Source organism: Flavobacterium sp. OHVDL-2026-0007 (genome assembly GCF_059882335.1).
Map to the genome: position 1 here is coordinate 4,037,010 of NZ_CM187612.1, position 115,343 is coordinate 4,152,352.

Genomic DNA, 115,343 nt, shown 5'->3' on the forward strand with positions numbered 1-115,343 from the left:
ATTGGATATAGTCTTGTTACAACAGAAATAGATTTATGGCATGTTATTAGGGTTGATATTAAGGATAATAAAATAAGAGTTTTTATTACTTTGACAGAATATAAAACAAAGACGATTTACGGAAATACTCCTCCATCATACGGTACATTAAAAGTTTCTGAAAGCTATCCTATAAACCCAAAAGGTTGGCAAAGTACGGTTTATACAAAAGCACTTTACAAAGGCACAAAAATGGCTTATAAATCTATAGAGTCAATTGAAAAATCTATAAAAGAAGGAAATACAAATTCAGCAGAGAATAGTGGGTGGTAGGTATTGGTTTGAAATACTAGTAATTACCTAAAATTGCGCTTTTTTAAAAAATTAAACCGTTCAGTGATGAGCGGTTTTTTATTTGCTACTTTAGCATTTGTTAAACTATATTTTAAGATATGAGAAACATTTTACTAATAGTTATATTATTGACTTCGATAATTGTAATCGGGCAAAAAAATAATTTCTATGGTGAATCAGGAAAACAGTATTATAAGCTGAAAGTTGATAAAGCCACATACGATTTATTGAAAGTACAAGATGATACTATCTTTTTTAAAGTTGGAATTCAAGGCAATTGTACTTATAGTGATGGAATTATGACAATTAAAAATTTATATTATCCAGTTAAAGATGAACTTTGGTTTCAAAACGATTATCAAAAACAAGATAAGCTTAATTATAATTTAAACAAATTGATTGGTTTAGGCATACAAACTTCTATTAAAATCAATAAATTGAATATTATAACCAAACCTTTTATTGGTTATTCAAAAGTTGAAATGAAAAAAATATTTTGGGAAGATGATGTAATTAGAGAGGAGAGTAATTTTATTTGGTTTAAAAGTGGTATTGTTTTTTACTTTGATAGCGATGGGGGATTTACTACCGCTGATTATAATAAAACATAGGCAGTCAAATTAATATAAAAAGTATAAAAATACGCGCGCGTAATAGTTAGGAAGTAAAAGTTTTGCCCTATCTATTTGCATACATAATGATTTGATTAATCAAACTTTTTTTCAAGTTCAATCAGTAGAGTAATCATAAGTTTGATCCTTACCGTAATCTTACCGTTAAAAATTATTATGAATGATTATATCCCTATCTCATCACGTGTACAGAGGTCGTAATTAATAAAATCGAAATAATACACGCGCGCGAGGCAAAATATTAAGTTGTCGTGTGTTAGTTTTCAACTTAAATAATATTTAATAATTTATACTTAATGTATCTTTTTGTATCTTATTTGTATCGTTGTATTGTAACTTATTGGTTAGTAGTGTGTAGTATTTATATCAGAGAAAAATAAGAGTACAATCCCCGCTAAGTCGGGGATTTTTTTTGCCCTAAAAAAAAAGGAAGCAAATCTTTGGCTCCGGAATTAAACCTTTGGTTTCTTTTATAGTCTTATGTACTTCTAACTAACTTTTTTATGACCAAAATTTTCTCATACCTGTTGTTTTTTCTATTTTGTTGTGGTGCAAACGCTCAAAATGATGTTGTTATTAAAGGAACTGTAGTGGATATTAATACGCAACTGCCCTTAGAAATGGCCACTGTATATTTTTCAACAGTAAAAGACTCTACTGTTATTGAATATGCTACTACGGACAAAAATGGTGTTTTCAGAATTACCACTAAGAAAATGGAAAAGCCTGTATTTTTAAAGGTGAATTATATGGGGTATCAGACTTTGGTTGAACAGCAGAAAGACATTTTAGAAAGTAAGGATTTTGGAAAGTTGTATTTGCTTGAAAATGTGAACGCTTTAGAAAATGTGATTATTAAAACGGAAGCACCACCCATTACCGTTAAAAAAGATACTTTAGAATTTAATGCCACTTCGTATAAAGTTCGCCCAGATGCCAACGTAGAAGCTTTATTGAAGCAATTACCTGGAGTTGATGTTGATAACACAGGAAAAGTGACTGTGAACGGTAGAGAAGTAAGTCAGTTTTTAGTCAATGGGAAAACTTTTTTTGATAAAGATGGCGCCTTGATTCTTAAAAACTTACCGGCAGATATTATAAAAAAAATTCAGGTTTCGGATTTTAAAACTAAAAAAGAAGAACTTGCCAAACAAGAGTCAACTTCCGATTATTCCAGTATAAACTTAACCATCGATGAAAAGAAAAATAAAGGTTTCTTTGGGAAAATGTTAGGCGGTTATGGTTCTGATGATCGCTATGAAAGTAGTGTGATGTTGAACTTTTTCAAGAACCAACAAAAAATCAGCGTACTGGCTTCTTCCAACAATATCAATTCTACAGGTTTTTCAATGGATGATGTTTTTGATAATATGAGTGGGGGAAGAAATAGTAGAAATAATCAAAATTCGGGAAGCGGTAAAGGGATCACCCAATCCAATTTAGCTGGGATTAATTATACGGATGAATGGACTAAAAAATTTAGCGTGATGAGCAGTTATAATTTTTCCAATGCGATAAATAATAACGAAAGTAAATCAAATCAGATAAATTTCTTGCCTAATGGAAATATCCTGACGGCCTCAGATTCTAAATCAAGAAACGAGAATACAGGAAATAAAGTAAATTTAGAATTGGAATATAAAATTAATCCAAGTATACGATTGGTTGTTTCTCCTAAATTCAATCAAAGCAGATCCATTGGGGATTCAAAATCGAATACGTCATCTGAAGATGAAGCTGGAGAGGCCCTGAACAAAAGCAGCTCGGAATCTAAAAGTGAGAATACAAGTAACAATTTCTCAAATACAATTAATTTTAATAAGACTTTTGAAAAACAAGCTCGTAATCTTAGTTTAGTATTCAGTAACAACAATACTCGAAATGATTCGGATGCATTAAATTTTTCTCAAACTATATTTTATCAAGACAATAAACCTAATGATGAAAGAAATCAAAACAGTAAAAATAATACGAGTTCTGATTCTTATTCTCTAGATCTTGAATATACAGAACCCATAACTGATTCATTGCGCGTTAGGTTTGGTTCTGATTTTGATTTGGCAAGTACAATTAATGATCAAAAAACTTTTGATTATGATGCCGCTACACAGTCTTATTCTAATTTGAATTCATCATTGACTAATTATTTGACATCCAAGCAAAACAGTGTGAGTCCGAAGGTGGGAATCACTTTGAAGCAGAGTAAGATGACCTTCAATTTGAATGCTAAAACGTCTATTGTTGATTATGACAATCATTCCTTGTATTTGGGAAACTCAACTGATTTGAATAAAACATACGCCTTGCCGTTTGCAAATGCTCAAATAAGATATAAGTTTAATAGGTCAAAGAATTTGACTTTAAAATACGACTATTCAAATGCACTGCCTAGTGCTGCTCAATTATTACCTGTGTTGAATTTAATGAATCCATTGAATACTGTAATCGGGAATCCAGACTTAAATCCAATAGAAAAGAGTAGCGCTGGTTTAGATTTTAGAAACTTTGACTTCAGGACTCGCTCAGGATATAGTATGTTTGTTAAAGCGGATTATTATAATAATGATGTTGTTTCAACCTCTATATATGATGATAGCGGAAAAAGAACTACAACTTATGCGAACATCTCAGGAACCTATGTGGCTTCTGTTGGGGGAAATTGGAGCCAATCTGTAAAAAAAGACGCCAATGTTTTGCGATATGGTCTAGGAATTAACGGAAGTTATTCTTTTGATAAAGGGTTTACCAATGCGGTTTTATATAATGCTAAATCAACTTCGATTACCCCAAGAGCGTATATGACTTACGAATATGGAGAAGTGCTTAGTATTTCACCGTCTTATAGTTTGTCTTATAATGAAACCAAATACGAGAATTATACCCGTGATGCAAGTTCGAATGTTGTCCATAGAATCAATATGCAAACCACTAGTTACTGGCCGGCGAATTTGATTTTTGGAAACGATTTTGGATATACCTACAATTCGAATATTTCAGGTGATTTCAAAAAGGATTTCTTTCTATGGAATGCGAGTTTGTCCTATGGCTTTTTTGATAAAAAAGTCTATGCCAAGGTGAAGGTTTACGATGTTTTGAATCAAAACCAAAGTGCTACTAGAACTATTTCGGCAACCTCAATTCGCGATGAAGAAAACACAGTCCTAAAGCGTTATATTATGTTCTCTTTGGCGTACAAAGTTGGGAATTTTGGCGGTAATGATAAAGGAAGAGGAAGAAGAATGCAAAGAGGGGAATAGACTCTTAGTCTTTGATTTTGATCAAAAAACTAGATTTTAGCCTTTCGATTAATTCTGTGATAAAGCGTAAACCGAATAATATCCCGATCATAAAAATCAACGCCGCTTGAGCGTCTTTGAAAGCTCTTTAGATAGCCTAATTCCAAACCTATAGTAGGGTTAAATTGGTAGCGAAGAGCCGTGTAAATTCGATTTTGGTCAAAGGTGTTCTTTTTATTTGATTTTCCGAAATTGAACATAATTTCATCGGAAAGTATTCCTTGTAGGCTTTGTTGGTCTTTTTTAAGCAAATCAAAGGTTGTTTGAAATCGGTATCTAAATCGATAAGAAAACGCAAAATCATTTACTAATTGTGTTATATTGGCTAGCTGGATAAAACGTTCCTCGAGCTGAAAACGATTATGGAAGGTGATTTTAGCAATAGTATTGATCAGAGTAAGGTCTTGCTGGGCACGATATTCAGGAATGGAATAGTCGGGATCAACATTCGGATTTTGTGTATTGACATTGAAATAGGCAAATCCTGCTCCTATTTCTATGACTTTTGTTGCGTGATATCGACCTTGAATGCGCAGAGCAAAAAGGTTCTCATGTACTGGATTTAAAAAAAATCGGTTATCTAAATCAGAATTGAGGGACCACTTTTGAGTTAAAGGGAATATATTGTTATAGCGGATCCAGCTTTGGGTTTGCTGATCTATTGTTTTTATGTTTTGTGCCGATAAAAATGGACTTGTAAAGCCTAATACCAGTAGTAATTTTAGAATTTTCATCTCGTCTATATCAATTCTGGTTGCGAATATATAGAAATAGGAATAAATTAAGGGAGGTGAAGGGATGTTTTAAAAGTTGGTTTTCTTGCTCTTTTGTGATTTATAGAAATTTCAGGCACAAAAAAAGAGGTAAGTTTCCAAACTTACCTCTTTCAATGAGTTAATATAGAAATTAGTTATAGTGAATATTTTAGTGTTATTCCATAAGTTCGTTGATCTCCAAGAACACCAGCATACTGTCCGGTATTTCCACCTGCTGGTAACAATTGCTCATAATAATCTTTATTAAAAAGGTTACGGCCCCAAAATTGAACAGATAGTCCATCAGAGGCACGGAAACCTAAGCGAGCGTTAAAAAGTGCGTAACCAGGTACGACTAGATATTTGGAAGCAGAAGGACTAGATGAAAATTCAGAACGGGCATAGGAATCAATCCCTAGGAAAACTTTACCTGCATTTCCGAAGAATTTGGCATGTTCAGTAAGTTCGCCTCCCAAGGAGCCAGCCCATTTTGAAGCGCCAGGTAAAGCTGTTCCTGAAACATCTTTAAAAGCTACAGCCGCTCCGGTTTCTTCTAGTGGAAGAGGTGCATTTGTAAATTTAATGTACTTACCGTCTGTATAAGTAGCTGCACCGTTTATGGTTAGGTGTTGGTTAATGACAAAACTAGCATCAATTTCTGCACCTCGTACTCTTACTTTATCTGCATTGGCAAGATAGCCGCGGTTTACTCCTAATTCAGCCGCTTGAACATTAGTTTGAAAGTCTTTGATATCGGTATTAAAGAAGGTCAAATTAAAAACAGAGTTTTTAAAGGGTGACGTTTTTACTCCTATTTCGTAATGGTTTACTTTCTCTGGCTTAATTACAGCAAGGTCAAGTAGTGGCAGGCCTTTTGAATCGGTTGGAAGCCCAGCGACATTCACACCAACTGGTTTGTAACTTTTTGCATAAGTGGCATAAGCGTTAATTTTGTCTGATGCCTTATACGATATCGTTAAATTTCCAGAAAAATCTGTATTGTCTGTATTGGATGTAAAGGCTTGGTCAGAGTAAACTAATTTTTTTAAAGCCAATAATGCTGGATCAGTAGTTTGAAGTCCTCCATAGGTTGTACGTGCATAATCTGCATCTTTTTTGTCGAAATTGTATCTCAAACCAGGAAGTATATGTAAACGATCTGTAATAGCCCAATCCAATTGTCCGAAAACAGCAGCGCTAGAGGATCTGATGCTAGCATTGGTTTTTATACCGTATCCTTCAAAAAGACCCGGAGTTTTCCATAAAGAGCTGGTCGTACTTTGTGAAAATCGCCACTGCGCATTACCAGATTCTTCAGTTCCATCTGTTTTAGAAGTTTGATCAATAAAAAATACGCCTACTACACCACTTATTTTAGAGCTCAATTGACCCGCATAACGAACTTCTTGGGTGATTTGCGTTTGTCTAGTGGGGTTTTGAGATTTAGCCAGTACTTGTAATCCTGTGAAATCTCTATCATTTGATGGATCCCAATTCCAAAAACGCCAAGCTGTTGTTGAGGTTAGTGTACCGCCTCCAATTTTAGTATCCACATTAAGAGATATTCCTCCTAAATCTTGTCCTGAACGCCATGGTGTATCGTGGTCTATTTTACGGTCAAAGGCATTTAGACTAGGAAGTTTGTAGTTCAAATCTTTTATAATAGCATCAAACTGACGATAAGCCGCTCTTTGAGTAGGTGCTACACCCGCTACAACTTGTGCATATCCATCTGGACGTTGGGTGGTAATATCTGCTGCTAGTACAATGGTGGTGTTTTCTGAGGGATTGTACAATAATTGGCCTCTAATTCCTTGATTGTTTAGGGTGTTAGTAGCTCTTCCTGTGACCACATTATCGATCAAACCGTCACGTTGAGTACCGGAAAAAGAGATGCGACCTGCTATTTTATCGCTTAAAGCTCCTGTAATGGAAGCTTTGGCTTGAAGGAAGGAATAATTGCCATAACTCACTTCAAAGTCAGCTCCCGAAGTAAAACTTGGCTTGCGGGTAGTAATGTTAAAGGCGCCTGAGGTTGTGTTTTTTCCAAACAAAGAGCCTTGTGGTCCACGTAATACCTCAATTTGCTCTACATCAATAAAATCTAGCGTGGTTGCAGCTGGACGCGCATAGTAAACTCCATCTACATAAAACCCCACACCTGGATCAATCCCGTCATTGGTAAGACCAAAAGGAGAGCCTAGACTTCGAATGTTAATTCCTGTATTCCTTGGATTGGAAGAATACAGTTGCACAGAGGGCACCAATTCTTTGATGCGGTTCACATTAAAGGCTCCAGCTTGTTCTGCTTGTTTTCCTGTAATAACAGATATGGCAATGGGCACATCCTGTACCTTTTCTATTCTGCGTCTTGAAGATACCACAACTTCTATAAGTTCATTTTCTTCCTTAAGTGTAAGTTGTAATGGGGATGTTGGTAAATCAATAAGTTCAATTTCTGCAGTTTTGTAACCTACGTATTGAACCAAGAGAGTCAAAGGGAGTTTTCCTTTGGTATCGATGTTGAATTTTCCATCGGCGGTTGATATCGTATTTGAAGTAGTTCCTTTTATAACAACGTTAACGGCTTCTAAAGGAATGTTTTCACTGGTTTTTACTACGCCTTCAATGGTTTGTGAAAAGGATATTGAGAAAGTTAAAACAGTAACTAGAGTGAGTATATTTTTTGTTGAATTTTTCATTTTTATATTAAGTATATGTAATTAGTAGAATTTAAATTAATTTTTTTTTACCAACACATACACATCATCAATGAACTATGGTCCACGATAGTGAATGGACTCTTTTTATTTTTTTGCAAAAAAATTATGGTCGTACTTGATTTACTGGAATGTACTTTCATGAGTAGAATTTTGTAAATGATTTGTTAAATGTTTTTTGCAAATATATATAAATTCTATAAATATAGTCGAGTTAAAGAAATATTTTTTTATTTCTTCACCAATGAAGCTATAGTGATACCTTCCATGGCTTTCAAAGTTTTATCTCTGATCAGTAGTAAACCATGACGTAGGCTGCATTCAGACTCGGTTTTACAGTCCGAGCATGGTTCGTAGAAATTTAAGGAAGCACAAGGTAAAAGCGCAATCGCACCGTCAAATAAACGGTGGATTTCTGCTAAAGTAATGTCGTTTTTGGATTTTACCAGATAATATCCGCCAAATTTCCCTTGTTTGCTACTCACAAAACGTCCTCGTTTTAGATCTAATAAAATCTGCTCTAAGAACTTTTTTGGAATATTAGCGCCATCGGCAATTTCGATGGTTTTAGAAATGTGATTTTCGTCTTGTTCTGCTAAATAAAGTAAGGCTTTAAGGGCGTATTTTGCTTTATGTGATAACATTTATTTTGAATTATGAATTGTATAGTATGATTTCTAAATTTTCAAACTGAAATTTAAAAGGCTTGTGATAAAAGAAATTACCAACCTCCGCTAGAACCTCCACCAGAGAATCCTCCGCCTCCAAAACCTCCGCCGAAGCCACCGCCTCCGCCTCCAAAACCACCACCAGATGATCCTCCGCCGAAGCCGCCAAATCCTCCGCCGCCACTTCTTCCAAGACTACTTAGAATGATGACATCAAGTAGGCTAGGTCCTCCGCCGTTATTATTGCCCGAATTTCCTCCTCCTCCTCCTTTATTTCGAGAAAGTAGAATTAATACAATAACAACTATGACAATAAAAGGAAATATAGGAAAATCTTTTCCTTTACTTTGTTGCTTGCGTTCGCCTTTAAATTTCCCTTTAAAGACATCGATTATGGCATCTGTACCTTTATCAAGGCCGTTGTAAAAACTTCCTGCCTTGAACTCAGGAATAATGATATTTCGGATTATAGTTCCACCAATTCCGGCTGTTAAACGATCTTCTACACCGTATCCAGGATTAATGGCTATTTTCTTTTCGTTTTTTGCCAATAAAATGACAACACCATTATCATCTTTGGCTGTTCCTCCAATTCCCCAGGTTTGTCCCCATTTTGTAGCAAGTTGGCTAACATCTTCACCTTTTAAACTTTCGATCGTAATGACTACAATTTGCGTAGTGGTAGAATCGGAATAGCGAATTAGTTTTTGCTCAAGCTGTGCTTTTTCAGTTGCACTTAAAATATTAGCGTAATCGTAGACTGAGGTTTGTAAGCTGGGTTTTTCTGGAATTGTAAATTGTGCAAAAACACCCGTAAAGGTGAAAAAGGCGATCAACAAAAGTGTAAACTGAAAAATTCCGGTGGAATTTGTTTTTTTATTTTTGGAAATTTTCATTATTTATCCTTTTGAGATTTCGTTTGATAATTCATTGGTGTCACCTTCAGACCAAGGGAAGTATTTTTTCAATTGTTCACCGGCGTTCAAAATTCCGTCGACGATACCTTGTTTGAAGTTACCCGATTTAAATTGTGTTACCATGGCGTCTTTGGTGCAATCCCAAAAATCGGCTGCTACAAGATCATTTATACCTTTGTCTCCACAAATAACGAAGTTTTTGTCGTCTACCGCAAAATAAAGCAAAACACCATTCTGCAAACTCGTTTCGTCCATTCGTAGTTCATGAAAAACTTCAAGAGCTCGGTCAAAATGTGCTTTAGAAGAGGTTTTTTCTATGTGCACGCGAATTTCGCCAGAAGTATTCTTTTCAGCTATTCGAATGGCTTCAACAATTTCTAGCTCTTCTTCTTTGGATAAAAAATCTTCTACTTTTGACATGGAAATTAGTATTAAATGAAGATTAACGACTTTTGATTTCAGAATTATCGCTCCGAAACAAAAATCGTTAATCAATATAGTAAGTCTTTTTTTAGAATTTTACTTCAACTGGCTTGTCTGCACCTTCAACAGCATTGAAATAAGCTTTTTCTTTGAATCCGAACATACCTGCAAACATACTATTTGGGAATGTTTTGATATGGGTGTTATAAGGTTTAACAGCTTCGTTAAAACGAGTTCTTGCTGTTAGGATTTGATTTTCAGTACTAGCCAATTCATCCTGTAATTTCAAGAAATTTTCATTTGCTTTTAAAGTAGGATATTGTTCAACAGATACTAATAATCTTGATAAAGAGCTGCTAACGCCGCTTTGTGCTTTGTTAAACTCTGCAAGTTTTTCTGGCGTAATATTAGTTGGGTCAACTGTTACACTTGTGGCTTTTGCACGAGCTTCAATCACTGCTGTTAAAGTTGATTTTTCAAAATCAGCAGCACCTTTTACCGTGTTGACTAAATTACCGATAAGGTCATTACGTCTTTGATAAGCTGTTTGAACATCTCCCCAAGATTGCTCTACAGTTTGATTTAATGTCACTGCAGTGTTGTTGATTCCTTTAACCCAGCTGTATATTCCAATAATAACAACTATTCCAATAATCCAAGGCAAAAATCTTTTCATGTGTATTTAATTTAAGTTTGTTTCTAATTATTTAATGTTTGCTATAATTCGTTTTTGATATCGTTTAATTGAGCTTTTATCGTCTCTAATTTACGTATTATTTCGAATTTATCTAATGTTTTCTTTTGTCCTTCTTTTAAATGTGTTTTGGCGCCTTCGAGTGTAAAACCTCTTTCTTTGACTAAATGATAAATCAATTGTAAGTTAGTAATGTCATCAGGGGTAAACATTCTATTACCCTTGGCATTTTTTTTAGGTTTCAAAATATCAAATTCACTATCCCAAAAGCGAATAAGTGATGCATTGACATTAAAAGCTTTGGCTACTTCGCCAATGCTATAATATCTTTTATCTTTTGAAAGTTCAATATGCATGTTTCTTAATTTTCTATTTTATTCCAAAAATACTACTTTTTGTAGTATTAATCTAATGACTGGTTTTCTTGATTTGCCATTTGTGAAATCGCCACATATTCCACTGCTGACATATTGCCGTAATAAAAGTTCAGTGGATTGACGACTTTTCCATCTTTATGAACTTCATAGTGACAGTGTGGTCCTTCCGATCTTCCTGTACTTCCCACATAACCAATAACATCACCGCGCTTTACTCTTTGTCCTGCTCTACAATTGTATTTACTCAAATGTGCATACAAACTTTCATATCCAAAACCATGCCTGATTACAATATGATTTCCAAATCCTGAGGCCGCATTGTCAGCTCTTTCTACAACACCATCTCCTGTAGCGTATACAGGGGAACCTGTGTTGGCGGTGAAATCCATTCCGTTATGCATTTTTCGCACTTTGGTGAAAGGATCAGTTCTGTATCCAAAACCAGAAGCCATTCTTTTTAGATTTTCATTTCGAACGGGCTGGATGGCTGGAATGGACAATAATAAATTTCCTTTTGTACTGGCCAATTTTAAAATGTCATCCAAAGATTTGGATTGAATCGCTAGTTCTTTGGATAGCTTGTCAATCCGTTTTGTTGTATTTAGGACTAATTGTGAATTGTTATAACCTTCAAGGTCTTTATATCTTTTGGAGTCTCTAAAGCCAGCTTTTCGAATGGAATCTGGAATTTCAGTTTTATTGAAGTATACCCTATATAGGTTATTGTCTCTATTTTCTAAGGACTCAGCAACATCGTCAATTTCGTCAAGTTTCTTGTTTAAAATCGCGTACTGCAGTTTTAAATTTTCAATTTCACGAGCCTGCAGACGATCTTTTGGCGTTTCAAAATAAGGTGTGTTGAGTAAAAGGATAAAAACTAAGAAGCCAAACAGGGCTGAAGCGACTAAAAACAACAAGGCATAACCGAATTTTATTCTTTTTCGGGTTTTTATTTTCGTATAAGCCAGATTTTCTGAGTCGTAATAATATTTTACTTTCGCCATATTTTAAAATACCCTATTTTTGCAGCTTGTAAAACAGTTAGTCGAACAAATTTAATAAATGTTTCAGTTGTTCGGAGCTTTTTTTCAAGAATAAAAAACAATTAAAGGTTTAGATAATGCAGCAACTTAGTAATGTGTTGTTGTGTGAATGAAGTAATTTGCTTTATAAGTATCTGAGCCATACATTTTCAAATGACACATTTTCTTAATTAAAATATGAAATCACAAGACGTACGTAAACAATTTTTAGACTTTTTTAAGAGCAACGGACACTTAATTGTTCCTTCAGCTCCTATCGTCCTTAAAGACGATCCAACACTTATGTTCAATAACTCGGGTATGGCCCAGTTTAAAGAATATTTTTTAGGAAATGGAACCCCAAAAAGTAAAAGAATAGCCGATACGCAAAAATGTCTCCGTGTTTCAGGAAAGCATAACGATTTAGAGGATGTTGGTTTTGATACCTATCACCACACTATGTTTGAGATGTTAGGAAACTGGTCTTTTGGAGACTATTTCAAAAAAGAAGCCATCAATTGGGCCTGGACTTTATTGACGGAAGTATATAAAATTCCAAAAGAAAATCTTTATGTTTCTGTTTTTGAAGGAAGTAAAGAAGATAATGTTCCTTTTGATCAGGAAGCTTGGGATATTTGGAAAACATTAATTGATGAAGACCGTATTATCCTTGGAAATAAAAAAGACAATTTCTGGGAAATGGGCGATCAAGGACCATGTGGACCGTGTTCAGAAATTCATGTTGATTTACGTTCTGAAGAGGAAAAGGCACAAGTTTCTGGGAAAAGTCTAGTGAACAATGATCATCCACAAGTAGTGGAAATCTGGAATAATGTATTTATGGAATTCAACCGTAAAGCGGATGGATCATTAGAAAAACTTCCTGCGCAACACGTGGATACAGGAATGGGATTTGAGCGTTTGTGTATGGCCTTACAAGGGAAAACATCGAATTATGACACTGATGTTTTTACACCGCTAATCGAGAAAGTAGAACAAATTACGGGATTAAAATATACGACTGATGAAATAAAAAACATCAGTGAAGAACAAAATAAAACGAATATTGCCATTCGTGTAGTGGTTGATCACGTTCGTGCGGTTGCTTTTGCTATTGCTGATGGACAATTGCCATCCAATACAGGTGCTGGTTATGTAATTCGTAGAATTTTACGTCGTGCTATTCGTTACGGATTTACATTCTTGAACACTAAAGAGCCTTTTATCAATAAGTTGGTGGAAGTTTTAGCCAATCAAATGGGAGAATTCTTTCCAGAAATAAAATCACAACAACAATTAGTAACTAATGTGATTCGTGAGGAAGAAGCTTCTTTCTTGAGAACGTTAGATCAAGGTTTGCAATTGTTAGATAATGTAATTGCACAAACCAAAGGTTCAGAAGTTTCAGGAGCTAAGGCATTTGAATTGTATGATACTTTCGGTTTTCCTAAAGATTTAACAGCTTTAATTTTGAAAGAAAAAGGAATGTCTTTCAATGAAGCTGAATTTGATGTCTCTATGCAGGAACAGAAGAATCGTTCACGCGCAGCATCAGAAGTATCGACTGAGGATTGGTCTGTTTTAATTCCAGGAAATGTAGAAACATTTGTAGGATATGATCAATTAGAGAATGAGGTAAAAATTACTAGAATTCGTAAGGTAGATAGTAAAAAGGATGGAATTCTATACCAAATTGTTTTGGATAGCACTCCATTTTATCCAGAAGGCGGAGGACAAGTAGGTGATAAAGGAATGTTGGTTTCGGCAAATGAAACCATTGAAATCATTGATACAAAGAAAGAAAATAATTTGATTTTGCATCTTGCAAAACAATTACCAGAAAATATAAAAGGGAATTTTACAGCTAAAGTAAATCCAGAATTGCGTTTTGATTCTCAAAGCAATCACTCCGCTACACACTTGATGCATCTGGCATTGCGTACTATTCTAGGCACGCATGTAGAGCAAAAAGGATCTTTAGTAAATCCAAACTATTTGCGTTTTGACTTTTCGCATTTCAGTAAAGTTACGGATGCTGAATTGAAACAAGTGGAGGATTTCGTAAATGCAAGAATTCAAGAGCAATTGCCATTAATCGAAAGAAGAAACATTCCTATTCAACAAGCTTTGGATGAGGGGGCAATGGCTTTGTTTGGCGAGAAGTATGGTGATTCAGTTCGTGCTATTAAATTCGGAGACAGTATAGAGCTTTGTGGAGGAACACACGTAAAAAATACAGCTGAAATCTGGCATTTCAAAATAAAAAGTGAAGGAGCTGTTGCGGCGGGAATTCGTCGTATAGAAGCCATTACTAATCAAGGTGTAAAAGACTATTTTGCTAAGCAAGAATCAACACTACAAGAAATAAATCAGACGCTAAAAAATCCTCAGGATACTATTAAAGCGGTGGTTTCATTACAGGAAGATAATGCTAAATTGAAAAAGCAGATCGAGCAGTTATTAAAAGAAAAAGTTGGGGCATTAAAAGTCGAACTTGAAAAGGAATTCCAAGAAATTAATGGAGTGAATTTCTTAGCGAAACAAGTTGATTTAAGTATGGCTTCTACTAAAGAACTGGCTTCGGCTTTAGGAAGTTCAAAAGCAGATTCATTCGTGTTTTTAGCTTCAATAGAAGAGGGTAGTCCTAATATTCACTGTTATATTGCTAAAGAATTGGTAGCAGCAAAAGGTTTAAATGCTAATGCTGTTATTAAAGAATTAGGTAAATATATTGAAGGAAACGGAGGAGGACAACCTTTCTTTGCTTCTGGAAAAGGTAAAAATGAGGCTGGAATCTGCGAAGCTTTAACTCATGCGGCCGATTTTGTAAAATAATGTAGTACGCATTAGGAATCTATTTTTTAAGGTAGATTTATGGATATAGAAAAACCCTTTCATTTTTAAGTGAAAGGGTTTTTTGTTTCTTAAAATCAGCTAGGCCTTAAAGCACCGCCGCGAGTTACTTACGTTCTCCGATTTGTTGACGCCACATAGCATAATACAAACCTTTTTCCAAAACTAAATCATCGTGTTTGCCTTGCTCGATGATTTTACCTTGTTCCAATACGAAAATTCTATCGGCATGCATCACGGTAGATAATCGGTGCGCAATTAAAACGGTAATTCTGTTCTTGTCAGATATGTTTCTGATGGTTGTATTGATTTCCTCTTCCGTAATAGAATCTAGGGCAGAGGTAGCTTCATCAAAGATTAATAAGTTTGGATTTCTTAAAATGGCACGAGCAATCGATAAACGTTGTTTTTCACCACCAGAAACTTTAATTCCCCCTTCACCGATTGTGGTATTTAAACCATCTTCAGCACGGTGTAGTAGTTTCTCACAGCTTGCTCTTTTTAAGGCGTCGTACAAGTCTTCGTCTGTTGCATTTGGTCTTACAAATAGTAAATTTTCGCGTATCGTTCCTGAAAATAATTGTGCATCCTGGGTTACAAAACCCAATTGTTTTCTTAAATCCAATAAATCAATCTCGGTAGAATCGATATCATTATAAAGGACACTTCCTTCGGCTGGGGTATATAAACCTACTAATAACTTGACTAAAGTGGTTTTTCCAGAACCGGACGGACCAACAAAAGCAACTGTTTGTCCTTGCTTAATGTTGAAATTGATATTTTCGACGGCTTTGAATTTTGCCGTTTTATGTTGGAAACTGACATTAGAAAAAAGTAAAGATTGAATCGCTCCAACATGTTTAGGGTTTTTAGGACGAAATTCTTTAGGCGCACTTAATAAGGTTTTAAAGTTTTCCATGGAGACTTTAGTCTCATTAACGGCAATGATGAAATTCCCTAGTTCTTGTAAAGGTCCGAAAATGAAAAAGGTAAAAAATACCATGGTCAATAAATCACCGACTATAATTTTATCTCCAAATAAGAAATAATAAAGCGTAAACACCACACAAGTTCTTAAAAAGTGAACGGTAGTACCTTGAATGAAACTTAAACTTCTAATGAATCGGATTTTTTGTAATTCGAGTTGTAGAATTTTAAAGGTATTTAAATTCAGACGCTTTTCTTCCTGATACGTTAAACCAAGACTCTTTACCAATTCTATATTGCGTAAGCTTTCTGTTGTAGAACCCGCAAGTGCATTGGTTTGATTGACAATTTTTCTAGAAACAATTTTAATTTTTTTACCCAGATAAGAACTCACTAAGGCAATAATAGGGGCGGTAATTAAAAAGATAATGGAAATGCGATAATCAATACGGGCCACATAAAGGATTACAAATATGAATCCAATAACAGTCTGAAAAATTAGAGAAATGGAAAGGGTAATTAGTTTCTCAGAATCGGTACGTACCTTGGTTAACTTACTTAAGGTTTCACCACTGCGTTGGTCTTCAAATTCTGCAAAAGGCAAATCAAGTGATTTTTTAATACCGTCCGTATACATTTGAGCTCCTGTTCTCTGAATGACTACATTGGTAAAGTAATCCTGAAAATTTTTAGTAATCCTGGAAATCATGGCAGCTCCTAGAGAAAGTCCTAGCCAGAAAGATAAAGATTTGATAAAACCCATTTCATTTCCTTTGTATTTAGCGAGTCCAACCCCACAATCCTGCATTAATTTACCGGTAATGATAGAATCGGATAAGCTGAAGCAGATGTTTATAGTGGCCATTATTAAGGCTAGAAACAACAGCATCTTATGTTTGATGATGTAGGAATATAGTAATTTCATAAGTCAGTTTAAATATATGGAAGATGCAAAAGTAGTGAAATGATCGGCGTTATGAATCGGTTTAAGGTTATTATAAGTCTAATTTTTACAGTGGGTTTATTTGTTGATGGTTTCAAAGAAGAGATTGGAAAGACAATGAAAAACAGCGTTTATAAGTGCGGAGGAAATACATCTACTACTGTTTTAGCTTATGTTTACCAATACAGTGAAAAAGGATATGCTGTAAAATCACTCAACGGAATTCTTCTAAGAATCAAGAAACAATAGTATACAAGTACTAATTATATTTAGATTTTAAATTTTATCAAAACCAAATACTTCGGTGTTTGGTTTTTTTATTGCTTAAAATTGGTGAAATTCGTGCTTAAAATCAAATCAGATGCAATTCAGAACAGCAATACCCATTTCTAAGACGCCTAATTCAATTGATTATACTTCCAAAGTGATGTCTATCGGCTCTTGTTTTGCAGAAAATATGGCTCATAAGTTTGATTATTTTAAGTTTCAGAACCAAACAAATCCTTTCGGAATTATTTTCAATCCCATTTCAATTGAAAGAATAGTGGAACGAATCATTAAGAAAGAGTACTATACGGAGAAAGATGTTTTTTTTCATAACGAACGTTGGCATTGTTTTGAGGTACATTCTGATTTAAGTGATTCGGTGCAAGAAGATTTATTAGCTAGCTTAAATCAAACGCTTGACCTAACACACCATCACATAAAAGAGGCTACTCATTTTATTATTACCTATGGAACCTCTTGGGTGTATAGGAATAAGGAAACGGATCAAATTGTAGCCAATTGTCATAAAGTGCCCCAGAAACAATTTTCTAAAGAGTTAATAGCGGTTGAGGAGATTCAGGAAAGCATCCAAAGTACCCTCGATTTAATTCAGACTTTAAATCCAGAGATCAACTTTATATTTACGGTTTCACCGGTGCGTCATATAAAAGATGGTTTTGTGGAAAATCAATGGAGTAAATCGCAATTATTTACGGCCTTACATGCTGTTTTGAAAACGGGTGTAAGTCCATTAAAAGCGGAGTACTTTCCATCCTACGAAATTATGATAGATGAACTTCGAGACTATCGTTTTTATGCCCAAGATATGTTGCATCCTAATGAGGTAGCCATTGCGTATATCTGGGAACGATTCTGCGAAAATTATGTTTCAGAAAACAGTCTGGCTACTTTGCAAGAAATAGCAGAGATTCAAAAAAGTTTAGCGCACAGAAGCTTTAATCCTCAATCAGAGCAACACCTTAAATTTGTTTCTAAACTAGAAAAAAAAATAAATAATGTTAAGAATAAATGGCCCCATATCCGCTTCTAAGGTTTTTTTTTTTTGATCTAATGCATTAGCAAATAGTAGATTATATTGTCTTTTTAGAAGAATATTTCTTTCTCGTTTTGCTTTTAAAAATGGAAATGGATTAAACTTTCTAAAGAATACGCCCTATAATAGCCAATGAATAAGTAAGAAAATGAGGATTTATTAATGAAATTTAGGGCGATTAAGGGGTATTATGTCAATTTTTGAAGTATATTTATAAATTAGTATAAGACAGCTATTTTAGTGATGTACCACCAATCTTAAAGTGTTTTATTTACCTATGAATCAGAAAGTAATTCATTTTTTAAAAAAAACATTGCGCGTACTGCTTTGGTGTGTGGTTTCTATAGTGGCACTTTTACTGCTGCTTACGATTCTCATTCAGCTACCCTCTATTCAAAATTATGCAAAAGATAAGGCGATTTCCTATCTGCATAAGAAAATAAAAACCAAAGTTTCTCTAGATCGAATAGCCATTAATTTCCCCAAAGAAATTGTATTAGAAGGCTTTTATTTTGAGGATCAAAAGAAAGATACGTTACTGAGTGGTAAACGATTGGAAATCGATATTGATTTATTCAAACTCATCAATAACGAAGTTGAAATAAACTCCATTAATCTTGAAAATGCGACGGCGAATATTTCTAGAAATAAAGCAGGCGTGTTTAATTTCGATTATATAGCGGAAGCATTTACGTCCAAAGAGCCTAAGGCGGCAGATCCCAATAGTAAACCTTATAAAATATCGGTTGTCAAAATTAATTTGGATAACATCAAGTTTAACTTTAAAGATGATTTGTCTAAGAATGATGTTCGCTTGAAGTTTACCCATTTCCAAACAGCATTTAAAGAATTCGATTTAGATAAAATGAATTTCGATATTCCCAGCATCGATTTAAAAGGATTGCGATTGGTTTTGAACCAGGATTTGGTTGAGAAAATAGCGGAGGTATCTGTCCAAACAGTAGATACACTATCAAAAAGAGCTGATCTTAATTTAAAACTCAACACCATTACGTTATCAAAAATTGATGTTTTATATGATAATAAAGGGACTAAACTTGCTTCAGGATTATCGCTAGATCAATTGAAACTGGTAGTGAATCAAATTGATTTAAACAAGCAACTGCTGGATTTTGATAGTTTTCAATTGAAAAATCTAAAAGGTAATTTACAATTAGGTCTAAAAGACAAACAACTTAAGGTACCGGATTTAGATTCGACAGCGATTCCACAATCAGGATGGAAATTGAAACTTACATCGGCTGACTTGCAAAATATAGCCTTTAGGTATGATGATCAACAGTCAAAGCCAACTCAAAAAGGGATTGATTATGGACATCTTGATTTGGATCATTTCAATTTAAAGGCAGAAACCTTATATTATGGAAATGATACGATTTCTGGGGCGGTAAAATCATTTACAGTAAACGAAAAAAGTGGACTTAAAATTCAGGCGCTTCAAACTGATTTTTTCTACGGACCTAAAAATGCGTATTTGAATAAGCTGTACTTAAGAACCCCTCAGACGGTATTGCAAAAGAGTATTAAAGTAGCGTATCCCTCCATTGCTGCGGTTACTAAGAATATCGACAATCTTACTTTAGAGGCGAATCTACCGCAGGTAAAAGTAGGATTTAAAGACATATTACTTTTTGTGCCAGATTTACAAAAGACCAACCCTTTTAAGGGAAATCCTAATACGATTTTATCGATAAATGCACAATTCAAAGGGAAGGTCAAAGATTTGACTATTGCTCAGTTTGAAATGAGTGGAATCGGAACTACAAAAGTTTCCATTTCGGGGAAAATTACAGGATTGCCCAATGCAGAAAAAGCGACTTATGATTTGGATATAAAAAACTTGGTAAGTTCCTCTAAAGATGTGATGTCTTTTGTACCGGCAGGAACGATTCCAACCAACATCCAACTGCCTGCTCGATTCGATATTAAAGGAAAATTTAAAGGATCTGTTAACCATTTTAAAACCAATTTGGCCTTAAATAGTAGCTTTGGAAGTGCCAAAGTGGTGGCTTTATTTGATCAGCGAATCAAGAAATCAGAGCAATACGATGCTGCAGTTTCCTTTTTAGATTTTGATTTAGGTAAACTGATAAAAAATGATTCACTTGGAAAAATCACCCTTAAGGCAAATGTAAAAGGAAAAGGATTGGATCCTCAAAGAGCTCAGGCTCATGTTGATGGTGTAGTTCAAAGAGCAGTTTTTAATAAGTATACCTATAAAAACTTAACCTTAAATGGAGAAATTGCCAAGGGGGCTTTTGAGGTGAAGTCTGGAATAAAAGATCCTAATTTAAATTTTGGATTAAGGGCTAGTGGAAGATTTGATGATAAATATCCAGCGGTAAAAGTAAAAATGAACCTGGATATTGCGGATCTCGAGAAATTGAATCTACATGCAGGACCATTGAAAATTAGAGGGGTTATTGATGCAGATATTGCCACGAGTAATCCTGATTTTTTAAATGGAAAAGTTTTCTTGTCCAATATAGAGGTAGTAAAAGAAGCACAGCCGATGATCTTAGATTCTATCCGAATTTTGGCCTATGCTGATAAAGAAAGAAACAATATCAAGATACAGTCACAGTTTTTAAAAGCAGAGCTCGATGGGAAATATAAATTGACAACATTAGCGGCTACTTTAAAAAAATCACTCTCTAAATATATGGATTTGCAAACTCCTAAAACCAAGGGAGACTCAGATGAGCAGCGATTGACCTTTAGTGTAACGGTGGCTAGTGATCCATTACTTTTTCAGCTGCTGCCTGACCTTAAGACTTTAGAACCTATTGAGATTAGCGGAAAATATAACAATGTGGTAGATTCCTTGGAGATCAAAGGAAGCATACCGAAAATTGTTTATGCTGGAAATACGATTTCCAGTGGTAAACTCAATATAATAGCAAAGGACAACGCATTAGAATATGAAGTTGCTGCAGCTCCTGTTCAGAGTGGAGATTTTAAAATTCCTTTTGTTGGTTTGTCAGGTAAAATCGAGAACAATATCCTTACGTATGCCTTACAGGTTAAAGACAAAGAAGAAAAAGAGCAATATTTTATAAAAGGAGAACTAGAACACAAGAATGCTGTAAATACCTTGAAATTTGATTCGGATAATTTTGTATTGAATTATGACAAATGGAATTTAAATCCTGAAAACCGTATTGAATTTGATGATAAAAGACTTTATATCAATCGATTTTACTTGGAGAATTCAGGGAATGAACTTAGGGTTCAATCGGAAAACAACGGCAAGAATTCACCTTTGAAATTGGATTTTGTTAATTTTAAAATCGGGACTATTTTAAATATTGTCAAAAAGGATGAACTGTTGGTGCAAGGTGTGATCAATGGATCGGCTTTGGTGGATAACGTGATGACTAAACCTATTTTTACTTCTGATTTAAAAATAGATGGTTTTGCTTTTAAAGGGGAACCAGTAGGGGATATTGGTGTTAAAGTAGATAATAAAACAGCTAATTTATTAGCGGCCAATGTTACATTAAGTGGAGAAGGAAATGATGTGAATCTTACTGGAAATTACAAAATCGATGACAGTACTTTTGACCTTGATGTTGCTATAAATCATTTAAACATAAAAAGCATTCAAGGCTTTAGTATGGGTAATCTAAGCGATAGTTCGGGTTACTTATCTGGAGATTTTAAAATTAGTGGGAATAGCGATGCGCCTAAAGTAACTGGAGCATTGGATTTTAATGATGCTACTTTTAGAGTGACTAAGTTGAATTCTATTTTTAAGATTATAAAGGAAAAAATCAAGATTGAAAACCAAGCCATTGTTTTTGATAATTTCTCTGTTTACGATGAGAATAAAAATGAGTTGTTTGTTAATGGGAAAATCAACTCCCAAGATTTTAGAAATTATGATTTTGCGTTAACAGTAAAAGCAGATCAGTTTAGAGCGATTCATTCTACAGAAGCCGATAATGACTTGTTTTATGGAGATCTGACTTTAGATGCCAATCTAAACATAAAAGGCACAATGGATAACCCTGTTGTGGGAGGGAATATAAAGATTGACGAGGATACAAAATTTACCGTAGTGATGCCGCAATCAGACCCGTCTATTGCCGATAGAGAAGGGATTGTTGAGTTTGTCAATGAAGATAATGTATTGCTCAAGCAAACAGCTGAGATGGAGAACCGACTCAATCAATCTCGATTAATAGGGATGGATGTCAGTGTAGCGATCTCTATAGAGAAAAAAGCCGAGCTTAATTTGGTAATCGATAAAGGCAATGGCGATAACTTAAAACTTTTAGGGGAGGCGGATCTTATCGGTGGGATTGATCCATCTGGTAAAACTACGCTTACTGGGAAATATGAATTCACTGAAGGGGCCTACGAGATGAGTTTTAATATGATCAAACGAAAATTTGATATCCAAAAAGGAAGTTACATCATTTGGAATGGGGAACCTACCATGGCCAATTTAAATTTAACAGCCATATATAAAGTCAATACTGCTCCGATTGATTTATTGGGGAATCAGCTTGGCTCGATGTCTCAGGCGATTAAAAATACCTATAAGCAAAAAATTCCATTTCAGACTTTGTTAAAAATGAAGGGAGAATTAATGAAACCAGAAATCTCATTTGACATAGTGCTTCCAGAGGGTAATTACGATGTTTCCTCCGATATAGTTGATAAGTCTCGGGCGAAGTTGCAAAATTTGCGTCAAGATCCAGCAGAATTAAACAAACAGGTTTTTGCCCTTTTACTTTTAAATCGCTTTGTGGGTGAAAATCCTTTTGCCAGTGAAAGTGGTGGAACGAGCGCCGAATCAATAGCCAGACAAAGTGTTAGTAAAATTCTATCGGAACAATTAAATAACCTTGCAGGAGATCTAATAAGCGGTATTCAATTAGAATTTGATTTGCAGTCAACAGAAGATTTCTCTTCAGGAGCAAAACAAAACAGAACTGATTTAAATGTAGGGCTTTCTAAAAAATTACTAAACGACCGATTAAAAGTGACCATCGGAAGTAGTTTTGGACTAGAGGGTCAAGATCGTAATAACGAGCAAGACACTAATATTGCCGGAGATGTCGCTATAGATTATCAACTGACAAAAGACGGACGCTATATGGTTAGAGCCTATCGAAAAAACCAATATCAGGTTGCTGTAGAGGGTCAGGTTGTTGAAACTGGGGTGGCTTTTATTATCACGATGAATTACGATAAGTTTAGAGAATTATTTCAGCGTACTGCAGAGGAAAAGGAAATCCTTAGAAGGGAGAAAATCCGTAAGGAAAAAAACGAACAAAAGGAGAAGGAAGAGAAAAAGGAGAAGGAAGAAATAGATAATCAACAACAGCTAAAAACGTAGCAATATGGCATCTAAATATTTAAAGTATTTTATACTGCTCTCTCTATGTTTTGTTTTTGGATGTAGCAATACTAAGTATTTACCCAAAGGAGAATTACTATACATAGGGGCGGAAGTAAAATTGGAGGATTCTATTTTAAAAAAGAAAGAAAAAAAGGAGCTTGCCAATGAACTGGAAAGTTTGCTGCGACCTTTACCCAATAAGCAGTTTTTTGGATTGCGTCCTAAATTATGGATCTATAATATGGCTGGGGTTCCTAAGAAGGATAAAGGAATAAGACATTGGTTGCGAACTAAAGTAGGGGAGGCTCCTGTGCTTTATAGTAAGGTCGATTTGGATTACAATGCAGCCTTGTTAAGAAACTATGCAGAGAATAAAGGGTTTTTTAAAGTGAGGGTTAGTGCTGATTCTACCTCAAAAGACAAAAGAGCAAGGGCAGTATATACCGTTTTGCCTAAAAGAAAGTATAAAATAAAGAGTGTAACATTTCCAGAAGATTCTTCGGATATAGCCAAAACGATAGCCAAGACAAGTCGTAGGTCCTTATTGAAAGTGGGTCGAGGATACGATTTGGATGTGATAAAATCAGAAAGAGAACGTATAGATGCACGTTTGAAAGAAAAGGGGTATTACTATTTTAATCCAGATTATATTTTGGCTCAGGTTGATAGTACCAAAGGGGATTATGAGGTAAGCATTAAAGTAAAAATAAAAGAGGAAACTCCCGCCAAAGCGTTAATAGCTTATACCATTAATGATATCGTGGTCTATCCTAATTTTTCGATTTTAAAAGATAGTGTTGTCTATAAAAAAGAAGATGTCATCAAATATAAGGATTTTACCATTATAGATTCGGCTAAGACCTTTCGACCAAGAGTGTTTGATAGGGCCTTATATTTTAAAAAGGGAGATTTTTACAATCGATCCGATCACAATCTTTCTCTGAATCGTTTTGTGAATTTGGGAACATTTAATTTTGTAAAAAACGAATTTAAACCCTCTGACAGTGTTAAGAATGCCTTGGATGCCTATTATTATTTAACCTTATTGCCTAAGAAATTTGTTCGTGTTGAGGTTTTAGGGAAAACCAATTCCGCTAGTTATACCGGTTCAGAAATAAATCTAAACTGGAATAATAGAAACTTACTCAGAGGAGCTGAACTATTTAGCGTGTCGATATTTGGAGGAGCCGATTTTCAAATATCAGGAAAAAATAAAGGAAATAATATCTACAAAGTAGGAGGGGAAGCAAGCCTCACTTGGCCAAGATTGATTACGCCATTTAATTTTCAAGGATCAAGCGAGTTTGTGCCCAGAACCAAAGCAACTTTGGGTTATGAGTACCAAAACCGAATTAATCTTTATGCTTTGAATTCTTTTAAAGGATCTTTTGGTTATTTATGGAAAGAGAATGTGCGAAAGGAGCATCAATTGGATGTAATAGAAGTCAATTATGTAAGTCCCAACCATGTAACGCCTTATTATCAGGAACAAGCAGACAAAGATCCTGCATTGTCCAAAGTGCTAGAAAAACAATTGATTTTTGGACCTACTTATTCCTATACCTATACCAACACCATGCAAAGAAGGAAAAAGAATACGTTCTATTTTAATGGTGAACTTGATTTAGCAGGGAATATAACAGGATTGGCAACGGGCGCTAATATCAAGAAGCTGGATACCATAAAAATATTTAATGTTCCCTTCAGTCAATATGTAAAAGTAAAAACTGATTTTCGACATTATTTGAAATTTGGAAGAAACAGGCAGTTGGCAAGCAGACTTATCTTAGGAGTGGGGTTACCCTATGGGAATTCTTCCTCCTTGCCATCCGTTAAGCAATTTGTTGTAGGGGGTACCAACAGTATCCGTGCCTTTAGAGCCCGATCCATTGGTCCAGGGAGTTATGTCGATACCGATACTACAACTACCTTTTTGCCGGATCAATCAGGGGATTTAAAATTAGAATTTAACACTGAATATAGAGCGAAATTGTTTAGTATCGTAAAAGGAGCTGTTTTTGTAGATGCAGGGAATGTATGGCTGCTTAATGCTGATCCGAATAAACCTGGGGCAGAAATCAGTAAAAACTTCCTGAAAGAAATAGCGGTGGGTGCTGGTGTTGGATTGCGCTTTGATATTTCCTTTTTGGTACTTAGAACAGATTTGGCTTTTCCTTTGCGAATACCTTATTTGCCCGATGGGCATCGTTGGGTAATTGACGATATTAATTTTGGAAGCGGACCCTGGAGAAAGGATAATTTAGTACTTAACATTGCTATTGGATATCCATTTTAAAAGGTTTTACAGACGGGTTTCCAACATGTGCTAGGGGATGAGTTGGACGTAAGGGGAATAGGAAAAACAGGTTCAACGTCACTAAAATTAGGGACTCTGAGCTTAGATTTTTGCGAGGGAAATCTTTGTAAGAATAAAAAAAGAAGTAAATTGGTCTAATAATTAAAAAGAATGCAAAATACACTTAAAAGAGTTTTAGTTTTAGCTGCTGTTGTACTGGTGATCGTTTTAGGATTCAAGTATTGTGACTTCAAAAAAGAGGATGATTCTACGATGGAGTATAACACCAATTTAATTCAACAACAGATCCTAAATGTAGGTAAATTGGTTGTAACTGAAGGTCATTTTTCCGAAGTTATCACCTATAAAAATCAGCAGAAATACTTGATGGATATGGTTTCTTTTGAAAAAAAGGCACTTATAGTGGTCAATGCTAAGGTTACAGTAGCCTACGATTTGCATAAGATGAAATATGATATTGACCAAAAAAATAAAACCATCACTATTTTAAATATTCCTAAAGAGGAAATTACCATTAATCCTGATATTCAGTTTTATGATGTGGAGCAAAGCAAACTAAATCCATTTACTGGAGACGACTATAATAAAATCAACAAATCAGTAAAAGCAAATCTACAGAAGAAGATTGATAAATCATCACTAAAGACAAATGCTCAAAATAGATTGATTAGTGAATTATCTAAGATTCTGATCTTGACTCATACTATGGACTGGAAATTGCAATACAACGGGCAAACGATTGAGACCGAGAAAGAGTTGAACCAGGATCTGAAGTTGTGAGGCTACAAGTATGAAGCCCTAAATCGTAGTCCTGGATTTGTGGCAATATACTAAACCGTTTCTTTGTCAAATATTAAGTCTAAGCCGCCAGAAATTAAATGGGCTACCTCAGGTCGTTTTACTTTGAGTTGTTCCAGGTAAACCAATATTTCTTGTAAAAGAGGTTCTTGATCGGCATCTTTCAAAAGTTCTGTAATCTCAATAGCCAACAACCAATCATTGGGATGATTCTTTTGAATTTTCTCAAAGACAAGTTGGAGTTCGGCTTTGGAATCGTTATTTTCCCTAATCATTCGAACGGTTTGATAGAGAATCTCTAAGTCATCGCGCTCCTCAGAAGGTTTTGCTTTGATGGTGGTTGTTTTGGGAACTGAATTGATCAGATCAAAACTGTTCACATCAGCTGGTCCGGAAAAGGCAGAAACTACTTTTTTACCGATGGCCATATCGTAATTTCCCCATTCGGGCTGAAACAAAATAGTTTCGCCGTGGGTTACGGTACAGTTTTTAAAACTAATCAGAATGATTTCTCCGTGTAAGTTTCTTGAACCAGTAATAATTTCTCCTTCCACAATAATATTGCCTTCAAATTCTAATTTTATAGTTTCATTTTCGACTATGCTATAGGCTTGTAAGTCTTTCGGACTCATGTCTTCAATAGCTAAGTTAAAGCCTTTTAGTTTTCCAATCGGACTTCCAAATCCATGAGGATGTGTCAAAGTACCATGTCCAACCAATTCTTTCTCGCGATAGGATAAGGCTGTTTTTCCAGTGGTTTGAATATAAAGGGGTTTGCCATCCTCTTCAATTACGTTGGTGAAAACACCTGAAATTTGTAAACCTGTACTGAGTTCAATGGTACCCAATGCGTTGGAATGGATCAGTTTTTGAATTCCCGAAAGTCCTCCTGTGCGCAATGCCATTTTATTAGCAAATTCCTCTAAAATTAAGCTTAAATAAGAAAAAGTAGGGGTTACATACAGTTGGGGTTGGAGCTTGGTAATGTCAAAATTCTGTTGGGCAGCCGAAATGTCATAAGGGATTTTCTTTACATTATCGGTCATGCACCAAGCGCTTTCTCCAATGGAAGAGAGTAGTCCAGCACCATATATTTTGGGATTTTCAACAGTCCCAATTAAACCATATTCAACAGTCCACCAATGTAAATTTCGAATCTGAGCCATTTCGGATAACTCTCCCATATTGTTTTGTAAATCGGCAACTGCTTTTTCAGCTTCGTCAATTTTCTCCTCAGGGGTATCTTCGGCTTCCTTCAAAATGGAAAGCAGTCGAATCGCTTCATACATTTGATAATCTTTGTGTGATGAAATAGCTTTGCAGCCAATTTCACCAAAGCGACGTAGGTATTCTGCATACTCGGGGTTAGCGATAATAGGAGCGTGGCCAGCACCTTCGTGAATGATATCTGGTGCAGGTGTATATTCAATATGTTCAAGTTGTCTAATATCGGAAGCGATAACCAAAACGTTATAGGCTTGAAACTCCATAAAAGCATTAGGTGGAATAAATCCGTCAACTGCAACTGCCGCCCAGCCAATTTCGGTTAGAATGCGGTTCATGCCGTACATGCTTGGGATCGAGTTTACTTCTATGCCTGTTTTTCGTAAACCCTCTAAATAAGAATGATGAGCTACTTTTGATAAATACGCTACATTTTTACGCATAACATAACGCCAGACCGCTTGATTAATTGGAGTGTAATCGTTGTAATCCTGAGGTTTGATGAATTGTTTTAAATGTTTAGGCAAGCGTTCCAATAACGGATTTGTTTCAATAGTTGCATTCATTTCGAAAACGTTGTAGTTAGTTATACAAAATTACGAATTTAAGGCGCTATTTTTTGCTATTGATCACAATTTTTTTATTCAAAAGTGTTTTTTATTGCATTTTTCGTGATGTATAGGCGATGGTCAATACGATCGAAATTGAAGAAAAAAGCATACATCACGACGTTTTACGGCCAATAAGTGCCCTGAAAATTAAAGTAATGTTCAGCTCATTTTTTTGTTTATTGATTCCCAGGATTTCTAAAATATTCGATTTTATAGAGAAACATATAAGCCATATTGGCGGCACGGACCTTAGCTTCTTCAGCTACTTTTCCGACAAACAAAGTATCAATGCTTGTTGTGAAAAGATCCATCCAACGGTCGAAATGGGTTTGATCAACGGACAAGTGTTTATGTGGAGGAAAGGGACTTCCTGAATAAGTGTGTTCTTCCAAAAGAATAGTTTGCCAAAAGCGATACATTTTTTCTAAATGCTCAGGCCAACGACCTGCCATTTTTTCATTAAAAATGGGGCCGATTAGGTCGTCTTTTTGTACTTTCGTGTAAAAGGTATCGACTAAAAGTTTAATATCCTCTAGGTTTGAAATATCTTGAAAAGTCATGATTTTATAATTAAATGGGACGTACAAAAGTACGCTATATGTCAGATGTTATACGCTGATGTTTGTGCTGTCTGAATTTAATTAGCCTATTAATTGGGTAAACAAATCTTGATTGTCGTTGAGGTATTGAAATTCAAAACCATTTTTAGTCATATTGGCTTTGATAGCCACTATGTCTTTTTTGTTTTTCAGCTCTAGTCCAACGACCACAGATCCTACTTCACGGCTATTTTTCTTTGCAAATTGGAAATAAGTAATATCATCGTCAGGACCTAGAATATTGTTTACAAAATCTTTTAAGGCGCCAGGTCGTTGTGGGAACTGAATCATGAAATAATGCATGAGTCCCTCGTATAACAAAGAACGTTCCTTTATTTCTGCGGTTCTTTCTATGTCATTATTACTACCGCTGACCACGCAAACTACTGTTTTACCTTTGATTTTTTCTTTATAAAAGTGTAACGCGGCAATAGTTAAGGCGCCAGCTGGTTCCACAACCATAGCTTCTTCATTGTACAATCGTAAAATGGTGGTACAGACTTTGCCTTCCGGTACCAGAATAATGTCATCTAAGTTTTTACGGCAAATATCAAAAGTGATATCGCCAACTTGTTTTACCGCTGCTCCATCTACGAATTTATCAATGGTTTTTAAGGGGGTATTTTTACCATCAATTATAGCCGTTTTCATCGAAGGAGCACCTTTAGGTTCTACACCAATGATTTTTGTATTGGGGCTTAAATGCTTAAAAACTTCGGATAGACCCGATGCGAGTCCGCCACCTCCAATGGGAACAAAAACATAGTCGATAGGTTGTTTGTAACTGTTTAAAATTTCTAATCCAACCGTACCTTGACCCGCGATCACTTTAAGATCATCAAAAGGATGAATAAATATTTTATGGTTTTCTGTTGCATCAGCTGTAGCCGAAGCATAGGCATCATCAAAGGTGTCTCCAATAAGAATAATTTCAACAAATGATTTTCCAAACAATTGCACTTGTTTTACTTTTTGTTTAGGTGTGGTTTTGGGCATATAAATTTTGCCTTTTATTTTTAAAAGATGGCAAGAATAAGCGACACCTTGAGCGTGATTTCCAGCACTTGCACATACAATGCCAATGGCTTTTTCAGTATCGTTTAACGATGAAATTTTGTTGTAAGCTCCTCTAATTTTGTAGGATCGCACAATTTGTAAATCTTCTCTTTTTAATAAAATAGTCGATTTAAATTCGTCCGAAAGATTCAAATTTTGGGTAAGGGGAGTAGCGGCAACTACATTTTCAAGTTGCTTTTGAGCAGCAAGTACTTCGTTAAATAAATTCATGATGTTTTAAATTGTGTTTTTTGGAGTTACAGTTGTTCCTGTATGCTTTTAGGACTAGGGTGTAGCTGTAACAAAAACGTATTGCAATGATTACGGTAAATTTTCTAAATAAAAAACCTCCCGATGTTGGGAGGTTTACTAAATTGTATATTGTTTACTTATTTATGTAATACCTCGATATTATTGCTGAATAGCAATAATATTGATAGAGATAATAATGTTATTTAAGTTTTTCATTTTAGATAATTGAATCGCAAATGTATTGATTATTTTTTTACTGGCGGATATTGTGCTAAAATTTTTGCTACGAACTCTGCCACTTTTTCATCTTTTTTGTCAACGTTTCGCGTTAAGGGACCAACTCCTTCACCTTGCCAAATCATTTCTTTCTTTTTAGCATCGATCAAGTCGATGTATAAAGTGCCTTGTGTAGAGGTAGAAACAGTGGTTTGTCCGCCTCCGTACATCATGTATGGATTCCATCCCCATCCCCAACCGTAGCCCCATCCAGCGCTAAATTGGTTGACATCTACTTGTTCACGTGATTTGGTAAAAATATTTATCAGTAAATCGGGGTTGTCACTTTTAGTGAAACCTTTTGCTTGTAATTGCTGGTCGATAGCGCGAAGAATACGTCTTTTATCCAAATCAGATATTTCAACCTTATCGATGCCAGGCTTGAAAAAGGCATAGGTTTTATAAGGTGTAAAATCTACGTTTTTATCATAATCAGAATAAACACTAACGGAGCTACATGAAGTTAGTATTAAAAGCAAAAAAACGGGAACTAATTTGAATGTTTTCATATGTTTAAATTTTAATGTTTTCATTTGAAATAAAATAATAACACTTTAGACTAAAATAGGTTTTCGTTCACTAGATTAGGTAAAGTTACTTTTAATAAAGGTTGATTTTTCATCGCTCTTTTTATCGCAAAAATGGCCTCGTCATTTCGAGCCCAACTTCTTCTTGAAATACCATTGTTAACATCCCAAAAAAGCATTGAGGCTAAGCGTTTTGAAGCCTCTTTAGAACCATCAAGAACCATACCAAAACCACCATTTATAACCTCTCCCCAGCCTACACCGCCGCCATTGTGTATCGAAACCCAAGTAGCTCCTCTAAAGCTGTCTCCGATAACGTTTTGAATGGCCATGTCGGCTGTAAAACGAGAGCCATCGTATATATTAGACGTTTCTCTATAGGGAGAATCCGTTCCTGAAACATCATGATGATCACGTCCTAAAACAACAGTTCCAATTTCACCTTTTGCAATAGCTTGATTAAAAGCTTCGGCAATTTTAATACGGCCTTCTGCATCCGCATAAAGGATTCTCGCTTGAGACCCTACCACCAACTTATTTTCTTGTGCTCCCTTTATCCATTTGATATTATCCTGCATTTGTTGCTGGATTTCATTTGGAGCTGTTTGGGCCATTTCTTCTAAAACTTGACAGGCAATGGTATCGGTTTTTTGTAAGTCTTCTGGTTTTCCAGAAGTACAGACCCATCTAAAGGGACCAAAACCGTAATCAAAACACATCGGGCCCATGATATCCTGGACGTAACTAGGATATTTAAAATCAATATTGTTTGGCGCCATTACATCGGCCCCAGCTCTTGAAGCTTCTAGTAAAAAAGCATTTCCATAATCAAAAAAATAGGTCCCTTTTGCCGTGTGTTTGTTGATTGCCGTAGCTTGTCGACGCAAAGATTCTTGTACTTTTTCTTTGAATAATTCTGGCTTATTAGCCATCATTTCATTCGCTTCTTCGAATGAAATTCCAGCTGGATAATAACCTCCAGCCCAAGGATTATGAAGCGAAGTTTGATCGGAGCCTAAATCAATTTTGATATTCTCTTTGTCAAAACATTCCCAAACATCCACCACATTTCCTAAGTAACCAATGGAGACTACTTCTTTATTGGCTTTGGCGGTAATAACCCTTTGGACTAAATCTGCTGTCGAACTTACAATTTCATTGATCCAACCCTGTTCGTGGCGAATTTTAGTGATTTTAGGATTTACTTCAGCACAAACGGTTATACAGCCGGCAATGTTTCCAGCTTTTGGTTGTGCGCCACTCATTCCTCCCAGACCCGAAGTTACAAATAAATTGCCTTCAGGATTTAATTTTATTTTTCTAAAGCCATTTAAAACCGTAATGGTGGTTCCATGTACAATTCCTTGAGGACCAATATACATATAACTACCGGCGGTCATTTGACCGTATTGGGAAACACCTAATGCGTTCATTTTTTCCCAATCATCAGGTTTTGAATAATTCGGAATAACCATTCCATTAGTCACTACCACTCTAGGGGCTTCTGAGTGGGAAGGAAACAAGCCCATTGGGTGACCAGAATACATGGTTAAGGTTTGCTCATCTGTCATTTCGGACAAATATTGCATGGTCAATAAATATTGTGCCCAATTCTGAAAAACGGCTCCATTACCACCATAGGTAATCAATTCATGTGGATGTTGCGCTACTGCATAATCTAAATTGTTTTGAATCATGTGCATAATGGCTTTTGCCTGCAATGATTTTCCAGGATATTCATCTATTGGTCGGGCGTACATGCTGTAATCAGGGCGAAGGCGGTACATATAGATGCGGCCATAGGTAGCTAGTTCTTGTGCAAATTCTTGAATTAACTCAGCGTGATGTTGAGGTTCAAAATAACGCAAGGCATTTTTTAAGGCCAATTTTGTTTCTTCTGCCGAAAGTATTTCTTTTCTTTTTGGAGCATGATTGATCGCCAGATCATATTCTTTTTTTGGCGGTAGTATGGAGGGAATTCCTTGTTGTATTTGTTCTTTGAAAGTCATTTTTTTAAGGTTTTTAGTGGGCTTGATTGGTTTTCTAGGCGAAGCAATCAAGTGACTATGGTAATAGAAAGTGAGTTTGATTGAAAAGCCGTTTTGAAAGTTGAATGCAATTCTCAAAAGGATACATTGGTAAGGAAAGCACTAAGGATACCGAATATCCGACCTGTGATAGGATTTGTAGATTTTAATCCTAAATTTTCTCAAGAGAATATCCATATCTTATTTTAGCGTTATGATGGTTGAATAGCCCCATCTTTTAAATGAATTGACTAAATTGTTTTCTTCTTAATTTCACCTGTTCTTTTATCATAACCATAGGGGCAATGACGGCAACCACTTTTGCAGCAATATCCTCGTTTTAGATGGTGCTTTTCAGTAAAGCATTTATAGCCTTCGGGCGTATAGTAAAAATCTTCGCCTTCGATTAATTTATTTTCATTACTTTGCTCTTTCATAAATCAGTTTTGGGTTCAAGCTCTTTGATTTCTTAATCAAAACATAAGATTTGATTGTGATTTTAATGAAATCAAACAATTTTATATCTACAAATTTATAAATTTTACAGCTAATGTTTCTGATTGTTGCTAAATATTTAATTCCAAGAGGATATAGAGGAATGACTGTATTTCCATTTGTATTGATGAAAAATGGTTTGGATAAAAAAAATCAACTTTTTTTGAATCATGAAAGAATACATTTACGACAACAAGTAGAGTTGCTGATTTTGCCTTTTTTTATTTGGTATTTTTTAGAGTTTGTAGTGCGTCTAGTACAATACAAAAACAAAGATATAGCGTATCAGAATATAAGTTTTGAAAGAGAGGCATATGCCAATGAAACCAATTTGGACTATTTAGAAAATCGATCTTTTTTTCGGTTTTTGCATTACCTAACTTTAAAATAAAAACAGCTTGTGAATCAAGAAATTCATATGGATTTTCCGGAGCATATTTCGGTAACTATCAAACGCGAAGATTTAATTCATCCGTTTGTTTCTGGGAATAAATTCAGAAAACTAAAATACAACTTACTTCAAGCGAAAGCCGAGAATCAAGATACTTTATTGACTTTTGGAGGTGCTTTTTCGAATCATATTGCGGCTGTAGCCTTTGCAGGGAAGGAGCAAGGTTTTCAAACCATCGGAATTATTCGTGGCGAGGAACTTAGCGCAAAAATAGAAGAAAATCCAACTTTGAAATTTGCCCAAGAAAACGGAATGCAATTTGAATTTGTGAGCAGAGAGGAATACCGTTTTAAAAACGAAATTGCTTTTCTGGATCAATTAAAGAAGAAGTTTGGTGACTTTTATATGGTACCTGAAGGAGGGACCAATGAATTAGCGGTTCGGGGTTGCGAGGAGATTTTAACAGCTCAAGATGCTCCGTTTAATTATGTCTGTTGTGCTGTAGGAACAGGAGGAACAATTGCTGGATTGATTAATAGTGCTTTGCCGCATCAGAAAATTTTAGGGTTTCCAGCATTAAAAGGTGATTTTTTAACCGATGAAATTCGTATTTTTGCGCAGAAAGATAACTGGGATTTAATTTCTGACTATCATTTTGGAGGATATGGCAAGATAAATGTAGAGTTAATTGAGTTTATCAATACTTTTTTTGAAGAAAGTAAAATACCCTTAGATCCAATTTATACAGGGAAGATGGTTTATGGCGTACTGGATTTAATTCGCAAAAACTATTTTCCTCCATATTCAAAAATTTTACTCATTCATACTGGTGGATTACAGGGGATTGAAGGAATGAATTTGAAGCTGAGGCAGAAAAAATTACCAATACTGAAAAGCAATGTTTAAAAAATTAGGAGTTCTCTTTATTATTATAACCTTAGCAAGTTGTTCGGCTAGCAAACCAGCTATTGTAACAACTAAAAAGGCAGCAGCAGTTCAGAAGCCTAGAGTAGCGGCTACCAAAAAGCCAACGTATACGAAACCAACTGCTAAGAGTTACCCCTCTACAAACAATAGCGCGGAGGTAATTCAATCGACTTCAAAAACGGTGGTGACCAACGACGTAATCAATAATTATATTCTACAATTTAAAGATATTGCTGTAGGGAACATGCAAAAGTATGGTATTCCAGCAAGTATAATTTTGGCACAAGGAATTTTAGAATCAGGCGCTGGAAGAGGCGATTTAGCTTTAGAAGCAAATAATCATTTTGGAATTAAATGCCATAAAGATTGGTTGGGAGAAAGTGTTCGTCACGATGATGATTCCGAACAAGAATGTTTTAGAAAGTATACTGAAGCTGCAGAATCGTATCGAGATCATTCTTTATTTTTAGTAGGTAAAAATAGGTATGCCTCTTTATTTACTTATGGAAAGGACGATTATAAGGCTTGGGCTAAAGGGTTGAGAGCTTGTGGTTATGCTACTGATCCTAATTATCCTGATAAATTAATTAGTTACATTGAACGCTATAATTTGCATCAATATGATTGTCAGGTTACGGGAAAAAACTATAAGCCTTTTGAAAAAGCAGTGGGGGGAAAAACGACACCCACAAGAACGGCTTCAATGGCCAATGTAAACTCGAATGATCCTTCGTTGTATGAAGTTCAAAAAGGAGATACCCTATATTCCATTTCAAAAAAGTTCAACTTATTGGTTGACGATTTAAAGCAGAAGAATAATCTTTCAGACAATGCGCTTTCCATTGGACAGAAATTGAAAGTGAAATAGTTTTAATGGATCGTTTTGAATCTTAAATGGAAATCATTCCATAATCCAAATTTAGAAATCTAACATCATAATGATATATAAAAGAAGTAGTCAGCTTTTTGCTGAAGCAGAAAAAGTAATTCCAGGGGGAGTAAATTCACCAGTAAGAGCCTTTAAAGCGGTTGGAGGAACACCTATTTTTGTAAAAAGTGCCAAGGGTGCTTATTTGTATGACGAAGACGGAAATAAGTTAATTGATTATATCAATTCTTGGGGGCCAATGATTTTAGGTCATGCCTATCAACCCGTTGTAGACGCTGTAATTGAAAAAGCAAAATTAGGAACTTCATTTGGAATGCCGACAGAATTAGAAACTCAAATTGCTGCTTTAGCGGTGGCTATGGTTCCTAATATAGATAAAATTAGATTCGTAAATTCGGGTACAGAAGCTTGTATGAGTGCCATCCGTTTGGCTCGTGGATTTACTAAAAGAGATAAAATAATTAAATTTGCAGGTTGCTACCATGGACATTCTGATTCGTTTTTGATTCAGGCAGGAAGTGGAGCCGTAACTTTTGGATCACCAAATAGTCCTGGAGTAACGGAAGGAACTGCTAAAGATACTTTGTTAGCCAAATACAATGATTTGGAGAACGTAAGTACTTTAATTGAAGCAAATAAAAACGAAATCGCGGCCATTATTATTGAGCCTGTTGCAGGGAATATGGGTTGTATTCCACCTCAAGAAGGTTTCTTGCAAGGATTAAGAGAATTGTGTACTGCAAACGGGATTTTATTGATTTTTGATGAGGTAATGACAGGTTTCCGTTTGGCTCGTGGTGGCGTACAAGAATTGTTTAATATCAATGCAGATATTGTGACTTTCGGAAAAGTAATTGGTGGAGGATTACCTGTTGGTGCTTTCGCTGCTCGTGCCGAAATCATGAATTATCTAGCTCCTCTTGGACCAGTTTATCAAGCAGGAACCTTATCTGGAAATCCTTTAGCTATGGCTGCAGGATTGGCCATGTTACAAGCCTTAGACAATGATCGTGCTATCTTTGATCGTTTAGAAGAAAAAACTGCTTATTTGGCCTCAGGAATAGACAAGGTATTAAAAGCCAATAAGGTTGCCTTTACCATAAACAGAGTCGGTTCGATGATATCAGTGCATTTTGATGCCGATCCAGTGGTTGATTTTCAAACCGCTGCAAAAGGAGATAATGAAACCTTCAAAAAGTTTTTCCACGGATTATTGCAAGAAGGCGTATACATAGCACCTTCTGCCTATGAGACTTGGTTTATTACGGATGCCTTAACCTATGAGGATTTAGATTTTACAATCCAGGCGATTGATAAAGTATCAAAGACATTTTAATTTTCAGCTACTCTAATTAGCTTTTCCCTATAAGGCTTTACTTTTTTAACAAAGTAGAGCCTTTTTTTAATTAAATTCGCAATAGCTAATTAGAGTAAAGAAATGATTGCTATCTATAGATTGGGGATCAAAAAACTACTTTTGTTATATTAAATAACCATTAAACCTGCTATGAATGAATAAGTTTTTCATTTTTACTACAATAGCTGCTTTTGCGCTATTTCCTACCAACCAATTTGCCCAATCTAAAAAGAAAAAATCCCAAAAAGACGAAGCTGCAGTAGTGACTCCAGAAAAGAAACCGGAGTCAAGCATTAAAGAATATAGCAAAGTAATTACCAAAGAAGCTATTTCAGATCAAGGGCTTTTTACGGTGCATAAAGTCGATAAAAAGTACTATTTCGAAATTCCAAACAAATATTTAAACAAGGACATGCTCTTAGTGAGTCGATTGTCAAAGTTGCCTGCTAATTTAGGAGGTGGTTATGTTAATGCAGGTTCGGAAACCAACGAACAATTGATTGTATGGCAACGATTTCAGGATAAAATTCTCATCAAGTCAAAATCCTATAATGCCGTAGCCAATGATAGCTTGCCGATTAGCATTTCAGTTAAGTCCAATAATTATGAGCCAACACTATTTGCTTTTGATATTGTGTCGTTTAGTAAGGACTCAGCCAATACAGTGATCGACGTTACTAAATTTTATAGCACTGATGTAAAGGCGATCAGTGGCATATCTGCAGAAATGCGTGAGGCTAATAAGGTTAGAGGACTTGATGATTCAAGAAGTTTTATCAACACCATTAAAAGTTTTCCAATGAATATCGAAGTGATTCAGGATATGACTTACAATGCTGCGAAACCATCGATGTTAGAAGAAACTGAATCGATCAGTATTCAGATGAATCAATCGATGATTTTATTACCGGAGGTACCTATGAAACCAAGGTTGGCGGATCCAAGAGTGGGTTGGTTTACCATGAGTCAGTACGACTATGGTAGTAATGAATTAAAATCGGACCTTAAAACCTATATCCGTCGTTGGCGTCTAGAACCTAAAGATCCGGAAGCTTACGCTAGAGGAGAGTTGGTAGAACCCATAAAACCTATTGTTTATTATTTAGATCCTGCGACGCCTGAAAAATTGCGAAAGTATATCAAATTAGGAATTGAAGAATGGCAAAAACCTTTTGAAACGGCTGGTTTTAAGAATGCGATTATAGCAAGAGATGCCCCAACAAAAGAAGAAGATCCTGATTTTAGTCCGGAAGATGTTCGCTATTCGGTTATTCGTTATGTAGCAAGTACCACCAGAAATGCGGTTGGACCAAGTGTTTCGGACCCTAGAACTGGTGAGATTATTGAAAGTGATGTGATCTGGTATCACAATCATTTGCGTTCCTATAGAAACCGCTATTTGTTAGAAACTGGAGCTGCTAATCCATCGGCGAGAACGTTACAAACTAGCGACGAAGAAATGGGAGATATGATGCGTATGGTGATTGCTCATGAAGTAGGACATGCCTTGGGTTTTCCGCATAATATGGGAGCAAGTTGTGCTTTTGATACGGAGAGTTATCGAAATGGTGCTTTTACGCAGGAAAATGGTATAGCGGCGAGTATTATGGATTATGCTCGATTTAATTATATTGCGCAGCCTGGAGATAAGAATATCCGTTTTATCCGTAAGATGGGTGCCTACGATCATTATGCTTTGAATTGGGGATATCGAGTAATTCCCAATGTCAAATCACCTGAAGCCGAATCTTCTATTTTAGATAAATGGATAGTGGATAAAGCGGGGAATCCTATTTATAAATACGGAAAACAAAGCAGTGTTTTTGATCCTTCTTCGCAAACAGAAGATATCGGGAATAATTCGATGAAGGCCAGTACTTATGGACTTAAAAATCTGGAATACGTGGCCAATCATTTAAATGAGTGGACCAGTAATGTGACCAATAATTATCAAGACCTAGATGAATTATATAAAGAATTATTGGATGTTTGGAGTAGATACGTGGGACATGTCGTGACCAATGTAGGTGGAGTGTATGAAAATACCAAAAATCCAAATCAGGCAGGAAGTGTTTATGAAGTGGTACCAAAAGTAAAACAAATAGAAGCAATGAATTGGTTACAGGCAAATGCTTTCGCTTCGCCTACATGGATTGTCAATATGAATACTCTTAAAAATACTGATTATGCAGGATATACCGAAAGGTTTAGAAGTCTTCAAGCCAGGCATTTGAATAATTTGTTAAGTGTAGGACGTATTGGACGATTGATGGATAATGAGATTCTGGGGTTAGACACCTATAAAGCGCTAGATTTGTTTAAAGATACTCGCAAAGGAATTTGGAAAGAAGCGAGTTTTTCTGGTAATGTGACGATTTATAGAAGAAACTTACAGCGTGCCTATATTGATAGAATGGCCGCTTTAATGACGGAGGAGATGAAGCCCACTGATAGAGGTACAGTTTATTATAATGTAGCACAATCCGATTTAAGGGCTCTAGTTCGAGGTGAATTGAATGTCTTGAAAACGATACTTCAAGCTGCTAAAGCAAAACCTGTAAATACCGAAACAAAATATCATTTTGAAGATTGTATTAAAAGAATAGATTTAGTATTAAATCCAAAATAAAAACACCAATAAAAAAGAGGCGAAAGCCTCTTTTTTGTTATGCTAAAATAAGATAAAGTAATTTTATCTTTTGATGCTTTTACATTTTTCCTTTCATTCTTTGTCTACTTTCGGCTTGCATAGTGGTCCATTTTTGATATTGGTCGGCATTCAAAATAGATTTTATTTTTGCATCATTAGCTGCTATTTCATCCGCCCATTGTTTTTGGAAAGCCGCTTTTTCCTCAGCAGTGAGTTTGGTATTGCTATCTTTTCTTTCTTGTCTGATTGCTCTTGATTTTTCTGCCTTAGCACTTTTTTCTGCTAAAAATTGTTTTACTTGAGCTTGTTGATTAGCATCTAAGTTCAATTGCGTAGTCATCCTCTGTAATTGTTTTTCATTACGTTGCTCCGGAGTTAATCTTTCTCTTGGCTCACGAGGGGGATTTTCATCAGCATTTTGTGCAAAACTTGCCATTCCCACAAATAACAAAGCTGCAATAAATAATTTTTTCATAATGTTAAGTTTTTTTAAAGGTTATAGCAATAAGACTTACAAATGTGTAATAGGTTTAATTGGATGGTTTGGAATTGTAGTTTATTTAACATATTGAAGTGTAAATTATTAAAACATTTGTCTAGTGCTACAATTACAGCATTATTTTGCTTAATTTTAATGAAATAACAAGAGTAAGGATATAGAAAATAGCCCATCATGAATTTAAATACAGCAGCAAATAATAATAAAAAAATTGCTTTTTTTTCAACACAAGCTTACGATAAAACATTCTTTAATAAGTACAATGACGAGTTTGGTTTTGAATTGGAATTTCACGAAACACAGCTCAATCTAAAAACCGTTGTTTTAATCGAAAATGCCACAATTGTCTGTGTTTTTGTAAATGATATTGTAAATGAGGCTGTGATTAAACAATTGGCCGATAAAAGCGTCAAAATTATTGCCCTGCGTTGTGCCGGCTTTAATAATGTCGATTTAGAAGCGGCTAAAAAATATAATATTAAAGTCTGTCGTGTTCCGGCCTATTCGCCTCAGGCAGTTGCAGAACATGCAATGGCAATGATTTTGACTTTAAATAGAAAAACACATAAAGCGTATAACAGGGTACGTGAACAAAATTTCTCGCTTAACGGACTATTAGGTTTTGATTTATTTGAAAAAACGGTTGGCATTATTGGAACAGGAAATATCGGAAAAGCTTTTACTAAAATTGCCCTAGGTTTCGGATGTAAAGTATTGGCCTATGATATAGTGATCAGTCCAGAAATGGAAAAAGACGGAGTTGATTTTGTATCTCTTGATGAAATCTTTAAATCGAGTGATATTATTTCATTGCACTGTCCTTTAAATGAGCAAACCAAACATGTGATCAATGCAAAGTCAATTTCGCTGATGAAAGACCATGTAATGCTTATTAATACAAGTAGAGGAGGGTTAATCCAGACTGCGGCAGTTATTGAAGGTTTAAAAGAGGGTAAAATAGGGTATTTAGGAATAGATGTTTACGAACAGGAAGAGAAACTATTTTTTAGAGATCTTTCCGAGGATATTATTCAGGATGACGCCATTCAGCGTTTAATGAGTTTTCCAAATGTTTTAGTTACGGCGCATCAGGCCTTTTTCACCAACGAAGCTTTAATGCAGATTGCTTTGATAACCTTTAGGAATATAAAATCGTTATTGGCTAAAAATGATATAGACAATAAAGCAGCTTTACTGGTGTAAAAGCATATTATTAGAATTAAAAAAAGAAACGATGAGAAATAAAATTTTAATATTGTTCGTGATTATGGCCATGTGTTCCTGTCAGAACAAAGAAAAGACAGCAAGAAAGGGGATTATTAAGACCATTGCTGAAGATACATTATCCAAAACAGTTACAGGAGCTGCTGATTTAAGTGATGCCCCTCCAAGAGATGATAAGGCTGTGGGATTGATTCGTAAACAGCTTTTGGTTTTATTGAAAAAAGATTTACCAGCAATGACAATGGATAATAGATTTTTTTATTATGAAGCTTTCGATTTAAATAACGACAAGAAAAATGAATACTTCGTGGGGTTTTCGAATCCATACTTCTGCGGCAGCGGTGGTTGTTCAGCTTATGTTTTAAATCCTGACGGAAGTTTAATGAACTCTTTCACAGTAACCAATTTCCCCATTTTTGTAGCCACTTCAGCAACGGAGAACTATTACGATCTAATCATGGAAAGCGGAGGTATATTTCATCTTGTAAAAATGAAAAACGGAAAATATCCGTCCAACCCCTCTGTTCAGGAAAAATGGAAAGGCCTAGATTTGAAAGAAAGTACTAAGGTTTTAGATATCCATGCTAAGAAAAGCCGAAAGTACTCGTTTTAGAAGTTATAGTTAGATAGAAATAAAAAGCCCGACATGTTGTAAAAACGTGTCGGGCTCTATTTTTTTTAGATAAAAAAACTATCCTACTAATTCCACCATTTTAAAGTCACCTTCAACAGCGACTTTAGTCAAACCATGTTTAGATAGGTTTTTCATAGCAGCATCCCATTTTTTACCGCTTAAATTGGCGTTTACTTTTAGTTGTGCTAAATCCAATTTATTTTCGTTCGCTTTTAGTAAATCAACGATTAATTTCTCTTCGTCAGTCAATTCAATTTGCGCTAGTTTTTTTTCTGGTCGCATTTGCGGGAAGAATAAAACTTCTTGAATTGAAGCATTATTGGTTAGGTACATAATCAAACGGTCCATTCCAATTCCCATTCCAGAGGTTGGAGGCATACCGTATTCTAATGCTCTTAAGAAATCTTCATCAATTACACCATTTGCTTCGTCATCCCCTTTTTCAGCCAAACGCATTTGGTCTTCAAAACGTTCGCGTTGATCAATTGGGTCATTTAATTCAGAGTAAGCATTCGCTATTTCTTTACCACAAACCATTAATTCAAAACGTTCTGTAAGTTCTGGATTGTCACGGTGTTCTTTACATAAAGGTGACATTTCTTTAGGATAATCGGTAATGAAAGTTGGTTGGATGTAGTTTCCTTCGCATTTAGCACCGAAAATTTCATCAATCAATTTTCCTTTCCCCATTGTTTTGTTCACGTCAATTCCCATTCCTTTTGCCGCTTCAAATAATTCGTCTTCACTTTTTCCTGAAATATCAAAACCAGTAAAATGTTTGATCGAATCGGTCATCGTTACACGAGCATAAGGTGCTTTGAAATTGATTTGATGCTCACCAAAAGTTACTTCACTAGTTCCATTTACTGCAATAGCACAATGCTCAAGTAAGCCTTCTGCAAATTCCATCATCCAATTGTAGTCTTTGTAGGCTACATATATTTCCATAGCGGTAAATTCAGGATTATGTGTTCTGTCCATTCCTTCATTTCTGAAGTTTTTTGAGAATTCATAAACCCCTTCAAAACCACCAACAATTAATCTTTTTAAATACAATTCGTTCGCAATACGCATATAAAGCGGGATATCAAGCGAATTATGGTGTGTGATAAATGGACGGGCTGCAGCACCACCTGGAATAGATTGTAAAACCGGAGTTTCTACCTCTAGATATCCTGCATCATTAAAATAACCACGCATAGCGGTATACAACTTTGTGCGTTTGATGAAGTTTTCTTTAACATGTTGATTCACTGTTAAATCTACATAACGCATTCTGTATCGTAACTCAGGATCATTAAAAGCGTCGTGTACGTTTCCATCTTCATCAATTTTAGGCAACGGTAGCGGGCGTAACGTTTTACTTAAAAAAGTAAATCCGTCTACACGAATACATTGTGCACCAACTTTAGTAGTAAACAATTCTCCTTCAATACCGATAAAGTCACCTAAATCAGTTAGTTTTTTAAATACCTGATTGTATAAAGTTTTATCATCACCTTCACACAAAACATCACGATTAACGTACAATTGTATACGTCCTTCGCTATCTTGCAATTCAGCAAAACAAGCTTTCCCTTGATCTCTAACACTCATCAAACGTCCGGCAACAATCACCTTCTTACCTTCTTCAAAAGACTCCTTAATTTGCTTTGAAGTATGATTTACAGGAAAAAGATTAGCTGGATAAGGATTGATTCCTAAGTTACGTAAGTTTTGAAGTTTTTCTCTTCGGATGATTTCTTGTTCTGATAATGCCATTTTGTGCTCTTTTTTAAGAGTGCAAAGATAAAATTTTTGTTTCAGTTTCAGCCCTAAGTATCAAGGTTTTTTAACGCTCGGGTTTGAGTTCGTTCAATTGGCTTGAGTTGGGCTAATGATCGGTATCCTTTTTGTTGAAAAACAAGAAAAAAGTAGCTGTTGTTTTCAAGTTTAGGTTAGAAAAAGGAACATGTAAAAATTCGTTGTAAAGGAGATATCCAACAAATTGAGGCTGTTTTTTTTGTACGAAACGAATCACAAATGAAAACATGGTATCTTAGCTGTTCAAAATCTCAGCATCTTCAAATAATGAAATACCTTTTCGTTTTAATAATAATTGTTTTTCTCTCAGGTTGTCAAGTCACGGAAACTATTCATATTAATGCAGACGGAAGTGGAAACATTGAGGTTGTAGAGCTCAGGGACGAAAATAGTTATATGCAAGTGGCTGGTGAAAATTACTCAAAAGAAGAGGTCTTTAAAGATACTACTTATGTTTTTAAGGACTATATCACCAAATACAACGAGACCTTTTTGAAATATACGCTCGATGAGAGGCGATTGTTTCAAAAATATGCCAATGTGAAAGCACATATCAAAAAGAGTTCTTTTGAAAAAGAATTTAGAACGATAATTACACAAGATTTTAATAGCGTTTCAGAGGTTGCAGATTTATACAAAGCCGAAGCTTATGCTGACGATCTTAAAAACAACTATGCTTTAACAGCCGAAAATCATTATTACAAAATCGAGTATCATTTTGATGGTAAAGTTTTTAAACGTTTGGTATCTATCACCAATCAAACCGAACTTCAAAAAACAAAAGAGCAATTTACGAAATTACGTACCCGTTATAAAGCGCAAAAACTGGCGCAATCTTATGTTTTGCGTTATTATTTTCCGAGAAAAATAATATCAGTATCAAATGACAAGGCAGTTATAAGTTTAGATAAAAAATCATTAGCAGTGGAGTTTCAACTTTCAGACTGTTTGAAGCAGCCCGAAATGACAAGTTTAGAAGTGGTATTAGAGTAAGAGGTTGTTACTAGTTGTTCGATCACCGTTGGACTCGTGAAAAAAAGCACAGACTTTAATTATGATTAAAGCAATTATAAAGAGAGTTCGTATCTTTGATGAAAAATTACCCACTATGAAATTATACAAATTACTTAGTTTTTCTTTCTTTTTAGTGACACTTACAAGTTGCACTTTTACCGAGAACATTTATCTAAACGATAATGGGACTGGAAAATTTTCTTTAGACATGGATGGTTCTTCTCTTATGTCGATGGCAGGAAATCAAATTGGTGATCAAATGGGCACCGATGCAAAAAAAAATATAGATTCCACTTTTACGTTCAAACAGTTATTTGAAGAGAAAAAAGATAGTATAGCCAAATTATCTCCTGAGGAACAAAAAGAGCTTAAGAAACTAGAGAATTTTGTGGTTCATACTAAAATGAACGCTGAGAAAAAAGAGTTTTTAATGGCTTTTTCTACTGATTTTAAAAGTGTAAGCGAATTGCAGGATGCCTTACAGACGATGAGCGCACTTCAAAAACTAGAAGGTACTAGCAACACAGCAACTCCCTTTTCTGGAGGTCTAGGAGATAATAGCAGTAAGTTAAGTTATACCTATGACGGAAAGAAATTTACACGTAAAGCCATAATCGACACAAAAAAAATGGCGGAGAAAGCAAAGGATACGGCTGCCGCAACGGATATGTCTAAAATGATTTTTAGTTCATCGAACTATATCATCAAATATCACTTTCCTAAGCCAATCAAAAAAGTATCCAATCCTACGGCTTTGTTCAGTGAGGATCGAAAAACCGTTACCATTCAATACTCTTTCACTGATTATATGGAGAATCCCGATAAACTTAACTTTGACGTAGAGTTTGAAAAATAATAAAAATGAATAAAAAAATTCAACTACAAGATTTAGGAAGTAAAGATTATAAATCGACCTGGGAGTATCAAGAAGAGCTATTTAAAGATATAGTCGACCTAAAAATAAAGAACAGAAGAGAAGAACTCGATTTGCCCACACCCAATTATTTGTTGTTTGTAGAGCATCCACATGTTTATACCCTTGGTAAGAGTGGCGATTTGGAGAACTTGTTATTAAATGAAAAGCAACTCGAAGCCAAAGGAGCGACCTTTTATAAAATCAACCGAGGTGGTGATATTACGTATCACGGTCCAGGACAAATAGTAGGTTATCCTATTTTGGATTTGGAGAATTTCTTTACAGATATTCATAAATACTTGCGTTTTCTAGAAGAGTCCATCATATTGACCCTTGGAGAATATGGCTTAACATGCGGTAGAAGTGAAGGAGAAACGGGAGTTTGGTTAGGTGTAGGAACTCCTTTTGCTAGAAAAATATGTGCCCTTGGTGTACGTGCTTCACGTTGGGTGACCATGCATGGATTTGCTTTAAATGTAAATGTGGATTTAGGTTATTTTGATAATATTATTCCATGTGGAATTCGTGGTAAAGGGGTTACTTCACTACAGGTGGAACTCGGCGTTGAAAAAGTCGATGAAGCGGAAGTAAAAGCCAAAATCATTAAACATTTGACACAGTTGTTTGAAGCTGAATTTGTGTAGAAATATTCTTGAAATAGAGCAGATTAAAAAAAATGCTGAAGAAAATAACCAAGTTAAAAAGGATATTTCTTCAGCATTTTGTGTTTTTATTCAAAGTCAAACTGCAATTGATCGGGTAGCAGTTTAAAGCTCATCCGATGGTATTTAGTAGTGCCATACTTTCTAATGGCTTCTCGATGTTCCTTAGTGGGGTAGCCTTTGTTTTTCTTCCAGTTATACATGGGGTATTCCTCATGGATGCGATCCATATATTCATCACGATAGGTTTTGGCTAATACAGAAGCCGCTGCGATACTTAAATATTTTGAATCTCCTTTTATAATGCTTTGATTGGGAATGGACTTTAATAGTTCGATTTCCTTTTTCGTGAACTTTTTCCCAGTAGTATTCTTTAGACCTAATTTAGCATTCAGGGCGCGATTTCCGTCTACAATAATATATTCAGGAACTTGATTGAGTTTCAGGATACATTCCTGCATGCCTTTCATTGAAGCGTTTAAAATGTTTATTTCATCAATTTCATTGGGGTGCAAATGCGTAACGGCAAATGAAATAGCGTGCTGTTCAATGATCGGTTTTAGAAGAATTCTCGTTTTTTCGGACAACTGTTTACTATCATTCAAAAACTGATTTTCAAAACCAAGAGGTAAAATTACAGCAGCAGCTGTTACAGGTCCCGCTAGACAACCACGACCTGCTTCGTCAGTACCGGTTTCTAGAGAATATCCTGAGAAATTTTTTTCAAGCATTTTTTTGAATTTTAGATGACAAATATTATATTTTTTTTTCGAAAAACAGGAGTAAAACACTATGGAAATAAACGGTCCAAAACATACTTGGATTTTTATTTAACCATCCAGTTCAGGGAGAAACTCTTTCGGATTATCGATAAAAAAAGAAAAGGAGAAGTGGGTTCGGGAGGAATTGGTTTTTTTTGGACTGTTTTTTACTAAGAAAAAGATGAGTTTTAGGCGGTTTTAGATAGAAAATAGTAAGTTTTATACGATAGTAAAATGTTAATTATTTGTTAAAGAATTTTGTGATTAAACGTGTTTTATTTGGGTTTATTGTTATGAATAACGCTATTTTTCTGTGAATTTGTTGTTTTTGTAAAAACATATGTTAAGTCATTGTTAATGAATTGAGGCTTTAGTGTTAAAACAGGCTTGTAATTTTAAGAAATAATTAAGATGTTTGCCGCATACTAATTCAAAACAAACTAAAAAAATGAAATTTAAATTTAAATGGATCTTTACGCTGTTAGTAGCGTTATCTATGCAGGTTTCTTTTGCTCAGGAGAAGACTGTTTCGGGTATTGTTTCTGGTGATACGGGAGTTATTCCAGGAGTGAATATCAACGTTAGAGGATCGAAAGTTAGCACACAAACGGATTTTGATGGAGGTTTTTCCATTAAAGCAAAAGCGGGAGATGTGCTTGTTTTTTCTTATGTAGGAATGGATCAAATCACTGTTGTGGTAGGGCCATCTTCGACAGTTAATGTTAAAATGAAAGATTCAGGAAAAGCCTTAGAGGAGGTTGTTGTGATCGCGTATGGTCAGGCTAAAAAGAGTTCATACACAGGATCAGCGGTATCAATTAAAGGGGAAGATTTGAATAAAAGACCATTAACGAATGTTTTATCTGCTATCGAAGGTGCGACTGCAGGAGTTCAGATACAAAGTGCTGCAGGACAACCAGGTTCGGCTCCAGCGATTAGGATTAGAGGTTTTAGTTCTGTGAACGGATCTAACACTCCTTTGTATGTTGTAGACGGTGTGCCGTTTGCGGGCGATATTAGTACTTTGAATTCAAATGATATCGAGAGTTTGTCAGTTCTTAAAGATGCTTCATCTACTTCGCTTTACGGTTCAAAAGCGGCCAATGGTGTTGTGATTATTACGACAAAAACAGGAAAATCATCAAAAGATAAATTCTCATTAAATGTAAGTCAAGGTATGACTTCAAGAATGATTAAAGAATATGAGAGAGTAGATGCCATGCAATATTACCCATTAGAATGGGAGGCTATCAGAAATAGTCGCGCTATGGGGACACCAGCGCAACTTGATGCAGCAAATACCTATGCTTCTGGTAGAGTTCCTGTGGTTTTAATAACAAACCCTTTTAATGTTCCTAATGGAGAAATTGTAGGTACAGATGGGAAATTAAATCCTAAAGCAAGCTTATTGTATCCTCAGGATTTGGATTGGGCAGCACCATTAGAAAGAGCAGGAGTTCGTCAAAATGTGGACTTTTCATACCAAGGTAAATCTGAGAAATCGAATTATTTTGCTTCATTAGGGTATTTGAATGAAGATGGATATATTCAAAAGTCGGATTACGAAAGGATTGCAGCGCGTTTAAATGTGAATACCACTTTTAACGACTGGTTCAAGACCGGGATTAACTTATCAGGAACGACTACAGATTCAAATTTAGCTGTAGATGGTGTTGATAATAGTTCTTCTTTTAATAACCCATTTAGAACCATTAGAACCATGGGGCCAATTTACCCTGTTCATGAACACGCGACAAATGGAGACTTTATCTATGACGCTTTGGGGAATAAAGTTTTCTCAAGAGCTAGAGGCTCGGGAGCTTCAAACGGTAGAAACATTGTTTATGAAACGTTAAACAATACCGATAATCAAAAAGGATTAGCGCTTTCTGCTAGAACCTTTGCGGAGTTTAAATTTTTAAGAGATTTCAAATTTACCATTAATGCCGCTTTAGATAAGACCTACTATAATAGAACTTATACGTATAATACTGAAATTGGGGATGGAGCTCCAACAGGATTAATCGCAAAAGAAAATAGAGTGATAACGGGTGTTACCTACAATCAATTATTGAATTATACTAAAAAAATTGGAGATCATAATGTGTCCGTTTTGTTAGGTCATGAGAGTTTTGATTATGAAAGAGAGTGGTTAACGGGAACAAAAACCGGACAAGTTACTCCTGATAATCCTGAATTTATCAATTATGCTACAACCACTGATTTATCGTCTTACACTAGAAATTACAGTACTGAATCTTATTTTTCTAGATTAGGTTACGATTATAAAGACAAATATATTTTGTCTGCTTCTTTAAGAAGAGACGGTTCGTCTAAATTTTCAAAAGACAATCGTTGGGGGAATTTCTGGTCAGTTGGAGGAGCTTGGGTTCTTTCTAGAGAAAGTTTCTTGGAGAATAGTTCATGGATTAATGAATTAAAGTTAAGAGCTTCGATAGGGGAAGTGGGTAATGATTCTCATACTAGTAATGATGCCTTGAGTTTCTATGTGAGTCAGCCAACCTTTAGCTTGGGTTATGATAATGGTAATGAAGGTGGTATTGTAACCAATGCACAAGGTTCGCCTAATTTGGTTTGGGAAAAAAACACACAAAAAGATCTAGCGGTTGAATTTGGTTTGTTTAATAACAGACTTAAGGGTAGTGTGGAGTATTACAACAGAAATACAGATGGTTTGATCTTTTCAGTACCAAATCCATTGTCTTCAGGTTTAGACGAAAGAGTAGAAAATATCGGATCTATGTCAAATAAAGGTTTTGAGGTTTCATTAGATGCAGTTGTTTTAAAAACAAATGATTTCTCTTGGGGATTAAATGTGAATGCTTCTACCATTAAAAATGAGATCACAAAATTACCGCAAAAAGAAATCATCAATGGGACTAAAAAACTAATGGCTGGTCAATCTATCTACGATTATTGGTTAAGAGATTGGTATGGTGTAGATGCTACAGATGGATATGCTTTATATGTTTCAGATCCTAAATTAATAGTTGCTGGTGATGCTGTTCAAAGAGTGGTAAATGGGGTTAATGTAACTACAGATCCAAATAAGGCCTTGTTCCATTATGCAGATTCAGCCATTCCTGATTTATTTGGAACTTTTGGAACTAATGTGGAGTACAAAGGTTTAAAATTAGAGGTGTTATTTGCTTATCAAATTGGTGGAATGATGTATGATTCTAACTATTTAGCTCTTATGCATTCAGGAGTTACCTACGGTTCGGCTTTAAGTGTTGATGCGCTTGACAGATGGCAAAAACCAGGGGATATTACCAATGTTCCGAGAATGGACATCAACAGAAATACCCAGTCTAGTGCAGCTTCTGATAGATGGTTAGTAAGCTCTGATTATTTGTCTTTGCGACAAGTTAATTTGTCGTACAAAATGCCATCGGATCTTGTTTCTAAAATTGGTGTAGACAATGCGACGTTGTACGTAAATGGTGAAAATTTACTATTGTCTAGTAAACGTCAAGGAATGGATCCAAGTCAAACTTTTAATGGAACGACTCAAAATAGGTATACACCTTCTAGAGTGATTACATTAGGTTTAAACTTAAACTTTTAATAAATAATATTATGAAATCAAAATATATAAAACAGCTACTTCTTGCTATTTCAGTTGTAACACTCGCTTCTTGTTCTGATGATTTTTTAGATAAAAAACCGACTGAATTTGTGGATTATGAGGCGGCTACCAAAACGACGGAAAATTTAATGACGACCCTAAATGGTATTCATAGATCCTTATATGTACGATACGAATCCAATCAAAATGAGAATGGATTAGGGGGCTTGATGCAACAAATGGACATCGCAGGAGATGATGTTATTTTTCCGGTTAGTAATGGTTATTTTTTACAAGTGTATAACTGGAATGGTATGGCCAATGAAGCCGCACAAGACATTAGATTTCCGTATAGAACCTACTATAGAATCATCAGAAATGCCAATACAATCATTAATGCTACCGATGCAGCAGTTGGTCCAGAGGAAGACAAAAAGATAGTAAAAGGACAAGCTTTGCTTTATAGAGCTTTTGCGCACTATCAATTGGTGCAAATCTATGGAAAAAGGTATGTAAACGGAACAACCAATACACAACTAGGAGTTCCTGTTGTTTTAACAGTAGGAAATGAAGCTTTTGCTCGTTCTACAGTGGAAGAGGTGTATACACAAATCAACAAAGATTTAGATGAAGCCAATGTTTTATTGGTTGGTTTTTCAAAATTGAACAATTCGCATTTGGATTTAAAAGTGGCTCAAGGTTTAAAAGCTAGGGTTGCTTTAACGCAAGGAAATTGGGCTATAGCTGCCGACTATGCTGCTAAAGCAAAAGCAGGTCGCACTTTAATGAATGCAGCTGAATACGTGAAAGGATTTAATGACTTTAATAATGTGGAGTGGATGTGGGGAAGCCATATCAATGAAGTTCAAACGGACTACTTTGGTAATTTCGGTGCTTATATGTCTAGAAATTACAATTCAACTGTTATTCGTTCTTGTCCCAAAGCCATCAATAGTAAGCTTTATAATTTAATTCCTACTACAGATGTACGTTCTACTTTGTTTGATAAAACAGGTAAACATACTGCCTTAAATTTGCCTTCAACTTATACGAAGTTCCCATATACAAGCCAGAAATTTTTATCGATCAGTACAGGGGATAGTAGGTGTGATGTTCCTTATATGCGTGTAGCTGAAATGTACCTTATTGAAGCGGAGGCAAAAGCAAGATTAGGATTAGCTGATGCCAATACAGTATTGTTTACTTTGGTAAAAAGTAGGAACCCTTCTTATGTTTTGTCTGTCAATACTGGTCAAGCCTTAGTAGATGAAATTTGGTTTCAAAGAAGAATTGAATTATGGGGTGAAGGATTTAGATTTTATGATTTAAAGAGAACCAATTCTGCTTTGGATAGAACAGGTGCTAATCATGATTCTGGACTTACCAATGGAGTGATGAGTGTTCCGGCAACGGATAAAAGATGGCAGTGGTTGATCCCTAGAGCTGAGATCAATGCTAATCCATTAGTGGTTCAAAATGAACTGTAATAAGTTTAAATGAAATTTATTCGGGTACCCAGTTACGGAATTGATCTTTACGTACTATTGAGAAGTTTGAAATTAATTTGAATCCAGCTGGGTACTAAACAATAAATATTTTGATTTTTTTTTGAGAGCCCCGATACTTTTGTTATCGGGGTTTTCGTTTTCTAATCTAGTAATGGTAGTGGGGCTATATTATCTATGATGTTTTTTTATTTATACGCTTTTATCTTTTACCTTTGCTTGACTAAATTTTGTCGAAATAATTACATACAAATGCATCAAATGAGAATATTCATTTTTCTATATCTATTAGTTGTACCAACTTTATTGTTTTCTCAAACAAAACCTACTCCTAAAAAGAATTTGGACATGAATACAAAGTATTCGAGTATTACGGATACTGTTAAGAAGAGGAAAGCCAAAATAGCCACCATAGATCAATACCAAATTATCACCTTAGAGCACGATACTACTTATGTAGATACTTCATTAACGATAAAAAGTGCCTATAAGCAAAATTACCTTCGAAAGGATGATTTTGGCTTGTTGTCTTTTTCTAATATTGGGCAGACCTACAATACCTTGCAATATAGTTTGACTGATTTTTCGCCCTATCCTGAACTTGGTTTTAAAGGCAAGCACTTTAACTTTTTGGAGGCCAATCAAATTCACTATTATTCAGTGGCTACTCCCTTAACGGAATTGTTTTTTAATACCACAATAAACAAAGGACAAAATGTGGATTCGTTTATAACTTTAAACACCTCTAAAAATCTGAATTTTTCTATTGCTTATAGAGGTTTACGTTCTGAGGGAGCGTATATAAATCAATTAGCAAGTACGGGAAATTTTAGATTCACAACGAGTTATTTTACTACCGATAAAAGATATAGTTTAAATGCGCATTACACCTATCAAGATATCTTAAATCAAGAAAATGGTGGGATTACGACCGCTGAGGATTTTGAAAGTGGCAATACGGATTTTAAAAACCGTCAACGACTACAGGTTTATTTAACAGATGCAAAATCCTTTTTAAAAGGTAAACGTTTGTTTTTTGATCATGCTTTTAGAATAAATCCAAAAGAAGGAGATAATAATTTATATCTGTCTCATCAGTTTAATTATGAGAATAAGTTTTACGAATACAATCAAGCAACCGTTGTTTCTACCGTAGATAATTTGCCGGTTCAGCGATTCGGAGAGGCTTATGTAAATAATGGTATCAATGATCAAACCCATTTTGAAAAATTATACAATAAAGTTGGTCTTGCTTATGAGAATGTGCTTTTAGGGAAATTTAATTTCTTCATTGACGATTACAGATCAAATTACAGCTACAATCGAATTATAGTGAAAGAAGATGGATCGGTAATACCAAATAATCTCTACCAACAATTCAATAATGTTGGAGGGCAGTACGAATATCAAAAGAATAAATGGAACGGCCGATTTCTGTATTCAAGATCCATTACCAATGAGTCGTTATCTAATTTAGATGCAAAATTGAGATACGAACTAAACGAGGGAATCAAGTTTGATTTTAGATATCAAAACATCAATAAACTACCTAATAACAATTTTAACCTTTACCAAAGTAGTTATGTTCAATACAATTGGTCGAATGATTTTAAGAATGAAAAAATAAATGCCATTAGTGCTAATGTTTTTACACCTTGGTTAAATGCGGAGGTTCAGTATTCGGTATTAAAAGACCATTTGTATTTTGCAGACATATCAACTCCAGATCAAAAATTAAATCAAGTTCAAATCGTGAATCCAGCTCAGTATGGCAATGCGATTAACTATTTGTCTGTTAAAGCAAGCCGAGAGTTTAAATTTGGTCGTTTTGCTTTAGATAATACCATCTTGTATCAAAAGGTAGATCAATCTGATTTGATTTTAAATGTTCCTGACTTGGTTACCAGAAATACCTTCTATTATTCAGGTTACTTTTTTAAGAAGGCCTTGTATATGCAAAGTGGAATTATTTTGAACTATTTCAGTAAGTATTACGGTAACGATTACAATCCTGTTGTGGGAGAGTTTTTTGTTCAAAACACCAAAGAAATAGGGAATTATCCTCTATTTGATTTGTTTGTGAATGCTAGAATTCGTCAAACCCGATTTTATTTCAAAGCAGAGCATGTAAATGCGCTTTTCTCGAAAAGCGATTACTATTCGGCGCCTAATAATCCGTATCGTGATTTTTCGATTCGATTTGGTTTGGTTTGGAATTTCTTTCAATAAAATAAGATGCTACTTGTAGTAATAATAAATTAGTAAAATTTAAATAAAATGGACTTTTCAAAAAATATTTTAGAGACAATTGGTAATACACCATTGGTAAAGCTCAACAAAATTGTTGCTGAAATTGATGCCTTAGTATTGGCAAAAGTCGAAACTTTTAATCCTGGTAATTCTGTAAAAGACAGAATGGCCGTAAAGATGATTGAAGATGCAGAGGCGGATGGCCGTTTGAAACCTGGAGGAACTATTATAGAAGGGACTTCTGGAAATACGGGTATGGGATTGGCACTAGTGGCTATTATAAAAGGATACAAATTAATTTGCGTAATATCGGATAAACAATCCAAAGAAAAAATGGATATTTTGCGTGCTGTAGGTGCCAAAGTAGTAGTTTGTCCAACGGATGTTGAACCAACTGATCCACGTTCTTATTATTCGGTTTCAAAGCGTTTAGCGGAAGAAACCCCTAATTCGTGGTATGTTAATCAATACGATAACTTATCCAATTCACTAGCACATTACGAGCAAACTGGACCGGAAATTTGGAAACAAACCGATGGAAAGATTACACATTTTGTTGTTGGAGTAGGAACGGGTGGAACGATTTCAGGGGTTGGAAAATACCTGAAAGAAAAGAATCCAAACATTAAAATTTGGGGAATTGATACCTACGGTTCTGTTTTTAAAAAATACCATGAAACGGGGATCTTTGATGAAAATGAAATCTATTCGTATATCACAGAGGGGATTGGAGAAGATATTTTGCCTAAAAATGTTGATTTTTCTTTAATCGATGGATTCACGAAAGTAACGGATAAAGATGCTGCGGTTTATACTAGAAAAATTGCACTTGAAGAAGCTATTTTTGTGGGTAATTCTGCGGGTGCTTGTGTGAAAGGGTTGTTGCAGCTTAAGGAACACTTCACGGCTGATGATGTTGTTGTAGTGCTTTTTCACGATTCAGGTAGTCGTTATGTAGGGAAAATGTTTAATGATGATTGGATGCGTGAGCGTGGGTTTTTAGATGAAAATGTGACCAAGGCTGAAGATGTTATCAAGGATCATATTGACAAGCCGCTTATAGTGGTGCGTACAGAAGAACTTGTTTCACATGCTATTGAACGTATGCGTAAATATAAAATCTCACAGATTCCTGTAGTGGATATTAATGGATTTGTGGGTTCTGTTGGAGAAACGGATTTGTTTAGAAGTTATGTGGCGGATAAAAATGTAGCGGAAAAACCTATTAAAGAAGTAATGGGGAAACCTTTTCCAATTGTGAAATTAGGAACGCCAATAGAAGAAGTTTCTAAGCTTTTTTCAAAGGAAAACGATGCAGTTTTGGTTGATTTAGAAAATGGGAGCCATCATATCATTACGAAATATGATATCATTGGTTCTATAAAATAAAAGATTGTATTAAATTTAGAAATCCATAGATCTAGTTTACTCATTAGATTTATGGATTTTTTTTAGCTTAACTCTATTTAAAATGAATTTCACCGCTATAGATTTTGAGACAGCAACGGCTTATCATCCGTGTTCTGTAGGTATAGTAACCGTAGAAGATGGAATAATTGTAGATGAATTTGTCACTTTGATTAAACCGCCTAATAATGAGTATAATCCTTTTACTATTCAGGTTCATGGTATTTATCCTCGTGATACGGCAAATGCGAAGTCTTTTTTGCAAGTGTACCCTGAAATAGAAAAACGCCTTAAAAACAGGGTTGTCGTGGCTCATAACGAAAGTTTTGATCGCAATGTGTTGGCGAAGTCTATGGCGCTGTATGGGTTGCAGTATGAAGATTTAAACATTGCTCCAAGATGGGAATGTACTGTTAAGATTTATAAGGCAAAGGGATTGAAGCCAACGAAGTTGAGCGACTGTTGCCGTGAAATGAAGATTCAATTAAATCATCACGAAGCTTTGTCGGATGCTCGTGCTTGTGCTAAATTGTATCTATTGAGGTAATTTTGTATTTTTGTCAATAATCTAAACTAAAGACATGTCAGTTATTTTAAAACTCAAATTCTTTTTCGAAAAATATGGTTTTCATGTGTCTTCAAGGTTGGCAGATAAACTAGGAATGCGCGTAACTAGTGTGCGATTGTTTTTTATTTACATTTCGTTTGTAACAGCGGGTTTGGGCTTTGGTGTTTATCTTACTTTGGCTTTTTGGATTCGATTAAAGGATTTAATTCGTGCCAAGCGCACTTCAGTATTTGATTTGTAGATCTTAAGACAGGGATATAATAAAAAGAGGGCTATAAAGTAATTTCATTTACTTTATAGCCCTCTTTTATGTGAAGTTGTTACTTATCTTGTTTTATTATAACTATAGGCAAATATTAGAGCGTGAATCGCTGCAAACACTAAAGAGAAATAATATAAGAAAGTACCATCAACGTTTGCGTCTTGATGGTTGATATAAGCGACAACCACTAAGGCAATCACCATAAAAAATCCAGAATAAGCAATAGTTTTGTAACTGCTGGCAGTAAATGTTCCTTTGTTTAGTATACTGTTTTTCATTCCGTAGAATAAGTATAAGTCAAAACCAATCATCATCCAAGCAATAAGTCTAATCCAAGTATCTAGTGGTAAAAATACCATCATAAACAAACATACTAGGACTCCTGCAATAGGTACAAAAGGAACTAGTGGAGTTCTAAAAGCTCTTGGAGCATCTGGCATCTTTTTACGCATAATCAATACCCCAATACAAACAAGGATAAAAGCGAATAAAGTACCAATACTGGTCATTTCTCCTACTACTCGTGCAGGAACAAAAGCGGCGAAAAGACTCACAATAACCATAAACAATAAATTGTTTTTAGCAGGTGTTCTGAATTTTGCGTGAACTTCAGAGAATACTTTAGGCATTAAACCATCTTTACTCATAGAGAAAAATACTCTACTTTGTCCCATTAGCATTACTAAAATTACAGAAGCGTATCCACCTAATATAGAAAGTAAAATGGCGTTGTTTAACCATGGATAAGCTGGAGTAATCATACCATTTGGTCCTGCATGACCCATAGCTTCAACAGCAATGGCCACAGGTGCAATTCCGTCTTTACCAGCAAATGCTTGATAATTTACAACTCCTGTCATTACGTGAGCAAATAGAATGTATAAAACGGTACAAATGGCTAATGATAATAAAATACCAATAGGCATGTCTCTTTTTGGGTTTTTAGCTTCTTGCGCTGCTGTAGATACAGCATCAAAACCAATATAAGCGAAAAATACAATAGCGGCTGCTCTAATGATTCCGGAAAAACCGAATTCACCAAATTTCCCAGTATTTTGTGGTATGTATGGTGTGTAATTTTCTGGTCTGATGTACTGCCATCCCACAGCAATAAAAACCAAAACAATTGTAACTTTTAATAAAACGATAATACTGTTTACGGTAGCAGATTCTTTTGTTCCTCTGATTAATATTAAGGACATAACCATAACAATGGCCACCGCAGGCAGATTAATGATTCCTCCTTCAAAAGGAGAAAGCATGTAGGCCTCGTTGAGATGAATACCATAGCCACTGAGGAATTTGCCAAAATATCTGGACCAACTGATGGAAACCGTGGCGGCTCCAACGGCATATTCTAAAACTAAATCCCATCCAATAATCCAAGCGACAAATTCTCCCATTGTAGCAAAAGAATAAGTATAGGCACTTCCGGCTACTGGAATCATAGAAGAAAACTCAGCATAACATAAACCTGCAAAAACACATCCAAATGCAGCAACAAGAAACGAAATTGTGATTGCTGGACCTGCATTCATTGAGGCTGCAAGGCCTGTAATTGAAAATAAACCAGCTCCAATAATAGCTCCAATTCCTAAGGCAACCAATCCGGGTGCCGTTAATGTTTTCTTTAATCCTTTTTCGGAATCAGCGGCTTCCGCCAATAGCTGATTTAATGGTTTTCTTTTCCAAATTGACATATATGTGGGTTTTATTATTATTAAGCTCCAAATGTATAGTTTTTTGTAAAAAATAAAAACAATAATTTAGGTTTAAGTTACAAAAAGAGTGTTTTTAACTTTTTCAAGGCCGTTTCCCTTTTAATAGTAGGATTAGCGCTAAAGTGCCGAGTTTAAATTTTTTGGTTTCAGGTGGTGATTATTGTTAAAATTGTAGTAATTTATCTATGTTTTTATGCGGTTAATGAACATTCTATGGAAGAAATATGCTTCGGCTTATGAATTTTAAGAAAATTTAATGCTGTTTGGTGTGGGTAAAGACTGAATCTGGACTTTTTTTATGCCGTTTTAGGACTGTTGAAGTTAGGGTGCTTTTTTAGCAATGGAAAAAAAGTCAAAAAGGAGAAGTTAAAAAGAGTGTTAGGATTGCTTATTTTTTTTGTTAGAGTGATCCATGTTTTTTAGTCTGCTGCAATAGAAGCTAAGGTATGGCTTTTGGACAGGGGATTGGAGAGCAGTCATGACAGCTGAAGTTGAGACGGTGAGAATGTGGAAGTTCTTTGTTGATTTTTTTGTTACAGGATCTCAGGAATCTTTGAGGTGAATTAGGAAAGGCTGGTGCTTAAGTAGTTTTAAAGGAAGAGAAGTGGGGGTGTTGTGAAGTGCAGGAAGAAACTTATGATTATAGATAGGTGGTTTATTTAGAGGAGAAGAATGGTTCTTTGCAAGGGGTAAATTGAGCTTGATGGAGTAAATTGTATTTTCTGGGTTCAGAGCTAAATTTCATTAATATTGAGAATTTGGTAAAAAATAAAGCTTTTGCTGTCGATAAGGCAAAAATAATTAGTTTATATTTGGAGTTCTAAATAATAATAGTAGCTACAATGAATTTTGATTATAACGAAACACAGTCGATGATTGCTCAATCTATAAAAGATTTTGCAGAGAAAAACATTAGACCTTATATTATGGAATGGGATGAAGCACAAATATTCCCAGTTGATTTGTTTAAAAAACTGGGGGAAATGGGTTTCATGGGGGTATTAGTGCCTGAGGAATATGGAGGATCTGGTTTAGGATATCATGAATATATTACGGTTGTAGAGGAAATTTCTAAAGTCGATCCGTCTATTGGTTTATCAGTAGCAGCTCATAATTCTTTATGTACGAATCATATTTTGACTTTCGGAAATGACGAGCAAAAGAAAAAATGGCTACCAAAGCTTGCAACTGCCGAATATATTGGTGCTTGGGGATTAACCGAGCATAACACTGGTTCGGATGCAGGTGGAATGAATACTACTGCAGTTAAAGATGGTGATTTTTGGGTAGTCAATGGCGCTAAGAACTTTATTACGCATGCTATTTCAGGAGATGTCGCTGTGGTTATTGTTCGTACTGGTGAAAAAGGGGATTCAAAAGGAATGACCGCTTTTGTTTTTGAAAAAGGAATGAAAGGATTTACTTCAGGTAAAAAAGAGAATAAATTAGGAATGCGCGCTAGTGAAACTGCTGAGCTCGTATTTGATAATTGCCGTATTCCGGATGCTAATCGATTGGGAGAAGTAGGACAGGGATTTATTCAGGCTATGAAAATATTAGATGGAGGTCGTATTTCCATTGGAGCATTATCGCTCGGGATTTCAAAAGGAGCTTATGAAGCGGCTTTGAAGTATTCTAAAGAAAGACATCAGTTTGGGCAACCTATAAGTAGTTTTCAGGGAATTTCATTCAAGTTGGCTGATATGGCCACTGAAATTGAAGCTTCAGAGTTACTCTTGCATAAAGCTGCTTTTTTGAAGCAGCAGCATAAGCCTGTTACAACACTGGGGGCGATGGCTAAAATGTATGCTTCTGAAGCTTGTGTTAAGATTGCTAATGAAGCTGTTCAGATTCATGGGGGGTATGGCTACACCAAGGATTTTCCAGTAGAGAAGTTTTATAGGGATTCAAAATTATGTACCATTGGAGAAGGGACTACTGAAATTCAAAAGGTAGTAATTTCTAGAAATTTATTGAAAGAGTCTTAGATAGTAGATAGCATGTGTTCGTTTTAGAAGTATCTTCTATTGACTCGATTGTAGTAGGTTTTATGGGGTACTAGGACTTGATGTGTTTTATTTTAAAATAAATTGAAATTTATAACTCATAATCCATAATTAATGAATACTTTTGCAGCCTTAACGAGAGGAGGTGTCAATATTATGTTAATTATACCAATTAAAGACGGAGAAAATATCGATAGAGCATTAAAGCGCTATAAAAGAAAATTTGATAAAACAGGAACTGTTCGTCAATTAAGAGCACGTACTGCTTTTATTAAGCCTTCTGTAATCAAAAGAGCTCAAATTCAAAAAGCTGCTTACATTCAAAACATGAGAGATGGTTTAGAAAGTTAGTAAATAGCTTGTCAAAATAATTACCGTTAGTCATCAAAAAGTTTTTAACTTTGATGCTAACGGTTTTTTTTGTGCTCAATTTTCACGTTATAGAGTGTTTTAGCTTGGGTTGAATTGAGTTTGTGGTGTTTTTGTAAAGTGAATCAAGTATGTATTCTTATGAGGTCAAATAAAGAAATGTTTTGTGATTATCTTTTGTTAGAGAAAAAATATTCAGCACATACTATGGAGGCTTATTTGAGGGATATTGTTTTTTTTGAAAAGTTTAATGAGGCTCAGTTTGGACAAGAAGATATTGAGCAGGTGAATTATAGTCAGATTAGAAGTTGGATTGTTTCGTTGGTGGATCAAGAGGTGGCTAATGTATCGATTAATCGAAAGGTAGCTTCTTTAAAAGCGTTTTATAAATTTCTTCTTAAGACCAAGCAGATAGAGGTGAGTCCATTGTTAAGGCATAGGGCTTTAAAAGTGTTAAAGATTATTCAGGTTCCGTTTTCGGAAAAAGAAGTGGTTGATTTGATGCGGGAAGTAGCTAATCCGGTTGGTTTTGAAGAGGTGAGGGATAAGCTTATTGTGGATTTGTTTTATACAACTGGAATACGTAGGGCGGAGTTGATTGGATTGAAAGTGGTTGATGTGGATTTGTCTTCAGCTGTGATTAAGGTTTTGGGTAAACGTAATAAAGAACGTATTATTCCGATTTTACCTATTATAGTAGAGCAGTTTGTTGTGTATTTGAGGGAGAGAACTTTGTTGGAAAAGGTAGTGGATGGAGATTATTTTTTTATTTCCAAAAAAGGGTTAAAATTGAGCGAATCTTTTGTGTATCGATTAATAAATTCTTACTTTAGTAGAGTCTCTGAAAAGGTAAAAAAGAGTCCGCATGTGCTTCGGCATACTTTTGCGACTCATCTATTGAATAACGGAGCAGATTTAAATTCAGTTAAGGAGTTATTAGGGCATTCGAGTTTGGCGTCTACGCAGGTTTATACTCATAATAGTTTGGCAGAGCTTAAAAAGGTGTATACTAATGCGCATCCTCGGAATAAATAATAATTCTGAAATGTTTAACCCTAAAATTAGTATTATGAAGGTAGATGTTCATGCAGTTAACTTTACTGTTGACAGAAAATTAGTTGATTTTATTCAGGAGAGAATGGATAAATTAGAAAAATATTATGATCGAGTTGTTTCGGCAGATCTTTTTTTAAAAGTAGAAAGAACGAGTGATAAGGAGAATAAGGCAGTAGAGATTAAGATTAATGTTCCGGGGGATGATTTTGTAGTTAAAAAGCAATGTAAAACATTTGAAGAGGCGGTCGAGCTTTCGGCGGAATCTTTAGAACGTTTACTGGTAAAAAGGAAAGAAAAAGTTAGAACGCACATATAATTGAAAATTTTTTTAAAAAAATGTTTTGATTAAAAGATAAAATAGCTACATTTGCAGTCCGTTAGAAATAGCGGACTTTTTATTGGTATTGCCAGCGTAGCTCAGTTGGCTAGAGCAGCTGATTTGTAATCAGCAGGTCGTGGGTTCGAGTCCCTCCGCCGGCTCTAAAATGTTTCAAATGCGATTTGAAATTGTTCATGCAATTATTGATAAAAAAGGGGAGATACTCAAGCGGCCAACGAGGGCAGACTGTAAATCTGCTGTGTGAACTTCGCAGGTTCGAATCCTGCTCTCCCCACAATTAAAAGTTAAGATTTTGGGTTTTGGTTTTTAGGTTTAGGTCTGGATACTGAAATCGCAGTTTTAAAATCAGAACTCTGCCGGTGTAGCTCAGGGGTAGAGTGCTTCCTTGGTAAGGAAGAGGTCTCGGGTTCAATTCCCGACATTGGCTCAAGTAAGTAGGAAATTGAATTAATATATAACTAAGATTAAAAATTAAGTAAAATGGCAAAGGAGAATTTTAATCGTTCCAAACCGCACTTAAACATAGGTACAATTGGACACGTGGATCACGGAAAAACTACATTAACTGCAGCAATTACGAAAGTATTATCTGATGCTGGTTACTGTCAAGCAAAATCGTTTGATCAAATCGATAACGCTCCAGAGGAGAAAGAAAGAGGTATTACTATTAATACATCACACGTAGAGTATGAAACAGCTAATCGTCATTACGCTCACGTTGACTGTCCAGGTCACGCGGATTACGTAAAGAACATGGTTACTGGAGCAGCTCAAATGGATGGAGCTATCTTAGTGGTTGCTGCTACTGATGGTCCAATGCCACAAACTCGTGAGCACATCCTTTTAGGTCGCCAGGTTGGTATTCCTAGAATGGTAGTTTTCATGAACAAAGTTGACATGGTTGACGATGCTGAATTATTAGAGCTAGTTGAAATGGAAATTAGAGATTTATTATCTTTCTACGAATATGATGGAGATAATGGTCCTGTAGTTCAAGGTTCTGCTTTAGGAGGATTGAATAATGATCCTGCTTGGGTTCCTAAAATTCTTGAATTGATGGAAGCTGTAGATTCTTGGATCGAAGAGCCAATCCGTGATACTGCAAAACCATTCTTGATGCCAGTTGAAGATGTATTTACAATTACTGGTCGTGGAACTGTTGCTACAGGTCGTATCGAAACTGGTATTGCTAATACAGGAGATGCTGTTGAAATCATCGGTATGGGAGCTGACAAATTAACTTCTACTATTACAGGAGTTGAGATGTTCCGTAAAATCCTTGATAGAGGAGAAGCTGGAGATAACGTAGGTTTATTGTTAAGAGGTGTTGATAAAGAATCTATCAAAAGAGGAATGGTTATCATTAAGCCAGGATCAGTAAAACCACACGCTACTTTCAAAGCTGAGGTTTATATCTTGAAAAAAGAAGAAGGTGGACGTCATACTCCATTCCATAATAACTACCGTCCACAGTTCTACGTACGTACAACTGACGTAACAGGAGTTATTACTTTACCAGAAGGAGTAGAGATGGTAATGCCAGGAGACAACTTGACAATTAATGTTGCTTTATTAAGCCCAATCGCAATGAGCGTAGGTTTACGTTTCGCTATCCGTGAAGGTGGTAGAACAGTAGGAGCAGGTCAGGTTACTGAAATCGTAGGATAATCTTACAAAAATATAAAAAGCCAGTTGCTTTTCTTAACTGAAAACACTGGCTTTTAATTACGGGCGTAGTTCAAGGGTAGAATAGCGGTCTCCAAAACCGTTGATGGGGGTTCGAATCCCTCCGCCCGTGCAATAAAAAAATATATCAAATGACAAAAGTTACTAATTATTTATCAGAGGCTTTCGAAGAGTTGAAGTCGAATGTTACTTGGCCTACTTGGGCTGAGGTTCAAAAATTGACAATTGTTGTAGCTGTATTTTCAGTTCTATTCGCCCTGGCAACATGGGGAGTGGATGAATTTTTTGCAAAAGCTTTGGCTGGATTTTTTAACTGGTTAAAAGGATAATTTTTTTGTGATGGCAGATAATAATGTGAAAAAGTGGTATGTAGTTAGAGCTGTAAGTGGACAGGAGAACAAAGTCAAAGCTTACATCGAAACTGAGATTGCCAGACTTGGTATGGGTGATTATGTTTCCCAAGTTTTAGTACCTACGGAAAAAGTAGTTACTGTAAAAGAAGGAAAGAAAATGTCTAAGGATAAAGTTTATTTTCCTGGATATGTTATGATCGAAGCTAATTTAATTGGTGAGATACCTCATATTATTAAATCGATTACTAGTGTAATCGGATTTTTAGGTGAAATTAAAGGTGGAGAGCCTGTTCCTTTAAGACTTTCTGAAGTAAACAGAATGTTAGGAAAAGTGGATGAGTTGGCTGTTAATGCAGATACTCGTGCAATTCCTTTCAATTTAGGGGAGACTGTTAAAGTGATCGATGGTCCTTTTAATGGGTTTAATGGAACCGTTGAGAAAATCAACGAAGAAAAGCGTAAACTTGAAGTTATGGTGAAAATTTTCGGAAGAAAAACACCATTGGAATTAAGTTTTATGCAAGTAGAGAAAGTATAATTTTTGTTACATCTATAATATCCACTATAATCGCTTCCAATGATTATGGTGTTAAATTTTTTAAAAAATGGCTAAAGAAATTAGTAAGGTAGTTAAACTACAAGTTAAGGGAGGTGCTGCGAATCCGTCGCCACCGGTTGGACCTGCTTTAGGAGCTGCTGGGGTTAATATCATGGAGTTCTGTAAGCAGTTCAATGCTAGAACACAAGATAAACCTGGCAAAATATGCCCAGTACAAATTACTGTGTATAAAGACAAATCATTTGATTTTGTTGTAAAAACTCCTCCAGCTGCTGTCCAATTATTGGAAGCTGCAAAGCTAAAGTCTGGATCAGGTGAACCAAATCGTAAAAAAGTAGCTAGTGTTACTTGGGACGTTATCAAAGCAATCGCTGAAGATAAAATGGTAGATTTAAACGCATTCACAATCGAATCAGCAATGAGTATGATTGCAGGAACTGCTAGATCTATGGGTATAACTGTATCAGGAGATGCTCCTTTTTAATTAAGAGAAAGAAATGGCAAAATTAACAAAAAAGCAAAAAGAGGCTGCTTCAAAAATTGAAAAGAACAAACTATACTCTTTAAAAGATGCAGCTGCATTAATTAAAGTTTTAGCTTCTGCAAAATTTGATGAGTCTGTTGATATCGCAGTTCGTTTGGGTGTAGATCCAAGAAAAGCGAATCAAATGGTTAGAGGTGTGGTTACATTACCTCACGGAACAGGTAAAGATGTTAAAGTATTAGCATTGGTTACTCCGGATAAAGAAGCGGAAGCTTTAGCAGCTGGAGCAGACTATGTAGGTCTTGACGATTATTTACAAAAAATTAAAGATGGTTGGACAGATGTTGATGTAATCATCACTATGCCAGCTGTTATGGGTAAATTAGGTCCATTAGGTCGTATTTTAGGACCTAGAGGTTTAATGCCTAACCCTAAAACAGGTACTGTAACTATGGATGTTGCAAAAGCTGTTGCAGAGGTAAAAGCTGGTAAAATTGACTTTAAAGTTGATAAAACTGGTATCGTACATGCAGGAATTGGTAAAGTTTCTTTTGGAGCTGAGCAAATTTATGACAATGCACACGAAATTATTCAAACATTAATCAAACTTAAACCAACTGCTGCTAAAGGTACCTACATTAAAGGTATTCACCTTACAAGCACTATGAGTCCTGCAATTGCTTTGGACCCTAAAGCAGTATAATTGGTAGTTAATAATTTTTAGTATGACTAGAGAAGAAAAATCAATCGCGATTGAAGATTTAACTGCACAGTTAGCTGGTACAAATATTATTTATGTATCTGATATTTCTGGGATGAACGCAGAATCAACTTCAAACTTGAGAAGAGCTTGTTTTAAAGCAGGTATTAAATTAGAGGTTGTAAAAAACACTTTGCTTGCAAAAGCAATGGAAGCTTCTGCTAATGACTATGGAGATTTACCTTCAGTATTGACTGGTAATAGTGCTATATTTATTTCAGATGTTGCAAATGCACCTGGAAAAATAATTAAAGATTTCAGAAAAAAATCGGCTAAACCTGTATTAAAGGGAGCTTATATCAATGCTGAAGTTTACATTGGAGATGATCAATTAGAGGCATTAGCAACTATTAAATCTAAAGAAGAACTTCTTGGAGAACTTATTGGATTATTGCAATCACCAGCTCAAAGAGTTATCGCTGCTTTACAAAATCAATTCGCTAACAGCGAAGAAGAGGTTGAGGCATAATAACCCAAGCAGGGAAGTTTACTTCCTTGTTGCTTAAATAGCGCACAATAAATAAATTATATTTTACAAATCATTTTAAACGATAGAAAAAATGGCAGATTTGAAACAATTCGCAGAACAATTAGTTAACTTAACAGTTAAAGAAGTTAACGAATTAGCAACAATATTAAAAGACGAGTATGGTATCGAGCCTGCTGCTGCAGCTGTAGTAGTTGCTGCTGGTGGTGGAGAAGGTGCTGCTGAAGAAGCACAAACTGAATTTACAGTTGTATTAAAAGAAGCTGGTGCTTCTAAATTAGCAGTTGTAAAATTAGTTAAAGAACTTACAGGTTTAGGTTTGAAAGAAGCTAAAGATGTAGTTGACGGAGCTCCAAGCAACGTTAAAGAAGGTGTTTCTAAAGAAGAGGCTGAAGGTCTTAAAAAATCATTAGAAGAAGCTGGAGCTGTAGTTGAACTTAAATAAGTTTACTCAGTTTTAAGAACTAGGTTTAGGTCTTGAGTTAACACTCAATGGCCTAAACCATTTTTCGTATAATAAAATAGATCAAGTTTTATTATCAAATAGTTTAAAATACGAAAAAGTTTTTGATCAATACGAAGAAAAAAAATTAGGCCGAATTGATCGGGTTATTTTTAAAGATGTATTGATTACAAAAAGAAAGTGTACATTAAACAATGTGTTTTTACACAAAAAACTACTTTTTTTTAATCAAAATTTTGTCCATTGATGATAACAAATCAGACTGAAAGATTGAATTTTGCCTCGACAAAAAATATTCCTGACTATCCAGATTTTCTAGATGTTCAGGTTAAGTCTTTTAAAGATTTTTTTCAATTAGAAACTAAATCTGACGAAAGAGGCAACGAAGGGTTGTACAACACCTTCATGGAAAACTTTCCAATTACAGATACAAGAAATAACTTTGTATTGGAGTTCCTAGATTATTTTGTAGATCCACCACGTTATACAATTCAAGAATGTATAGAGAGAGGTCTTACGTATAGTGTGCCTTTAAAAGCTAGGTTAAAACTATACTGTACAGATCCAGAACACGAAGATTTTGAAACTATTGTACAAGATGTTTACCTTGGAACAATACCTTATATGACTCCAAGTGGTACCTTTGTTATCAATGGTGCTGAGCGTGTAGTAGTATCTCAATTACACCGTTCTCCTGGGGTTTTCTTTGGGCAATCATTCCACGCAAATGGAACAAAACTTTATTCTGCCAGAGTAATTCCTTTTAAAGGATCTTGGATAGAATTTTCTACAGATATTAATAGCGTAATGTACGCGTATATCGATAGAAAGAAAAAATTACCAGTTACAACTTTATTCCGTGCTATTGGATTCGAAAGAGACAAGGATATCCTTGAAATCTTTGACCTTGCTGAGGAGATTAAAGTATCTAAAACAGGTATTAAAAAATATATTGGAAGAAGACTTGCTGCACGTGTATTGAACACTTGGCACGAGGATTTCGTTGATGAAGATACCGGTGAGGTAGTTTCTATCGAACGTAACGAAATTATCCTTGATAGAGATACTATTATCGACAAAGATAATGTGGAAGAAATCATTGATTCTAACGTTAAATCTATTTTGTTACATAAAGAGGATAATAATCAAGCAGATTATGCTATTATCCACAATACGTTACAAAAAGATCCAACAAACTCTGAAAAAGAAGCTGTAGAGCACATTTACCGTCAGTTGCGTAACGCTGAACCGCCTGATGAGGAAACTGCTCGTGGTATTATAGATAAATTGTTCTTCTCTGATCAACGTTATAACTTAGGTGAAGTTGGTCGTTATAGAATGAACAAAAAACTTGGTTTAGATATTCCAATGGAAAAGCAAGTGCTTACCAAAGAGGATATCATTACCATTGTAAAATATTTGATCGAATTAATTAACTCTAAAGCAGAGATTGATGATATTGATCACTTGTCAAACCGTCGTGTTAGAACAGTTGGTGAACAATTGTCTCAACAATTCGGTGTTGGTTTAGCACGTATGGCTAGAACTATTCGTGAGAGAATGAACGTTAGAGATAACGAGGTGTTTACACCAATTGATTTGATTAATGCTAAAACATTATCATCAGTTATCAACTCTTTCTTTGGTACTAACCAGTTGTCTCAATTTATGGATCAAACGAATCCACTTGCTGAGATTACGCACAAGAGAAGATTATCTGCACTTGGACCTGGTGGACTTTCGAGAGAGAGAGCTGGTTTCGAGGTTCGTGACGTTCACTATACACACTATGGTCGTTTATGTCCGATTGAAACTCCAGAGGGACCAAACATTGGTTTGATTTCATCTCTTGGTGTTTATGCAAAAGTTAACGGAATGGGTTTCATTGAAACTCCTTACCGTAAAGTAACAGAAGGTGTAGTTGATTTAGAAAGTACTCCTGTATATTTAAGTGCAGAGGAAGAAGAAGGAAAAATGATTGCGCAAGCAAACATTCAAATGGATGCTACAGGAAAGATTACTGCTGATAATGTAATTGCCCGTCAAGAAGGTGATTTCCCAGTTATTGATCCAAATTTAGTAGATTATACAGACGTTGCACCTAACCAGATTGCTTCTATTTCTGCTTCATTAATTCCTTTCTTGGAACATGATGATGCGAATAGAGCCTTGATGGGATCTAACATGATGCGTCAGGCGGTTCCTTTGATTCGCCCAGAAGCACCAATTGTTGGTACTGGATTAGAGCGTCAGGTAGCTTCAGATTCTAGAGTATTGATTAATGCTGAAGGAGATGGAACTGTTGAATATGTAGATGCTAATATCATTACTATCAAATACGACCGTACTGAGGAAGAAAGAATGGTTAGTTTTGATGCTGATGAGAAAACATACAACTTAATTAAATTTAGAAAAACCAATCAAGGTACAAGTATTAACCTAAAACCTATCGTAAGAAAAGGGGATAGAGTTAGTCTTGGTCAAGTATTATCAGAAGGATATGCTACTCAAAATGGTGAATTAGCTTTAGGTAGAAACTTAAAAGTTGCGTTCATGCCATGGAAAGGGTATAACTTTGAGGATGCGATTGTAATTTCTGAGAAAGTAGTTCGTGATGATATTTTTACTTCTATCCACGTTGATGATTATTCATTAGAGGTTAGAGATACGAAGTTAGGAAACGAAGAGTTAACAAACGATATTCCTAACGTTTCTGAAGAGGCTACTAAAGACTTAGATGAAAACGGTATGATTAGAATTGGAGCAGAGGTTAAACCTGGCGACATTTTGATCGGAAAAATTACACCAAAAGGAGAATCAGATCCTACTCCAGAGGAGAAATTGCTTCGTGCAATCTTCGGGGATAAAGCAGGTGATGTAAAAGATGCTTCATTAAAAGCTTCTCCATCTTTACACGGTGTAGTTCTTGACAAAAAATTATTTGCAAGAGCCGTAAAAGATAAACGTAAACGTACTCAAGATAAAGATGCTTTAGGCGCTTTAGAAATGGAGTTTGAAACTAAATTTGTTGAATTAAAAGACAGATTAGTTGAAAAATTATTCTTGATTGTTAACGGAAAAACATCGCAAGGTGTAATGAATGATTTGGGTGAAGAAGTTTTACCAAAAGGTAAAAAATATACTCAAAAAATGCTTTATGCAGTAGAAGATTTTGCTCACTTAAGCAAAGGTCAATGGGTTGCTGATGACGCTACAAATAAAATGGTGAATGATTTAATTCATAACTATAAAATTAAGCTGAACGACTTACAAGGAGCTTTGAGAAGAGAGAAATTCACGATCACAGTTGGAGATGAATTGCCATCTGGAATCTTGAAATTAGCTAAAATTTATATTGCTAAAAAACGTAAGCTAAAAGTTGGGGATAAAATGGCAGGACGTCACGGTAACAAAGGTATTGTTGCTCGTATTGTTCGTCATGAAGATATGCCTTTCTTAGCTGATGGAACACCAGTAGATATCGTATTGAATCCACTTGGGGTACCTTCACGTATGAACATTGGTCAAATTTATGAGACTGTTCTTGGATGGGCTGGTCAAAACTTAGGTAGAAAATTTGCTACTCCAATTTTTGATGGTGCAACTTTAGATCAAATTAATGAATTAACTGATGAGGCTGGAGTACCACGTTTCGGACATACACACCTTTACGATGGTGGTACTGGAGAGCGTTTCCATCAAGCAGCAACTGTTGGAGTAATTTACATGCTTAAATTAGGACATATGGTTGATGATAAGATGCACGCACGTTCTATCGGACCATACTCGTTGATCACTCAACAACCACTTGGAGGTAAAGCTCAATTTGGAGGTCAGCGTTTTGGAGAGATGGAGGTTTGGGCACTTGAGGCTTATGGAGCATCAAGTACACTACGTGAGATCTTAACAGTTAAATCGGATGACGTTATTGGTAGAGCTAAAACTTACGAGGCTATCGTTAAGGGAGAATCTATGCCAGAACCAGGATTACCTGAATCATTCAATGTATTGATGCATGAATTGAAAGGTCTTGGATTAGACATTCGTTTAGAAGAATAATAAGTATTAGGAAGTTTTCAGTTTTCGGATAGTAATATCTGAAAACTGATTACTTATTTATAAAAGTTTTTAGGATTTATACCCGTAAACCGTTCCGATTTTTTATTAAAGCCTGAAAAGTTTTATAATTAGCACTTCAAAATTGAGTTTGAAGTTTAGAGAAGTAATCCGTGGTAGCGACTTAATGATTTGCCCTTTTAAGAGGCAAGTAATAAGTTAAAATCAATTTTTTAATTGCAAATAAATCAATAGTAAAAACTATGATGAATAATAGAAATAATAACAATAAGGATAAAAATCCAGTTAAGAGATTTAATAAAATTTCAATTGGATTGGCTTCACCAGAATCTATCTTGAAAGAATCAAGAGGAGAGGTTTTGAAACCAGAAACTATCAACTATAGAACACACAAACCGGAACGTGACGGACTTTTTTGCGAAAGAATCTTCGGACCTGTTAAGGATTTTGAGTGTGCTTGTGGTAAATATAAAAGAATTCGTTACAAAGGGATCATCTGTGACCGTTGTGGTGTTGAAGTTACTGAGAAAAAAGTACGTCGTGATAGAGTAGGACACATCAACCTTGTTGTGCCAATTGCTCATATCTGGTACTTCCGTTCTCTTCCAAACAAAATTGGTTATATCCTTGGTCTTCCATCTAAGAAATTAGATATGATCATTTACTACGAAAGATACGTAGTAATCCAAGCTGGTATCGCTAAAAATGCAGATGGAGAATCATTGCAAAGATTAGATTTCTTAACAGAAGAAGAATATTTAAATATTTTAGATACCCTTCCACAAGAAAACCTATACTTAGATGATATGGATCCTAATAAATTTGTTGCCAAAATGGGAGCAGAATGTATTATGGATTTATTAGCACGTATCGATTTAGATGAGTTGTCTTACCAATTGAGACACAGTGCTAATAACGAAACATCTAAACAACGTAAAACGGAAGCTTTAAAAAGATTACAAGTTGTTGAGTCTTTCCGTGAGTCTAACTTAAACCGCGAAAACCGTCCTGAATGGATGATTATGAAAGTGGTTCCTGTTATTCCACCAGAATTACGTCCACTTGTGCCACTTGATGGAGGTCGTTTTGCAACTTCAGATTTAAATGATTTATACCGTCGTGTAATTATCCGTAACAACCGTTTGAAAAGATTAATGGAGATTAAAGCTCCAGAAGTTATCTTAAGAAACGAGAAACGTATGTTACAAGAATCTGTAGATTCATTATTTGATAACACTCGTAAAGCTTCTGCTGTTAAAACAGAATCTAACAGACCATTAAAATCATTATCTGATTCCTTAAAAGGTAAGCAAGGACGTTTCCGTCAAAACTTACTTGGAAAACGTGTGGATTATTCTGCTCGTTCGGTAATTGTTGTTGGTCCTGAATTAAAATTATTCGAATGCGGTTTGCCAAAAGATATGGCAGCTGAATTATACAAACCTTTTGTGATCCGTAAATTGATCGAAAGAGGTATTGTGAAAACAGTAAAATCGGCTAAGAAAATTATAGACAAAAAAGAGCCTGTAGTTTGGGATATCCTTGAAAATGTTATTAAAGGTCACCCAGTATTACTTAACCGTGCTCCTACGTTACACAGATTAGGTATTCAAGCTTTCCAACCAAAATTAATTGAAGGAAAAGCGATCCAATTGCACCCATTAGTATGTACGGCTTTCAACGCCGATTTTGATGGGGATCAGATGGCAGTTCACTTGCCATTAGGACCAGAGGCTATTTTAGAGGCACAATTATTAATGTTGGCTTCTCACAATATCTTGAATCCAGCAAATGGTGCGCCAATTACTGTACCTTCTCAGGATATGGTCTTGGGTCTATATTATATGACCAAAGAACGTATCTCTACACCAGAACATATTATTTTAGGTCAAGACTTAACTTTCTATTCTGCTGAAGAGGTAAATATTGCACTAAACGAAGGAAGATTAGAATTGAATGCTCGTGTAAGAATTAGAGCAAAAGATTTTAATGAGGCTGGAGAATTAGTATACAAAATTATCCAAACTACTGCTGGACGTGTATTGTTTAATGAAGTAGTACCGGAAGCAGCTGGATATATCAATGATGTATTGACTAAGAAAAACCTTAGAGATATTATTGGACACATTTTAAGTGTGACTAATGTACCTACTACTGCTGCTTTCTTGGACAATATGAAAGATATGGGGTATAAGTTTGCATTTAGAGGAGGTTTATCATTCTCTTTAGGTGATATTAGAATTCCAGAACAAAAAACACAATTAATTGCAGATGCTAGAGAGCAAGTTGAAGGTATTTCTGTGAATTATAACATGGGTCTTATTACTAATAACGAACGTTACAACCAAGTTATTGATGTATGGACTTCTGCGAATGCTCAGCTTACAGAATTAGCAATGAAAAATATTAGAGAAGACCAACAAGGTTTCAACTCGGTATATATGATGCTTGACTCTGGAGCGAGGGGTTCTAAGGAACAGATTCGTCAGTTAACTGGTATGCGTGGTTTGATGGCTAAGCCTAAAAAATCTACTGCTGGTGGTGGTGAGATTATTGAAAACCCGATTCTTTCTAACTTTAAGGAAGGTCTTTCGATCCTTGAGTACTTCATTTCTACTCACGGTGCTCGTAAAGGACTTGCGGATACGGCTCTTAAAACGGCTGATGCTGGATACTTGACAAGAAGACTTCACGATGTATCTCAAGATGTTATTGTTAACATCGAAGATTGTGGTACTTTAAGAGGTGTTGAAGTTTCTGCTTTGAAGAAAAATGAGGAAATTGTTGAATCTTTAGGAGAAAGAATTTTAGGACGTGTTGCGTTGCAAGATGTTATAAATCCTCTTACTAATGAAGTTCTAGTTGAGTCTGGACAACAAATTACTGAAGCAATTATGAGAGTGATTGAAGCTTCTCCTATTGAAAGAGTAGAAGTAAGATCTCCATTAACTTGTGAGGCTTTAAAAGGTATTTGTGCTAAATGTTACGGTAGAAACTTAGCTACTGGTAAAATGACACAAAGAGGTGAAGCTGTCGGAGTTATTGCAGCTCAATCTATTGGAGAACCAGGTACACAGTTAACACTTCGTACGTTCCACGTTGGAGGGGTTGCTGGAGGTATTTCTGAAGAGTCTAGTATTGTTACAAGATTCAACGGTAGACTTGAGATTGAAGATTTAAAAACGGTTAAAGGTGAAGATAGTGAAGGTAATGCGGTTGATATCGTAGTATCACGTTCAACAGAATTAAAATTAGTTGACGAGAAAACTGGAATCGTTTTAAACACACACAATATTCCTTACGGATCTAGTATTTTCGTTAAGGATGGTGAAGTAGTTACTAAAGGATCTACTATCTGTAAATGGGATCCATATAATGGTGTAATTGTTTCTGAATTTACTGGTAAGATTGCTTACGAGGATTTAGAACAAGGACAATCGTTCATGGTTGAAATTGATGAGCAGACAGGTTTCCAAGAAAAAGTAATTGCTGAAGCTAGAAATAAAAAATTAATTCCAACTTTATTAGTTTATGGTAAAGAAGGTGAATTGATTCGTTCGTATAACTTACCAGTAGGAGCCCACCTTATGGTTGAGAATGGAGAGAAAATTAAAGCAGGTAAAGTATTAGTTAAAATTCCACGTCGTTCTTCTAAAGCAGGAGATATTACAGGAGGTTTACCTAGAATTACTGAGTTGCTTGAGGCTCGTAACCCTTCAAACCCAGCAGTTGTTTCTGAAATTGACGGTGTTGTTTCTTTTGGAAAAATCAAAAGAGGTAACCGTGAAATTGTTATCGAATCTAAATTTGGTGAGGTTAAAAAGTATTTAGTTAAACTTTCAAGCCAAATCTTAGTACAAGAAAATGACTTCGTAAGAGCAGGAATTCCTTTGTCTGATGGTGCAATTACACCAGATGATATTTTAAGAATTCAAGGTCCAGCTGCTGTTCAACAGTACTTGGTAAATGAAATTCAAGAGGTATACCGTTTACAAGGGGTAAAAATTAATGACAAGCACTTTGAGGTAGTAATACGTCAAATGATGCGTAAAGTAAGAGTTCAAGATCCAGGAGATACATTATTCCTAGAAGATCAATTGATTCACACTAAAGATTTTATCGTTCAAAATGATAAATTATATGGTATGAAAGTAGTTGAAGACGCTGGAGATTCTGCTGTATTGAAACCGGGTCAAATTATTTCTCCTCGTGATTTACGTGATGAAAATTCATTGTTGAAACGAAATGATAAAAATCTAGTTGTAGCTAGAGATGTAATTACTGCAACTGCAACGCCAGTTTTACAAGGTATTACAAGAGCTTCGCTACAAACTAAATCATTCATCTCTGCTGCTTCTTTCCAAGAGACTACAAAAGTTCTTAACGAAGCTGCTGTAGCAGGTAAGATCGATTATTTAGAAGGATTGAAAGAAAATGTAATTGTTGGACATAGAATTCCTGCAGGAACAGGTATGAGAGAATACGATCATACTATTGTAGGTTCTAAAGATGATTACAATGAAATGATGGCTAATAAAGAAGAGTATATCTACTAATTAGGAAACTTATGAGTAATCCGAAACAACAACAAGAGCAAATCAATATTGAGTTAGATGAAACGATAGCAGAGGGGATTTATTCTAATCTTGCTATTATTAATCACTCATCATCAGAATTTGTTTTAGATTTTGTGAGCATTATGCCAGGAATTCCTAAGGCCAAGGTAAAGTCAAGAATTGTTTTGACACCGCAACATGCTAAAAGATTGTTGAAAGCAATAGGGGAAAATATTCACCGTTTTGAGGCCTCCCACGGAGAAATTAAAGACACTGAACAATCACCTATTCCGCTCAATTTTGGTCCAACAGGACAAGCATAAATTTAAAAAGCCCCAATTGGGGCTTTTTTTTATGGGGTAAAATGGATGTTAAATGTAGTTTGTCTGATTTTAAATCACTTTTATCGATTAAATTTCTTTTTTTGATAGAAATGTTTTACTTTAGAGGGTGTTAAAAAAAAGATTAATTTTAGAATATAATGACTACTTAGTAAGGTTGGTTAATTCAAATTAAAAAAGCGCTAATTAAAAATTAGCGCTTTTTTTTATGGATTCCTCAGAGTGAAGAGAATTTATTCAAATTCAGAAGTGAAGAACAACTTCACAGATGGATATTTGTTTTGTGTCATTTGAATGGTAAAGTCAGAATCGGCTAAGAATACCAATTGACCATATTTATCATGTGCTAGGAATTTTTGCTTAATACGTTTGAATTCGCGGAATTCATCATTTTTAGCATCATCTGGTTTTACCCAACAAGCTTTGTGAACAGGGAAATTCTCATAGGTACATTTAGCACCGTATTCGTGCTCTAAACGGTATTGAATTACCTCGTATTGAAGTGCTCCTACAGTTCCAATTATCTTACGGTTATTCATCTCAAGAGTAAATAACTGAGCAACCCCTTCATCCATTAATTGGTCAACCCCTTTGTCCAATTGCTTGGCTTTCATTGGATCGGCATTGTTAATGTACCTAAAATGTTCAGGAGAGAAGCTCGGTATTCCTTTAAAGCTCATGATTTCGCCTTCCGTTAAAGTGTCTCCAATTTTAAAGTTTCCTGTATCATGCAAACCAACAATATCACCAGGATAAGAGATGTCCACTATTTCTTTTTTCTCAGCGAAAAATGCATTAGGACTAGAGAATTTTAAATTTTTCTTTTGACGAACATGGTAATAGGGTTTGTTTCTTTCAAAAGTACCTGATACAATTTTGATAAAGGCCAAACGGTCTCTATGCTTAGGATCCATATTGGCATGTATTTTAAATACAAAACCAGTCATTTTTGGTTCAGTAGGATCCACCAAACGGGTTTCAGAATCTTTTGGTCTAGGAGATGGGGCAATGGTTACGAAACAATCTAGTAATTCGCGTACGCCAAAGTTATTCAATGCAGAACCGAAAAACACGGGCTGTAATTTTCCATCTAAATAGTCCTGACGATCAAATTTAGGATATACTTCATCAATTAGCTCTAATTCCTCACGAAGTCTATCTGCTGGTTTTTGACCGATAATTTTTTCTAATTCAGGATTTTGAACATCAGAGAAAGCAATGGTCTCTTCAATGTTTTTTCGGCTATCTCCGCTGAAAAGGTTAATGTTTTGTTCCCAAAGATTATAAATCCCTTGAAAATCATAACCCATTCCAATAGGGAAACTCAATGGAGTTACCGTTAAACCTAATTTTTGCTCTACTTCATCCATCAAATCAAAGGCATCTTTACCTTCACGATCTAATTTGTTGATGAAAACAATAATCGGAATTTTTCGCATTCTACAAACAGCAACTAATTTCTCGGTTTGTTCCTCAACCCCTTTTGCTACGTCAATTACCACAATGACACTGTCTACAGCAGTTAAAGTTCTAAAAGTATCTTCGGCAAAATCCTTGTGACCAGGAGTATCAAGAATGTTGATTTTTTTATCTTTATAATTAAAAGCAAGTACTGAGGTGGATACGGAAATTCCTCTTTGACGTTCGATTTCCATGAAATCACTCGTTGCTCCTTTTTTTATTTTGTTGTTTTTTACGGCACCCGCTTCTTGGATAGCTCCTCCAAACAATAGTAATTTTTCAGTTAAAGTTGTTTTACCGGCATCAGGATGCGATATAATTCCAAATGTTCTTCTGCGTTGTATTTCTTTTAAAAAACTCATATTTCGTATAAATAGGTTGCAAAAGTACTATTATTTACGGCTTAATAAAAATATTCACTTCTATAATTTAGAAGTCATTACCTTATCAATAGAAACGGTTAAGCAAAAAAAAAGACTGTTTTTTTAGAACAGTCTTTAAATTGTGGTTTTGAAGAATTATTGATTAATTGACCAAACCGAATATCCTTTTGGTGGACATTGAATTTTCACCCATTTATCTGTCTGTGTAGTGGGATACCAAGTTGAATTTCCTGTAAAATCCTTGATTTGAGCATTAGCCCAATTAGTCTGAATCCATCTTTCCTGCCAAAGAGTTGAGTTGTTTATGTACACTACCAAGCCCGGATTTCCATTATAACCATTTCTCCTGGCTACATATTCATCATTATCTGAATATACAATTGAGGTTGTCCCTGTGGCTTTGTTGTTGTGAATCCAAATAAGATTATTTAATTTGCTTTTATCGAGCCATTCCTCGTAATCTCTGTAAAAGATTGTCGGATATCCCTCATGAGTTAAAATATAAGAATAAGCTAATAGTTTATTGGAAATCTCATCAGTATCATGATTGGTAACAAATGTTACCGCTTTGTAGGGATTTCTTTTCCACATCATATCATCGTTCAATAGGGCTAAATTATCTCCGTCAAAAGCGTCATTCATTTTGTAATAACAAGCAAAGTCAAATACAGAGCTGTTTGCGTTGTTAGCCCACCATTCAAGCGTATTTACATTAGCATCCCAATATTCCCCAACAGAAAAGCCACCGACGTTTGCATTCCAATCATGTACGACCGAAGGAGAAAACCCTTTCACGTAATCAAATCTCCATCCGTCAAATTTCATAGTATTTTTGTAATATTTACCCACTCCGTCCTCTCTTAACCATAACCAATCTTGTACATTAGGTGCTGCGTGACATAAATCAGGAAAACCTCCAAAGGCCCCTTCATCGTTATTTCCATAACTATTTTTATAAAAGTCATTGTAAGTACGTTTGAATTTTCCTGAAGCAACACCGGTAAAATTGGTCCAAGTATTTGTTCCTGTAAAGGGGTTGGCTTCTGATTGTCCTCCACTATTGTGATTGATTACAATGTCTGCGTATACTTTCATGTTGTCAGTATGAGCTTGTGTGATCAAATTCACGAGTTCCGTTTTAGAACCAAATCGGGTTTCTGTAGTGCCATTTTGATTGTAATCTCCAAAATCAAAATAATCTGTTGGATCATATCCCATTGAAAAGGCTCCATTTTGTGCTTTTGATACAGGTGGAAGCCAAATGGAACCGATACCAGCATTAGACCAAGCAGTTACTTTAGCACTAACGGTATTCCACCATATTCCTCCCGCAGGAACATCCCAATAAAAGGCTTGCATCATAACTCCACCGCCGGGATTATCAACATATTTCCCTGTTGAAGACGAATTAGCTCCCGTGCTAAAAGGTTTTCCGTCATGATGTGTCACGTTAATAATTTCAAATTGTTGACTTTCAGATTTTAAGTCAACGTCATTTGTTTCATTGGGCGAACACGAACAAAAAAATGCGGTGATCGCCGTCATTAAATAAATCTTTACATAGTGGTTTTTCATAATTTAGATTTGGTTTTGGGTTAATAACGTTTATAATTAAGCATTTTTAAATGTTCGAAAGAGATATTCGTAATTTTAATGCCTAAAAACTAGTAATTACTTATCGAAAGTATGTGTTTTTTTATTTAATTCATTTTTAGAAGAAAATAGTTTTACAGCGCAAACGTTGTAGTGTTTAAAACTTTTTTTATTTGTCTGAAATTTAGGTATTTGAGCTTTGACTGAATTTTCAGTAAAGCAACTCTTGAAAAAAAAAAGAAAAAGTTTAGTTCTTTCTTTGATGGATAATCAATGAGAATGGGAGTCTATTTGTGAAATTGAAATGATAGCCATATAATTTTTTGTTAATAGTATAGCTGATAGTTGTATTATGTAATTGAATTGTTATTTTTGTTCGTTATAAGTTGGGAAAACTGGATCATAATTATTTTGTATAGCGTATAGAATACAGAGGAAGTTACTTTTAGTTTAAAATACCATTCCATAGCGAGATCATTACATTCAAATTAAATTTAAAATAATGTTATTAAAAAAATTACAGCTAAAAACAATTGATTACAAGTTTGGGCTAACAATGTGTTTTTTACTTTTTTTCAACTCGATTATTTCGGCTCAGGAAGTCATTAAAGAGGCCGTAGCAGAGAAGCCAGTTGAAGTACCTTCGGGAAAGAAGCAAAAAATTGATGGTATTATTGCTAATGTTGGAGATTACATTATTTTAGATTCAGATATTGATAAAAGTTATTTTGAAATTACCGCTCAAGGTGGTTCTGTAAAAGATATTACCAGATGTCAAATGTTGGGTAAACTTTTGGAAGACAAATTATATGCTCATCAAGCGATTCAGGATAGTATCATTGTTAGTGATGCTGAAGTAAGAGGGATGATGGATGATCGTTTGAATTATATGATTCAACAAGTAGGAGATATTGATAAGGTGGTAGCCTACTATAAGAAGAATTCTGTAGAGGAATTTAAAACGTATTTTTCTGATATTTTAAAGGAGCAAAAATTGGCTTCTGAAATGCAAAAAAAGATTGTAGATGCAGTAACCATTACGCCTGAGGAAGTTCGTAATTTCTTTAAGAAAATTCCAAAAGAGGAACTGCCAACCTTTGGAGCAGAGATGGAAGTAGCACAGATTGTAGTGGAACCTAAGGTGTCTAAAGAGGACAAGCAAAAAGTTATTGATAGATTAAAAGGCATTAAGAAAGATGTTGTAGAAGGGTCAAGTTTCGCAACAAAAGCCGTTTTGTATTCTCAAGATCCAGGATCAGCACCAATGGGAGGTTATTACAAAATGACAAGAAAAACACCTTTTGTAAAGGAATTTAAAGATGTGGCTTTTAGCATGCAAGAAGGTGAGATTTCGGAACCGTTTGAAACGATCTATGGTTTTCATATCATTATGGTGGATAAGATAAAAGGGCAAGAGGTTGAGTTGCGTCATATTTTGATCCCGCCAACGGTTTCTGAAGATGCTTTGAAGGATGCTAAAGAAAGAATTACCAACATCAGAACTAAGATCGTAAATAAAGAAGTTTCTTTTGCAGACGCGGCGAGAACAGAATCTGATGAAAAAGAAACAAGAGCAAATGGTGGAGCTTTAGTGAATCCAAATACACAAGACACGCGTTTTGAATTGACCAAAATGGATCCAACATTATACAGCCAGGTATCCAATTTAAAAGATACTGAAGTTTCTCAGCCGATTTTAAATACGGATGATAAAGGTAAAAAAACGTATAAATTAATTACAGTGACCAATAGAATTGATCAGCATACTGCAGACTACGCTAAGGATTATACCAAAATTAAAGAATTAGCCTTAAAAGAAAAGCAGATTGATGCGATCTCAAAATGGTTTGATACTAAAATAAAAGATACTTATATTAGAATTATTGGAGAATACAGAGATTGTACTTTTACAAACAATTGGTTGAAAAAATAATTTTTATTAAATAAATAAAAAGAGTTAGTTTTATGAATTCATAGAGCTAACTCTTTTTAATTTTAAAAACATATTTAAATGTCTGACGTAGCAGCAATTCATAATTTAGTTCAAAAACGAAACGAATTAAAAAGCGAAATAGCCAAGATCATTGTAGGTCAAGATGCCGTGGTAGATCAAATTTTACTTTGTATATTTTCAGGTGGACATGCGCTTTTAATTGGGGTTCCAGGTTTGGCAAAGACCTTAATGATTAATACGTTGTCTCAGGCTCTAGGTTTAGATTTTAAAAGAATTCAGTTTACACCAGATTTAATGCCTTCGGATATTTTGGGAAGTGAAATTTTAGATGAAAACAGGAAATTTAAGTTTATTAAAGGGCCTATTTTCTCTAATATCATTCTAGCCGATGAGATTAATAGGACGCCACCAAAGACACAGGCTGCTTTGTTAGAAGCCATGCAGGAACGTTCGGTAACCATAGCAGGAGAAAATTATAAATTAGACTTGCCGTACTTTGTATTGGCGACTCAGAATCCAATTGAACAGGAAGGGACCTATCCCTTACCAGAAGCTCAATTAGATCGTTTTATGTTTGCGATAAAGCTAGAATACCCAAGTTTTGAAGAAGAAGTACAGGTGGTAAAACGTACCACATCCGATAGTAAAACAACTATTAATCCTTTGTTTACTTCACAGGAAATTATTGATTTTCAACATTTAATTCGCAGGATTCCTGTCGCTGATAATGTGATTGAATATGCGGTGACTTTGGTGAGTAAAACGCGTCCGGATAATGCGTTGTCAAATGATTTTATAAAAAATTATTTGGATTGGGGAGCAGGACCAAGAGCCTCTCAAAATTTGATTTTGGCTGCAAAAGCACATGCTGCCTTCAATGGTAAATTTTCACCAGATATTGAAGATGTAAAAGCTGTTGCAACGGGTATCTTACGCCACAGAATTATTAAAAATTATAAAGCAGATGCGGAAGGAATCACTGAAGAGATGATTATTGAGAAGTTGCTGTAAAAACGATAACATTTTAGTTTAGGGCCTAACAGATTTTACAAGCTGTTAGGCCTTTTTTTTGTTTTGAAGATTTTTATCAATCGTTTTACAGTTTTGGTGTTGCAATGGGAAAAAAGGAAGGTTAGAAGTGCACTATAACGTTGTAAATGCTAATTTAGAAAGGTTCTAGGCTGAAAATCGCTGTAAAACCGCACCCTCTTTGTGTCAAGAAATTTCGACTTTGTTAAAGATAAGATTTTAAATTATTGATAATGGATTATTTTATTTGAAAATTGAGTTTTTGACAATATAACGTAGTGATATTCTTTATTTTGCAATAATAATTTTTGAAAAGGCTACTTCTATTATATTTTTTTTAATTCTCGGCTTTAATTCTTAAATTTGCGTACAAAAAATAAAAAATACCTAGAAAATACTTCTATTATGAATACTTATAAGGATTACATTCAAGAAATTAAAGAACGTAAAGAACAGGGGCTTAATCCAAAGCCAATTGATGGTGCTGAATTACTAAGCGAAATCATCGAACAAATTAAAGATTTGAATAACGAGTATAGAGAGGATTCTCTTAACTTTTTTATTTATAATGTGGTGCCTGGGACTACTGGAGCTGCAAATCTTAAAGCAAAATTTTTAAAGCAAATTATTTTAGGTGCGGCAGTTGTTGCTGAAATCACACCAGCTTTTGCTTTAGAGTTATTATCGCATATGAAAGGTGGTACTTCTATTGAAGTCTTGCTTGATTTAGCCTTAGGGGCTGATGCTGCAATTGCTAAAGGAGCTGCAGAGGTTTTAAAAACACAGGTTTACCTTTATGAGGCAGACACAGATCGTTTGGAAGCTGCCTTTAAAAGTGGTAACGTAACGGCTAAAGAAATTTTAGAGAGCTATGCTAAGGCTGAGTTCTTTACAAAATTGTCAGACATACCAGAAGAAATTCAAGTGGTGACTTTTATCGCAGGTGAAGGAGATATTTCAACTGATTTACTTTCTCCAGGTAACCAAGCGCACTCAAGATCTGATCGTGAACTTCATGGAAAATGTTTGATTTCTCCAGAAGCGCAAGCTGAGATTAAAGCATTAAGTGAAGCGCATCCAGATAAGAGCGTCATGTTAATCGCGGAGAGAGGTACTATGGGTGTAGGATCATCAAGAATGTCAGGTGTAAACAACGTGGCATTATGGACAGGTAAGCAAGCAAGTCCGTATATTCCTTTCATCAATATTGCACCAATCATTGCCGGTACAAATGGTATTTCGCCAATCTTCTTAACTACTGTAGGTGTTACAGGTGGAATTGGAATTGATCTTAAAAACTGGGTAAAGAAGTTAGATGCACAAGGTAATGTGGTAGTGGACGAGGCAGGAGATGCTGTACTTGAAGAAGTATACTCTGTTGCTACTGGTACTGTTTTTACAATCAATACAAAAACGAAGAAGCTTTATAATGGAGATCAGGAATTGATTGATATTTCTTCCTCTTTAACGCCTCAAAAAGTGGAATTTATCAAAGCAGGTGGCTCATATGCTATTGTGTTTGGTAAAAAACTACAGACATTTGCTGCCAAAACATTAAATATAGCGATACCTCAGGTATACGCTGCTTCGAAAGAAATTTCTATCGAAGGACAAGGTCTTACGGCAGTAGAAAAAATATTCAATAAAAATGCTGTTGGAACTACTCCAGGTAAAGTATTGCACGCTGGTTCAGATGTACGTGTGGAGGTAAACATTGTTGGATCTCAAGATACAACAGGTCTTATGACATCTCAGGAGTTAGAGTCTATGGCTGCTACTGTTATTTCTCCAATTGTGGATGGTGCATACCAATCAGGTTGTCATACTGCTTCAGTTTGGGATAACAAGTCTAAAGCGAATATTCCTAGATTAATGAAGTTTATGAACGACTTCGGTTTGATTACGGCTCGTGACCCTAAAGCAGGATATCATGCTATGACCGATGTAATTCACAAAGTTTTGAATGATATTACAGTAGACGATTGGGCTATCATCATTGGTGGTGACTCTCATACTAGAATGTCTAAAGGTGTTGCTTTCGGTGCTGACTCAGGAACTGTTGCTCTTGCACTTGCTACAGGTGAAGCTACTATGCCAATTCCTCAATCAGTGAAGGTAACTTTCAAAGGGGAGATGAAACATTATATGGATTTCCGTGATGTGGTTCATGCTACTCAAGCTCAGATGCTTCACCAATTTAAAGGAGAGAACGTATTCCAAGGTAGAGTTATTGAGGTGCATATTGGTACGCTTAATGCGGATCAATCCTTTACATTTACTGACTGGACTGCAGAGATGAAAGCAAAAGCTTCTATCTGTATCTCAGAGGATGCTACTTTAATTGAATCATTAGAGATTGCAAAAAGTAGAATTCAGATCATGATTAATAAGGGAATGGATAATGCTAAGCAAGTTCTTAAAGGATTGATTGCTATCGCTGATAAGCGTATCGCTGAGATCCAATCAGGTGAAAAACCAGCATTGGCTCCAGATGCAGATGCGAAGTACTATGCTGAAGTTGTTGTTGATCTTGATGTGATTGCAGAACCAATGATTGCAGATCCAGACGTAAATAATATTGATGTTTCTAAAAGATATACTCACGATACAATCAGACCTCTTTCTTTTTACGGAGGAGATAAAAAAGTAGATCTTGGTTTCATCGGATCTTGTATGGTGCATAAAGGAGATATGAAAATTCTAGCTCAAATGCTTAAGAATATTGATGAACTTCATGGTAAAGTAGAATTTAAGGCACCACTAGTTGTGGCTCCTCCTACTTATAACATTGTGGATGAATTGAAGAGTGAAGGGGACTGGGAAATTTTACAAAAATACTCCGGTTTCGAATTTGATGATAACCTACCAAAAGCAGTAGCACGTACATCTTATGAAAAAATGTTGTATTTGGAGCGCCCAGGATGTAACCTATGTATGGGGAATCAAGAAAAGGCAGCCAAAGGAGATACTGTAATGGCAACTTCTACACGTCTTTTCCAAGGAAGAGTTGTAGAGGATACTGAAGGTAAAAAAGGAGAGTCTTTACTTTCTTCTACACCGGTTGTAGTTTTATCTACAATCTTAGGTAGAACTCCTACTATGGACGAGTACAAAGCGGCAGTAAAAGGGATCAACTTGACTAAGTTTGCACCCCCTCATAAACAATTGGTAAGATAATTACAGATTGTTGTCCAATATAGTAAAAGCCTGAGTTAATTAACTCAGGCTTTTTTTTTTGCTATTCTATTTTTTGTATCTTGTAGTGTTCAAAATGAAATAACAAAAAAAAACATTATTATGGCTTTTGATATTGAAATGATTAAAAAAGTGTATGACAACATGCCTAGTCGTGTTGATAAAGCACGAGAGATTGTTGGTCGCCCACTTACTTTAACTGAGAAAATTTTGTACAATCACCTTTGGGATGGTACTCCATCTAAGGCGTTTGGAAGAGGAATTGACTATGTTGATTTTGCTCCGGATCGTGTTGCTTGTCAAGACGCAACCGCTCAAATGGCCTTATTGCAATTTATGCACGCGGGTAAATCAAAAGTAGCTGTTCCTACCACGGTTCACTGTGATCACTTAATTCAAGCAAAAGTGGATGCTGCAACCGATTTGGCTAGAGCAAAAACGCAAAGCAACGAAGTTTTCGATTTCTTATCGTCAGTTTCTAATAAATATGGAATTGGTTTCTGGAAGCCAGGAGCTGGAATTATTCACCAAGTAGTACTTGAAAATTATGCATTCCCTGGAGGAATGATGATTGGAACCGATTCTCATACTGTAAATGCAGGTGGTTTAGGAATGGTAGCTATTGGTGTTGGTGGAGCAGATGCTGTAGATGTTATGTCTGGTATGGCTTGGGAATTAAAATTCCCTAAATTAATTGGAGTAAAACTAACGGGTAAATTATCAGGTTGGACTGCTCCTAAAGATGTTATTCTTAAAGTTGCTGGTATTCTTACTGTAAAAGGAGGTACTGGAGCGATCGTTGAATATTTTGGTGAAGGTGCAACTTCTATGTCTTGTACAGGAAAAGGTACTATTTGTAATATGGGGGCTGAAATAGGAGCGACAACTTCAACTTTTGGTTATGATGCTTCTATGGGGCGTTACTTACGTTCTACAAATAGAGCAGATGTTGCAGATGCTGCAGATAAAGTAGCTGCTTACTTGACAGGAGATCCAGAAGTATATGCGAATCCAGAAAAATATTTCGATCAGGTCATAGAAATCAACTTAACGGAATTAGAACCGCACTTAAATGGTCCATTTACTCCGGATTTAGCTACGCCAATTTCTAAAATGAAAGAAGCGGCAATCAAAAATAACTGGCCATTACAAATTCAAGTGGGTTTAATAGGTTCTTGTACCAACTCTTCTTACGAAGATATTGCTCGTGCAGCTTCTTTGGCAAGACAAGTTTCAGCTAAAAACTTAAAAACTAAATCTCAATTTACCATTACTCCAGGTTCTGAAGTAGTTCGTTATACAATCGAACGTGATGGCTTTATTGATACATTCCATAAAATTGGAGCGACAGTTTTTGCTAACGCTTGCGGACCCTGTATTGGTATGTGGGACAGAGAAGGAGCGGAAAAAGAAGAAAGAAATACGATCGTTCACTCGTTCAATCGTAACTTCTCAAAACGTGCAGATGGTAATCCAAACACTTTAGCTTTCGTAGGTTCTCCTGAATTGGTGACTGCTATGGCTATTGCTGGAGATTTAGGTTTTAATCCGTTAACAGATACTTTAATCAACGAAGATGGTGAAGAAGTAATGCTAGATGCTCCAACAGGAGACGAATTGCCACCAAAAGGATTTGATGTGAAAGATCCAGGCTTTCAGGTTCCGGCTGAAGATGGTTCCGGAGTTCAGGTTGTGGTAAGCCCAACATCTGAGCGTTTGCAATTATTAGCTCCTTTTGATCCTTGGGACGGTAAAAATATTACGAGTGCTAAGTTGTTAATCAAAGCATTCGGGAAATGTACTACAGACCACATTTCTATGGCTGGACCATGGTTACGATTCCGTGGACACTTAGATAATATTTCTAATAACATGTTAATTGGTGCTGTAAATGCATTCAACCAGAAAACAAACTCAGTTAAGAATCAGTTAACAGGTACTTACGATGCAGTTCCTGCTGTGGCTCGTGCTTATAAAGCGGCTGGAGTTCCATCAATTGTAGTGGGAGATCACAATTATGGTGAAGGTTCATCTCGTGAACATGCGGCTATGGAACCTCGTTTCTTAGGGGTTAAAGCGGTATTGGTAAAATCATTTGCTCGTATTCATGAAACTAACCTTAAAAAACAAGGTCTTTTAGGATTGACTTTCGCTAACGAAGCTGATTACGATAAAATCCAAGAAGATGATACAATTAACTTTACTGATTTAGTGGCTTTTGCTCCAGGAAAACCATTAACATTAGAGTTTGTTCATGCTGATGGTTCTAAAGATATTATCTTGGCTAACCATACATACAACGCTGGTCAAATTGGTTGGTTCGTTGCAGGATCGGCATTAAACTTAATTGCTGCAGGTAAAGCTTAATCTTTTACGATTTATTATACCAAAGACGCTCTGTTCCTTCTACGAACAGAGCGTCTTTTATTTTTAGAAGATCAGTTTAAAAATGAAATACGATAATAGGTACTAAAACAGGAGATTAGTGTCGTAAGAAAGCACAGGCTGTTAATTTGAACCTAATTAGTTGTTAAAAAAGGTGCTTTTTTTACTTAAAAAAGTTAAATTCGCTTGGCGAGTAATATAGCTGTCTTTTCTGAGTTTATAATATAGGAGTTAAACTCAAAAAGATGTTTTATAAATGTAATTTCAATAAATAATGGTTTTCAGGTTAATAATAGTTTTGTTTTTTTTTAGTGTTGGTGCTTTTTCTCAAGAAAAATTTATCAAACACAGTATTTCAAAAGGAGAAAACCTGACTGTAATTGCTAAGAAATATGGAATAAAACCACAAGACATTGAAAGAGCAAATCCTAATGCTCCAAAAACTTTAAAACTAAATTCGGTTTTATTAATTCCCAATACCAATCAAAAGGGCGCAATAAAAACCACAGAAGTTATTGTCAGTACTGATGCAGAAACGCATAAAATTTTAGCCAAAGAAACGCTTTGGGGAATATCCAAAAAATATAAAATATCGGTTGAGGATTTGAAAAAAGCAAATCCATTTTTAGAAAGTGAAGGCTTAAAAGTTGGCCAAGAAATTTGTATTGTGCCTAATGCAGCTCCAGTGGTAGAAACTGTAGTTGAAGAAGTGGTAGTGGATACTGATGTCGTTATGGATAGAACAGTTTTACCTAAAGAAACAAAGTACGCCATTGCTAAAGAATTTGGAATTACAGTAGTGGAGTTAGAAAGACAAAATCCCGATATAAAAGGAAAATTACAAGTAGGCTATACGTTGAAAATTAAGGTGCCAAAAGAAAAAGCAGTTGCCTTAGAAGCTAGTAAGCCGATAATGGAAGAAAAAACGGCGACAGTGGCTATTCCTGTTATTGTTCAGGCGACTAGCGAGACAAACACGAAAAAGGATACAACAGCAGTAACGTATAAGTTTCAAGCTGATATAGCAGACCAATTGATTAGTAATGCCACTGAAAACATTGGGGTTAGATATCGATCAGGAGGGACTACAAAAGCGGGTTTCGATTGCTCAGGTTTAATGATTTGCACCTTTAACAATTTTGATATTAAGTTGCCTAGAAGCTCGATCGAACAATCACGATTCGGTTCGAAAATTACTACAGCTGAGGCACAAAAGGGAGATCTTATTTTCTTCAAAACCAATGGAAGACGTCAAATAAACCATGTCGGAATGGTGGTTGAAGTTGTAGAGGGAGAAATTAAGTTTGTGCATTCTTCTACTCACGGAGGAGTAATGATTTCGTCTACAAAAGAACCTTATTATCAAAGAGCCTTTACACAAGTAAACCGTGTTTTAGAGTAAGTCATTTTTTTTCGGATAAAACCTCCTTGCAAATTCTTCTATGGGAAACGGTTTGCTTAAAAAAGCCGTCACATAATTATTCTCTTGCATTATTTTAATTTCTTCGGTATGTAAGGTTGAAGAAAGTACGTAAATCTGAATTTCTTTTTTTTCTAAGTAGGGGAGTTTGTGAAATTCATTTAAAAACTCAAAACCATTCATTATAGGCATTTGAATGTCTAATAAGATGATAAGTGAAGGATATTTATTTTTGTTGTCATGCAGCCATTGTAAGCCTTCTTTGCCATTGTTTGCAATGATAATTTGATCAGTATGAAGTACTTTTTTTAGCAATTGCTTGATGACAAGTTGATCGATCAAATTGTCTTCAATTAATAAAAAGTGAGGGTTATTTTCCATCTGACTGGGGAATTGTTACAATAAATTTACTTCCAATAGTACTCTCTGAAAACACTGTAATGTGTCCTTTAATGTTTTCGACGGCTTCTTTTACAATATAGAGTCCTAATCCAGAACCTTTATTTTTGTTGGTGCCAAAATACATTTCAAAAATATAATCTTTGAATTCGTCCTCAATCCCAATTCCATTATCTGTTACTTCAATTTTATGAAAACCATCAAGAACATAGCTTTTGATGGAGATAAACATTTCTTGTTTGCTGTTGTCGGCATATTTTATGGAGTTGGAGAGTAAATTACTAATGATAATTCGTAAGCGCAAACTATCACTCTGAATGGAATCAACTAATAATTCTTGTGTGAAGGTAATGCTCTTGGCATTTTCTATATGCATTAATTGCTCAATGGCTTCGTCGAATATAATCTTCAGATCAACGGGCTCGTTGATGATTTGTTTGCGTTTGTTTTTAGAATAATCTATAATATCACTAATGAATTGATCCTGCTTGGTAAGGCTTTGAGACATTAAATGCAAATAGTCCTTTATCTGATCAATATCATCTTCTAATTGCGTAATCTCGATTAAACCCTTTAAAGAAGTAATCGGAGACCTTAAGTCGTGTGAAGCGCTGTAAACAAATCGGTCTAATTCGCGATTAACCAATATCAGATTCTCATTTTTATTCTCAATTTCCTTTCTAGATACAATTAATCGTTTCACCATAAGGTTGTAATAGAAGCATACACTGCCAATAATAATTAAAGTAAAAATGATATTAATAAGAATCAGTAAGTCTTTTATTTTTCGGGTTCCTTCCCCAATGGTGTTTGAAAAATTACGTTCGTTAATGGTTAGTTTATCACTGATGTCACTAATTTTTTGCAAGAAATTTTTTTGATCAAATGCAGTAAGTTGATTCCATTTTACTTTAGCATGTACTTGCTGTCCTAGGACGAACAATTCAGAGACTAATTTATCTCCTTGTTCCCATTCATGAATTGCTTTGGCAAGAAAAGAAACCTCTTTAAAGTTAACAAATAACCAGATGATATCGTCCAAGTCTTCTTCTTTGTTTCGTCCAAGTAGGAACGCTTTTCTCGCTACGTCATTATCTCCTGCTTTTAGTAACGTTACCCTAGCCAGACAATCACTTTGAGGTACTTCTAATTCTTCCAGGAATAATGTCCATTGATTTTTGTCATTGGTGTAGAGGTATGTTAAAAGGTGGCGAGAAGCATCTTTTTGTGCTTTGGAATAATGCGATTCCCCATTTACATAAGCTCTGGTGGAAGACAGTATTTTGACGGTGAAAAAGTTAATGCAAATTAATAAAGCGCAGGATAAAAATACAATTAGTAAAAGTATGAAGACATTGGGAAAACGTAAGTTTTTAAAAAAATGACTATTCAGCATAAATTTTTGATGAGTAAGTTAATGGCTTTGTTTTCTGTCTTACGGGCCTATTTATAAGCTGTTGTTCTGTCTTGATAAACTCTTTGGAAAATTAATTGCGTTAGTTAAAAAAAAGCGAAAATCAATTTTTTATGAAATGTGGAGGATAGCGGAACGGATTGGTACCTCTTATCAAATTTAAGAAAAAAAGGATAGAGTTTCATTAATACTACTTTTTTTCTTGTTAAATTATTGTGGAATCTAAGGCTGCTTTTAAGCTGTTTGATTTGAAGTATTTAGTAGTTTGTTTTCTGAGCTCACTCAAAATGCAGCATTGGTACTTGGTTTGGGCTTCTTGGAAGTACTGTGATCTTCGATTTAGAGTCTTTGATTAAAGGGTGCAAATAAGGGTTTTATGATGCTGAGTTTCATTGCGCTCTAAGGCGATCTAAATAGGAATCGTGATGATTTTAGAGGGAAAAAACCTTTAAAGGAGGTTAAAAAGGGAGTATTGTGATGTGAAAGGTTAATTAGGTAACAATATTTTAAACAAATTCTAAAATTTGAGAAAAAAGTATATCTTTAACCAACCAAAAATTGAAATAATGCAAGAAAACGACCAAGAGCAGTTTAAAAAAGAATTAGGATTATTAGATGGGACCATGCTTGTAGTCGGTTCTATGATTGGATCTGGAATATTTATAGTCAGTGCTGATATCGCCAGACAAGTGGGTTCTGCGGGATGGTTAACCTTGATTTGGCTTATCTCAGGCTTAATTACCGTTATTGCTGCTGTAAGTTACGGTGAGTTGAGTGCAATGTTTCCAAAAGCTGGAGGACAATATGTTTATTTGAAAGAAGCTTATAATAAATTAATTGCTTTTTTGTACGGTTGGAGTTTTTTTGCCGTTATTCAAACCGGGACCATAGCAGCAGTAGGAGTAGCTTTCTCCAAGTTTGCCGCTTATCTTTATGAGCCTTTAAGTGATGAAAATGTATTGTTTGAGTTGGGCTTTTTTAAACTCAATGCAGCTCAGATTGTATCGATTTTTACGATCGTTTTGTTGACCTTCATTAATAGTCGCGGTGTAAAAAACGGAAAGACGCTTCAGACCGTTCTCACCATCATCAAAATTTTATCATTGTTGGGTTTAATTGTCTTTGGATTTACGCTTGCAGCAAAAGCTTCAATTTGGGATGCTAACTGGACAGATACTTGGAATACACGTTCGTTTAATAAAGAGAGTGGTTCGTGGTTACCCATCAGTGGAACGGCTTTGATTACGGGGATATCTGCCGCCATGGTAGGATCTTTGTTTTCTAGTGATGCGTGGAATGGCGTGACCTTTATTGCAGGAGAAATTAAAAATCCTAAAAGGAACGTGGGTTTGAGCTTGTTTTTGGGAACTTTTATTGTGACTATTATTTATGTGTTGACCAATTTGATGTATTTGGCGGTAGTGCCATTAAATGAAATTGCTACCGCAAAATCAGATAGGGTCGCTGTAGTGGCTTCCCAATATATTTTTGGTGATATCGGAACCTTGATCATTGCTATTATGATTATGATTTCGACCTTTGCTTGCAACAACGGATTGATTATGGCTGGTGCAAGAGTGTACTACACTATGGCCAAGGATGGTTTGTTCTTTAAAAAAGCAGCAGTTTTAAACGAGTGGAGTGTTCCTGCTTGGGCTTTATGGGCACAATGTGTTTGGGCTTCAGCTTTGTGCTTGACTGGTAAATATGGCGATTTATTAGATTTTGTGATTATCATCGTTTTGATTTTTTACATATTAACGATCTATGGAATTTTTATTTTGCGTAAAAAAATGCCTCATGTAGACAGGCCATATAAAGCTTTCGGTTATCCGTTTTTGCCGTTGTTGTATATCGTGATTGCTTCTGCAATTTGTATTTCATTACTCTTAACGAAATTCTCCACTTGCGGCTGGGGTATCTTAATTATGTTAATTGGAATTCCAGTGTATTATGTTACTAAACCAAAAGCAAACTAAAGTTTGTTCCTTGTTTTAGATTTCACTAAAGTTGGGTCTAAAGATGTCAACCGGTAAATAAATAAACCAAACGCCTTGCTAATCACAAGGCGTTTGGTTTATTGTAAAATAGGGGATGTAAAACCGCTGTCTGAGATCTGCACAAACAGTGGTTGGTGGGGGCCTATACGGATTATGAGATCAAAGAGCAGTAGTCTATTTAAGAACTAAAAGCAAAATCGTTTGCTTTCTTTTGTTAGGGCATTAAAGTTCCGAATCATGTTGTTATGCATACTGTTTAAAATGTTTTTACAAAGTCCAGACCGTATTGTTGCCCATTATAAAAAGGTATGATCATAGAGGTTGAATTGCTTTCGGAAGCTGATTTGAAAAGCTTTTTTGTAATGTATGGGTTCATCCAATAGGCTAGTTTTGTACTCATAATTCCAATTCCTGCACCGGCCGCTACATCAGTCAGCCAATGACGGTTGTTATAAATTCGGAAAAGCCCAGTTCCTGTGGCTACAGCATAACCTGCAATTCCATACCAAATCGATTTATCCTTATATTCCTGCCACAGAAATTCTGCTCCTGCAAAGGCAGTTGCGGTATGTCCTGACGGAAAAGAGTTTTTGGAGCTTCCATCAGGCCGTTCTACTTTCACAAGTGACTTTAAACTTAATATAGTCGTAGCCATTATAGCATAGGAAGTCACAAAGAGTACAGATCGGTCGCGCATATTGTTTTTGCCCTTAACACCAAAAGAATTCAATGCATAAACGGAGGCCGCTGGAGCATATTGAGAAAAATCATCAATAGTAATTCTTCTGTCGATGTCTTCGGTCACTTCTGTCCTGATTTGTGAATTGAAACTCAGGAGTTGATCACTTTCAAGTCCGATGATGCCATAACCAAGTAAGACAGTTGGGATAATCAATTGCTTATAATTGAATTTGAGATGAGCAGCAGTACTATCAACTTTAGTAATGGAATCATTTTGCTGTGCATGGGCACTGAAAATACTAAATAAAAATACCAGAGGGATTGCTTTGTAGAACATCGTTAAGTGATTGTTATCAATTGCAATAATAACGAATGTTTAAGCAAACTATTTTTGGTTTAAGGCAACCTTAAGTGAATCTTAATTTGGGGTTTTTAAAGGTGCCAACTAGTACAATAGGCTTAATGAGCTATTATACTTTGAGCGCAAACCAAAAAGTACTCCCTAGTCCTAGATCGCTTTCTACACCAACAGTACCGTTTTGAGCTTCTATAAATTCTTTACTAATGGCCAATCCTAAGCCAGTACCCGATTTTTGACTTCCTGGAATTTGAAAATATTTATCAAAAACTTTGTCTTTGTACCTCGCGTCAATTCCTTTTCCGGTATCGATTACCTGAAAGACGATCTGATTATTTTCAGCTTTTAATTTAATAATGATTTTACTTTTCTCCGTGGAATAGGTGATGGCGTTTGACAAATAATTAATCAAAACCCAACCTGTTTTTTCGCTGTCGGCTTTTACATCTAAGAGGTCTTCCTCTGCTTCGATAAGGAGTTTTATTTGCTTTTGCTCCGCTTGGATTCTTACGGCTTCTGTGGCATAACTGACAATAGCGTAGGGATTACTTTTTTCAATATTCAATTGAATGTTTCCAGTTTCTAATTGTGATAAATTAAGCAGTTCACCGGTTATCTTAAGTAAACGTTGGCTGTCCTCTTTTATACCTTCTACTAATTGCTTTTGATCGTCGTTCATCTGTCCAGTTTTTGCATTTTCTAGTAATTGAAGGCTTAATTTAATAGAAGCGATTGGTGTTTTTAATTCGTGAGAAACTGTGGCGATAAAATTGGTTTTGGCAAAATCGAGTTCTTTAAAAGTGGTGATGTTTCGCAGTATGATCACATCGCCAATATTGATTTCTTTTTCTTCACCAGTAGGGGTTATCGTAATATTGATGCTTTCTTTGTCAAAGTAACTTTCTTTGCCGTTTGCAAAAATCTTCATGGGCTGCTTTTTATGCGAATCGCTTGCGGATTCTTTCAAAATCAACGATCTTATAAGATCATTGGATTGGGCTAGGGTAGCAGCAGATTTTCCAATAACATCTTCAGACTTCATTCCAATAATTTTTAGAGCTTCATTGTTTACAAATAAAACAATAGCTTCTTGATCCAAACCAACGATAGGATCATGCATATTATTGATCAGGGATTCGAGTCGTTTTTTTTCAAAGAAGAGGGTGTACACATTGCTATTATGATATTCTTCGAGTTTTTGAGCCATGGTATTGAACGATCTGGCCAGATCACCGTATTCGTTGTGATTGGTAAAATGCACACGCTCGGAATAATTTTTATTGGCAATTTCTTTGATACTTAAAGTGAGTTCTTTGATTGGGTTGGCAATATTATTGGGTAAGTTAATCAATAAATTAAAGGCGATCAAAAAACATAAAGTACCTACGATGGCGATCCATAAATTAGCATTTTCTGCTGTATGTTTGGCAATATCACTTTTTTGTTTTATCGCATCTAGATTAAGTTTCATAATGACAAAAATGTCTTGCCTGATTTGTGTTTTTATATTTTTATCATCATTATTTTGTTCTAAAACACTAAAGTGTTTCTCTAGTTTTTCAGTGGCTTCTTTTTCTCCGGGCTCTGTGACATTTTGTAACTGCTTGTCCAAATACTGTTTGAAAACATGGACCTTATTGTCCGTATCCGTTGCGATCTCATCTAGGGACAAAATCATGTTTCTGGAGTACTCCAAGGTATTGTAATTGGCTTTTAAGATATTTTCAGTGTCCGCTTTTATCAAAAAAACAGCATAGCCACTTACCAAAGAGAGTATAATAATCATTAAAAATAATAATCCAACTCCTAGATTTAGTTTTGTTTTAATTCTCATGATGTCGAAGTGAGGAAGAAAGAAATCACCTCCTCTAATTTAATTATTTTTTAAGTTATATGAGCTAAGAAAAATATACAGCTACCTTCTGATTTAAAGCAATGGATAGAGTTCAATTTTTTTAGGATAAAATGACAAGGTCAACATTCGAAAGAGACAGACTATTTAATAATCGTCTAAAGATTGTTGTAGACAAAATTACTTTAAATAAATTTAAATGTGGTTTTCCTATGCAGACCGTTGTAATTTGTTTTTCTTTCACTGTCATCAAGATAGCGTCGGCTATATTTTGATGTTCAATCTTAATGACTTCGGCTCCTAGTTGTACGGCCAATTTAAAGTTGTTAATTAAATGACGTTGTTTGTCCAAAGCAATTTTTGTACTGCTTTCTTTGGGGGTTTCAATGTATAACACGTACCAGCTTCCGTTATAATAGCTGGCCAGACGCGCGGCTTTTCTAATGACAACCTTGGCTGTTTTATCATTGCTGCTGATGCATGCTAAAAGTTTTTCGTGTCGTAACGCATGTAGTTGTGGAACTTCATTTTCTACTTTTCGAACAACTTGACTGGCCACTTCTTTTAGCGCCAATTCACGTAATTGTAAAATTTGATCTGACTTAAAAAAGTTAGTCAGAGCCGTCTGAATTTTATCAGCGGTATAGATTTTTCCTTCTTTTAAACGCGTAATTAGATCTTCGGAGGTCAAGTCGATGTTAACCACTTCATCTGCCAGTCGCAAAACATTATCTGGTATGCGTTCCTGTACGTCAACTCCTGTAATGCGTTTTACATCTTCATTTAAACTTTCAATATGCTGAATATTAACTGCTGAAATCACATTGATTCCTGCTTCGAGAATTTCTAAGACATCTTGCCAACGTTTTTCATTTTTACTTCCTTCGATGTTGGTGTGTGCCAATTCATCTACAATGACCACCTCTGGTCTAAGGTTGATAATGGCTTGAACATCGAGTTCATCAAGTTCTTTTCCTTTATAAAAAATAGTGCGTCTGGGAATGATCGGTAGGCCAAACAACAACTGATGTGTCTCTTGACGCATATGGGTTTCGATATAGCCAATTTTCACGTCAATGCCGTTCTTTAGTAACGAATGGGCTTCTTGTAACATTCGATACGTTTTCCCCACGCCGGCACTCATGCCAATGTAGACTTTAAACTTTCCTTTTCTTGATTTCTGAATTAAATCGAGAAAGTGCTGCGCATTATTTTCTTTTTCTTGACTCATGGTTTTGTGATGAAAAGCGTCAATCCTATTATTATTATTATTATTATAAAACTTTAACCATTAAGAAATTGGTGAGAATTAAGATTATAGCCTCAATTGTACTTCATTTCTTAATGGTAAAAAAAAGCAGCGTTAAATTGCTAAAAACTAATGGCCAGCGAAGTGGTTACAAAAGTATTGTTATTGGTTGGTCTATCATTTTCTGCAAATATTTCATCCTTGCTCGAAAGATTTCTTGCCTCAATTCTAAAGATAACATTATCAGTGATTAGGTAATCAAAGTTAGCAGAAAATCCGTAAGTTTTAAAACCATTTGGAGTTCCAGTAGCGATAATAACTCCTTTTTTATCTTGATAGTACTCGCCTCTTGCGGCTAAGTGAATCTTGTTTGTCGGTTTATATTGTGCTACTAGGATAGGAGAGTACCAAATATCATAGGCAGAACTTTTGTTAACGGTTTGTTGCGCACCTATATCTAAACCAGCTACCAAATTTACTTTTTCAGAAACGCTAAATTGGGCATAAAAATCATTAAAGTATCTCCACTTTTTATCCCCATCCGGTTGCTCATTGCCTATATAGGTACTCCAGTTTAATGTAACTAATGAAGAGGGTTTATAGGTAACTTGAGTTCCAAAAGCTGGGGTTTGGTTCCCTTCAACTCTTTGGATGCGTTGCCATCCATTTAAATACATAGCGGCCAAATACCATTTTTCACTTTTAGAGGTATAACCAATTTTAACTCCGGCTTCATAATAAGGAGAGTTCTCCGCTAATATACTTCTGGTCAAAGTCATGCAATCTTTTCCAATAGCACTTTCAAAACCAATATGCGAAGGCATGATTCCAGCATCAATCCATAAATTGTGCTCTTTGGAAATTTTCACTCCTACATTAGCCTCATAGATATTTTTTAGTAATCCTTGTTCCGCGGCCATATTGTACTCGGCATATGTCCCCGCCATAATGGCTAGATTAGCACGAACATTTTCTTTGGTATAATTTACTTTTCCTAAACCTAAGTTGAGGTTGGCCTCGTTGTGTTTGTTATAGCTATAAAAAAAAGTGGGGCGCTCGTGATTTATTGGCTCCGAAAAATCATAACTGTAGTAGGTATCTATATAGCCTGAAAACGTAAAGGGGCTTTTAGATTCTTCTTGAGCATTCATTGTGGTATAACCGAATGCGATTAAAACGGTAACTATTATTTTTTTCATTTTGTATTTATTTTGTATTCGAACCCTGCTGGTATTCAAAGGCTACAGGGTTTAGCTTATTTTAGGAGTAGTTGTTCAGCTGTTATTTACGCAATTCGTTAATTGTTTTGTTGCACTTTAGGAAACAAAAGACTTTTTATTACGATTGGAAGTAGTGCTTCTGGGGTAAAAAAGGTTTTTTTGTTGTAGGTTTCTAAATATTGTTTAGGTTAAAATGGATTTATTTTAATTGATCCAAAGCGACATTCAGTTCGAGAACATTCACAATAGGAGTTCCCATCAACTTTGGAGTTTTTATTTTAGATCCAACCAAAGCTCTCACTTTGTCCTCAGGTAAGTTTCTTTCTTTGGCAACTCGTTTAACTTGGATTAGAGCGCCTTGTGGAGAAATGTTGGGATCTAGTCCACTGCCTGATGCTGTTACCATATCGGCAGGAATCTCCGATTTTCTCAAATAGGGATGAACGATTAAAAAAGTGTCAATTCTCTTCTGCACCACAGTCAAATAATCTGCATTGCTCGGTCCTTTATTACTTCCAGCACTTCCTGCGGCATTATAGTCTACTGCCGATGGACGTCCCCAAAAATAAGTAGACTTATCAAATTTTTGACCTACTTTTTGGTAGCCTACTATTTTACCGTTAAGAGTAACTGTTTCTCCTTTACCCTGGTTAGGCGCAAACTGTGCAATTCCATAAATGGCCAAAGGATAGATGATAGCAAATAACACAACGGTCAATAGGGTGAATTTTAATAGTGAAAATATATTTTTCATGAGTTTTGTTTTTTGAGGTTCTAGAAGGGACTAGGCTCCTAAGTTTCTTCTCGTTACTTTAAAGTTTTAGTCCCTCTGAACACTATGTTTTACATAAAAAGCGCTACGGCTAGATCAATTACTTTAATTCCAATAAAAGGAACAATTAACCCTCCTAAACCGTAAATCAATAAATTCCTTTTTAGAATGGCACTTGCTCCGATTGGTTTGTAATCAACACCTCTTAGTGCTAGTGGAATTAATATTGGAATGATAATCGCATTGAAAATTACAGCTGATAAAATGGCACTCTCTGGACTGTGCAAACGCATTACATTAAGGCCTTCCAAAGCTGGAATCGCTGAGATAAAAAGAGCAGGGACTATGGCAAAATACTTCGCAACGTCGTTGGCAATGGAGAAGGTGGTAAGGGTACCTCTTGTCATCAACAACTGTTTTCCGATTTCAATAATCTCAATTAACTTGGTTGGGTCATTATCTAGGTCGACCATGTTTCCAGCTTCTTTAGCTGCTTGGGTTCCGCTGTTCATTGCAACGCCTACATCTGCTTGAGCAAGAGCGGGTGCGTCATTTGTACCGTCTCCCATCATGGCGACAAGTTTACCCATTTGTTGCTCATTTTTGATGTAGTTCATCTTGTCCTCAGGTTTGGCCTCAGCAATGAAATCATCTACACCAGCAGCTTCTGCGATAAATTTGGCGGTAAGGGGATTATCTCCTGTGACCATGACCGTTTTAACACCCATTTTTCTCAGACGGTCAAAACGTTCTTTCATTCCCGTTTTGATAATATCCTGTAATTCGATAACACCTTGTACTTGGTTGTTTTTTACCACTACCAATGGTGTTCCTCCTTTAGAGGAGATGTCAATTACTTTTTGAGCGGTATCTTCAGGGAAAACATTACCAGCTTGAAGAGCAATGTTTTTGGCAGCATCCTGAGCACCTTTTCTAATATTGGTTCCGTCTTTTAAAACAACACCGCTTGTTCTGGTTTCTGCAGTAAATTTGATCAAAGTAGCGCCCTCAATAGATAAGTTTTGAGCTATAGTGGGTCCCGCCAATTCGACGATACTTTTCCCCTCGGGCGTGTCATCTGCTAAAGAACTCAACACAGCAGATTCAATAAAATCGCTTTCCAAAACACCTTGAGCCGGATAAAAATTAGTAGCCTTTCTGTTTCCTATAGTGATGGTTCCTGTTTTATCTAGGAGTAATATATCAATGTCTCCCGCAGTCTCTACGGCTTTACCTGATTTTGTAATGACATTGGCACGTAAGGCTCTGTCCATACCCGCAATACCGATGGCAGAAAGCAATCCGCCAATTGTTGTTGGGATTAAGCATACAAATAGAGAAATAAAAGCTGCAATAGTTATCGGAGCATTGGCATAATCAGCAAAGGGTTTTAAAGTGACACAAACAATCACAAAGATGAGTGTAAAGGCGGCTAATAAAATAGTTAAGGCAATTTCGTTTGGGGTTTTCTGACGGCTTGCGCCTTCTACTAAAGCAATCATTTTATCCAGAAAGCTTTCGCCTGGTTCGGAGGTTACCATTACCTTAATTTTATCAGACAATACTTTTGTTCCTCCCGTTACCGAAGATTTGTCTCCACCAGCTTCGCGAATTACAGGAGCACTTTCTCCAGTAATAGCACTCTCATCAATAGTAGCCAAACCTTCTATAATTTCACCATCGGTGGCAATTAGATCTCCTGCTTCACAAATGAAAACATCTCCTTTTTTTAAGTTGGAAGAACTAATGTTTTTGATTTCTCCATTAGCTAAGATTTGTCTTGCGGGGGTCTCTTCTCGGGTTTTCCTCAAACTATCGGCCTGTGCTTTTCCTCTGGCTTCAGCTATTGCTTCGGCAAAATTGGCAAACAATAGGGTCGCTAGTAAAATTAAAAACACAATTAAGTTATAAACAAAGCTACCTTGATCGTGTGCTCCAAGCAAAATGGAAACACAAACAGCGAACATAATAGCGGTTCCTATTTCTACGGTAAACATTACCGGATTTTTGATCATCAATTTAGGGTTAAGCTTTACAAAAGACTGCACTAAGGCATCTTTTACCTGCTTACTTTCAAACAATGATTTGGATTTATTGTTAGTCATTTTCTTTTGAATTATTTTAATGTAAAGTATTCTGCTAATGGACCTAAAGCCAATGCTGGGAAGAATGATAAAGCGGCAATAATCGCGATTACGGCAAAAACCATTACGCCAAAAATAGAAGTGTCCGTTTTTAAAGTTCCCGCACTTTCTGGGATGTACTTTTTGTTGGCCAATAAGCCTGCTATAGCCAAGGGGCCAATTATAGGAATAAAACGACTCAATAGTAATACAATTCCAGTGGTGATATTCCAGAATGGATTGTTATCTCCTAAGCCCTCAAATCCAGAACCATTATTGGCAGCACTCGAAGTATATTCGTATAACATTTCTGAAAACCCATGATGCCCAGGGTTGTTTAACCAGGCTGTTGCGTTCCCGTTAAACCAAAATCCCATCGCCGTATCATTTGCAGCAAAATAAGAAGCTAGTGCTGTTCCTGATAAGATTAGTAAAGGATGAAGGATAGCAATAAAGGCTGCAATCTTAACTTCTCGAGCTTCAATTTTCTTTCCTAAAAATTCAGGAGTTCGTCCCACCATTAAGCCGGAAATAAATACCGCTAGAATAATAAAAATATAAAAGTTTAGAATACCAACTCCACAACCTCCATAAAAGGCATTGACCATCATGGCTAATAATTCCATAGCACCCGATACAGGCATTGAGCTATCGTGCATACTATTGACGGAGCCCGTAGAGATTACCGTTGTAGCAATGCTCCAGAATCCGGAAATAGCGGGCCCAAAACGAACCTCTTTGCCTTCCATAGCTCCAGTTGTTTGAGCAATTCCCATCCTTTCGATAGCAGGATTCCCATTAATCTCACTCATAACTGTTGGGATAACCAACAATAAGAAGCCAACGGTCATCACGCCAAAAATAACATAGGATAATTTTTTCTTGTTGAGGTAAAAACCTAAGGCAAAAATCATTGAAAAAGGAATGATGAGTTGAGCCCATAATTCGACAGCATTAGTGAAGTAAGTAGGGTTTTCTAATGGATGGGCCGAGTTAGCTCCGAAAAATCCTCCTCCATTTGTACCTATATGCTTGATGGCAATAAAGGCAGCTGCAGGTCCACGAGAGACCTCTATATGATCACCTTGTAGTGTGGTAATGGCATCTTTGCCTTCAAAAGTCATTGGTGTGCCACTAAAGACTAAAGCAATGGCTACCATAGCGGAGAGCGGTAATAAAACGCGGGTGCAGCTTTTTAGAAAATAGTTATAAAAATTGCCTAATTTATCGGTAGTTCTTTCTCTCATTGCAGTAAAAACCATGGCTGCGGTTGCCATTCCAACACCAGCCGATACAAATTGTAAGAACATCAAGAAAAGCTGAGACAAATAAGATACACCAGTTTCACCTGAATAATGCTGTAAATTGCAATTCACTACAAATGAAATGGCGGTATTAAAGGCCAGGTCCGGACTCATGGATGGATTGTGGTCGGGGTTTAAAAATAATGACCCTTGAAATAGTAGGATAAAAAAACAAAGGAAGAACCAAACCATATTTATACTTAAAAGCGTTTTTAAGTGTTGTTTCCAGTTCATTTCTTCAGTAGAATTGATTCCACTGATTTTAAATATAAATTTTTCAATTGGATTGAAAATAGGGTCTAGTAAAGTTTTATCGCCCGAATATACTTTAGCTATGTATTTCCCTAAAGGAATAGCTAAAACTATCGAGATGATAAAAATACTGATGACACCAAATAATTCTGTGTTCATAATTTAATTTTTTTAGAGACAAATGTTTGCTGTGAAATATGATTGTAAAATTTCAGAAGTAGTAGGTAGCTGATTGTTAGTAGCTGATTTTCTGATGTTTTACATGAAATCAGATTTACTGATAGCGGTATTAAAATTTTTCGGGTTTGATTAATACATAAACCAAGTAGCCGAAAACCAAAAGGGCGATTATAAATAGAGCAGTCATGATTTAAATTTTTTCAAAGAATTCGACGGTTTTAAAACAAATCGCAAAGAGTAGAACAGCCAATGCGAGTAAAAGAATAGTGAGTAACATAGGTTTTGATTTATTTAGATTATTGGATTTATATCTATTGGAAAGGAGTAAAGGAAAATAGCTGTTGAAGGAATTGATTCTATATGTAAGTACTCATTCGAGCTATTGAGCTTTTTAAACTCCAGATGAATTAACCTGCTTGATGTATTCTGTTTTTAATGTTTTGGGAAAAAGATGCGAAATATTGCAGTGGCGCATTTCCATAAAGGAAGAAACAGAGAAAATATAGACATTAGATATGGCATTTTTGGTCTCGAGACTTCCAGTAATGAATAAACGTTCAGCAAGTGCTAGGCATTTTTTTGCCCGAACAATATTGCCAGATATAATTGATTTTTTGGTAATTTCTGCAAAGCGTTCCGCTTGTTTGTAGATTGAGGTGACTTGATTTTTCATAAGAATGATTTTGTTGTTCTTCATTGCTTATGCCAAAATATATTCCAAAAATAAAATAATATTATAAGGTGTTGTAAATCAAAGAATTATTTGTTTTTTGTGGAAATTGGTCATAATAAAAGCCTATCATTATGATAGGCTTTTCTCAAAATAGTAGGTAAATTATTGAATGTTATATTCGTCAAGCTTTCTGTATAGAGTCGCAATGCCGATTTCGAGTAATCGAGCTGTTTCGGCCTTATTTCCTTTGGTGTAATTAAGTACTTTCTGTATATGTAGTTTTTCGACACTTTGCATTGAAAATGCAGAAACGATTTTATTGGTTGTATTGGTCTGATGTTGCATCTCATAAGGCAAAACATCGATTGTTAAGACTCCACCATTTACCAAAATAACGGATCGTTCAATAACATTTTTTAATTCACGAACATTTCCGGGCCACTGATAGGATTCCATTTTTTGCATAAAACAATCATCGATATCCAAGGCTTTTTTATTGGTCTTTTCAGCAAATTGCTTGACGTAATACTGCGTCAATGGCGCTATGTCTTTTACTCTTTCCCTTAAAGGTGGAATTTTAATTTCAAAAATATTCAATCGGAAATACAAATCTGATCGGAAACGGTGTTGCTCACTTTCGGTTTTTAAGTCTCTATTGGTTGCAGCAATTAATCTGAAATTAGATTTACGAGGGGTACTATCTCCTAGTTGAATGTATTCACTGGTTTCTAGGACACGTAACAATTTAGCTTGTAATTCTATTGGCATTTCTCCAATTTCATCTAAGAACAAAGTGCCACCATTGGCTTCTTCTATAAAACCCTTTTTGTCTTTTAATGCACCTGTAAATGCACCTTGTCTATGTCCAAAAAGTTCGCTCTCTAGTATTTCTTTGCTGAACGTACTGCAATTTAGCGCTACAAAAGATTTTCCGACCCGAGTACTGTTTTCATGAATGGCTTGAGCAAAAACTTCTTTTCCAGTACCGGTTTCACCAGTAAGTAAAACAGTGGAATCGGTTTTGGCAACTTTTTTAGCTAAATCTATGATTTGCTCTAGTCCTTTTGATTTTCCGATAATAGTATTGAAAGAATACTTGTCGTTAATGCGTTTTTCAAGTTGCTTAACCTTTTTTTGCAAATGAACTTTCTCAACAGCTTTGTATAGTAGTGGGATAATTTTGTCATTATCATCGCCTTTAACTATATAATCAAAAGCTCCGTTTTTCATGGCTTGGACACCATCGCTAATATTTCCAAAAGCAGTCAACAAGATAACTTCGGTCAAAGGAAAGTTAGTTTTAATCTGCTGTAAAAATTCAACGCCATTTCCATCAGGTAATTTTACATCACATAAGACGACGTCAATATCAGTTTGTTCCAGTTTTTTAAATCCGGATTTTAAATCTTTGGCTTCGATGACTTCAAATCCTTCCGATTTTACAATACGAGTTAACAGACTTCTAAGTTTTTCCTCGTCGTCAATAATTAAAATTTTGTGTGTCATTTGAGAATAAAGCTAAAATCGATAAGTACTTTTGAAATACAAATTTAGGCTTTAAATCATTTGTGTTTTTAGATTCAATGTAAATTCTTGCAAGAATTAAATTTTCAAAAGGATTCTAGTGTTGCCTTTTGGTCAGAGAATAAGTATAAGATATGAAATCGTAAAAAAATAGGAGGATTTGGAAATTGACCACTGGTTCTCTTGTTGAGGTGTTTAGAAAGATTATAATTCTATTAACACCAAACAAGTTAGGGGTAGAACTAAATGATTTATTTTTGCATAAAAGCATTAATTTACATGGAAAAACCAATTTCAGTCTCAATATTAGAACTTGCTATTATTACACAGGATAGTAATGCCTCCGAAACATTTCAAAAAACCAAAGAAATCGCGCAACTTGCAGATGCTTTAGGCTACAAGCGATTTTGGTTAGCTGAGCATCACAATATGGCACATGTAGCGAGTTCGGCAACTGTTGTGTTAATTGGTTATATTGCTAGTCAGACTCAAAGTATACGTGTTGGATCGGGTGGAATTATGTTACCTAATCATGCTCCTTTAATAGTAGCCGAGCAATTTGGCACATTGGCCACACTGTATCCGAACCGAATTGATTTAGGTTTAGGAAGAGCTCCAGGTACAGATCAGCCAACAGCTGAAGCTATTCGAAAAGATTTTTTTGAACAAGCACAGCGGTTTCCGCAGAATGTGACGAAACTTCAAGAGTACTTTTCGGTAGAAAATTCAACATCAAAGGTTCGTGCTTTTCCCGCTGAAGGGACCAATGTTCCAATTTGGATTTTAGGTTCAAGTATGGAAAGTGCTGCCTTGGCTGCAGCTTACGGTTTGCCATATGCCTTTGCAGGTCATTTTGCACCTCGTCAAATGATACAAGCTTTTGAGTTCTATCGCGAAAATTTTCAGCCTTCCGCAGTTTTAAGTGAACCTAAAACGATGGCTTGCGTTAATGTCATAGCTGCTGATACTAATGAGGAAGCAACTTCTTTGTCCACAAGTTTGTATCAGATGTTTTTAAATTTGATTCGTAATGATCGCAAGGGCTTGCAACCTCCAGTGGCTTCTTTAGAGGATATCATGAGTGAAGAGGAGCGTTTTCATGTTGACCAGATGACGGCTTGTACCTTTACGGGTAACAAAGAGCAATTGATAGGTGATCTTAAAAAGTTTATTAGCTACGCCAGAATTGATGAGTTGATGGTGACTAGTCCTATTTACGATCATCAGGCCAAATTGAAAAGTATTCAGATCACAAAAGAAGTAATGGATAGTTTGAACTAAGCCTCATATATAGGAAGGATTTGGAGTTTCAAACATAAGAGTGAAATAGGGACTATATAGCCCGAGAGTTTAGGAGCTCTCGGGTTTGTTCGTTTATATGTATAGGTATATAGGTGGCTATTTTAGTAGCTACCTATTATAGGATAAGAGTTTGGTTGATGTTGTAGTCGCTTCAAGTCTTTTAAGGGATGTCTTTGTTTTGTTTTAAGGAGATAGGTATGATTGGCTTGGTTTGATGAGGTGTAATGATTTGATGAGGTGTAATGATTTGATGAGGTGTAATGCGAAGTGCTGATGAAGAAGTATACAAGTATAAAAGAAGAGTGAAGTGGATGAAATCTCGAAAAAACGGATTAAAGTCAAAGAGAAGGCAAGATTAGGCTGTTGTAAATTGGGTAAAACAGCTATAAATAAACGGTGAAGTCTATAAAATAGGTGAATTTACAAGTGGGCTTATAGGGCTAGTGGTATTACTCTGGCGAAAATTCGTATAAAAGCAAAAACAGGACTAAGGGTAAGTTTAGTGTTATCAGTGCGTTAAGAAAAAAGCGTAAAAAAGAAAGCAGAAAGTGGTTTAAAAAGCTTGTTTACCCGCATAAAGGTTGTAGTTTTGCACCCGCAACAGCGCAGAAGTTCATTGAGAGATTGGTTGGAAAGAGAAGTTTAAATGAGACGAAAGTCTTAAAAAAAAACTTCACATTTTTCTTGCCAGTTGTAAATAACTTTTCTACTTTTGCAGCCGCTTTGAGACATAAGCGACAAACAAAAAAGACACGTTCGTAGACATATTGAATTGACAGCCGTTTTAACAGAGATGTTAAAACAAATAATAAAGAGTAAGATAATCGAGAGATTAATTAAATGAACCGATAGAGACTGATTCGAATAACAATACGATCTAATTTATTAGATCAACAATATACGATGAAGAGTTTGATCCTGGCTCAGGATGAACGCTAGCGGCAGGCTTAACACATGCAAGTCGAGGGGTATAGTTCTTCGGAACTAGAGACCGGCGCACGGGTGCGTAACGCGTATGCAATCTACCTTTTACAGAGGGATAGCCCAGAGAAATTTGGATTAATACCTCATAGTATTATGAAATGGCATCATTTTATAATTAAAGTCACAACGGTAAAAGATGAGCATGCGTCCCATTAGCTAGTTGGTAAGGTAACGGCTTACCAAGGCTACGATGGGTAGGGGTCCTGAGAGGGAGATCCCCCACACTGGTACTGAGACACGGACCAGACTCCTACGGGAGGCAGCAGTGAGGAATATTGGACAATGGGCGCAAGCCTGATCCAGCCATGCCGCGTGCAGGATGACGGTCCTATGGATTGTAAACTGCTTTTATACAGGAAGAAACACTGGTTCGTGAACCAGCTTGACGGTACTGTAAGAATAAGGATCGGCTAACTCCGTGCCAGCAGCCGCGGTAATACGGAGGATCCAAGCGTTATCCGGAATCATTGGGTTTAAAGGGTCCGTAGGCGGTTTAATAAGTCAGTGGTGAAAGCCCATCGCTCAACGGTGGAACGGCCATTGATACTGTTAAACTTGAATTATTAGGAAGTAACTAGAATATGTAGTGTAGCGGTGAAATGCTTAGAGATTACATGGAATACCAATTGCGAAGGCAGGTTACTACTAATGGATTGACGCTGATGGACGAAAGCGTGGGTAGCGAACAGGATTAGATACCCTGGTAGTCCACGCCGTAAACGATGGATACTAGCTGTTGGGAGCAATCTCAGTGGCTAAGCGAAAGTGATAAGTATCCCACCTGGGGAGTACGTTCGCAAGAATGAAACTCAAAGGAATTGACGGGGGCCCGCACAAGCGGTGGAGCATGTGGTTTAATTCGATGATACGCGAGGAACCTTACCAAGGCTTAAATGTAGATTGACCGGTTTGGAAACAGATCTTTCGCAAGACAATTTACAAGGTGCTGCATGGTTGTCGTCAGCTCGTGCCGTGAGGTGTCAGGTTAAGTCCTATAACGAGCGCAACCCCTGTTGTTAGTTGCCAGCGAGTCATGTCGGGAACTCTAACAAGACTGCCAGTGCAAACTGTGAGGAAGGTGGGGATGACGTCAAATCATCACGGCCCTTACGCCTTGGGCTACACACGTGCTACAATGGCCGGTACAGAGAGCAGCCACTGGGCGACCAGGAGCGAATCTATAAAACCGGTCACAGTTCGGATCGGAGTCTGCAACTCGACTCCGTGAAGCTGGAATCGCTAGTAATCGGATATCAGCCATGATCCGGTGAATACGTTCCCGGGCCTTGTACACACCGCCCGTCAAGCCATGGAAGCTGGGGGTGCCTGAAGTCGGTGACCGCAAGGAGCTGCCTAGGGTAAAACTGGTAACTAGGGCTAAGTCGTAACAAGGTAGCCGTACCGGAAGGTGCGGCTGGAACACCTCCTTTCTAGAGCCTTAGTGTTAGTTGATTTATCAACACGCTGAGGAAAAAAGAAGAAGCTTTATAGGTCATGATTTTAAGACTATTTTACTCTTGCTGTTAGTTCAAATAATAAATTTTTAAGAATAAGAGTGTCTCGTAGCTCAGCTGGTTAGAGTACTACACTGATAATGTAGGGGTCGACAGTTCGAGTCTGTCCGAGACAACTATTTAAACTTAAGAAAAAAGGAAATTCTAGAAGTTGGAATTCACCAAAAGAAATTAGATGGAATACAGATCTAAGATCTGAATTCAGTTTCTACAATTGAAATGGGGGATTAGCTCAGCTGGCTAGAGCGCCTGCCTTGCACGCAGGAGGTCAACGGTTCGACTCCGTTATTCTCCACTGATTCCAGACGAAAGTTTTGGATAAAAGTTCATTGACATATTGAGATAAGAAAATAATAAAAAGTAGAAAGCATTTTCTGTTATACGTAACAGAGAATAAAAAAAAACGGTCATATTAATTTATGATTGGTACAATAAGCAAAATAAGGGCGTATGGGGGATGCCTTGGCTCTCAGAGGCGATGAAAGGCGTGATAAGCTGCGAAAAGTTACGGGGATCGGCACACACGAATTGATCCGTAAATACCTGAATGGGGCAACCCACTATGTTGAAGACATAGTACACCGATAGGTGGGCAAACCCGCTGAACTGAAACATCTAAGTAGGCGGAGGAGAAGAAAACAAAAGTGATTCCGTAAGTAGTGGCGAGCGAACGCGGATTAGCCCAAACCAATGTTGTTACGGCAATGTTGGGGTTGTAGGACCACGAGATTTTATGTACAAGGAACCGGAAGTTACTGGAAAGTGACACCATAGAGGGTGATAGTCCCGTATGGGTAACGAGTATAATAGATAGTGGTATCCTGAGTAGGGCGGGACACGAGAAATCCTGTCTGAATTTGGCGGGACCATCCGCTAAGGCTAAATACTCCTGAGAGACCGATAGTGAACCAGTACCGTGAGGGAAAGGTGAAAAGAACCGTGAATAACGGAGTGAAATAGATCCTGAAACCATACGCTTACAAGCGGTCGGAGCCCTTTAGTGGGGTGACGGCGTGCCTTTTGCATAATGAGCCTACGAGTTAACGTTGCTGGCAAGGATAAGTGGTTAAGCCACGGATCCGTAGCGAAAGCGAGTCTGAATAGGGCGCTTTAGTCAGTAGTGTTAGACGCGAAACCGTGTGATCTACCCATGGGCAGGTTGAAGCTGTGGTAACACACAGTGGAGGACCGAACCGGTTGACGTTGAAAAGTCTTCGGATGACCTGTGGGTAGGGGTGAAAGGCCAATCAAACTCGGAAATAGCTCGTACTCCCCGAAATGCATTTAGGTGCAGCGTTGTGCACAAAGTTATATAGAGGTAGAGCTACTGATTGGATGCGGGGGCTTCACCGCCTACCAATTCCTGACAAACTCCGAATGCTATATAATGTTTCACAACAGTGAGGGCTTGGGTGCTAAGGTCCAAGTCCGAGAGGGAAAGAACCCAGACCATCAGCTAAGGTCCCCAAATATATGTTAAGTTGAAAGAACGAGGTTTGTCTGCCCAGACAGCTAGGATGTTGGCTTGGAAGCAGCCATTCATTTAAAGAGTGCGTAACAGCTCACTAGTCGAGCGGACGAGCATGGATAATAATCGGGCATAAACATATTACCGAAGCTATGGATTTCGTATTTATTTACGGAGTGGTAGGGGAGCATTCTAACAGGGTTGAAGGTGAGTCGTAAGGCCTGCTGGACCGGTTAGAAAAGAAAATGTAGGCATAAGTAACGATAATGCGGGCGAGAAACCCGCACACCGAAAGACTAAGGTTTCCACAGCTATGCTAATCAGCTGTGGGTTAGTCGGGACCTAAGGCGAACCCGAAAGGGACAGTCGATGGACCACGGGTTAATATTCCCGTACTACTTATTACTGTGATGGGGTGACGGAGTGATGAAAGCGCCGCGAACTGACGGAATAGTTCGTTGAAGTACCTACCTATAAGCTGCGCAGGCAAATCCACGCGGCTTGGGGAAATACGATAGTACTCGGAGTCTTCGGACAAAGAGATAGTGCGCCTAAGGGCTTCCAAGAAAAACCTCTAAACTTCAGGTAATAAGTACCCGTACCGCAAACCGACACAGGTAGTCGAGGAGAGAATCCTAAGGTGCTCGAGAGATTCATGGCTAAGGAATTAGGCAAAATAGACCTGTAACTTCGGGAGAAAGGTCGCCAGCGCAAGCTGGCCGCAGTGAAGAGGTCCAGGCGACTGTTTATCAAAAACACAGGGCTCTGCAAAATCGTAAGATGAAGTATAGGGCCTGACACCTGCCCGGTGCTGGAAGGTTAAGAGGAGATGTTATCTTCGGAGAAGCATTGAATTGAAGCCCCAGTAAACGGCGGCCGTAACTATAACGGTCCTAAGGTAGCGAAATTCCTTGTCGGGTAAGTTCCGACCTGCACGAATGGTGTAACGATCTGGACACTGTCTCAGCCATGAGCTCGGTGAAATTGTAGTAACGGTGAAGATGCCGTTTACCCGCAGTGGGACGAAAAGACCCTGTGCACCTTTACTATAGCTTAGTATTGACCTTGGATAAATGATGTGTAGGATAGGTTGGAGACTGTGAAGTGGCGTCGCTAGGCGTTGTGGAGTCATTGTTGAAATACAACCCTTTGTTTATCTGAGGCCTAACCCCGCGATTGCGGGGGACATTGCTTGGTGGGTAGTTTGACTGGGGTGGTCGCCTCCAAAAGAGTAACGGAGGCTTCTAAAGGTTCCCTCAGTACGCTTGGTAACCGTGCGTAGAGTGCAATGGCATAAGGGAGCTTGACTGAGAGACATACAGGTCGATCAGGTACGAAAGTAGAGCATAGTGATCCGGTGGTTCCGCATGGAAGGGCCATCGCTCAAAGGATAAAAGGTACGCCGGGGATAACAGGCTGATCTCCCCCAAGAGCTCATATCGACGGGGGGGTTTGGCACCTCGATGTCGGCTCGTCACATCCTGGGGCTGGAGAAGGTCCCAAGGGTTGGGCTGTTCGCCCATTAAAGTGGCACGCGAGCTGGGTTCAGAACGTCGTGAGACAGTTCGGTCTCTATCTACTGTGGGCGCAAGAAATTTGAGTGGATCTGATTCTAGTACGAGAGGACCGAATTGGACAAACCTCTAGTGTATCTGTTGTTCCGCCAGGAGCATCGCAGAGTAGCTACGTTTGGAAGGGATAAGCGCTGAAAGCATATAAGCGCGAAACCCACCACAAGATGAGATTTCTTTTAAGGATCGTGGAAGATGACCACGTTGATAGGCTATAGATGTAAAGGCAGTAATGTCATAGTCGAGTAGTACTAATAATCCGTAAGCTTATGTACATCTTTTCCCCTGACTCCGGTCAGGGGGAGAAACTTTCTAAAAAATACTTTTTTCTTTATCTCAGTATGTTAAGATATTGTGTAATGTTGATTAGCTCAAGTTAATCACCCATTGCAAAACGACCTTAAGGTGGTTATTGCGGCGGGGCTCACCTCTTCCCATCCCGAACAGAGTAGTTAAGCCCGCCTGCGCAGATGGTACTGCAGTTATGTGGGAGAGTATGTCGTCGCCTTTCTTTTGAAAACCCTGTTTCTAACGAAACGGGGTTTTTTGTTTTCAGCCGTTTTGGAAATCTTTAATCCAAAGGGCTTAGATTCTTACCCAAGAAGAATTATTACCATTGGAGTACCACTGCATACACTGGTTTAAAATTCCGTTATTTAGGAATTGTAAAAAAAAATTGCGTTTTACCCAATTCTCAGAGAGTTGTTATTTACTGTCTGTACTATAGTGTTTTGAAGTAAGAGAAATTTCTTCGTAACCATATATAGATCCAGGATTAGAAGTGTTTCTTTATTGTTAGAGCTCCTGCTTAAAAATCCGTTATTGGGAATTGAAAATAAAAACTCGGTTGTGAGTAAATCTCAGCGTGTTTGAAATAAATCAGAAAATGGGTATTGGTTGAGTGGTATGCTTTCGTTTAAAAAAAAAATGTCAACTATCGTTTAATCGTCTTTTGTTTTAAAGATCTCTATTTTAGGGGAAGTGAAATCATTCTATTGTTTGGCTTGTTGTGCTGTGTTTTGTAAAGATTGATTTAAAAAATATTTTTCGTATCCTATCTGTACTATTGAGATTGTAATTCTATTAGTTGTTAATTTTTTTTTTTACATGATACTGTAGGTGTTATTGTGGTTTTGTATGGAAATAATGGATCAATGGTAACTGTGTTTTCTATTGAAGAGTAATCTTAGGAATGATTAAACTTCTTGAGTCATTTTTACTTGTAGGATAAATAATATATAAATGATTATTTAGAAAAAACAGCTGTTAATTAGCTGTAAATAGGAGTATTCTTTGGTTTTGTCTGCTTTGTGGTCTAGAGTTCTGGAATTATATGGAGTCGAGTTTTTGTTTGTTAATCCCTGTCAGGGTTGTTGTAAAATCTTCAAACGAGAAAGGTTTTTAAAAATCTATAGACTTCAAGGCATTCTGATTTTATTTTCTTCTCTCGATAGGAATAACGCCAGGTTGTTTTGTCGACCAATTTTGATGACGGCGACTGTGTCTTTAGCAATTTTAGTACTCTTTTTTGATGATCATTTTCTAGGTTATTGGTTCTGGATTGAAAAATGTGGCAAGATGAAGGTATTTTTAAACGTATTTTGGATGGTGTTGGGAGTGAAAGAGGGAGAAATCAGGAAGATCTTCGGGTGAAAACAGGTAGGTGGGTTGTTGGTATTACTCAAAAAAGGGATGTACAATAGGAATAAGACCAAAAGAGGTGAAAAATAAATGAATTGTAAAAAACACCTAGTCAGTGCCTTAGGGTCCGTCTGCAAAATAATTGCAAATTAACTCAATAAAAAGCTTGAATAACCCAATAAAAGGAGTAGTTTTGCAGCCCGCAAGACATGCGAAAGTTCATTGAGAGATTGGTTAGAAAGAGAAGTTTGAATGAGACGAAAGTCTTAAAAAAAAACTTCACATTTTTCTTGCCAGTTGTAAATAACTTTTCTACTTTTGCAGCCGCTTTGAGATATAAGCGACAAACAAAAAAGACACGTTCGTAGACATATTGAATTGACAGCCGTTTTAACAGAGATGTTAAAACAAATAAAAAAGAGTAAGATAATCGAGAGATTAATTAAATGAACCGATAGAGACTGATTCGAATAACAATACGATCTAATTTATTAGATCAACAATATACGATGAAGAGTTTGATCCTGGCTCAGGATGAACGCTAGCGGCAGGCTTAACACATGCAAGTCGAGGGGTATAGTTCTTCGGAACTAGAGACCGGCGCACGGGTGCGTAACGCGTATGCAATCTACCTTTTACAGAGGGATAGCCCAGAGAAATTTGGATTAATACCTCATAGTATTATGAAATGGCATCATTTTATAATTAAAGTCACAACGGTAAAAGATGAGCATGCGTCCCATTAGCTAGTTGGTAAGGTAACGGCTTACCAAGGCTACGATGGGTAGGGGTCCTGAGAGGGAGATCCCCCACACTGGTACTGAGACACGGACCAGACTCCTACGGGAGGCAGCAGTGAGGAATATTGGACAATGGGCGCAAGCCTGATCCAGCCATGCCGCGTGCAGGATGACGGTCCTATGGATTGTAAACTGCTTTTATACAGGAAGAAACACTGGTTCGTGAACCAGCTTGACGGTACTGTAAGAATAAGGATCGGCTAACTCCGTGCCAGCAGCCGCGGTAATACGGAGGATCCAAGCGTTATCCGGAATCATTGGGTTTAAAGGGTCCGTAGGCGGTTTAATAAGTCAGTGGTGAAAGCCCATCGCTCAACGGTGGAACGGCCATTGATACTGTTAAACTTGAATTATTAGGAAGTAACTAGAATATGTAGTGTAGCGGTGAAATGCTTAGAGATTACATGGAATACCAATTGCGAAGGCAGGTTACTACTAATGGATTGACGCTGATGGACGAAAGCGTGGGTAGCGAACAGGATTAGATACCCTGGTAGTCCACGCCGTAAACGATGGATACTAGCTGTTGGAAGCAATTTCAGTGGCTAAGCGAAAGTGATAAGTATCCCACCTGGGGAGTACGTTCGCAAGAATGAAACTCAAAGGAATTGACGGGGGCCCGCACAAGCGGTGGAGCATGTG

The 115,343-nt window shown here is 36.1% G+C and carries 79 protein-coding genes, 6 tRNA genes and 4 rRNA genes (2 of these 89 cut by a window edge); 56 read left to right on the forward strand and 33 right to left on the reverse strand.

All coding sequences use genetic code 11. The annotated features are described in order from the left end of the window. From AC51AA_RS16650 to AC51AA_RS16660, 3 genes are all read left to right on the forward strand, one after another. Positions 1-312 carry the 3' portion of a DUF4468 domain-containing protein gene (locus AC51AA_RS16650; protein ID WP_500703339.1) on the forward strand. The gene continues 285 nt to the left of window position 1, outside the view, so 312 of the gene's 597 nt are visible here — the last part of the coding sequence; its start codon lies off the left edge, out of view; it ends in the stop codon at positions 310-312. A gap of 119 nt (positions 313-431) precedes the next feature. Continuing rightward, positions 432-944 carry a hypothetical protein gene (locus AC51AA_RS16655; protein WP_500703340.1) on the forward strand — a complete coding sequence of 171 codons (513 nt, stop codon included), beginning with the start codon at positions 432-434 and terminating at the stop codon, positions 942-944. Between the two features lie 524 nt (positions 945-1,468). After that, positions 1,469-4,222: an outer membrane beta-barrel protein gene (locus tag AC51AA_RS16660; protein WP_500703341.1), complete on the forward strand. Its 2,754-nt coding sequence runs from the start codon at positions 1,469-1,471 to the stop codon at positions 4,220-4,222. A 29-nt stretch (positions 4,223-4,251) separates the two neighbouring features. Here the strand turns inward: AC51AA_RS16660 and AC51AA_RS16665 are convergent, their stop codons facing one another. The 8 genes from AC51AA_RS16665 to AC51AA_RS16700 form a co-directional block, all read right to left on the reverse strand. Next, the gene (locus tag AC51AA_RS16665; RefSeq protein WP_500703342.1) at positions 4,252-4,995 is read right to left on the reverse strand and encodes a DUF2490 domain-containing protein; all 744 of its coding nucleotides are present in this window, start codon (positions 4,993-4,995) and stop codon (positions 4,252-4,254) included. Between the two features lie 176 nt (positions 4,996-5,171). Beyond that, positions 5,172-7,718: a TonB-dependent receptor gene (locus tag AC51AA_RS16670; RefSeq protein ID WP_500703343.1), complete on the reverse strand. Its 2,547-nt coding sequence runs from the start codon at positions 7,716-7,718 to the stop codon at positions 5,172-5,174. 248 nt (positions 7,719-7,966) lie between these two features. Further along, positions 7,967-8,380 (reverse strand): RrF2 family transcriptional regulator, encoded by a 414-nt coding sequence (locus AC51AA_RS16675; RefSeq protein ID WP_500703344.1) that lies wholly within the window; start codon positions 8,378-8,380, stop codon positions 7,967-7,969. A 77-nt stretch (positions 8,381-8,457) separates the two neighbouring features. Then, the gene (locus AC51AA_RS16680; protein WP_500703345.1) at positions 8,458-9,300 is read right to left on the reverse strand and encodes a TPM domain-containing protein; all 843 of its coding nucleotides are present in this window, start codon (positions 9,298-9,300) and stop codon (positions 8,458-8,460) included. A 3-nt stretch (positions 9,301-9,303) separates the two neighbouring features. Then, positions 9,304-9,741 (reverse strand): TPM domain-containing protein, encoded by a 438-nt coding sequence (locus AC51AA_RS16685; RefSeq protein WP_500703346.1) that lies wholly within the window; start codon positions 9,739-9,741, stop codon positions 9,304-9,306. Positions 9,742-9,832: 91 nt separating this feature from the next. Further along, complete coding sequence (locus AC51AA_RS16690; protein WP_500703347.1) at positions 9,833-10,420, reverse strand: LemA family protein; 588 nt, start codon at positions 10,418-10,420, stop codon at positions 9,833-9,835. Between the two features lie 41 nt (positions 10,421-10,461). Next, positions 10,462-10,794 (reverse strand): MerR family transcriptional regulator, encoded by a 333-nt coding sequence (locus AC51AA_RS16695; RefSeq protein WP_500703348.1) that lies wholly within the window; start codon positions 10,792-10,794, stop codon positions 10,462-10,464. 47 nt (positions 10,795-10,841) lie between these two features. Beyond that, positions 10,842-11,819, reverse strand: a complete 978-nt coding sequence (locus AC51AA_RS16700) for a M23 family metallopeptidase (protein WP_500703349.1) — start codon at positions 11,817-11,819, stop codon at positions 10,842-10,844. A 216-nt stretch (positions 11,820-12,035) separates the two neighbouring features. Between AC51AA_RS16700 and alaS the strand changes: the two genes are divergently transcribed. Then, positions 12,036-14,672 carry an alanine--tRNA ligase gene (gene alaS / locus AC51AA_RS16705; RefSeq protein ID WP_500703351.1) on the forward strand — a complete coding sequence of 879 codons (2,637 nt, stop codon included), beginning with the start codon at positions 12,036-12,038 and terminating at the stop codon, positions 14,670-14,672. 124 nt (positions 14,673-14,796) lie between these two features. Here the strand turns inward: alaS and AC51AA_RS16710 are convergent, their stop codons facing one another. Beyond that, complete coding sequence (locus tag AC51AA_RS16710) at positions 14,797-16,542, reverse strand: ABC transporter ATP-binding protein (RefSeq protein WP_500703352.1); 1,746 nt, start codon at positions 16,540-16,542, stop codon at positions 14,797-14,799. 51 nt (positions 16,543-16,593) lie between these two features. Here AC51AA_RS16710 and AC51AA_RS16715 point away from each other — a divergent pair, with 51 nt between their 5' ends. From AC51AA_RS16715 to AC51AA_RS16735, 5 genes are all read left to right on the forward strand, one after another. Next, entirely contained in the window at positions 16,594-16,809 is a 216-nt protein-coding gene (locus AC51AA_RS16715; protein ID WP_500703353.1) for a hypothetical protein, read from the forward strand. A 112-nt stretch (positions 16,810-16,921) separates the two neighbouring features. Further along, positions 16,922-17,878 carry a GSCFA domain-containing protein gene (locus AC51AA_RS16720; RefSeq protein ID WP_500703354.1) on the forward strand — a complete coding sequence of 319 codons (957 nt, stop codon included), beginning with the start codon at positions 16,922-16,924 and terminating at the stop codon, positions 17,876-17,878. A gap of 280 nt (positions 17,879-18,158) precedes the next feature. After that, positions 18,159-23,249, forward strand: a complete 5,091-nt coding sequence (locus AC51AA_RS16725; RefSeq protein WP_500703355.1) for a translocation/assembly module TamB domain-containing protein — start codon at positions 18,159-18,161, stop codon at positions 23,247-23,249. A 4-nt stretch (positions 23,250-23,253) separates the two neighbouring features. Further along, positions 23,254-25,548: a translocation and assembly module lipoprotein TamL gene (gene tamL, locus AC51AA_RS16730; protein ID WP_500703356.1), complete on the forward strand. Its 2,295-nt coding sequence runs from the start codon at positions 23,254-23,256 to the stop codon at positions 25,546-25,548. Between the two features lie 171 nt (positions 25,549-25,719). Then, the gene (locus tag AC51AA_RS16735; protein WP_500703357.1) at positions 25,720-26,349 is read left to right on the forward strand and encodes a DUF4230 domain-containing protein; all 630 of its coding nucleotides are present in this window, start codon (positions 25,720-25,722) and stop codon (positions 26,347-26,349) included. Between the two features lie 50 nt (positions 26,350-26,399). Here AC51AA_RS16735 and AC51AA_RS16740 read toward each other — a convergent pair whose 3' ends face one another. The 6 genes from AC51AA_RS16740 to AC51AA_RS16765 form a co-directional block, all read right to left on the reverse strand. Then, the gene (locus AC51AA_RS16740; protein WP_500703358.1) at positions 26,400-28,157 is read right to left on the reverse strand and encodes an aromatic amino acid hydroxylase; all 1,758 of its coding nucleotides are present in this window, start codon (positions 28,155-28,157) and stop codon (positions 26,400-26,402) included. 221 nt (positions 28,158-28,378) lie between these two features. Beyond that, positions 28,379-28,762, reverse strand: a complete 384-nt coding sequence (locus tag AC51AA_RS16745) for a group III truncated hemoglobin (protein ID WP_500703359.1) — start codon at positions 28,760-28,762, stop codon at positions 28,379-28,381. Positions 28,763-28,843: 81 nt separating this feature from the next. Continuing rightward, positions 28,844-30,088 carry a threonine ammonia-lyase IlvA gene (gene ilvA, locus AC51AA_RS16750; protein WP_500703360.1) on the reverse strand — a complete coding sequence of 415 codons (1,245 nt, stop codon included), beginning with the start codon at positions 30,086-30,088 and terminating at the stop codon, positions 28,844-28,846. A gap of 266 nt (positions 30,089-30,354) precedes the next feature. Continuing rightward, a complete protein-coding gene (locus AC51AA_RS16755; protein WP_500703361.1) occupies positions 30,355-30,894 on the reverse strand; it encodes a DUF4136 domain-containing protein in 540 nt (179 codons plus the stop codon). A 50-nt stretch (positions 30,895-30,944) separates the two neighbouring features. Next, on the reverse strand, positions 30,945-32,921 hold the full coding sequence (hutU, locus tag AC51AA_RS16760; protein WP_500703362.1) for a urocanate hydratase: 1,977 nt from the start codon (positions 32,919-32,921) through the stop codon (positions 30,945-30,947). 269 nt (positions 32,922-33,190) lie between these two features. Beyond that, positions 33,191-33,376 carry a C1orf53 family protein gene (locus AC51AA_RS16765; protein WP_500703363.1) on the reverse strand — a complete coding sequence of 62 codons (186 nt, stop codon included), beginning with the start codon at positions 33,374-33,376 and terminating at the stop codon, positions 33,191-33,193. Positions 33,377-33,489: 113 nt separating this feature from the next. On the opposite strand from AC51AA_RS16765, the gene AC51AA_RS16770 reads away from it, so the two are divergent. The 5 genes from AC51AA_RS16770 to AC51AA_RS16790 all read left to right on the forward strand — a co-directional run bounded on the left by AC51AA_RS16770 (position 33,490) and on the right by AC51AA_RS16790 (position 39,627). Next, complete coding sequence (locus tag AC51AA_RS16770) at positions 33,490-33,825, forward strand: hypothetical protein (RefSeq protein ID WP_500703365.1); 336 nt, start codon at positions 33,490-33,492, stop codon at positions 33,823-33,825. 27 nt (positions 33,826-33,852) lie between these two features. After that, a complete protein-coding gene (locus AC51AA_RS16775) occupies positions 33,853-34,731 on the forward strand; it encodes a 1-aminocyclopropane-1-carboxylate deaminase/D-cysteine desulfhydrase (protein WP_500705652.1) in 879 nt (292 codons plus the stop codon). Further along, positions 34,724-35,620 (forward strand): glucosaminidase domain-containing protein, encoded by an 897-nt coding sequence (locus AC51AA_RS16780; protein WP_500703366.1) that lies wholly within the window; start codon positions 34,724-34,726, stop codon positions 35,618-35,620. The genes AC51AA_RS16775 and AC51AA_RS16780 overlap by 8 nt, the downstream gene beginning before the upstream one ends. Before the next feature lie 70 nt (positions 35,621-35,690). Then, entirely contained in the window at positions 35,691-36,977 is a 1,287-nt protein-coding gene (gene hemL, locus AC51AA_RS16785) for a glutamate-1-semialdehyde 2,1-aminomutase (RefSeq protein WP_500703367.1), read from the forward strand. A gap of 175 nt (positions 36,978-37,152) precedes the next feature. Further along, a complete protein-coding gene (locus AC51AA_RS16790; RefSeq protein ID WP_500703368.1) occupies positions 37,153-39,627 on the forward strand; it encodes a zinc-dependent metalloprotease in 2,475 nt (824 codons plus the stop codon). Positions 39,628-39,706: 79 nt separating this feature from the next. Here the strand turns inward: AC51AA_RS16790 and AC51AA_RS16795 are convergent, their stop codons facing one another. After that, the gene (locus AC51AA_RS16795) at positions 39,707-40,123 is read right to left on the reverse strand and encodes a DUF4890 domain-containing protein (RefSeq protein WP_500703369.1); all 417 of its coding nucleotides are present in this window, start codon (positions 40,121-40,123) and stop codon (positions 39,707-39,709) included. A gap of 198 nt (positions 40,124-40,321) precedes the next feature. Between AC51AA_RS16795 and AC51AA_RS16800 the strand changes: the two genes are divergently transcribed. Beyond that, positions 40,322-41,350, forward strand: a complete 1,029-nt coding sequence (locus tag AC51AA_RS16800) for a 2-hydroxyacid dehydrogenase (protein WP_500703370.1) — start codon at positions 40,322-40,324, stop codon at positions 41,348-41,350. Positions 41,351-41,381: 31 nt separating this feature from the next. Next, complete coding sequence (locus AC51AA_RS16805) at positions 41,382-41,984, forward strand: hypothetical protein (RefSeq protein ID WP_500703371.1); 603 nt, start codon at positions 41,382-41,384, stop codon at positions 41,982-41,984. A gap of 78 nt (positions 41,985-42,062) precedes the next feature. Here the strand turns inward: AC51AA_RS16805 and lysS are convergent, their stop codons facing one another. Further along, on the reverse strand, positions 42,063-43,766 hold the full coding sequence (gene lysS, locus AC51AA_RS16810) for a lysine--tRNA ligase (protein ID WP_500703372.1): 1,704 nt from the start codon (positions 43,764-43,766) through the stop codon (positions 42,063-42,065). A gap of 309 nt (positions 43,767-44,075) precedes the next feature. On the opposite strand from lysS, the gene AC51AA_RS16815 reads away from it, so the two are divergent. From AC51AA_RS16815 to lipB, 3 genes are all read left to right on the forward strand, one after another. After that, the gene (locus AC51AA_RS16815; RefSeq protein WP_500703373.1) at positions 44,076-44,801 is read left to right on the forward strand and encodes a hypothetical protein; all 726 of its coding nucleotides are present in this window, start codon (positions 44,076-44,078) and stop codon (positions 44,799-44,801) included. Positions 44,802-44,862: 61 nt separating this feature from the next. Beyond that, the gene (locus tag AC51AA_RS16820) at positions 44,863-45,678 is read left to right on the forward strand and encodes a hypothetical protein (RefSeq protein WP_500703374.1); all 816 of its coding nucleotides are present in this window, start codon (positions 44,863-44,865) and stop codon (positions 45,676-45,678) included. 5 nt (positions 45,679-45,683) lie between these two features. Continuing rightward, on the forward strand, positions 45,684-46,382 hold the full coding sequence (gene lipB / locus AC51AA_RS16825; protein WP_500703375.1) for a lipoyl(octanoyl) transferase LipB: 699 nt from the start codon (positions 45,684-45,686) through the stop codon (positions 46,380-46,382). Between the two features lie 86 nt (positions 46,383-46,468). Here the strand turns inward: lipB and rnhB are convergent, their stop codons facing one another. Continuing rightward, complete coding sequence (gene rnhB / locus AC51AA_RS16830) at positions 46,469-47,131, reverse strand: ribonuclease HII (RefSeq protein ID WP_500703376.1); 663 nt, start codon at positions 47,129-47,131, stop codon at positions 46,469-46,471. Between the two features lie 478 nt (positions 47,132-47,609). Here rnhB and AC51AA_RS16835 point away from each other — a divergent pair, with 478 nt between their 5' ends. From AC51AA_RS16835 to AC51AA_RS16860, 6 genes are all read left to right on the forward strand, one after another. Further along, positions 47,610-50,750 (forward strand): SusC/RagA family TonB-linked outer membrane protein, encoded by a 3,141-nt coding sequence (locus AC51AA_RS16835; protein WP_500703377.1) that lies wholly within the window; start codon positions 47,610-47,612, stop codon positions 50,748-50,750. Between the two features lie 11 nt (positions 50,751-50,761). Beyond that, a complete protein-coding gene (locus AC51AA_RS16840) occupies positions 50,762-52,237 on the forward strand; it encodes a RagB/SusD family nutrient uptake outer membrane protein (RefSeq protein WP_500703378.1) in 1,476 nt (491 codons plus the stop codon). A 279-nt stretch (positions 52,238-52,516) separates the two neighbouring features. Then, positions 52,517-54,484 carry a putative porin gene (locus tag AC51AA_RS16845; RefSeq protein WP_500703379.1) on the forward strand — a complete coding sequence of 656 codons (1,968 nt, stop codon included), beginning with the start codon at positions 52,517-52,519 and terminating at the stop codon, positions 54,482-54,484. A gap of 48 nt (positions 54,485-54,532) precedes the next feature. Then, the gene (locus AC51AA_RS16850; protein WP_500703380.1) at positions 54,533-55,894 is read left to right on the forward strand and encodes a pyridoxal-phosphate dependent enzyme; all 1,362 of its coding nucleotides are present in this window, start codon (positions 54,533-54,535) and stop codon (positions 55,892-55,894) included. Positions 55,895-55,976: 82 nt separating this feature from the next. Beyond that, entirely contained in the window at positions 55,977-56,459 is a 483-nt protein-coding gene (locus AC51AA_RS16855; protein WP_500703381.1) for a 3'-5' exonuclease, read from the forward strand. Between the two features lie 34 nt (positions 56,460-56,493). Continuing rightward, positions 56,494-56,721 carry a PspC domain-containing protein gene (locus AC51AA_RS16860; RefSeq protein WP_500703382.1) on the forward strand — a complete coding sequence of 76 codons (228 nt, stop codon included), beginning with the start codon at positions 56,494-56,496 and terminating at the stop codon, positions 56,719-56,721. Between the two features lie 83 nt (positions 56,722-56,804). Here the strand turns inward: AC51AA_RS16860 and AC51AA_RS16865 are convergent, their stop codons facing one another. Next, on the reverse strand, positions 56,805-58,442 hold the full coding sequence (locus tag AC51AA_RS16865; RefSeq protein WP_500703383.1) for an amino acid permease: 1,638 nt from the start codon (positions 58,440-58,442) through the stop codon (positions 56,805-56,807). An 863-nt stretch (positions 58,443-59,305) separates the two neighbouring features. Here AC51AA_RS16865 and AC51AA_RS16870 point away from each other — a divergent pair. The 18 genes from AC51AA_RS16870 to AC51AA_RS16955 all read left to right on the forward strand — a co-directional run bounded on the left by AC51AA_RS16870 (position 59,306) and on the right by AC51AA_RS16955 (position 75,982). Next, positions 59,306-60,451 carry an acyl-CoA dehydrogenase family protein gene (locus tag AC51AA_RS16870; protein ID WP_500703384.1) on the forward strand — a complete coding sequence of 382 codons (1,146 nt, stop codon included), beginning with the start codon at positions 59,306-59,308 and terminating at the stop codon, positions 60,449-60,451. A 174-nt stretch (positions 60,452-60,625) separates the two neighbouring features. Beyond that, entirely contained in the window at positions 60,626-60,820 is a 195-nt protein-coding gene (gene rpsU / locus AC51AA_RS16875) for a 30S ribosomal protein S21 (protein ID WP_026985791.1), read from the forward strand. A gap of 159 nt (positions 60,821-60,979) precedes the next feature. Continuing rightward, the gene (locus tag AC51AA_RS16880; protein ID WP_500703385.1) at positions 60,980-61,873 is read left to right on the forward strand and encodes a tyrosine-type recombinase/integrase; all 894 of its coding nucleotides are present in this window, start codon (positions 60,980-60,982) and stop codon (positions 61,871-61,873) included. A gap of 34 nt (positions 61,874-61,907) precedes the next feature. Further along, on the forward strand, positions 61,908-62,210 hold the full coding sequence (gene hpf, locus AC51AA_RS16885; RefSeq protein ID WP_500703386.1) for a ribosome hibernation-promoting factor, HPF/YfiA family: 303 nt from the start codon (positions 61,908-61,910) through the stop codon (positions 62,208-62,210). Positions 62,211-62,300: 90 nt separating this feature from the next. Beyond that, a tRNA-Thr gene (locus AC51AA_RS16890) sits at positions 62,301-62,374 on the forward strand. Between the two features lie 53 nt (positions 62,375-62,427). Then, positions 62,428-62,508 (forward strand) — tRNA-Tyr (locus AC51AA_RS16895). Positions 62,509-62,589: 81 nt separating this feature from the next. Next, positions 62,590-62,661, forward strand: a tRNA-Thr gene (locus tag AC51AA_RS16900). Between the two features lie 53 nt (positions 62,662-62,714). Next, a complete protein-coding gene (gene tuf / locus AC51AA_RS16905; RefSeq protein ID WP_072959420.1) occupies positions 62,715-63,902 on the forward strand; it encodes an elongation factor Tu in 1,188 nt (395 codons plus the stop codon). 59 nt (positions 63,903-63,961) lie between these two features. Then, a tRNA-Trp gene (locus AC51AA_RS16910) sits at positions 63,962-64,032 on the forward strand. Between the two features lie 19 nt (positions 64,033-64,051). Then, on the forward strand, positions 64,052-64,249 hold the full coding sequence (gene secE, locus AC51AA_RS16915) for a preprotein translocase subunit SecE (protein WP_199003311.1): 198 nt from the start codon (positions 64,052-64,054) through the stop codon (positions 64,247-64,249). A 10-nt stretch (positions 64,250-64,259) separates the two neighbouring features. Next, positions 64,260-64,811 carry a transcription termination/antitermination protein NusG gene (gene nusG / locus AC51AA_RS16920; RefSeq protein ID WP_500703387.1) on the forward strand — a complete coding sequence of 184 codons (552 nt, stop codon included), beginning with the start codon at positions 64,260-64,262 and terminating at the stop codon, positions 64,809-64,811. Between the two features lie 67 nt (positions 64,812-64,878). Further along, on the forward strand, positions 64,879-65,316 hold the full coding sequence (gene rplK / locus AC51AA_RS16925) for a 50S ribosomal protein L11 (protein ID WP_007807442.1): 438 nt from the start codon (positions 64,879-64,881) through the stop codon (positions 65,314-65,316). Between the two features lie 13 nt (positions 65,317-65,329). Then, the gene (rplA, locus tag AC51AA_RS16930; RefSeq protein WP_131992155.1) at positions 65,330-66,019 is read left to right on the forward strand and encodes a 50S ribosomal protein L1; all 690 of its coding nucleotides are present in this window, start codon (positions 65,330-65,332) and stop codon (positions 66,017-66,019) included. Positions 66,020-66,041: 22 nt separating this feature from the next. Then, a complete protein-coding gene (rplJ, locus tag AC51AA_RS16935; protein ID WP_500703388.1) occupies positions 66,042-66,545 on the forward strand; it encodes a 50S ribosomal protein L10 in 504 nt (167 codons plus the stop codon). A 91-nt stretch (positions 66,546-66,636) separates the two neighbouring features. Beyond that, complete coding sequence (gene rplL, locus AC51AA_RS16940; protein WP_007807437.1) at positions 66,637-67,008, forward strand: 50S ribosomal protein L7/L12; 372 nt, start codon at positions 66,637-66,639, stop codon at positions 67,006-67,008. A gap of 264 nt (positions 67,009-67,272) precedes the next feature. Next, complete coding sequence (gene rpoB, locus AC51AA_RS16945; protein WP_500703389.1) at positions 67,273-71,085, forward strand: DNA-directed RNA polymerase subunit beta; 3,813 nt, start codon at positions 67,273-67,275, stop codon at positions 71,083-71,085. 260 nt (positions 71,086-71,345) lie between these two features. Next, positions 71,346-75,659 carry a DNA-directed RNA polymerase subunit beta' gene (gene rpoC, locus AC51AA_RS16950; RefSeq protein WP_500703390.1) on the forward strand — a complete coding sequence of 1,438 codons (4,314 nt, stop codon included), beginning with the start codon at positions 71,346-71,348 and terminating at the stop codon, positions 75,657-75,659. 11 nt (positions 75,660-75,670) lie between these two features. Then, on the forward strand, positions 75,671-75,982 hold the full coding sequence (locus AC51AA_RS16955; protein WP_500703391.1) for a DUF3467 domain-containing protein: 312 nt from the start codon (positions 75,671-75,673) through the stop codon (positions 75,980-75,982). Between the two features lie 251 nt (positions 75,983-76,233). Here AC51AA_RS16955 and AC51AA_RS16960 read toward each other — a convergent pair whose 3' ends face one another. Next, positions 76,234-77,823 carry a peptide chain release factor 3 gene (locus AC51AA_RS16960; RefSeq protein WP_500703392.1) on the reverse strand — a complete coding sequence of 530 codons (1,590 nt, stop codon included), beginning with the start codon at positions 77,821-77,823 and terminating at the stop codon, positions 76,234-76,236. Positions 77,824-77,979: 156 nt separating this feature from the next. Next, complete coding sequence (locus tag AC51AA_RS16965; protein ID WP_500703393.1) at positions 77,980-79,419, reverse strand: alpha-amylase; 1,440 nt, start codon at positions 79,417-79,419, stop codon at positions 77,980-77,982. A 520-nt stretch (positions 79,420-79,939) separates the two neighbouring features. On the opposite strand from AC51AA_RS16965, the gene AC51AA_RS16970 reads away from it, so the two are divergent. The 5 genes from AC51AA_RS16970 (at position 79,940) to AC51AA_RS16990 (ending at position 89,402) form a co-directional block, all read left to right on the forward strand. Next, positions 79,940-81,370 carry a peptidylprolyl isomerase gene (locus tag AC51AA_RS16970; protein ID WP_500703394.1) on the forward strand — a complete coding sequence of 477 codons (1,431 nt, stop codon included), beginning with the start codon at positions 79,940-79,942 and terminating at the stop codon, positions 81,368-81,370. 78 nt (positions 81,371-81,448) lie between these two features. Next, complete coding sequence (locus AC51AA_RS16975; protein WP_500703395.1) at positions 81,449-82,402, forward strand: AAA family ATPase; 954 nt, start codon at positions 81,449-81,451, stop codon at positions 82,400-82,402. A 423-nt stretch (positions 82,403-82,825) separates the two neighbouring features. After that, positions 82,826-85,597 carry a bifunctional aconitate hydratase 2/2-methylisocitrate dehydratase gene (locus tag AC51AA_RS16980; RefSeq protein WP_500703396.1) on the forward strand — a complete coding sequence of 924 codons (2,772 nt, stop codon included), beginning with the start codon at positions 82,826-82,828 and terminating at the stop codon, positions 85,595-85,597. A gap of 120 nt (positions 85,598-85,717) precedes the next feature. Continuing rightward, the gene (locus AC51AA_RS16985) at positions 85,718-87,982 is read left to right on the forward strand and encodes an aconitate hydratase (RefSeq protein WP_500703397.1); all 2,265 of its coding nucleotides are present in this window, start codon (positions 85,718-85,720) and stop codon (positions 87,980-87,982) included. A gap of 292 nt (positions 87,983-88,274) precedes the next feature. Next, positions 88,275-89,402, forward strand: coding sequence for a C40 family peptidase (locus AC51AA_RS16990; protein ID WP_500703398.1), 1,128 nt, complete (start codon positions 88,275-88,277; stop codon positions 89,400-89,402). Here the strand turns inward: AC51AA_RS16990 and AC51AA_RS16995 are convergent. Both AC51AA_RS16995 and AC51AA_RS17000 read right to left on the reverse strand, forming a co-directional pair. Then, entirely contained in the window at positions 89,394-89,801 is a 408-nt protein-coding gene (locus AC51AA_RS16995; RefSeq protein ID WP_500703399.1) for a response regulator, read from the reverse strand. The two genes, AC51AA_RS16990 and AC51AA_RS16995, sit on opposite strands and share 9 nt — an antisense overlap. After that, positions 89,791-91,215, reverse strand: coding sequence for a sensor histidine kinase (locus AC51AA_RS17000; RefSeq protein ID WP_500703400.1), 1,425 nt, complete (start codon positions 91,213-91,215; stop codon positions 89,791-89,793). The genes AC51AA_RS16995 and AC51AA_RS17000 overlap by 11 nt, the downstream gene beginning before the upstream one ends. 584 nt (positions 91,216-91,799) lie before the next feature. On the opposite strand from AC51AA_RS17000, the gene AC51AA_RS17005 reads away from it, so the two are divergent. After that, entirely contained in the window at positions 91,800-93,212 is a 1,413-nt protein-coding gene (locus AC51AA_RS17005) for an APC family permease (protein WP_500703401.1), read from the forward strand. Between the two features lie 277 nt (positions 93,213-93,489). Here the strand turns inward: AC51AA_RS17005 and AC51AA_RS17010 are convergent, their stop codons facing one another. The 10 genes from AC51AA_RS17010 to AC51AA_RS17055 all read right to left on the reverse strand — a co-directional run bounded on the left by AC51AA_RS17010 (position 93,490) and on the right by AC51AA_RS17055 (position 105,403). Next, positions 93,490-94,251 (reverse strand): phosphatase PAP2 family protein, encoded by a 762-nt coding sequence (locus AC51AA_RS17010; RefSeq protein ID WP_500703402.1) that lies wholly within the window; start codon positions 94,249-94,251, stop codon positions 93,490-93,492. A 133-nt stretch (positions 94,252-94,384) separates the two neighbouring features. Further along, positions 94,385-96,106, reverse strand: coding sequence for a HAMP domain-containing sensor histidine kinase (locus AC51AA_RS17015; protein WP_500703403.1), 1,722 nt, complete (start codon positions 96,104-96,106; stop codon positions 94,385-94,387). Between the two features lie 121 nt (positions 96,107-96,227). Further along, a complete protein-coding gene (locus tag AC51AA_RS17020) occupies positions 96,228-97,355 on the reverse strand; it encodes a sensor protein KdpD (RefSeq protein ID WP_500703404.1) in 1,128 nt (375 codons plus the stop codon). A 140-nt stretch (positions 97,356-97,495) separates the two neighbouring features. Then, positions 97,496-98,572, reverse strand: coding sequence for a porin (locus AC51AA_RS17025; RefSeq protein WP_500703405.1), 1,077 nt, complete (start codon positions 98,570-98,572; stop codon positions 97,496-97,498). Between the two features lie 220 nt (positions 98,573-98,792). Then, the gene (locus AC51AA_RS17030) at positions 98,793-99,347 is read right to left on the reverse strand and encodes a K(+)-transporting ATPase subunit C (protein WP_500703406.1); all 555 of its coding nucleotides are present in this window, start codon (positions 99,345-99,347) and stop codon (positions 98,793-98,795) included. An 89-nt stretch (positions 99,348-99,436) separates the two neighbouring features. After that, entirely contained in the window at positions 99,437-101,470 is a 2,034-nt protein-coding gene (gene kdpB / locus AC51AA_RS17035; protein WP_500703407.1) for a potassium-transporting ATPase subunit KdpB, read from the reverse strand. Between the two features lie 11 nt (positions 101,471-101,481). Then, entirely contained in the window at positions 101,482-103,203 is a 1,722-nt protein-coding gene (kdpA, locus tag AC51AA_RS17040; protein WP_500703408.1) for a potassium-transporting ATPase subunit KdpA, read from the reverse strand. A 130-nt stretch (positions 103,204-103,333) separates the two neighbouring features. Then, entirely contained in the window at positions 103,334-103,411 is a 78-nt protein-coding gene (kdpF, locus tag AC51AA_RS17045; RefSeq protein ID WP_500705653.1) for a K(+)-transporting ATPase subunit F, read from the reverse strand. Between the two features lie 204 nt (positions 103,412-103,615). Then, positions 103,616-103,897 carry a DUF7674 family protein gene (locus tag AC51AA_RS17050; RefSeq protein ID WP_500703409.1) on the reverse strand — a complete coding sequence of 94 codons (282 nt, stop codon included), beginning with the start codon at positions 103,895-103,897 and terminating at the stop codon, positions 103,616-103,618. Between the two features lie 162 nt (positions 103,898-104,059). Then, positions 104,060-105,403: a sigma-54-dependent transcriptional regulator gene (locus AC51AA_RS17055; protein ID WP_500703410.1), complete on the reverse strand. Its 1,344-nt coding sequence runs from the start codon at positions 105,401-105,403 to the stop codon at positions 104,060-104,062. Between the two features lie 297 nt (positions 105,404-105,700). Here AC51AA_RS17055 and AC51AA_RS17060 point away from each other — a divergent pair, with 297 nt between their 5' ends. From AC51AA_RS17060 to AC51AA_RS17090, 7 genes are all read left to right on the forward strand, one after another. Then, entirely contained in the window at positions 105,701-106,702 is a 1,002-nt protein-coding gene (locus AC51AA_RS17060) for an LLM class flavin-dependent oxidoreductase (RefSeq protein WP_500703411.1), read from the forward strand. Positions 106,703-107,623: 921 nt separating this feature from the next. Next, positions 107,624-109,137, forward strand: a 16S ribosomal RNA gene (locus AC51AA_RS17065). Positions 109,138-109,263: 126 nt separating this feature from the next. Further along, a tRNA-Ile gene (locus AC51AA_RS17070) sits at positions 109,264-109,337 on the forward strand. A 105-nt stretch (positions 109,338-109,442) separates the two neighbouring features. Continuing rightward, positions 109,443-109,516, forward strand: a tRNA-Ala gene (locus AC51AA_RS17075). 134 nt (positions 109,517-109,650) lie between these two features. After that, a 23S ribosomal RNA gene (locus AC51AA_RS17080) occupies positions 109,651-112,535 on the forward strand. A gap of 126 nt (positions 112,536-112,661) precedes the next feature. Continuing rightward, positions 112,662-112,771, forward strand: a 5S ribosomal RNA gene (gene rrf, locus AC51AA_RS17085). Between the two features lie 1,636 nt (positions 112,772-114,407). Continuing rightward, positions 114,408-115,343: ribosomal RNA gene (locus AC51AA_RS17090) — 16S ribosomal RNA — on the forward strand (it continues 578 nt past the right edge of the window). The 16S, 23S and 5S rRNA genes sit together here with 2 tRNA genes alongside, the layout of an rRNA operon.

Excerpts from the sequence above, each read along its gene's own strand:
- AC51AA_RS16655 (WP_500703340.1), top strand. The coding sequence starts at position 432 with ATGAGAAACATTTTACTAATAGTTATATTATTGACTTCGATAATTGTA.
- AC51AA_RS16660 (WP_500703341.1), top strand. The coding sequence starts at position 1,469 with ATGACCAAAATTTTCTCATACCTGTTGTTTTTTCTATTTTGTTGTGGT.
- AC51AA_RS16665 (WP_500703342.1), bottom strand. The coding sequence starts at position 4,995 with ATGAAAATTCTAAAATTACTACTGGTATTAGGCTTTACAAGTCCATTT.
- AC51AA_RS16670 (WP_500703343.1), bottom strand. The coding sequence starts at position 7,718 with ATGAAAAATTCAACAAAAAATATACTCACTCTAGTTACTGTTTTAACT.
- AC51AA_RS16675 (WP_500703344.1), bottom strand. The coding sequence starts at position 8,380 with ATGTTATCACATAAAGCAAAATACGCCCTTAAAGCCTTACTTTATTTA.
- AC51AA_RS16680 (WP_500703345.1), bottom strand. The coding sequence starts at position 9,300 with ATGAAAATTTCCAAAAATAAAAAAACAAATTCCACCGGAATTTTTCAG.
- AC51AA_RS16685 (WP_500703346.1), bottom strand. The coding sequence starts at position 9,741 with ATGTCAAAAGTAGAAGATTTTTTATCCAAAGAAGAAGAGCTAGAAATT.
- AC51AA_RS16690 (WP_500703347.1), bottom strand. The coding sequence starts at position 10,420 with ATGAAAAGATTTTTGCCTTGGATTATTGGAATAGTTGTTATTATTGGA.
- AC51AA_RS16695 (WP_500703348.1), bottom strand. The coding sequence starts at position 10,794 with ATGCATATTGAACTTTCAAAAGATAAAAGATATTATAGCATTGGCGAA.
- AC51AA_RS16700 (WP_500703349.1), bottom strand. The coding sequence starts at position 11,819 with ATGGCGAAAGTAAAATATTATTACGACTCAGAAAATCTGGCTTATACG.
- alaS (WP_500703351.1), top strand. The coding sequence starts at position 12,036 with ATGAAATCACAAGACGTACGTAAACAATTTTTAGACTTTTTTAAGAGC.
- AC51AA_RS16710 (WP_500703352.1), bottom strand. The coding sequence starts at position 16,542 with ATGAAATTACTATATTCCTACATCATCAAACATAAGATGCTGTTGTTT.
- AC51AA_RS16715 (WP_500703353.1), top strand. The coding sequence starts at position 16,594 with ATGAATCGGTTTAAGGTTATTATAAGTCTAATTTTTACAGTGGGTTTA.
- AC51AA_RS16720 (WP_500703354.1), top strand. The coding sequence starts at position 16,922 with ATGCAATTCAGAACAGCAATACCCATTTCTAAGACGCCTAATTCAATT.
- AC51AA_RS16725 (WP_500703355.1), top strand. The coding sequence starts at position 18,159 with ATGAATCAGAAAGTAATTCATTTTTTAAAAAAAACATTGCGCGTACTG.
- tamL (WP_500703356.1), top strand. The coding sequence starts at position 23,254 with ATGGCATCTAAATATTTAAAGTATTTTATACTGCTCTCTCTATGTTTT.
- AC51AA_RS16735 (WP_500703357.1), top strand. The coding sequence starts at position 25,720 with ATGCAAAATACACTTAAAAGAGTTTTAGTTTTAGCTGCTGTTGTACTG.
- AC51AA_RS16740 (WP_500703358.1), bottom strand. The coding sequence starts at position 28,157 with ATGAATGCAACTATTGAAACAAATCCGTTATTGGAACGCTTGCCTAAA.
- AC51AA_RS16745 (WP_500703359.1), bottom strand. The coding sequence starts at position 28,762 with ATGACTTTTCAAGATATTTCAAACCTAGAGGATATTAAACTTTTAGTC.
- ilvA (WP_500703360.1), bottom strand. The coding sequence starts at position 30,088 with ATGAATTTATTTAACGAAGTACTTGCTGCTCAAAAGCAACTTGAAAAT.
- AC51AA_RS16755 (WP_500703361.1), bottom strand. The coding sequence starts at position 30,894 with ATGAAAACATTCAAATTAGTTCCCGTTTTTTTGCTTTTAATACTAACT.
- hutU (WP_500703362.1), bottom strand. The coding sequence starts at position 32,921 with ATGACTTTCAAAGAACAAATACAACAAGGAATTCCCTCCATACTACCG.
- AC51AA_RS16765 (WP_500703363.1), bottom strand. The coding sequence starts at position 33,376 with ATGAAAGAGCAAAGTAATGAAAATAAATTAATCGAAGGCGAAGATTTT.
- AC51AA_RS16770 (WP_500703365.1), top strand. The coding sequence starts at position 33,490 with ATGTTTCTGATTGTTGCTAAATATTTAATTCCAAGAGGATATAGAGGA.
- AC51AA_RS16775 (WP_500705652.1), top strand. The coding sequence starts at position 33,853 with ATGGATTTTCCGGAGCATATTTCGGTAACTATCAAACGCGAAGATTTA.
- AC51AA_RS16780 (WP_500703366.1), top strand. The coding sequence starts at position 34,724 with ATGTTTAAAAAATTAGGAGTTCTCTTTATTATTATAACCTTAGCAAGT.
- hemL (WP_500703367.1), top strand. The coding sequence starts at position 35,691 with ATGATATATAAAAGAAGTAGTCAGCTTTTTGCTGAAGCAGAAAAAGTA.
- AC51AA_RS16790 (WP_500703368.1), top strand. The coding sequence starts at position 37,153 with ATGAATAAGTTTTTCATTTTTACTACAATAGCTGCTTTTGCGCTATTT.
- AC51AA_RS16795 (WP_500703369.1), bottom strand. The coding sequence starts at position 40,123 with ATGAAAAAATTATTTATTGCAGCTTTGTTATTTGTGGGAATGGCAAGT.
- AC51AA_RS16800 (WP_500703370.1), top strand. The coding sequence starts at position 40,322 with ATGAATTTAAATACAGCAGCAAATAATAATAAAAAAATTGCTTTTTTT.
- AC51AA_RS16805 (WP_500703371.1), top strand. The coding sequence starts at position 41,382 with ATGAGAAATAAAATTTTAATATTGTTCGTGATTATGGCCATGTGTTCC.
- lysS (WP_500703372.1), bottom strand. The coding sequence starts at position 43,766 with ATGGCATTATCAGAACAAGAAATCATCCGAAGAGAAAAACTTCAAAAC.
- AC51AA_RS16815 (WP_500703373.1), top strand. The coding sequence starts at position 44,076 with ATGAAATACCTTTTCGTTTTAATAATAATTGTTTTTCTCTCAGGTTGT.
- AC51AA_RS16820 (WP_500703374.1), top strand. The coding sequence starts at position 44,863 with ATGATTAAAGCAATTATAAAGAGAGTTCGTATCTTTGATGAAAAATTA.
- lipB (WP_500703375.1), top strand. The coding sequence starts at position 45,684 with ATGAATAAAAAAATTCAACTACAAGATTTAGGAAGTAAAGATTATAAA.
- rnhB (WP_500703376.1), bottom strand. The coding sequence starts at position 47,131 with ATGCTTGAAAAAAATTTCTCAGGATATTCTCTAGAAACCGGTACTGAC.
- AC51AA_RS16835 (WP_500703377.1), top strand. The coding sequence starts at position 47,610 with ATGAAATTTAAATTTAAATGGATCTTTACGCTGTTAGTAGCGTTATCT.
- AC51AA_RS16840 (WP_500703378.1), top strand. The coding sequence starts at position 50,762 with ATGAAATCAAAATATATAAAACAGCTACTTCTTGCTATTTCAGTTGTA.
- AC51AA_RS16845 (WP_500703379.1), top strand. The coding sequence starts at position 52,517 with ATGAGAATATTCATTTTTCTATATCTATTAGTTGTACCAACTTTATTG.
- AC51AA_RS16850 (WP_500703380.1), top strand. The coding sequence starts at position 54,533 with ATGGACTTTTCAAAAAATATTTTAGAGACAATTGGTAATACACCATTG.
- AC51AA_RS16855 (WP_500703381.1), top strand. The coding sequence starts at position 55,977 with ATGAATTTCACCGCTATAGATTTTGAGACAGCAACGGCTTATCATCCG.
- AC51AA_RS16860 (WP_500703382.1), top strand. The coding sequence starts at position 56,494 with ATGTCAGTTATTTTAAAACTCAAATTCTTTTTCGAAAAATATGGTTTT.
- AC51AA_RS16865 (WP_500703383.1), bottom strand. The coding sequence starts at position 58,442 with ATGTCAATTTGGAAAAGAAAACCATTAAATCAGCTATTGGCGGAAGCC.
- AC51AA_RS16870 (WP_500703384.1), top strand. The coding sequence starts at position 59,306 with ATGAATTTTGATTATAACGAAACACAGTCGATGATTGCTCAATCTATA.
- rpsU (WP_026985791.1), top strand. The coding sequence starts at position 60,626 with ATGTTAATTATACCAATTAAAGACGGAGAAAATATCGATAGAGCATTA.
- AC51AA_RS16880 (WP_500703385.1), top strand. The coding sequence starts at position 60,980 with ATGAGGTCAAATAAAGAAATGTTTTGTGATTATCTTTTGTTAGAGAAA.
- hpf (WP_500703386.1), top strand. The coding sequence starts at position 61,908 with ATGAAGGTAGATGTTCATGCAGTTAACTTTACTGTTGACAGAAAATTA.
- tuf (WP_072959420.1), top strand. The coding sequence starts at position 62,715 with ATGGCAAAGGAGAATTTTAATCGTTCCAAACCGCACTTAAACATAGGT.
- secE (WP_199003311.1), top strand. The coding sequence starts at position 64,052 with ATGACAAAAGTTACTAATTATTTATCAGAGGCTTTCGAAGAGTTGAAG.
- nusG (WP_500703387.1), top strand. The coding sequence starts at position 64,260 with ATGGCAGATAATAATGTGAAAAAGTGGTATGTAGTTAGAGCTGTAAGT.
- rplK (WP_007807442.1), top strand. The coding sequence starts at position 64,879 with ATGGCTAAAGAAATTAGTAAGGTAGTTAAACTACAAGTTAAGGGAGGT.
- rplA (WP_131992155.1), top strand. The coding sequence starts at position 65,330 with ATGGCAAAATTAACAAAAAAGCAAAAAGAGGCTGCTTCAAAAATTGAA.
- rplJ (WP_500703388.1), top strand. The coding sequence starts at position 66,042 with ATGACTAGAGAAGAAAAATCAATCGCGATTGAAGATTTAACTGCACAG.
- rplL (WP_007807437.1), top strand. The coding sequence starts at position 66,637 with ATGGCAGATTTGAAACAATTCGCAGAACAATTAGTTAACTTAACAGTT.
- rpoB (WP_500703389.1), top strand. The coding sequence starts at position 67,273 with ATGATAACAAATCAGACTGAAAGATTGAATTTTGCCTCGACAAAAAAT.
- rpoC (WP_500703390.1), top strand. The coding sequence starts at position 71,346 with ATGATGAATAATAGAAATAATAACAATAAGGATAAAAATCCAGTTAAG.
- AC51AA_RS16955 (WP_500703391.1), top strand. The coding sequence starts at position 75,671 with ATGAGTAATCCGAAACAACAACAAGAGCAAATCAATATTGAGTTAGAT.
- AC51AA_RS16960 (WP_500703392.1), bottom strand. The coding sequence starts at position 77,823 with ATGAGTTTTTTAAAAGAAATACAACGCAGAAGAACATTTGGAATTATA.
- AC51AA_RS16965 (WP_500703393.1), bottom strand. The coding sequence starts at position 79,419 with ATGAAAAACCACTATGTAAAGATTTATTTAATGACGGCGATCACCGCA.
- AC51AA_RS16970 (WP_500703394.1), top strand. The coding sequence starts at position 79,940 with ATGTTATTAAAAAAATTACAGCTAAAAACAATTGATTACAAGTTTGGG.
- AC51AA_RS16975 (WP_500703395.1), top strand. The coding sequence starts at position 81,449 with ATGTCTGACGTAGCAGCAATTCATAATTTAGTTCAAAAACGAAACGAA.
- AC51AA_RS16980 (WP_500703396.1), top strand. The coding sequence starts at position 82,826 with ATGAATACTTATAAGGATTACATTCAAGAAATTAAAGAACGTAAAGAA.
- AC51AA_RS16985 (WP_500703397.1), top strand. The coding sequence starts at position 85,718 with ATGGCTTTTGATATTGAAATGATTAAAAAAGTGTATGACAACATGCCT.
- AC51AA_RS16990 (WP_500703398.1), top strand. The coding sequence starts at position 88,275 with ATGGTTTTCAGGTTAATAATAGTTTTGTTTTTTTTTAGTGTTGGTGCT.
- AC51AA_RS16995 (WP_500703399.1), bottom strand. The coding sequence starts at position 89,801 with ATGGAAAATAACCCTCACTTTTTATTAATTGAAGACAATTTGATCGAT.
- AC51AA_RS17000 (WP_500703400.1), bottom strand. The coding sequence starts at position 91,215 with ATGCTGAATAGTCATTTTTTTAAAAACTTACGTTTTCCCAATGTCTTC.
- AC51AA_RS17005 (WP_500703401.1), top strand. The coding sequence starts at position 91,800 with ATGCAAGAAAACGACCAAGAGCAGTTTAAAAAAGAATTAGGATTATTA.
- AC51AA_RS17010 (WP_500703402.1), bottom strand. The coding sequence starts at position 94,251 with ATGTTCTACAAAGCAATCCCTCTGGTATTTTTATTTAGTATTTTCAGT.
- AC51AA_RS17015 (WP_500703403.1), bottom strand. The coding sequence starts at position 96,106 with ATGAGAATTAAAACAAAACTAAATCTAGGAGTTGGATTATTATTTTTA.
- AC51AA_RS17020 (WP_500703404.1), bottom strand. The coding sequence starts at position 97,355 with ATGAGTCAAGAAAAAGAAAATAATGCGCAGCACTTTCTCGATTTAATT.
- AC51AA_RS17025 (WP_500703405.1), bottom strand. The coding sequence starts at position 98,572 with ATGAAAAAAATAATAGTTACCGTTTTAATCGCATTCGGTTATACCACA.
- AC51AA_RS17030 (WP_500703406.1), bottom strand. The coding sequence starts at position 99,347 with ATGAAAAATATATTTTCACTATTAAAATTCACCCTATTGACCGTTGTG.
- kdpB (WP_500703407.1), bottom strand. The coding sequence starts at position 101,470 with ATGACTAACAATAAATCCAAATCATTGTTTGAAAGTAAGCAGGTAAAA.
- kdpA (WP_500703408.1), bottom strand. The coding sequence starts at position 103,203 with ATGAACACAGAATTATTTGGTGTCATCAGTATTTTTATCATCTCGATA.
- kdpF (WP_500705653.1), bottom strand. The coding sequence starts at position 103,411 with ATGACTGCTCTATTTATAATCGCCCTTTTGGTTTTCGGCTACTTGGTT.
- AC51AA_RS17050 (WP_500703409.1), bottom strand. The coding sequence starts at position 103,897 with ATGAAAAATCAAGTCACCTCAATCTACAAACAAGCGGAACGCTTTGCA.
- AC51AA_RS17055 (WP_500703410.1), bottom strand. The coding sequence starts at position 105,403 with ATGACACACAAAATTTTAATTATTGACGACGAGGAAAAACTTAGAAGT.
- AC51AA_RS17060 (WP_500703411.1), top strand. The coding sequence starts at position 105,701 with ATGGAAAAACCAATTTCAGTCTCAATATTAGAACTTGCTATTATTACA.